This is a genomic window from Rhizobium sp. R339, assembly GCF_002211395.1.
Taxonomy (GTDB): Bacteria; Pseudomonadota; Alphaproteobacteria; order Rhizobiales; family Rhizobiaceae; genus Rhizobium.
Genome location: NZ_LOKV01000006.1, coordinates 1 through 113048, shown reverse-complemented (window position 1 = coordinate 113048; position 113048 = coordinate 1). Strand labels below are relative to the sequence as shown.

At 62.5% G+C, this 113048-nt stretch carries 105 protein-coding genes, 1 pseudogene and 1 riboswitch (1 of these 107 running past the window's edge); of the genes and pseudogenes, 48 read left to right on the top strand and 58 right to left on the bottom strand.

The window, feature by feature from the left end; all coding sequences use genetic code 11:
• The 10 genes from ATY76_RS10335 to ligD (ATY76_RS10290) all read left to right on the top strand — a co-directional run.
• Window positions 1–1136, top strand: the 3' portion of a protein-coding gene (locus ATY76_RS10335) for an iron ABC transporter permease (RefSeq protein ID WP_088674672.1). The gene continues 523 nt to the left of window position 1, outside the view; only the last 1136 of its 1659 coding nucleotides appear in the window; its start codon lies off the left edge, out of view; it ends in the stop codon at window positions 1134–1136.
• A gap of 274 nt (window positions 1137–1410) precedes the next feature.
• Window positions 1411–2133 carry a FadR/GntR family transcriptional regulator gene (locus ATY76_RS10330; protein WP_088674671.1) on the top strand — a complete coding sequence of 241 codons (723 nt, stop codon included), beginning with the start codon at window positions 1411–1413 and terminating at the stop codon, window positions 2131–2133.
• Window positions 2130–3302 (top strand): PLP-dependent transferase, encoded by a 1173-nt coding sequence (locus ATY76_RS10325; protein WP_088674670.1) that lies wholly within the window; start codon window positions 2130–2132, stop codon window positions 3300–3302. Before ATY76_RS10330 ends, ATY76_RS10325 begins: the two co-directional genes overlap by 4 nt.
• Before the next feature lie 33 nt (window positions 3303–3335).
• Window positions 3336–4595 carry a sugar ABC transporter substrate-binding protein gene (locus ATY76_RS10320; RefSeq protein WP_088674669.1) on the top strand — a complete coding sequence of 420 codons (1260 nt, stop codon included), beginning with the start codon at window positions 3336–3338 and terminating at the stop codon, window positions 4593–4595.
• 176 nt (window positions 4596–4771) lie between these two features.
• Complete coding sequence (locus ATY76_RS10315) at window positions 4772–5707, top strand: sugar ABC transporter permease (protein ID WP_088674668.1); 936 nt, start codon at window positions 4772–4774, stop codon at window positions 5705–5707.
• A gap of 4 nt (window positions 5708–5711) precedes the next feature.
• Window positions 5712–6542, top strand: a complete 831-nt coding sequence (locus ATY76_RS10310) for a carbohydrate ABC transporter permease (RefSeq protein WP_088674667.1) — start codon at window positions 5712–5714, stop codon at window positions 6540–6542.
• 5 nt (window positions 6543–6547) lie between these two features.
• Window positions 6548–7606 (top strand): sn-glycerol-3-phosphate ABC transporter ATP-binding protein UgpC, encoded by a 1059-nt coding sequence (gene ugpC / locus ATY76_RS10305; protein WP_088674666.1) that lies wholly within the window; start codon window positions 6548–6550, stop codon window positions 7604–7606.
• 225 nt (window positions 7607–7831) lie between these two features.
• Window positions 7832–8731, top strand: a complete 900-nt coding sequence (locus tag ATY76_RS10300; RefSeq protein WP_088674665.1) for a Ku protein — start codon at window positions 7832–7834, stop codon at window positions 8729–8731.
• A 12-nt stretch (window positions 8732–8743) separates the two neighbouring features.
• Window positions 8744–9562, top strand: coding sequence for a Ku protein (locus tag ATY76_RS10295; RefSeq protein ID WP_088674664.1), 819 nt, complete (start codon window positions 8744–8746; stop codon window positions 9560–9562).
• Window positions 9563–9565: 3 nt separating this feature from the next.
• Window positions 9566–10627, top strand: coding sequence for a non-homologous end-joining DNA ligase (ligD, locus tag ATY76_RS10290; protein ID WP_088674663.1), 1062 nt, complete (start codon window positions 9566–9568; stop codon window positions 10625–10627).
• Window positions 10628–10689: 62 nt separating this feature from the next.
• On the opposite strand, the gene ligD (ATY76_RS10285) is transcribed toward ligD (ATY76_RS10290), so the two are convergent.
• Entirely contained in the window at window positions 10690–13335 is a 2646-nt protein-coding gene (gene ligD / locus ATY76_RS10285; RefSeq protein WP_088674662.1) for a DNA ligase D, read from the bottom strand.
• Between the two features lie 243 nt (window positions 13336–13578).
• Between ligD (ATY76_RS10285) and pepT the strand changes: the two genes are divergently transcribed.
• On the top strand, window positions 13579–14811 hold the full coding sequence (gene pepT, locus ATY76_RS10280) for a peptidase T (protein ID WP_088674661.1): 1233 nt from the start codon (window positions 13579–13581) through the stop codon (window positions 14809–14811).
• Window positions 14812–14846: 35 nt separating this feature from the next.
• Here the strand turns inward: pepT and ATY76_RS10275 are convergent, their stop codons facing one another.
• The 5 genes from ATY76_RS10275 to ATY76_RS10255 all read right to left on the bottom strand — a co-directional run bounded on the left by ATY76_RS10275 (window position 14847) and on the right by ATY76_RS10255 (window position 19620).
• The gene (locus ATY76_RS10275; RefSeq protein ID WP_088674660.1) at window positions 14847–15665 is read right to left on the bottom strand and encodes a cell wall hydrolase; all 819 of its coding nucleotides are present in this window, start codon (window positions 15663–15665) and stop codon (window positions 14847–14849) included.
• A gap of 150 nt (window positions 15666–15815) precedes the next feature.
• The gene (locus tag ATY76_RS10270; protein WP_088674659.1) at window positions 15816–16856 is read right to left on the bottom strand and encodes a sulfate/molybdate ABC transporter ATP-binding protein; all 1041 of its coding nucleotides are present in this window, start codon (window positions 16854–16856) and stop codon (window positions 15816–15818) included.
• Window positions 16857–16866: 10 nt separating this feature from the next.
• Entirely contained in the window at window positions 16867–17739 is an 873-nt protein-coding gene (cysW, locus tag ATY76_RS10265) for a sulfate ABC transporter permease subunit CysW (protein ID WP_088674658.1), read from the bottom strand.
• On the bottom strand, window positions 17729–18586 hold the full coding sequence (cysT, locus tag ATY76_RS10260; RefSeq protein ID WP_088674657.1) for a sulfate ABC transporter permease subunit CysT: 858 nt from the start codon (window positions 18584–18586) through the stop codon (window positions 17729–17731). The genes cysW and cysT overlap by 11 nt, the downstream gene beginning before the upstream one ends.
• Before the next feature lie 8 nt (window positions 18587–18594).
• Window positions 18595–19620: a sulfate ABC transporter substrate-binding protein gene (locus tag ATY76_RS10255; protein ID WP_088674656.1), complete on the bottom strand. Its 1026-nt coding sequence runs from the start codon at window positions 19618–19620 to the stop codon at window positions 18595–18597.
• A gap of 359 nt (window positions 19621–19979) precedes the next feature.
• Here ATY76_RS10255 and ATY76_RS10250 point away from each other — a divergent pair, with 359 nt between their 5' ends.
• Window positions 19980–20996 carry a porin gene (locus ATY76_RS10250; protein WP_088674655.1) on the top strand — a complete coding sequence of 339 codons (1017 nt, stop codon included), beginning with the start codon at window positions 19980–19982 and terminating at the stop codon, window positions 20994–20996.
• Window positions 20997–21045: 49 nt separating this feature from the next.
• On the opposite strand, the gene ATY76_RS10245 is transcribed toward ATY76_RS10250, so the two are convergent.
• From ATY76_RS10245 to ATY76_RS10205, 8 genes are all read right to left on the bottom strand, one after another.
• On the bottom strand, window positions 21046–21501 hold the full coding sequence (locus tag ATY76_RS10245) for a PTS sugar transporter subunit IIA (RefSeq protein WP_088674654.1): 456 nt from the start codon (window positions 21499–21501) through the stop codon (window positions 21046–21048).
• Between the two features lie 74 nt (window positions 21502–21575).
• Entirely contained in the window at window positions 21576–22268 is a 693-nt protein-coding gene (locus tag ATY76_RS10240) for a response regulator transcription factor (protein WP_088674653.1), read from the bottom strand.
• Window positions 22265–24973 (bottom strand): sensor histidine kinase KdpD, encoded by a 2709-nt coding sequence (locus tag ATY76_RS10235; RefSeq protein WP_088674652.1) that lies wholly within the window; start codon window positions 24971–24973, stop codon window positions 22265–22267. Before ATY76_RS10235 ends, ATY76_RS10240 begins: the two co-directional genes overlap by 4 nt.
• 204 nt (window positions 24974–25177) lie before the next feature.
• The gene (gene kdpC / locus ATY76_RS10230) at window positions 25178–25747 is read right to left on the bottom strand and encodes a potassium-transporting ATPase subunit KdpC (RefSeq protein ID WP_088674651.1); all 570 of its coding nucleotides are present in this window, start codon (window positions 25745–25747) and stop codon (window positions 25178–25180) included.
• Between the two features lie 13 nt (window positions 25748–25760).
• Window positions 25761–27821: a potassium-transporting ATPase subunit KdpB gene (kdpB, locus tag ATY76_RS10225; RefSeq protein WP_088674650.1), complete on the bottom strand. Its 2061-nt coding sequence runs from the start codon at window positions 27819–27821 to the stop codon at window positions 25761–25763.
• A 64-nt stretch (window positions 27822–27885) separates the two neighbouring features.
• A complete protein-coding gene (kdpA, locus tag ATY76_RS10220; protein ID WP_088674649.1) occupies window positions 27886–29589 on the bottom strand; it encodes a potassium-transporting ATPase subunit KdpA in 1704 nt (567 codons plus the stop codon).
• A gap of 34 nt (window positions 29590–29623) precedes the next feature.
• Window positions 29624–29713 carry a K(+)-transporting ATPase subunit F gene (locus ATY76_RS10215; protein WP_003547774.1) on the bottom strand — a complete coding sequence of 30 codons (90 nt, stop codon included), beginning with the start codon at window positions 29711–29713 and terminating at the stop codon, window positions 29624–29626.
• A gap of 300 nt (window positions 29714–30013) precedes the next feature.
• On the bottom strand, window positions 30014–30376 hold the full coding sequence (locus tag ATY76_RS10205) for a copper resistance protein CopC (protein ID WP_088674734.1): 363 nt from the start codon (window positions 30374–30376) through the stop codon (window positions 30014–30016).
• 500 nt (window positions 30377–30876) lie between these two features.
• Between ATY76_RS10205 and ATY76_RS10195 the strand changes: the two genes are divergently transcribed.
• Complete coding sequence (locus ATY76_RS10195) at window positions 30877–31920, top strand: NAD(P)-dependent alcohol dehydrogenase (RefSeq protein WP_088674647.1); 1044 nt, start codon at window positions 30877–30879, stop codon at window positions 31918–31920.
• A gap of 12 nt (window positions 31921–31932) precedes the next feature.
• Here the strand turns inward: ATY76_RS10195 and ATY76_RS10190 are convergent, their stop codons facing one another.
• From ATY76_RS10190 to ATY76_RS10175, 4 genes are all read right to left on the bottom strand, one after another.
• Window positions 31933–32502 (bottom strand): DedA family protein, encoded by a 570-nt coding sequence (locus ATY76_RS10190; RefSeq protein WP_088674646.1) that lies wholly within the window; start codon window positions 32500–32502, stop codon window positions 31933–31935.
• 28 nt (window positions 32503–32530) lie between these two features.
• Entirely contained in the window at window positions 32531–33898 is a 1368-nt protein-coding gene (locus ATY76_RS10185) for an FAD-containing oxidoreductase (RefSeq protein ID WP_088674645.1), read from the bottom strand.
• On the bottom strand, window positions 33895–34356 hold the full coding sequence (locus ATY76_RS10180) for a DUF4126 family protein (RefSeq protein ID WP_088674644.1): 462 nt from the start codon (window positions 34354–34356) through the stop codon (window positions 33895–33897). The genes ATY76_RS10185 and ATY76_RS10180 overlap by 4 nt, the downstream gene beginning before the upstream one ends.
• 91 nt (window positions 34357–34447) lie before the next feature.
• Window positions 34448–35635 carry an acyl-CoA dehydrogenase gene (locus tag ATY76_RS10175; protein ID WP_088674643.1) on the bottom strand — a complete coding sequence of 396 codons (1188 nt, stop codon included), beginning with the start codon at window positions 35633–35635 and terminating at the stop codon, window positions 34448–34450.
• A gap of 173 nt (window positions 35636–35808) precedes the next feature.
• Between ATY76_RS10175 and ATY76_RS10170 the strand changes: the two genes are divergently transcribed.
• On the top strand, window positions 35809–36147 hold the full coding sequence (locus ATY76_RS10170; RefSeq protein ID WP_088674733.1) for a cupin domain-containing protein: 339 nt from the start codon (window positions 35809–35811) through the stop codon (window positions 36145–36147).
• Here the strand turns inward: ATY76_RS10170 and ATY76_RS10165 are convergent.
• A complete protein-coding gene (locus tag ATY76_RS10165) occupies window positions 36140–37096 on the bottom strand; it encodes a LysR family transcriptional regulator (RefSeq protein ID WP_088674642.1) in 957 nt (318 codons plus the stop codon). The genes ATY76_RS10170 and ATY76_RS10165 overlap by 8 nt on opposite strands.
• Before the next feature lie 175 nt (window positions 37097–37271).
• On the opposite strand from ATY76_RS10165, the gene ATY76_RS10160 reads away from it, so the two are divergent.
• The 7 genes from ATY76_RS10160 to mmsB all read left to right on the top strand — a co-directional run bounded on the left by ATY76_RS10160 (window position 37272) and on the right by mmsB (window position 44465).
• Entirely contained in the window at window positions 37272–38477 is a 1206-nt protein-coding gene (locus ATY76_RS10160; protein WP_088674641.1) for an ABC transporter substrate-binding protein, read from the top strand.
• Between the two features lie 4 nt (window positions 38478–38481).
• Entirely contained in the window at window positions 38482–39264 is a 783-nt protein-coding gene (locus ATY76_RS10155; protein ID WP_088674640.1) for an ABC transporter ATP-binding protein, read from the top strand.
• A complete protein-coding gene (locus ATY76_RS10150; RefSeq protein ID WP_088674639.1) occupies window positions 39264–39965 on the top strand; it encodes an ABC transporter ATP-binding protein in 702 nt (233 codons plus the stop codon). Before ATY76_RS10155 ends, ATY76_RS10150 begins: the two co-directional genes overlap by 1 nt.
• 4 nt (window positions 39966–39969) lie before the next feature.
• Window positions 39970–40857, top strand: a complete 888-nt coding sequence (locus ATY76_RS10145) for a branched-chain amino acid ABC transporter permease (RefSeq protein ID WP_088674638.1) — start codon at window positions 39970–39972, stop codon at window positions 40855–40857.
• A gap of 1 nt (window position 40858) precedes the next feature.
• Window positions 40859–41848 carry a branched-chain amino acid ABC transporter permease gene (locus ATY76_RS10140; RefSeq protein WP_088674637.1) on the top strand — a complete coding sequence of 330 codons (990 nt, stop codon included), beginning with the start codon at window positions 40859–40861 and terminating at the stop codon, window positions 41846–41848.
• A gap of 130 nt (window positions 41849–41978) precedes the next feature.
• Window positions 41979–43574, top strand: coding sequence for a GMC family oxidoreductase N-terminal domain-containing protein (locus ATY76_RS10135; protein ID WP_088674636.1), 1596 nt, complete (start codon window positions 41979–41981; stop codon window positions 43572–43574).
• Between the two features lie 9 nt (window positions 43575–43583).
• Complete coding sequence (gene mmsB / locus ATY76_RS10130; protein WP_088674635.1) at window positions 43584–44465, top strand: 3-hydroxyisobutyrate dehydrogenase; 882 nt, start codon at window positions 43584–43586, stop codon at window positions 44463–44465.
• 10 nt (window positions 44466–44475) lie between these two features.
• Here the strand turns inward: mmsB and fhuB are convergent, their stop codons facing one another.
• The 13 genes from fhuB to ATY76_RS10065 all read right to left on the bottom strand — a co-directional run bounded on the left by fhuB (window position 44476) and on the right by ATY76_RS10065 (window position 59552).
• Window positions 44476–46458 (bottom strand): Fe(3+)-hydroxamate ABC transporter permease FhuB, encoded by a 1983-nt coding sequence (gene fhuB, locus ATY76_RS10125; RefSeq protein WP_088674634.1) that lies wholly within the window; start codon window positions 46456–46458, stop codon window positions 44476–44478.
• Complete coding sequence (locus ATY76_RS10120; protein ID WP_088674633.1) at window positions 46451–47326, bottom strand: ABC transporter substrate-binding protein; 876 nt, start codon at window positions 47324–47326, stop codon at window positions 46451–46453. The genes fhuB and ATY76_RS10120 overlap by 8 nt, the downstream gene beginning before the upstream one ends.
• 3 nt (window positions 47327–47329) lie before the next feature.
• Window positions 47330–48109 (bottom strand): ATP-binding cassette domain-containing protein, encoded by a 780-nt coding sequence (locus tag ATY76_RS10115; protein ID WP_088674632.1) that lies wholly within the window; start codon window positions 48107–48109, stop codon window positions 47330–47332.
• A 94-nt stretch (window positions 48110–48203) separates the two neighbouring features.
• Window positions 48204–50363: a TonB-dependent siderophore receptor gene (locus ATY76_RS10110; protein WP_088674631.1), complete on the bottom strand. Its 2160-nt coding sequence runs from the start codon at window positions 50361–50363 to the stop codon at window positions 48204–48206.
• 164 nt (window positions 50364–50527) lie between these two features.
• The gene (locus ATY76_RS10105) at window positions 50528–51412 is read right to left on the bottom strand and encodes an AraC family transcriptional regulator (protein WP_088674630.1); all 885 of its coding nucleotides are present in this window, start codon (window positions 51410–51412) and stop codon (window positions 50528–50530) included.
• A gap of 116 nt (window positions 51413–51528) precedes the next feature.
• Complete coding sequence (locus ATY76_RS10100) at window positions 51529–52287, bottom strand: fumarylacetoacetate hydrolase family protein (RefSeq protein ID WP_088674629.1); 759 nt, start codon at window positions 52285–52287, stop codon at window positions 51529–51531.
• 88 nt (window positions 52288–52375) lie between these two features.
• Window positions 52376–53755, bottom strand: a complete 1380-nt coding sequence (locus ATY76_RS10095; RefSeq protein ID WP_088674628.1) for an FGGY-family carbohydrate kinase — start codon at window positions 53753–53755, stop codon at window positions 52376–52378.
• Window positions 53752–54072, bottom strand: a complete 321-nt coding sequence (gene rhaM, locus ATY76_RS10090) for an L-rhamnose mutarotase (protein ID WP_088674627.1) — start codon at window positions 54070–54072, stop codon at window positions 53752–53754. Before rhaM ends, ATY76_RS10095 begins: the two co-directional genes overlap by 4 nt.
• On the bottom strand, window positions 54069–55079 hold the full coding sequence (locus tag ATY76_RS10085; RefSeq protein WP_088674626.1) for an ABC transporter permease: 1011 nt from the start codon (window positions 55077–55079) through the stop codon (window positions 54069–54071). The genes rhaM and ATY76_RS10085 overlap by 4 nt, the downstream gene beginning before the upstream one ends.
• Window positions 55076–56077, bottom strand: coding sequence for an ABC transporter permease (locus tag ATY76_RS10080; protein ID WP_088674625.1), 1002 nt, complete (start codon window positions 56075–56077; stop codon window positions 55076–55078). The genes ATY76_RS10085 and ATY76_RS10080 overlap by 4 nt, the downstream gene beginning before the upstream one ends.
• A gap of 10 nt (window positions 56078–56087) precedes the next feature.
• Entirely contained in the window at window positions 56088–57623 is a 1536-nt protein-coding gene (locus ATY76_RS10075) for a sugar ABC transporter ATP-binding protein (protein ID WP_088674624.1), read from the bottom strand.
• Between the two features lie 73 nt (window positions 57624–57696).
• Window positions 57697–58692, bottom strand: coding sequence for a rhamnose ABC transporter substrate-binding protein (rhaS, locus tag ATY76_RS10070; RefSeq protein WP_088674623.1), 996 nt, complete (start codon window positions 58690–58692; stop codon window positions 57697–57699).
• Between the two features lie 47 nt (window positions 58693–58739).
• Window positions 58740–59552, bottom strand: coding sequence for a DeoR/GlpR family DNA-binding transcription regulator (locus tag ATY76_RS10065; protein ID WP_088674622.1), 813 nt, complete (start codon window positions 59550–59552; stop codon window positions 58740–58742).
• A gap of 201 nt (window positions 59553–59753) precedes the next feature.
• On the opposite strand from ATY76_RS10065, the gene ATY76_RS10060 reads away from it, so the two are divergent.
• On the top strand, window positions 59754–61850 hold the full coding sequence (locus tag ATY76_RS10060; protein ID WP_088674732.1) for a bifunctional rhamnulose-1-phosphate aldolase/short-chain dehydrogenase: 2097 nt from the start codon (window positions 59754–59756) through the stop codon (window positions 61848–61850).
• Window positions 61851–61911: 61 nt separating this feature from the next.
• On the opposite strand, the gene ATY76_RS10055 is transcribed toward ATY76_RS10060, so the two are convergent.
• The gene (locus ATY76_RS10055; RefSeq protein ID WP_088674621.1) at window positions 61912–62070 is read right to left on the bottom strand and encodes a YqaE/Pmp3 family membrane protein; all 159 of its coding nucleotides are present in this window, start codon (window positions 62068–62070) and stop codon (window positions 61912–61914) included.
• 79 nt (window positions 62071–62149) lie between these two features.
• Between ATY76_RS10055 and rhaI the strand changes: the two genes are divergently transcribed.
• Window positions 62150–63442, top strand: coding sequence for an L-rhamnose catabolism isomerase (gene rhaI, locus ATY76_RS10050; RefSeq protein ID WP_088674620.1), 1293 nt, complete (start codon window positions 62150–62152; stop codon window positions 63440–63442).
• A 49-nt stretch (window positions 63443–63491) separates the two neighbouring features.
• On the opposite strand, the gene ATY76_RS10045 is transcribed toward rhaI, so the two are convergent.
• Window positions 63492–63950, bottom strand: coding sequence for a carboxymuconolactone decarboxylase family protein (locus ATY76_RS10045; protein ID WP_088674619.1), 459 nt, complete (start codon window positions 63948–63950; stop codon window positions 63492–63494).
• 108 nt (window positions 63951–64058) lie between these two features.
• Between ATY76_RS10045 and ATY76_RS10040 the strand changes: the two genes are divergently transcribed.
• Together ATY76_RS10040 and ATY76_RS10035 are read left to right on the top strand one after the other, a co-directional pair.
• The gene (locus ATY76_RS10040) at window positions 64059–64925 is read left to right on the top strand and encodes a sigma-70 family RNA polymerase sigma factor (protein WP_088674618.1); all 867 of its coding nucleotides are present in this window, start codon (window positions 64059–64061) and stop codon (window positions 64923–64925) included.
• 243 nt (window positions 64926–65168) lie between these two features.
• Window positions 65169–66377 (top strand): amidohydrolase/deacetylase family metallohydrolase, encoded by a 1209-nt coding sequence (locus ATY76_RS10035; RefSeq protein WP_088674617.1) that lies wholly within the window; start codon window positions 65169–65171, stop codon window positions 66375–66377.
• A gap of 22 nt (window positions 66378–66399) precedes the next feature.
• Here ATY76_RS10035 and ATY76_RS10030 read toward each other — a convergent pair whose 3' ends face one another.
• The 3 genes from ATY76_RS10030 to ATY76_RS10020 form a co-directional block, all read right to left on the bottom strand.
• Window positions 66400–66843 carry a type II toxin-antitoxin system VapC family toxin gene (locus ATY76_RS10030; RefSeq protein ID WP_088674616.1) on the bottom strand — a complete coding sequence of 148 codons (444 nt, stop codon included), beginning with the start codon at window positions 66841–66843 and terminating at the stop codon, window positions 66400–66402.
• Window positions 66840–67094 carry a plasmid stabilization protein gene (locus ATY76_RS10025; protein ID WP_088674615.1) on the bottom strand — a complete coding sequence of 85 codons (255 nt, stop codon included), beginning with the start codon at window positions 67092–67094 and terminating at the stop codon, window positions 66840–66842. The genes ATY76_RS10030 and ATY76_RS10025 overlap by 4 nt, the downstream gene beginning before the upstream one ends.
• Window positions 67095–67166: 72 nt before the next feature.
• Window positions 67167–68006 (bottom strand): IclR family transcriptional regulator, encoded by an 840-nt coding sequence (locus ATY76_RS10020; protein WP_245309784.1) that lies wholly within the window; start codon window positions 68004–68006, stop codon window positions 67167–67169.
• Window positions 68007–68206: 200 nt separating this feature from the next.
• Here ATY76_RS10020 and ATY76_RS10015 point away from each other — a divergent pair, with 200 nt between their 5' ends.
• Window positions 68207–69064 (top strand): SDR family oxidoreductase, encoded by an 858-nt coding sequence (locus ATY76_RS10015; RefSeq protein WP_088674613.1) that lies wholly within the window; start codon window positions 68207–68209, stop codon window positions 69062–69064.
• Window positions 69065–69154: 90 nt separating this feature from the next.
• On the opposite strand, the gene ATY76_RS10010 is transcribed toward ATY76_RS10015, so the two are convergent.
• Window positions 69155–72766 carry a hydantoinase B/oxoprolinase family protein gene (locus ATY76_RS10010; protein WP_088674612.1) on the bottom strand — a complete coding sequence of 1204 codons (3612 nt, stop codon included), beginning with the start codon at window positions 72764–72766 and terminating at the stop codon, window positions 69155–69157.
• 86 nt (window positions 72767–72852) lie between these two features.
• Here ATY76_RS10010 and ATY76_RS10005 point away from each other — a divergent pair, with 86 nt between their 5' ends.
• A complete protein-coding gene (locus ATY76_RS10005) occupies window positions 72853–73380 on the top strand; it encodes a winged helix DNA-binding protein (RefSeq protein ID WP_088674611.1) in 528 nt (175 codons plus the stop codon).
• A 54-nt stretch (window positions 73381–73434) separates the two neighbouring features.
• Here ATY76_RS10005 and ATY76_RS10000 read toward each other — a convergent pair whose 3' ends face one another.
• Window positions 73435–73647 (bottom strand): hypothetical protein, encoded by a 213-nt coding sequence (locus tag ATY76_RS10000; protein WP_088674610.1) that lies wholly within the window; start codon window positions 73645–73647, stop codon window positions 73435–73437.
• Between the two features lie 128 nt (window positions 73648–73775).
• Between ATY76_RS10000 and ATY76_RS09995 the strand changes: the two genes are divergently transcribed.
• Window positions 73776–74399 carry a TetR/AcrR family transcriptional regulator gene (locus ATY76_RS09995; protein WP_088674609.1) on the top strand — a complete coding sequence of 208 codons (624 nt, stop codon included), beginning with the start codon at window positions 73776–73778 and terminating at the stop codon, window positions 74397–74399.
• Between the two features lie 72 nt (window positions 74400–74471).
• Window positions 74472–74669, top strand: a complete 198-nt coding sequence (locus tag ATY76_RS09990; protein WP_088674608.1) for a hypothetical protein — start codon at window positions 74472–74474, stop codon at window positions 74667–74669.
• 32 nt (window positions 74670–74701) lie between these two features.
• On the opposite strand, the gene ATY76_RS09985 is transcribed toward ATY76_RS09990, so the two are convergent.
• Together ATY76_RS09985 and ATY76_RS09980 are read right to left on the bottom strand one after the other, a co-directional pair.
• A complete protein-coding gene (locus tag ATY76_RS09985) occupies window positions 74702–75139 on the bottom strand; it encodes a DUF1810 domain-containing protein (RefSeq protein WP_088674607.1) in 438 nt (145 codons plus the stop codon).
• Window positions 75140–75226: 87 nt separating this feature from the next.
• Window positions 75227–75505 (bottom strand): hypothetical protein, encoded by a 279-nt coding sequence (locus ATY76_RS09980; protein WP_088674606.1) that lies wholly within the window; start codon window positions 75503–75505, stop codon window positions 75227–75229.
• A gap of 273 nt (window positions 75506–75778) precedes the next feature.
• Here ATY76_RS09980 and ATY76_RS09975 point away from each other — a divergent pair, with 273 nt between their 5' ends.
• Together ATY76_RS09975 and ATY76_RS09970 are read left to right on the top strand one after the other, a co-directional pair.
• The gene (locus ATY76_RS09975; protein WP_088674731.1) at window positions 75779–77149 is read left to right on the top strand and encodes an amidase; all 1371 of its coding nucleotides are present in this window, start codon (window positions 75779–75781) and stop codon (window positions 77147–77149) included.
• Between the two features lie 66 nt (window positions 77150–77215).
• Window positions 77216–78076 (top strand): TIM barrel protein, encoded by an 861-nt coding sequence (locus ATY76_RS09970; RefSeq protein ID WP_088674605.1) that lies wholly within the window; start codon window positions 77216–77218, stop codon window positions 78074–78076.
• A 120-nt stretch (window positions 78077–78196) separates the two neighbouring features.
• Here the strand turns inward: ATY76_RS09970 and betC are convergent, their stop codons facing one another.
• On the bottom strand, window positions 78197–79711 hold the full coding sequence (gene betC / locus ATY76_RS09965) for a choline-sulfatase (RefSeq protein ID WP_088674604.1): 1515 nt from the start codon (window positions 79709–79711) through the stop codon (window positions 78197–78199).
• A 95-nt stretch (window positions 79712–79806) separates the two neighbouring features.
• Here betC and ATY76_RS09960 point away from each other — a divergent pair, with 95 nt between their 5' ends.
• The 3 genes from ATY76_RS09960 (at window position 79807) to ATY76_RS09950 (ending at window position 81859) form a co-directional block, all read left to right on the top strand.
• Window positions 79807–80712, top strand: a complete 906-nt coding sequence (locus ATY76_RS09960) for a LysR family transcriptional regulator (protein WP_088674603.1) — start codon at window positions 79807–79809, stop codon at window positions 80710–80712.
• Between the two features lie 89 nt (window positions 80713–80801).
• Complete coding sequence (locus tag ATY76_RS09955) at window positions 80802–81002, top strand: hypothetical protein (RefSeq protein ID WP_088674602.1); 201 nt, start codon at window positions 80802–80804, stop codon at window positions 81000–81002.
• 62 nt (window positions 81003–81064) lie between these two features.
• The gene (locus ATY76_RS09950) at window positions 81065–81859 is read left to right on the top strand and encodes an aldolase/citrate lyase family protein (RefSeq protein WP_088674601.1); all 795 of its coding nucleotides are present in this window, start codon (window positions 81065–81067) and stop codon (window positions 81857–81859) included.
• A 6-nt stretch (window positions 81860–81865) separates the two neighbouring features.
• On the opposite strand, the gene ATY76_RS09945 is transcribed toward ATY76_RS09950, so the two are convergent.
• Window positions 81866–82543 (bottom strand): hypothetical protein, encoded by a 678-nt coding sequence (locus tag ATY76_RS09945; RefSeq protein ID WP_088674600.1) that lies wholly within the window; start codon window positions 82541–82543, stop codon window positions 81866–81868.
• Window positions 82544–82780: 237 nt separating this feature from the next.
• On the opposite strand from ATY76_RS09945, the gene ATY76_RS09940 reads away from it, so the two are divergent.
• The gene (locus tag ATY76_RS09940; protein WP_088674599.1) at window positions 82781–83218 is read left to right on the top strand and encodes a VOC family protein; all 438 of its coding nucleotides are present in this window, start codon (window positions 82781–82783) and stop codon (window positions 83216–83218) included.
• A 14-nt stretch (window positions 83219–83232) separates the two neighbouring features.
• Here ATY76_RS09940 and ATY76_RS09935 read toward each other — a convergent pair whose 3' ends face one another.
• The 13 genes from ATY76_RS09935 to ATY76_RS09875 all read right to left on the bottom strand — a co-directional run bounded on the left by ATY76_RS09935 (window position 83233) and on the right by ATY76_RS09875 (window position 96675).
• Entirely contained in the window at window positions 83233–84132 is a 900-nt protein-coding gene (locus ATY76_RS09935) for an ATP-binding cassette domain-containing protein (RefSeq protein ID WP_088674598.1), read from the bottom strand.
• Window positions 84129–84932, bottom strand: coding sequence for an ABC transporter ATP-binding protein (locus ATY76_RS09930; RefSeq protein WP_088674597.1), 804 nt, complete (start codon window positions 84930–84932; stop codon window positions 84129–84131). The genes ATY76_RS09935 and ATY76_RS09930 overlap by 4 nt, the downstream gene beginning before the upstream one ends.
• A complete protein-coding gene (locus tag ATY76_RS09925) occupies window positions 84929–85807 on the bottom strand; it encodes an ABC transporter permease (RefSeq protein WP_088674596.1) in 879 nt (292 codons plus the stop codon). The genes ATY76_RS09930 and ATY76_RS09925 overlap by 4 nt, the downstream gene beginning before the upstream one ends.
• A gap of 1 nt (window position 85808) precedes the next feature.
• Window positions 85809–86786 (bottom strand): ABC transporter permease, encoded by a 978-nt coding sequence (locus ATY76_RS09920; protein WP_088674595.1) that lies wholly within the window; start codon window positions 86784–86786, stop codon window positions 85809–85811.
• Between the two features lie 57 nt (window positions 86787–86843).
• Complete coding sequence (locus tag ATY76_RS09915) at window positions 86844–88490, bottom strand: ABC transporter substrate-binding protein (RefSeq protein ID WP_088674594.1); 1647 nt, start codon at window positions 88488–88490, stop codon at window positions 86844–86846.
• A gap of 43 nt (window positions 88491–88533) precedes the next feature.
• Window positions 88534–89556: a glycoside hydrolase family 3 N-terminal domain-containing protein gene (locus tag ATY76_RS09910; RefSeq protein WP_088674593.1), complete on the bottom strand. Its 1023-nt coding sequence runs from the start codon at window positions 89554–89556 to the stop codon at window positions 88534–88536.
• A 24-nt stretch (window positions 89557–89580) separates the two neighbouring features.
• The gene (locus tag ATY76_RS09905; RefSeq protein WP_088674592.1) at window positions 89581–90060 is read right to left on the bottom strand and encodes a GNAT family N-acetyltransferase; all 480 of its coding nucleotides are present in this window, start codon (window positions 90058–90060) and stop codon (window positions 89581–89583) included.
• Window positions 90061–90287: 227 nt separating this feature from the next.
• Window positions 90288–91097 (bottom strand): bifunctional hydroxymethylpyrimidine kinase/phosphomethylpyrimidine kinase, encoded by an 810-nt coding sequence (gene thiD / locus ATY76_RS09900; RefSeq protein ID WP_088674591.1) that lies wholly within the window; start codon window positions 91095–91097, stop codon window positions 90288–90290.
• Window positions 91094–91729: a thiamine phosphate synthase gene (thiE, locus tag ATY76_RS09895; RefSeq protein WP_088674590.1), complete on the bottom strand. Its 636-nt coding sequence runs from the start codon at window positions 91727–91729 to the stop codon at window positions 91094–91096. The genes thiD and thiE overlap by 4 nt, the downstream gene beginning before the upstream one ends.
• Complete coding sequence (gene thiM / locus ATY76_RS09890) at window positions 91726–92502, bottom strand: hydroxyethylthiazole kinase (RefSeq protein ID WP_088674589.1); 777 nt, start codon at window positions 92500–92502, stop codon at window positions 91726–91728. Before thiM ends, thiE begins: the two co-directional genes overlap by 4 nt.
• Window positions 92503–92578: 76 nt before the next feature.
• Window positions 92579–92675: riboswitch (TPP riboswitch) on the bottom strand.
• Window positions 92676–92762: 87 nt separating this feature from the next.
• A complete protein-coding gene (locus ATY76_RS09885) occupies window positions 92763–94088 on the bottom strand; it encodes a hypothetical protein (RefSeq protein WP_088674588.1) in 1326 nt (441 codons plus the stop codon).
• Between the two features lie 8 nt (window positions 94089–94096).
• The gene (locus ATY76_RS09880) at window positions 94097–95758 is read right to left on the bottom strand and encodes a S8 family peptidase (RefSeq protein ID WP_088674587.1); all 1662 of its coding nucleotides are present in this window, start codon (window positions 95756–95758) and stop codon (window positions 94097–94099) included.
• A 332-nt stretch (window positions 95759–96090) separates the two neighbouring features.
• Window positions 96091–96675 carry a DUF1349 domain-containing protein gene (locus ATY76_RS09875; RefSeq protein WP_088674586.1) on the bottom strand — a complete coding sequence of 195 codons (585 nt, stop codon included), beginning with the start codon at window positions 96673–96675 and terminating at the stop codon, window positions 96091–96093.
• Between the two features lie 232 nt (window positions 96676–96907).
• On the opposite strand from ATY76_RS09875, the gene ATY76_RS09870 reads away from it, so the two are divergent.
• From ATY76_RS09870 to aspA, 12 genes are all read left to right on the top strand, one after another.
• On the top strand, window positions 96908–98434 hold the full coding sequence (locus ATY76_RS09870) for an ABC transporter substrate-binding protein (RefSeq protein WP_088674585.1): 1527 nt from the start codon (window positions 96908–96910) through the stop codon (window positions 98432–98434).
• A 240-nt stretch (window positions 98435–98674) separates the two neighbouring features.
• Entirely contained in the window at window positions 98675–99616 is a 942-nt protein-coding gene (locus ATY76_RS09860; RefSeq protein ID WP_190233626.1) for an ABC transporter permease, read from the top strand.
• Complete coding sequence (locus tag ATY76_RS09855) at window positions 99616–100485, top strand: ABC transporter permease (RefSeq protein ID WP_088674584.1); 870 nt, start codon at window positions 99616–99618, stop codon at window positions 100483–100485. The genes ATY76_RS09860 and ATY76_RS09855 overlap by 1 nt, the downstream gene beginning before the upstream one ends.
• Before the next feature lie 47 nt (window positions 100486–100532).
• On the top strand, window positions 100533–101048 hold the full coding sequence (locus ATY76_RS09850) for a RidA family protein (RefSeq protein ID WP_088674583.1): 516 nt from the start codon (window positions 100533–100535) through the stop codon (window positions 101046–101048).
• A 70-nt stretch (window positions 101049–101118) separates the two neighbouring features.
• Window positions 101119–102315 carry an aminotransferase class V-fold PLP-dependent enzyme gene (locus ATY76_RS09845; RefSeq protein ID WP_088674582.1) on the top strand — a complete coding sequence of 399 codons (1197 nt, stop codon included), beginning with the start codon at window positions 101119–101121 and terminating at the stop codon, window positions 102313–102315.
• A gap of 18 nt (window positions 102316–102333) precedes the next feature.
• Entirely contained in the window at window positions 102334–104169 is a 1836-nt protein-coding gene (locus ATY76_RS09840) for an ABC transporter ATP-binding protein (RefSeq protein ID WP_088674581.1), read from the top strand.
• Between the two features lie 79 nt (window positions 104170–104248).
• Entirely contained in the window at window positions 104249–105070 is an 822-nt protein-coding gene (locus ATY76_RS09835; protein WP_088674580.1) for a bifunctional allantoicase/(S)-ureidoglycine aminohydrolase, read from the top strand.
• Between the two features lie 74 nt (window positions 105071–105144).
• The gene (locus tag ATY76_RS09830) at window positions 105145–105855 is read left to right on the top strand and encodes a FadR/GntR family transcriptional regulator (RefSeq protein WP_088674579.1); all 711 of its coding nucleotides are present in this window, start codon (window positions 105145–105147) and stop codon (window positions 105853–105855) included.
• Window positions 105856–105915: 60 nt separating this feature from the next.
• The gene (locus ATY76_RS09825) at window positions 105916–106623 is read left to right on the top strand and encodes a FadR/GntR family transcriptional regulator (RefSeq protein WP_088674578.1); all 708 of its coding nucleotides are present in this window, start codon (window positions 105916–105918) and stop codon (window positions 106621–106623) included.
• A gap of 280 nt (window positions 106624–106903) precedes the next feature.
• A complete protein-coding gene (locus ATY76_RS09820) occupies window positions 106904–108376 on the top strand; it encodes an amino acid permease (RefSeq protein WP_088674577.1) in 1473 nt (490 codons plus the stop codon).
• A 73-nt stretch (window positions 108377–108449) separates the two neighbouring features.
• A complete protein-coding gene (locus ATY76_RS09815; RefSeq protein WP_088674576.1) occupies window positions 108450–109553 on the top strand; it encodes an asparaginase in 1104 nt (367 codons plus the stop codon).
• Window positions 109554–109653: 100 nt separating this feature from the next.
• Window positions 109654–111081 (top strand): aspartate ammonia-lyase, encoded by a 1428-nt coding sequence (gene aspA, locus ATY76_RS09810; RefSeq protein ID WP_088674575.1) that lies wholly within the window; start codon window positions 109654–109656, stop codon window positions 111079–111081.
• A 46-nt stretch (window positions 111082–111127) separates the two neighbouring features.
• Here the strand turns inward: aspA and ATY76_RS09805 are convergent, their stop codons facing one another.
• A complete protein-coding gene (locus ATY76_RS09805) occupies window positions 111128–112057 on the bottom strand; it encodes a TauD/TfdA family dioxygenase (RefSeq protein WP_088674574.1) in 930 nt (309 codons plus the stop codon).
• Window positions 112058–112357: 300 nt separating this feature from the next.
• On the opposite strand from ATY76_RS09805, the gene ATY76_RS09800 reads away from it, so the two are divergent.
• Window positions 112358–112765 carry a carboxymuconolactone decarboxylase family protein gene (locus ATY76_RS09800; protein WP_088674573.1) on the top strand — a complete coding sequence of 136 codons (408 nt, stop codon included), beginning with the start codon at window positions 112358–112360 and terminating at the stop codon, window positions 112763–112765.
• Window positions 112766–112913: 148 nt separating this feature from the next.
• On the opposite strand, the pseudogene ATY76_RS34100 reads toward ATY76_RS09800, so the two are convergent.
• Window positions 112914–113048: pseudogene (locus ATY76_RS34100) on the bottom strand (IS30 family transposase); the annotation flags it as partial.

Sequence of the window (113048 nt, the reverse complement as noted above, 5' to 3'; positions counted from 1 at the left end):
AATCCGGTAATCTCGTCGATGCGGCCCGCACGCTCGGCACATCTCGCCGCGCGGTCTTCTGGCAGATCGCCCTGCCGCTCGCGCGCCCGGCTGTCGCCGTGGGTATCAGCCTCGCTCTGATGGAAACGTTGAACGATATCGGCGCCGCCGAATTCCTCGGTGTCCGCACGATCACCGTTTCCATCTACACGACCTGGATCACCCGCTCCGATTTATCTGGGGCGTCGCAGATCGCCCTTGCCCTTCTTCTCATCGTCGTCGCGCTTGTTGCGGTCGAGCGATGGGCGCGACGCAAGCAGCGCTACTCGATCGATGTTCGCCGGATGCGGCGTTTCCAACCGCGGCGGGTATCTTTGGGAAAAGGCATACTGCTGTTTCTCGGCGGTCTTCTGCCGGTCATCCTCGGCTTCGCCGCGCCCGCGCTCTATCTCTTGATCGAAGCGGCAAAACGCTATCGGTTCGCCGGCATATCCCCTCGCATCATCGATGAGGCCGTGAATACGCTCGTTATTGCCACCCTTGCGACGACGGCGACCGTCATCCTTGGGCTTCTCGCTGCCTACGCGACCCGCCTGCGCCCGGGCCAGGCGTCCTCCTGGCTCCTGCGCTGTTCGACAATGGGCTATGCTGCTCCCGGGACCGTGGTCGCCATCGGTGTGCTGATCGTTCTTGCCGGACTCGATCAGTTTATCGATCGCGCCGCGCTTTCCTTGTTTGGTGTGTCGACTGGCCTGCTCCTCATGGGATCGGGTGCTGCCGTCTTATATGCGCTCATCGTGCGGTTTCTGGCGATCTCCGCCGGCGGCATAGAAGCCGGTCTCTCGCGCATTTCCCTGTCGCTTGATCATGCTTCGCGTTCGCTGGGGCAATCCACCGCAGGCACCCTGCGATACGTGCATCTGCCGCTCTCGAAGGCGGCAATCTCGGCTGCAGCCCTGCTGGTCTTCGTCGATTGCGTGAAGGAGCTGCCGGCGACGCTTCTCCTGCGGCCACTCAATGTCGAGACTTTCGCGACTCATCTTTATGGAGAGGCTGCGAGAGGCACTTACGAGGAAGCCTCGATTGCCGCGCTCGCCATCGTGCTGATCGGCATTCTGCCGGCCATTCTGCTGTCGCGGATCGGGCGTATCCGCTAACCGGCCGACCTCGACCGTCAGGCAAAGCTTGGGCGGACAATTGCACACCTGCTCCAACGCTCATTGATGTAACGGCTGAGCTAAACGGCATTTCGGAACGACAGTCGGTTCCGGGATCGAAGATACCTGCGCGCTTTCAGAGAGACGAAAGGGACATTCTGAAGGGGCGAGAGCAGAAATTGACGTCGCCGGCTTGACGGCTCCCGCTGTTTGAGAAATGCTAAGATGTCAGACCAATTTTAAGGCTGGCTGCCTGATAAGAAAATGGGGAACCATGAAGGCAAACAGTAGCGACAGGCCGGTCATCCGGCCGCTTCCTGCGATCGACCGCGCGCGTCAGGTGACCGATGCGCTGGCGGATTATGTCGAGCAAGCCAGCTTGCGGGCGGGGGACCGGCTGCCGGCCGAGCGCGAGCTGATGGCCGCACTTGCCGTTGGGCGTTCGACGATCCGCGAGGCGATCCGCCATTTCCAGGCGCTAGGCGTCATCGAGACCCGCAAGGGCAGCGGCACCTATCTTCTGAAACCGGTGTCCAGGGCGACGATCCATATGCCGCTGTCGTTCGATGCCGCTCATCTGCGCGACGCGCTGCTGCAGACGCTGGAGGTTCGCCGCGGCATCGAATGCGAGGCGGGCATGGTTGCGGCGCGGCGGCGCACCGAGAAGGATCTTGTCGTCATCGAGGAAAAGCTCGACGAAATGGAGCGGGTGCACCTGGAGAAGGGCACATCAGGGCCGGAAGATCTGGCCTTCCATCTCGCCGTCTACGACGCAGCCCACAATCCGCTGTTTCGCCAGCTTCTCGAGCAGATGCGCGAGACCTTCGAGCGCTTCTGGGAGCATCCGTTCGACCGGCAGGATTTCGCCCGGCGGTCCTTTCCCTTTCACCGAACGCTTTTCAACGCGATCGCTGCCCAGGACCCGGAGGCGGCGCGCGCGGAAACATTGAAGATTCTCGAAATCGTCGAGGAAGACATCAAGGAAATGTCCAAATGAGCAGCGGCGCAGAACCGTTCGATCTTGCTTCCCTAATCACCGCCCACGACGAAGGCAACTTCGCCGAGGCCGTCGTGCCGCCGATCTTTCAGACATCGCTTTTCACCTTTTCCGATTATGACGAGATGATTGCCTCCTATCGCGGCGAGAAGGTGCGGCCGATCTATACGCGCGGGCTGAACCCAACGGTGCGCGCCTTTGAGGAAATGCTGGCAAAGCTCGAAGGCGCCGAGGATGCGCTCGGTTTTGCGAGCGGAATGGCGGCAATCTCTTCGGCGGTCTTAAGCTTCGTCGAGCCGGGCGACCGCATCGTCGCTGTCAAGCATGTCTATCCCGATGCCTTCCGGCTGTTCGGCACCATTCTGAAGCGGATGAAGGTCGAGGTGACCTACGTCGATGGGCGCGACGAGGAGGCGGTAGCCAAGGCGCTGCCCGGCGCCAAGGTTCTGTACCTGGAAAGTCCGACGAGCTGGGTGATGGAAGCCCATGATGTCGGCGCGCTGGCAGCGCTTGCGAGACGGCACGGCGCCGTCTCGATGATCGACAACAGCTGGGCAAGCCCGTTCTTCCAGCGGCCGCTGACGCTCGGCGTCGATCTCGTCATCCATTCGGCCTCGAAATATCTGGGCGGCCACAGCGATGTCGTGGCGGGCATCGTCGCCGGTTCGAAGGACATGATCGCGCGCATCAAGGCCGAGGCCTATCCCTATCTCGGCGGTAAGCTTTCGCCCTTCGATGCATGGCTGCTGATCCGCGGCCTGCGCACGCTGCCGCTGCGCATGAAAGCACACGAAGCCTCCGCCCTGGAAATTGCCAAGCGCCTGCAGCGGCTTGAGGTGGTGGAGACGGTCTGCCATCCCGGCCTCGCGAACAGCCTGCCGCCCGGGCTCAACGGCACATCGGGCCTCTTCTCGTTCATCTTCCGCGAAGGCGTCGATATCCGCGCCTTCGCCGACCATCTCAAGCTTTTCAAACTGGGTGTAAGCTGGGGTGGGCACGAAAGCCTGATCGTACCTGGCGAGGTGGTGCTGCAGCAGAAGGCGCAGCCGAATTCCGCGCATGCGTTCGGCATCCATGCGCGATCCGTACGCCTCCATGTCGGCCTCGAAGGAACCGAGGCGCTGTGGAGGGACATCGAGGAGGCGCTCGCCGCCGCCTCACAATCCTGAAACCCGAGAGAAACCTAAAAGGGGGAACTGAGCATGAAAAAACTAATAATCTCGACGCTCTTCGCTTCGATGATGGCGGGTACGGCCTTTGCCGACACCACGCTCAAGCTTGTCGAAGTCATCACAAGCCCGGAGCGCACCGAAACGCTGAAATCGATCGTCGGCAAGTTCGAGGCCGCCAATCCCGGCACCAAGGTCGACATCATCTCGCTGCCCTGGAACGAGGCCTTCCAGAAGTTCGCGACCATGGTATCGGCCGGCGACGTGCCCGACGTGATGGAAATGCCCGATACCTGGCTGTCGCTCTATGCCAATAACGGCATGCTCGAAAGCCTGGAGCCCTACCTCGAAAAGTGGGAGCACACCAAGGAGCTGACGCCGCGCGCGCTCGAACTCGGCCGCGACGTCAAGGACACCGCCTATATGCTGCCTTACGGCTTCTATTTGAGGGCGATGTTCTACAACAAGAAGCTGCTTTCGGAGGCCGGCGTCGCCGAGCCACCGAAGACGATGGAAGAGTTCACCGCCGCTTCGGAAAAGGTTTCCAAGCTGCCGGGCAAATACGGCTACTGCATGCGCGGCGGACCGGGCGGCCTCAACGGCTGGATGATCTTCGCCGCGTCCATGGCCGGCTCGAACAAATACTTCAACGAAGACGGCACCTCGACGATGAACAGCCCCGGCTGGGCCAAGGGCATCGAGTGGATGGTCGATCTTTACAAGAAGGGTTATGCGCCGAAGGACAGCGTCAACTGGGGCTTCAACGAAGTCGTCGCCGGCTTCTATTCCGGCACCTGCGCCTTCCTCGACCAGGATCCGGATGCGCTGATCGCCATCGCCGAGCGCATGAAGAAGGAAGACTTCGGCGTCGCGCCGCTGCCGAAAGGCCCTGACGGCAAGTCCTTCCCGACCATCGGTTACGGCGGCTGGTCGATGTTCACGACGAGCGGAAACAAGGACCTTGCCTGGAAGCTGATCGCCACCCTCGAAGGGCCGGAAGGCAATCTCGAATGGAACAAGCGCATCGGCGCCCTGCCGGCCTATACGTCGGCCGAGAAGGATCCGTTCTATGCCGGTGATCAGTTCAAGGGCTGGTTCGAGGAACTGGCGGACCCGAACACGGTGCCGACAGTGATGCCAACCTACCTCGAGGAGTTCGCCTTCTTCAAGGATTCGCTGGCGATCAAGACCTCGCAGCAGGCCTTACTCGGCGACATCCCGGCAAAGGACCTGGCCGACCAGTGGGCGGACTATCTGACCAAGGCGCAGCAGAAGTTCTTGAGCAAGAAGTAAGTGGCCCAGGGCTTTGTGGCGGCAGCCCCTCATCCGGCTGCCGCCACCTTCTCCCCGAGGGGAGAAGAGATTCGCGGCGGCGCCTCATTCCCTCTTCTCCCCAGCGGGGAGAAGGTGCCGGCAGGCGGATGAGGGGGCTACCTCCCAGCGGTATATATAATGGAAACTGCAATCCGATGACCATTTCCGCCGACACGATCGACATGCGTCGCGACCGCAGGCCGTGGCTGCGTCGCCTTGCCGATGCTTCGGAGCCTTATCTCTACAGCGCGCCGTCGCTGATCCTGATCGTCGCGGTGATGCTGGTGCCGCTGACATTGGGCGTTTCCTACGCCTTCCGCGATATCCAACTGCTCAATCCGTTTTCCGGCGGCTTCATCGGGCTCGATCATTTCCGTGCGCTTTCGAGCGACGTGGCCTTCTATGGCGCCTTGAGGAACACGCTTTGGTGGACCGGCGCCTCCGTCGTCCTGCAGTTCATCTTCGGGCTCATTCTAGCGCTGCTGCTCGACAAGCCCTTCCGCGGCCGGGCGATCGCGCAGGCGCTGGTCTTCCTGCCCTGGGCGGTGCCCTCCTTTCTCGCCGGCCTCAACTGGGCCTGGCTGTTCAACCCCGTCATCGGGCCGATCCCGCACTGGCTCTTCGCGCTAGGGCTGATGCACGAGCCGGGCAATATCCTCTCCGATCCCAACTATGCCATGTGGGGGCCGATCGTCGCCAATGTCTGGTGGGGCATTCCCTTCTTTGCGATCACGCTGCTGGCGGCCCTGCAGGCGATCCCGCGCGATCTTTACGAGGCAGCGTCGATCGACGGGGCCGGCTGGTTCCAGCGCTTCCGCTCAATCACCCTGCCGTTTCTGGCGCCGACCATTGCGATCACTGTGCTGTTGCGTACCGTTTGGATTTCCAATTTCGCCGATCTCATCGTCGTTATGACCAATGGCGGGCCGGCGGACCGCACGCAGATCGTCGCCAGCTACATCTTCACGACGGCCTTCAAGCGGCTCGATTTCGGTTATGCCTCGGCAATCGCGCTGGTGCTGCTGGTGCTGCTGCTCGCCTATTCGATGCTGATCATCCTGCTGCGGCAGACGCTGCTGAACAAGGATTGAGACCATGAGACGATCCGTCCTTCCCACGATCGCGCACCGTCTGGCGATCCTCTGCTATATCGCCTTCGCGCTCTTCCCGCTGTTCTGGCTGCTCAAGGTGTCGGTGACGCCGAACGACCTGCTCTATACCGAGGGTGTGCGCATGTGGCCGTCGCGCACGAGTTGGGATCATTATGCCTTCGTGCTGCAGCACAGCGCCTTCCCGACCTTCTTCAAGAACAGCCTGATCGTGTCGGCCTCGACGGCAGTGACGGTAACGATCTGCGCCTCGCTCTCCGGCTATGCGCTGTCGCGCTTCAATTTCCGGGCGAAATACTGGATCGTCGCCTTGATGCTGCTGACCCAGATGTTCCCGCTCGTCATGCTGGTCGCGCCGATCTTCAAGATCCTGTCGCCCTTGCATCTGACGAACAGCCTGACCGGGCTCGTCATCGTCTACACCGCCTTCAACGTGCCCTTCGCCACCTTCCTGATGCAGTCCTTCTTCGACGGCATTCCGAAGGATTTGGAAGAGGCGGCGATGATCGACGGGGCGACGCAATTCACGGCGTTTCGGCAGATCATCCTGCCGCTGACGCTGCCCGGGATCGCCGCCACCCTCGGCTTCGTCTTTACCGCCGCCTGGAGCGAGTTGCTCTTTGCGCTGATGCTGATCAACGGCAATGACGCGGCGACCTTCCCGGTCGGGCTTCTCACCTTCGTTTCGAAATTCTCGGTGGATTTCGGGCAGATGATGGCAGCGGGCGTCATGGCGCTCATTCCGGCCGGCCTCTTCTTCCTGCTCATCCAACGTTATCTCGTCCAGGGCCTGACGGCCGGCGCGGTCAAGGGTTAAACAGAATGGCATCGATCGATATCCAGAATATCCGCAAAGCCTATGGCCATGTGCAGGTGCTGCACGGCGTGGACCTGAAGATCCGGGACGGCGAATTCGTCGTGCTGGTCGGCCCTTCCGGCTGCGGCAAGTCCACGCTCCTGCGCATGATCGCCGGACTGGAGGACGTCACCGGCGGCGAGATCCGGATTGCCGGCGCCAGGGTGAACGAGCTGCATCCCAAGGACCGCGACATCGCCATGGTGTTCCAGTCCTACGCGCTCTATCCGCATATGAACGTTGCCGGCAATATGAGCTACAGCCTAAGGCTGCGGAAGACGGCCAAGGAAAAGATCGCAAGCGCGGTGTCCGCCGCCGCTGCCAAGCTCGGCCTCGATCCGCTGCTCGAGCGCAGGCCGAAGGCGCTTTCCGGCGGCCAGCGCCAGCGCGTGGCCATGGGCCGCGCCATCGTGCGCCAGCCGAAGGCTTTCCTGTTCGACGAGCCGCTCTCCAACCTCGACGCGCGCCTGCGTGAACAGATGCGTGCTGAAATCAAGAAGCTGCATGGCGACCTCAAGGCGACCTCGATCTACGTCACCCATGACCAGATCGAGGCGATGACGCTGGCGGACCGCATCGTCGCCATGCATGGCGGCGTCGTCCAGCAGGTCGGTAGTCCGCTGGAACTCTACGACCGCCCCGCCAACCTGTTCGTCGCCGGCTTCATCGGGTCGCCGGGGATGAACTTCCTCGACGCGACCTATGACGCAGGCGGCGTGAGGCTGAAGGACGGCACGATCGTGCCGCTCGCAAAACCGCTGCCACTTGCCGACGGCGCAGAGGTCACCCTCGGCATCCGGCCGGAGCATGTGCAGATGACCAATGACGGGACCGGGCTTGCCACCGAAGTGGAGCTCGTCGAACCCACCGGCTTCGGCATCATCGTGCACCTCGCCCTTCACGGCCTGCCGTTCAAAATCTTCACGCTCGATCGCGATACCTTGAGGGCGGGGCCGAAGGTCAACGTCGCCTTCCCTCCGCAATATCTGCATGTGTTCGATGGCGAAGGACAACGCGTCGAGTGAAAAAGTCGAGGACCGCCCCCTAAGGCGGCGATATCTCTTGGTTGTCCTCACCGTAAAAAGCACGCCGGCGAGGAAAAGGTCTATCGGATTCAAGGGGATGAACAAGACTCAAAAAACGCGTGAATCATTCTGGTTAAGCCCTTGAAATTTGATTCGTTTTGACTCGGAACCAATCGTAAAGTGATTCGGTTGACTCGCACTGGTTGCGGCAGGAGCGCGTGCGAAATGGTTGCCCCGAGAGCGAATTGGAAAGGCTTTATCAAGTTCGGGGAGGTGGCTTTCCCGGTGGCGCTCTATACCGCCGCCTCCACATCCGAGCGGATCGCATTTCACACACTGAACAGAAAGACCGGCAACCGGGTGCGCCGAGAATTCGTCGACGGCCAGACCGGTGACCCGGTCGAGCGTGAGGACCAGGTCAAGGGTTTTGAGATCGAGGACGGTCGTTACGTTGTCCTCGAGCCCGAGGAGATCGCGGCCGCCATTCCCGAGAGCGACAAGACGCTGAAGGTGGAGGCGTTTATCCCTTGTGACGAGGTCGATGACGTCTATTTCGACAAGCCCTATTATTTGGCTCCCGACACGATGGGCAGTGACGCTTTCAAACTCCTGAGGGACGGCATGAAGAAGGCCAAAGTCGCGGCCATCGCCAGGACGGTGCTGTTCCGGCGCCTGCGAACGCTCCTCATCCGCCCCCATGGCAAAGGGCTGGTCGGCGCCACTTTGAATTTCGACTATGAAGTCCGCTCCTCCGACAAGGCATTCGACGAGATGCCGGATCTCAAGATCGGAGGCGAGATGCTGGAGCTTGCCAAGCACATCATCAATACCAAGAAGGGCGAGTTCGATCCGAAACAATTCGACGACCGTTACGAAGCGGCCGTCGCCGAATTGGTGAAAGCCAAGATCGAAGGTCGCACGCTTCCGAAGAAAAAGGCGGCGCCGGCTGCGAAACCAAACGATCTGTTGCAGGCACTGCGCGAAAGCGCCGGCATGACGACGCCAGCAAAGACGAAGCGCACCGCTGCAAACGCCAATGCCGGCAAGAGCAGGCAGAAGGCCGCACGCGCATCGTCGCCGAAATCACGCAGCCCAGGCCGCGCTCACCAGCGCCGCGCCGGATGATCGGAGGTTGCCATGGCGATCCGCCCATACTGGAAAGGCTACCTGAAGCTATCGCTCGTCACCTGCCCGGTGCAGATGATGCCGGCCACCTCCGAAAACGAGAAGGTGCGCTTTCACACGCTCAATCGCGCAACTCAAAACCGCGTCATCAGCCATTATGTCGACGCCGTCACCGGCAAGGACGTCAAGGATGAAGACGAAGTGAAAGCCTATCAGCGCGGTGAGAACGAATATGTCATGCTCGAAGACGATGAGCTGGAGAACGTCGCGCTCGAAAGCACCAAGACGATCGATATCGAGGTCTTTACGCCGCGCAACGGTGTCGATTGGATCTGGCTCGACACTCCCTACTATCTTTCACCTGACGATCCGGTCGGCCAGGAGGCGTTCTCGGTGATCCGCGATGCGATGGCGGCCGAGGACATGGTCGGCATCTCGCGACTGGTGATTGCGCGCCGCGAGCGCGCGGTGATGCTGGAGCCACGTGGCAAGGGCATCGTCCTTTGGACCCTGCGTTACGGTGACGAAGTGCGCGGCGCGGAGAGCTATTTCGAACGTGTGGACGATCAACCGGTGGACAGCCAGATGATGCCGCTCGTCCAGCAGCTCATCAAGAAGCAGACGCAGCACTGGAACCCGAAGATGATCTCCGACCCGGTGCAGGACAGGCTGCTCGAGCTTATCGAGGCCAAGAAGAAGCTGATGAAGAAGCCTGTCAGGGCAAAAGCGAAGGGCAGGGAGAAGGCAGAGCCGGGTCCCAGCAATGTCATCAACATCATGGAGGCGCTCCGCAAATCCGTCGATGCGGAGAACCGATCCGGCAGGCATTGAGCGATGACCAGACCACGGCGCCCCTCCGCCCCCCTCCTGCGCGACTCCAATTCTTCGATACAATCGCGACCCGTGCGCCGGCGTGACCCCGACCAGCCAAACCTGCCTTTCGAGGCAATGCCGTCCAGAGTGGAGCCCTGCCTGGCGCTGCTGAAGCAAACGGTGCCGCAGGGGCCGGATTGGCTTTATGAGGTGAAGTGGGACGGTTATCGATTGGCGATCCACATCGAACCAAATAGCATTCGTATTCTCACCCGCGGCGGCCATGACTGGACCCATCGCTTTCCGGCTATCGCCGCAGGTGCAAGAGAACTTGGTGTGTCGACCTGCATTCTCGATGGAGAAGCTGTCGTCCTTGATGAAGAGGGCCGCTCCGACTTTGGAGCGTTGCAGCGCTCGCTCGGCGGCAGGGGCGGCAAGCGCATTTCGACCGAATCCATCTTCTGCGCCTTCGATCTATTGTACCTCGATGGTCACGACCTGACGCGCACCGAGCTCTCGGTCCGCCGCCATCTTCTGGAAGATCTGATGCCTGAGACCGACGACGCTGCCATTCGGTTCTCGCAAGAGCTCGATCTCGGCAGCGAGGAACTGCTCGAGCATGCATGCCATCTGGGCCTGGAAGGGATCATTGCAAAGCGCAGGGACAGCCCTTACCGAAGCGGTCGTCTGGGGGACTGGCAGAAGATCAAATGCGTTCAAAGCGACAGCTTCATGATCGTCGGTTACGAGGAATCGGCCAGCACCCGCGGCGGGCTCGGCAGTCTTTTGCTTGCGGGTCGGAAGGGCCAAGACTGGATCTATGTCGGCTCCGTCGGCACGGGGTTCAATCGGGAGGAGGCAGAATATTTGCGCAAGACGCTGAACCGCCTCCAAACGAAAAAGCCTGCCGTGCCTCTGAAAGGAAAGCGGCTTGTTTTTTCCCAACCGACCCTGATCGCCGAAATCGAGTTTCGCGGCTGGACGCGCGAAGGTAGCCTCCGCCACGCCTCATATAAGGGCCTTCGTGACATTCAGGATAATGCTGCCGTCTTCGATATGGCTGATGCCGCTGCGATCACATGAAGTCCTGCGGGCGATCAAGACCTCGCAGAGTCCAGCGGCGCCCTGTGCCCGTCATGGCCGTGTCAGGCGGCATGCTTGCCGGTCCGGCCGAGCTTCTTGATAGCCTGCTCCAGGGAACGCTGCCCCTCACAATAATCCTTCCATGCGGCTGACTTCGATAGCAAAGTAGGCACGGTCCGGACCGTGAACCTCTTGGGGTCAAGGTCTGATTTCACCTGCGTCCACGTCAGAGGCATTGACACCATCGCTCCTGGGCGGGCTCGAGGAGAAAGTGGCGCCACGGCCGTCGCCATGCGATCGTTGCGCAGATAATCAAGGAAAATGCGACCGCCCCTCAGGCTCTTCGTCATTTTGATAAGATAGAGATCGGGATTGTTGCGGGCCATCTGCTGGCAGACGTCATGCGCGAAGGCCTTTGCATCGGGCCAGGATAATGGCTTTCGCTTATTGACTGCCAGTGGGGTCACGACATGCAGGCCCTTGCCGCCGGTCGTCTTGCAGAAACTGATCAATCCGAGGTCTTCCAGCCGGTCGCGCATTTCGCGGGCAGCAGCAACAACGGTGGAAAAAGGAACATTGGGGCCGGGATCGAGATCGAATACAAGGCGGCCAGGCACTTCCGGTTGCCCGGGTTCACAATTCCACGGGTGGAGCTCGACCGCTCCGATCTGGGCGACGGCGGCAAGCCCTTCGATGCGATCGATCTGCAGATATGGCTTCTTGTCGCCGAATACCTTGACCAATTCCAGCAGGTTGGATTGTCCGGCCATCGCATGACGCTGGAAGAACTGCTCGCCACCAATCCCATCCGGGGCACGGATGATCGAGCAGGGCCTGCCCTTGATGTGGTCGATCATCCAGTCCCCGACCGCCTCGTAATAGCGGGCTAATTCTTCCTTTGTTACCGGCTCCCCGTCGTTATGATCCGGCCACAACGGTTTGTCCGGATTTGAAATGAGCACGCCCATGACATCGGCCTTCTGACCCTTGCGGCGCGTCGGTTTCTGTGTGGACCTCCCAGCCGGCTCCGCAACTTCAGCTCTAGAGGGTCTCAGCGGTCGCTCCGCTTCGACTTCCCTGGCCGGCTTATCTTCGCGCAATCCTTTGAAGGCCGCCTGCCGGACGAGACCGTCCGCGGTCCAGCCCTCGAATTCGATCTCGGCGACAAGCTCGGGCTTTACCCAGGCGACCTCCGCCTGCTTCTTCGGAGCGCCGATTCCGGTGAACGGCGATTTCGCCGTCTCCAGCGCCCTCAGTTTCGGAAGCAGCGTTTCCACCTTGCTGGCGCCGTAGCCGGTGCCCACACGGCCGACATAGACAAAATGGTCGCTGCGAAAAACACCAACGAGAAGGGAGCGGAACTTGCCGTTGGTCTTGGCGTAGGCGCCGATGACCACCTCATGCCCCGCTCGGCATTTCGACTTCGCCCAACTTGCCGTTCGTCCGGATTGATAGGGCGCATCTGCCTGTTTTGAGACGATGCCTTCCAGCGAGAGCTTGCATGCCGACCTGAGGACGGCGTCACCGCCGGTTTCGAAATGTTCGACGTAGCGGATGCGAGGATCGTTGCCGGCGCCGGCGAGGAGCTCCTGCAATCGCCGCTTTCGCTCGATGAGAGGCTTCGAGCGGAGATCCTCGCCGCCGTGATAGAGCAAGTCGAAGGCGAAAAAGACGAGGTTGCCGGTCTTGCCCTCCGATAGCGCAGCCTGTAGCGCGGCGAAATTCGGCGCACCGTGTTCGTCGAGCGCGCAGATTTCGCCATCGACGATACAATCAGGAAGCGTTGACGCCGCCCCGGCGATTTCGGTGTACTTGGCCGTCCAGTCGAGACCTTTCCTGGTTTTCAACGTCGCGTCGCCATCGCGCACGCGCATCTGTATGCGGTATCCATCGAACTTGATCTCGTGGATCCAGCCGTCTCCGCCGGGCGGCCGCTCCAGCTTCTCGCAAAGCTGCGGTGGGATGAAATCCGGAAGATCCACCGCCGTAGCAGTGCGGGCGCGCTTTCCGCCGCCCGCCTCCTGCCGCTCCTCGGCGGCCAATCCATGATTGCTGTCCCAGACGGCGTCCGCCTGGACCTTGCCGCCTTCCACCATGAAGGGTTTCGGCTTGCGACCCTTGCCGGCTGCGATCATTTCCATGCTGCGCCCTGAGGCCACCGAGGTGATGTTTTCTTCCAAGATGAAAGCACCGTTCTCCTCCACGGAGAAATCATCATGATGCTTGATCAGCAGCCAATTGGTACGCTTGCTGCGTTCGCGATCATTGCGCATGCGCACGAGCACGAAGCTCCCGTGCAGGCGCTCGCCTTCAAGCGTGAACTTGAAGTCGCCCTTGGAAAGCGCTTGCTCAGGGCTCTTTTTTCCCTCCGGCTCCCAATAGCCACGATCCCACAGCATGACCGTGCCGCCGCCATACTGGCCTTTCGGAATCGTGCCTTCGAAGTCGCCGTAATCGAGCGGATGGTCTTCGACCTCGACAGCCAGGCGTTTGTCGTGCGGATCGAGCGATGGACCTTTGGTGACGGCCCAGCTCTTGAACACGCCGTCGAGCTCAAGCCGCAGGTCGTAGTGCAGCCGTGTCGCATCGTGCTTCTGAATGACAAAGCGGCGGCGGTTGCTCTTTTCGATGCGCCGCTCCCCGCTCGGCTCAGCGGTCTTTTGAAAATCGCGTTTTGATCGGTAGTTCGATAGCTTGTCGCTGGCCATGGCTGTCCCCGGGCATTCGGTCCTCAAACGAAATAGCGGTCATCGTTGTTCCAACGCCGAGCGATGGCCGAATCCCTGAAAAGGAGGGGGCGTCTGCCGCCAGGCTGGCACGAACCGACTGTCTCGTCACTTTATGATCGCGCATCAACGATTGCAGCGCCAGGCATTCGCCGAGCGGAAAAAGCTTTTGCCACATCGCCCGCAAGGGCTATATCGTCAGATAACCTTGCTGGACTGGATGCCATGACCGATACCGTTCTCGACCGTTTTCTCCGTTATGTCGTAATCGACACGCAATCCGACCCTTCCTCGTCGACGCAGCCGACCACCGAGAAACAGAAGAATCTCGGACGGGTTCTGGTTGACGAATTATTGAAGATCGGCGTTGCGGATGCGCATCTCGACGAGCACGGCTATGTCTATGCGACGATTCCCGCCAACAGCGACAAGCCGGTTCCGGTCATCTGCTTCTGCTCGCATATGGATACGGCGCCCGATTTCAGCGGCACGGATGTCAAACCGCAGATCGTCAGGAATTATGCGGGCGGGGATATCCAACTCACCGGCGACCCGAGCCGGGTGATCCGCGTTTTTGAACACCCAGAGCTAAAGAACCAGATCGGCAACGACATCGTGACGACCGACGGAACGACATTGCTCGGCGCCGACGACAAGGCGGGACTGGCGGAAATCATGACGGCGGCGCAGATCCTGGTCGACAATCCCGAGATCCGGCACGGGACGATCAAGATCCTGTTCACGCCAGACGAGGAAGTCGGGCGCGGCGTCAACAAGGTCGATCTCCAGAAACTCGGCGCCGACTTCGCCTATACGATGGACGGCGAGACATCAGGCCATATCGAGGACGAGACCTTTTCGGCCGATGGTGTGGAGATCGACATTTCAGGCGTGGCGATCCATCCGGGCTTTGCCAAGAACCGCATGGAAAACGCCATCAAGATCGCAGGCGCCATCATCGATCGCTTGCCGAGGGATATTGCGCCCGAGACCACAGAGGGCAAGCAGGGCTTCATCCATCCGGTCGACTTGAACGGCTCGATGGAGAAAGCGTCCTTGAGCCTCATCATCCGCGATTTCACGGAGGAGGGGCTCGTGGAAAAGGAGGCTATGCTCGAAGCCATCGTGAAGGACGTGCTATCGGCCTATCCCGGCTCGACCTATCGCTTCGAGGTGAAAGAGCAGTATCGCAACATGAAGGTGGTGCTCGACCGTCATCCCGAGATCGTCGACAACGCCATCGAAGCCGTGCGGCGGGCCGGCATGACGCCGGTGCGCGGCAGCATCCGCGGCGGCACGGATGGCTCGCGCCTCTCCTTCATGGGGCTGCCGTGCCCGAACATCTTCGCCGGCGGCCATGCCTTCCATTCGCCGCTGGAATGGGTCAGCCGTCAGGACATGGAGAAGGCCGTTCGGACGATCGTTGAGCTTGCCAAGGTCTGGGAAGAGCGCGCTTAAACGCGCTTCTTGTTCGATTTTCCGGCCTGGCGGCGTCAGCCGCCGATCGCCGGAATGTCGCCGCGCAGCATTACGCTGTCATAGGCGGGGCGGGGAGTGGGGATCGCGATCGGCATCCCCGGCTCGGGCTCGATCGAAGTTTCCGGCTGGGTCACCGGCGCGGTGATGTGCATCTGTGCCGTGCTTGCCGTAGACATGGGGTCGGGAGCCGGCAGCGGAACCGGAACGGCCGAAGGTATCAGCGCCTCGAATTGCGGCGGCAGCATGCTCTCACCGGGAACATAATTCATTGCCACCTCATAGGCTGGCAGCGGCGCCGGCGTTTGGAGCGTGCCATTGGGATCGCGCTTCTCGTAGAAGGCGTTGCCGCCGGCAACCGTGACATAATGCATGTTGTTGTAAGGGAATTTCAGCCCGTCGGTATGGAAGAACATCGCATCCTTCACCGCAGGATGGCGCGCACCTTTCATGAGGATGGCGTCGGCCGCGGTGGCAAGCTGCGGCTCGGCCTGCGACTTGACTTCGCGCGTCATCACACCCGGCGCAAACTGCTTCTCCTGGGCGACAACGCCGCAGATCGACTGAGGATAGGCCCCTGAAGTGAGCCTGTTCATGACGACGGTGCCGACGGCCAGATAGCCGTCTTCATCCGAATGCTGCGATTCGAAATACATCGCGCGCTTCAGGCAGTCGCGATCCTTGGCCGTATAGTTGAAAGTGACTTTCGCCGGTTGAACCTGTGCTGTCTTCGCCGCCGTTGCCGCCGGCTTCGTCGTTGTCGTGCAGCTCGCGGCTGCCAGTCCTACGAACAAAATCCCGCCCAGGGATTTTGCAAAGGAAATCTCCGCCCTCAACGCCAGGTGCCTCCTATCGGATTAGTCCAGCCCTTTATGATTAACGCGAAAACGTTTTACTCGGCATGTGACAAAAATACAAACAACCTAGGATCACAAAAAGCCTGAGGGACTCTCGCCGAATACGATTCCGGCGAGGATCCGTTTCCATCAGCCACGGAACAGCTTCCAGCGGGTGGGCTTGAAGGCCACCCGGTTGCGGTCGAGCCTGTCGGCCTCGCTCGGCGGCAGCTCGATTTCGATATTCGGGCGGCCGTTGCCGATATCGAGTTCGATATGGCGGGTGCCGGCGACGCGGCGGCTGGAAACCGGGTGCCCGGCGATGCAGTTTTCCGCCGATTCGCAGAGCCTGACGTCGTGCGGGCGGAAATAGAGCTGCGCCGGCCCATCGGGCTCACCCTCGGCATTGAGGCCGAGCGAGCGGCCTTCGAAGCGGATGTCGCCGTCTGAAATATCGACCTGCAGGCAATTCGACTGGCCGATGAAGCCGAAGACGAAGGGCGAGTTGGGATAGTCGTATACCTCGTCCGGCGTGCCGACCTGTTCGATCGCGCCCTGGCTCATGACGACGACCCGGTCGGCGAGCTCCAGTGCCTCGTCCTGATCGTGGGTGACGAAGACGGTGGTGTGGCCGGTGCGGTCGTGGATCTCGCGCAGCCATTTGCGCAGATCCTTGCGCACCTGGGCATCGAGCGCGCCGAAGGGTTCGTCGAGCAGCAGCACGTTCGGCTCGACGGCCATGGCGCGGGCGAGCGCCACGCGCTGGCGCTGGCCGCCGGAAAGCTGGGCCGGGTAGCGTTTTTCAAGACCGGAAAGCTGCACCAGTTCGAGCAGTTCCAGCGCCCGCCGACGGATATCGGCTTTCGCAGGACGTCGTGCGCCGCTTCTCACTCTCAGGCCGAATGAGACATTGTCGAGCACCGTCATGTAGCGGAAGAGGGCATAATGCTGGAACACGAAGCCGATATTGCGCTGCTGCACTGACTTCTTCGAAGCATCCTCGTCGCCGAAGAAGATCTGTCCCTCGGTCGGGCTTTCCAGGCCGGCGATCAGGCGCAGCAATGTCGTCTTGCCGGAGCCCGAAGGACCGAGCAGTGCGATCAGCTCGCCGGAGCGGATATCGAGCGAGACATCGTGCAGCGCCGGAAAACGATCGAATTCCTTGCGGATGTTTTGAACGCGTACTTCCATTCCAGATCCTTCAGTGCCGCCGGCTGGCGGAGATTTCAGCGCTGTAGCGCATTTCCAGCAGCGTCTTCAAAACAAGAGTTACGAGTGCCAGCAAGGCCAAAAGCGTGGCGACGGCGAAAGCGCCGGTGAAATTATACTCGTTATAGAGAATCTCGACCTGCAGCGGCATGGTGTTCGTCTGGCCGCGGATGTGGCCGGAGACGACGGAGACGGCACCGAACTCGCCCATGGCGCGGGCGTTGCAGAGCAGCACGCCGTAGAGCAGGCCCCATTTGATGTTCGGCAGCGTGACGTACCAGAAGGTCTGCCAGCCGCTGGCGCCGAGCGAAAGGGCAGCCTCTTCGTCAGCCGTTCCCTGTTCCTGCATCAGCGGGATCAATTCGCGGGCGACGAAGGGGAAGGTGACGAACATGGTCGCGAGCACCAGGCCCGGTACGGCAAACAGGATCTTGATGTTGTTGGCGCTCAGCCATTGGCCGAGATAGGTGTTCGCCCCGAACAGCAGCACGAAGACCAGGCCCGATATGACGGGCGAAACCGAGAAAGGCAGGTCGATCAGCGTTGTCAGAAACGCCTTGCCCTTGAACTCGAACTTGGCGATCGCCCAGGCGGCGGCGACTCCGAAGGCAAGGTTCAGCGGCACGCTGATGCCGGCGACGATCAGCGTCAGGCGGATCGCCGAGAAGGTTTCGGCATCGCCAAGCGCCGTGATGAAGGGGCCGGCTCCCTTGCGGAAGGCTTCGACGAAGACGGCGGTCAGCGGCAGCAGCAGGATCAGCAGCAGGAAGACGAGCGAGAGGGTGATCAGGCTGTAGCGCGCGATCCTGTGTTCGGTCGTCACCGAACGCAGCTTGACGGGTTGAACGGTCGCATCAAGCGCCATAGCCATACCTCCGCCTGCTCCAGCTCTGGATGAGATTGATGACAAGCAGCATGGCGAACGAGATGATCAGCATGATCGCCGCGATGCCGGTCGCTGCCGCGTAATTATATTCTTCGAGTTTGATGACGATCAGCAGCGGCGCGATCTCCGATTTGAACGGCAGGTTGCCGGCGATGAAGATGACAGAGCCATATTCGCCGACGCCACGGGCAAAGGCCAGCGCGAAGCCGGTGAGCACGGCAGGCGCCAGCCCCGGCAGCAGCACCCGGAAAATCGTCTGGAAGCGGTTGGCGCCGAGCGTGGCCGCGGCCTCTTCCACTTCCTTGTCGATCTCCTCCATGACGGGCTGCACCGTGCGCACCACGAAGGGCAGGCCGACGAAGATCAGTGCCACGACGATACCAGCCGGCGTGAAGGCGATCTTGATGCCGAGCGGCGTCAGGAACTGGCCGATCCAGCCGTTCGGCGCGTAGAGGGTCGTCAGTGCGATGCCGGCGACCGCGGTCGGCAGCGCGAAGGGCAGATCGACCATGGCATCGATGACGCGCTTGCCGGGGAAGCGGTAGCGCACCAGCACCCAGGCGAGGATGATGCCGAAGATGGCATTGACGATCGCGGCGATGAAGGCGCTGCCGAAGCTGATGCGCAGTGCGTTCAGCGTGCGCGGATCGAGCGCGATCGACCAGAATTTCTCCCAGCCGAGCGCGCTCGACCGGACGGCAAGGCCCGAGAGCGGGATGAGGATCAGAAGGGTGAGCCAGGTCAAGGTAAGGCCGAGCGCCATTCCGAAACCCGGAATGACGCTCGGCCGTCTGAACCGCCACCGTGTGGGGCTATGTGCTTTCATGAAGTCTATTATTGGGCCGGCTTGTAGATCTGGTCAAATACGCCGCCATCGCCGAAGAATTTCGGCTGGGCTTCCTTCCAGCCGCCGAAGTCGTCGATGGTGGCGAGCGTCAGCTTCGGGAAACGGGCGATGTCGGCCGGATCGGCAGCTTCCGGCTTGATCGGCCGGTAGTAATGCTTGGCGGCGATCTTCTGGCCTTCGTCCGAATAGAGATAGTTGAGATAGGCTTCGGCGACCTTGCGCGTGCCCTTCTTGTCGACATTGCCGTCGACGACGGCGACCGGCGGGTCGGCGCGGATGGAAAAGGTCGGCGTTACGATCTCGAACTGGTCGGGGCCGAGTTCCTCAAGCGAAAGATAGGCTTCGTTTTCCCAGGCGAGCAGCACGTCGCCAAGGCCGCGCTGGACGAAGGTGGTCGTGGCGCCGCGCGCGCCTGTGTCGAGAACCGGAACGTGCTGCAGCAGTTTCCCGACGTAATCCTGCGCCTTGGCGTCGTCGCCGCCATTCGCCTGCTTGGCCCATGCCCAGGCAGCCAGGAAGTTCCAGCGGGCGCCGCCCGAGGTCTTCGGGTTCGGCGTGATGACCTGCACGTCGTCCTTGATCAGGTCGCCCCAATCCTTGATGCCCTTCGGGTTGCCCTTGCGGACGAGGAAGACGATCGTCGAAGTATAGGGCGTCGAATTGTTCGGGAGCTTCGTCTTCCAGTCGGCCGGGATCTTGCCGGTCGCCTTGGCGATGGCGTCGATGTCGCCTTCGAGGGCCAGCGTTACGACATCGGCGTCGAGGCCGTCGATGACCGAGCGGGCCTGGGCGCCGGAGCCGCCGTGCGAGGCCTGGATCGTAACGGTTTCACCCGTGTCCTTCTGCCACTTGGCGGCAAAGGCGGCGTTGAAATCCTTGTACAATTCGCGGGTCGGATCATAGGAAACATTGAGCAGCGACTGGTCCGCGAAGACGGGAGCTACGCTCCCGATTGCGAAGCTGCCTGCCATGACCGCGGCCGCGAGGAGCCGGGTGAGCCTTTGTGTCTGCATGGGAACCCTCCTGTTACCTGTCTTAACTCTATCAAGTCAGTCGTATAATGAAACGAAGGTTCTTCCGGTTCCTCGGCTACTCGTAGAATGTCATTCCATTTGAGGGCGTTTATTGAAATGGACGTGCCGAAGTTGGCCGCGGCCAATTTCCGCCCTGCCGCGGTCCCGCCGCAGATCCGTGTTTTTTCTGCCACAGTTCCTCCACAAGAGGCGAGCGCCGCGCGGATTTTTGCCCGGTTTTCGCCGCGATGACATTTGCGGATTCCTATATAGCGGCGGTGCGGCCGTATTCGCCGACCGCTACGTGGGGGCATCCTTGAAATGCGCCTCACATTCCAAACCTGTTAAGGGCCATTAAAATGAATATCAGAACTATCCTTTTTGCTTCCGTTGCCGCCCTTGCCGCGGCATCCGGAGCCCGCGCTGCCGACGCCATCGTGGCGGCGGAACCCGAGCCCGTGGAATATGTTCGCGTTTGCGACGCCTACGGTACCGGCTATTTTTATATTCCGGGAACGGAAACATGCCTTTCGATCGGCGGTTACATCCGTACCGAAGTCCGCTTCGGCGATAATATCGCTGGCGATTCCGACGTAAACTTCTGGACTCGCGGTCAGGTCACCTTCCAGGCCAAGAACGACACCGAGTACGGCACGCTGACCGGCGTCATCACGCTGCGTTACAATGTCGACAACGCCTCTGACCAGGAAGCGCTGCTCGACGAAGGCTACATCGACATCGCCGGTTTCCGCGTCGGTAAGCTCTACAGCTGGTGGGACGACGACATGAGCGGCGAGACCGATACGCTCGCCAGCAACGAGACGACCCACAACTCGATCCGTTATCAGTACGAGAATGGTGCCTTCGCGGCCGGCCTCTCGATCGACGAGCTGGAAGACGACTACGCCACCAAGCCGGGCGAAGGCCCGAACAACTTCGGCGTCGCAGGCCAGGTCTCCTACAAGGCCGGCGCCATCAGCGCTTACCTGCTTGCCGGCTACGACACCGACACCAGCGAAGTCGCTGTCCGCGGCATCGTCTATGCCGACATCGGTCCCGGCACGCTCGGTATCGCCGGCGTATGGGCAAGCGGCGCCAACTACTACTACGAAGAGTCCGAATGGACGATCGCAGCGGAATACGCCTTGAAGATCAACGAAAAGTGGTCGGTCACCCCCGGCTTCCAGTACTTCGAGAACATTGCGCTCGAGGCTGACGGTAACGGCTTTACCGGCGGCAGCGCATACACCACCGGCGTCACGATCGATTACCGCATCGTCGACGACCTGCGTTCGAAGCTCAGCGTGCAATATCACGATGAGGACGAAGGCGACGACGAAGTGTTCGGCTTCCTGCGCTTTCAGCGCGATTTCTAAGATCGTTTGATTGCAGACGAACGGGCGCGGCCTTCGGGACGCGCCTTTTTCATACCCGGGAATCGGCGATGAAATCGGAATAGAATTCGTCGACCGTTCTTGCCTTGCGCATGGCGGCAAGCACGCCGTCCGTTTGCAGCCGCCGCGCGATGGCGGACAGCACGTTCAGATATTCGCCGCGATTGTTTTCCCCGAAGAGCAGCACGAAGGCGATGTCGGTCGGGATGTCGTCGATCGCCTCGAAATCCAGCGGCTGGGTGAAGCGGATGAGGAGGCCGCGCGGGCTGGTCATGCCGTCGATCGCCGCATGCGGGATGGCGATGCCGTTGCCGATCCCGGTGGAGCCGAGTTTCTCGCGCGTTTCGAGCGCCTTCAGGATGGTCGGTCCGTCGACGGAAAAAGCCTTGGCGGCCTTGTCCGCTATCGTCTGCAGCGCGCGCCATTTCGTCAGCGCCGACACGCCGATGAAGGTGTGTTCCGGCCGGATGATGCTGGGAAGATTCATGTCATTCTCAATGCTTGTTCTGGCTCAATGCTGTTCTGGCTCGATACTGTTCGGGCAGCGGGCGGGAAGGAAGGTCAATCCGGTTCCCTGAGCCGGTAGCCGACGCCGGTCTCGGTGGTGATATAGTGCGGCTGATCCGGAATCTGCTCGACCTTTTGCCGCAGCTGCCTGATGTAGACGCGCAGATACTGCACATCAGCCGCCGGCCCCCATACCTGCTTCAAAAGAAACTGGTGGGTCAGCACCTTGCCCGCATGCTGGGCGAGCACGCGCAGGATGTCGTATTCCTTCGGCGACAATTTTATTTCTTCGCCATCTACTTTGACGATGCGCTTGACGAGATCGATCGACAGCCCGCCGGTCTGGAAGATCGCCTTTTCCCCCTGCTGCTGCAGCCGGTGGCGCAGCGCCACGCGGATGCGGGCGCCGAGTTCGTTGATGCCGAAGGGCTTGGTGACATAATCATCGGCGCCGCTTTCCAGCGCCTTGACGATGCCGGCCTCATCGGTGCGGCTGGAGAGGATGACGACGGGCATGGAAAGCCCTTCATCGCGCCATTCCTGCAAAAGGTCATGGCCTGACTTGTCGGGCAGACCGAGATCGAGCACGACGAGGTCGGGCATACCTGCGGCGACCGACTGGCGGGCGCTAGCGGCGTTCGGCGCCTCCTGCACCTCGTAGCCCTGCGCGGTCAGGCCAACGCGGAGCAGCTTGCGGATCGGAGGCTCGTCGTCGACGACGAGGACTTTGACGGCTGAACCGGTCATTTGAGTTCATCCAGTTTGGGAATGTCGTTGGGTTTCGGCAGCCGGATGGTGAAGACGGCGCCCGGGCGGCCCGTCCGGTTGCCGGCGGCGATCGTGCCGCCCATCGCCTCGATGAAGCCGCGGCAGATGGAAAGGCCGAGCCCGGTGCCGGCGCGCACCTGATCGCCCTTGCGCACGCGGTAGAAGGTGTCGAACACACGGGTGAGGTCGGCCGGCGGGATGCCCGGGCCTTCGTCCGAGACCTGCAGGACGACATGGTCGGCATCGGCCCAGCCGCCGATATGGATCACCGATCCCTCGGGCGCGTATTTCGCGGCATTGTCGAGCAGGTTGAAGATCACCTGCTCGAACAGCACGGGATCGACCCGCACCATCGGCAGGTCGGCGGGAATGCGCATCTCTGTCTTATGGTGCTCGAGGATCTTTGCGGCGCGGGCGAGCGCGCTGCCGACGATATCGCCGGCATAATGCAGCGCGGAGTTCGGTTCCATCGCCCCGGATTCGATCTTGGTCATGTCGAGCAGGTTGGCGATGAAACGGTTGAGCCGCTCCGATTCGTCGACGACGGTGGAGAGCAGGTCGGCGCGATCCTCCTCGGGCATGGAGGCGAAGTAATCGCGCAGCGTGCCGGCGGCGCCGAGGATGGCGGCAAGCGGCGTCTTCAGGTCATGCGAGATCGAGGTCAGCAGGGCCGAGCGCAGCCGGTCGGCTTCTGCCGCGAGCCTTGCCCGGTCGACATCGGCGACGAGCTGGACGCGTTCGATGGCAAGGGCCGCCTGGTCGGCCAGCGCATCGAGCAGGCGCTGCTGCTCGGGCGTCAGCAGCGGCCCGTCGCGGCGGTCGCTGTCGAGACCGATGACGCCGACGGCGGTGCGCCCGGTTCTGAGCGGTACATAGAGGCGCTTGGCGCCGGGCAGCGTATCGGCGCCGCGGCCGGCGGCGTGATTGTGCTCCCAGGCCCAGCGGGCAGCGGCGATATCGGCATCGTCGAGCGTGTCGTCGGGCGGGTAACCGGCCTTGACGGCGATGGTGCCTTCCTCCGGCAACAGCAGCACAACGCGGACCTTCAGCATCGATGCGAGCTGGAAGGCGGTCGCCCAGAGCACGTCGTCGAGCGTGCCGGTGCCGGCGAGCTTCTTGGAGAAGAGGTATAGGTCTTCGGTCGTGCGCGCCCGCTGCCGGGCGGCGGCGGCCTGGCGCTGCACGGTCGCCGTCAGATTGCTGGCGATGATCGCGACGCCCAAAAAGAAGAAGAGGGCAAGCACGCTTTCCGGATCGCTGATCGTCAGCGTGTAGCGCGGCGGCAGGAAGAAGAAGTTGAAGGACAGCGCGCTGAGGATGCAGCTGTAAAGCGCCGGCCGCAGCCCGTGGATGACGGCCGACGTCAGCACCGCCATCAGGAAGACCAGGGCGAGGTTGCGAACGTCGAGCACCTGGTCGAGCACGATGCTGACGCCGAGCGCGACGGCGACATAGGCTGTCGCCAGCAGATAGGCCCAGAAATCTATCTGCGGCGCGATGGCGGCGGCTCTGACGCCGCGCGCGGTGGTGCCGTCCTTCTCGTTGCCTGAAATGACGTGGACGCTGATCTCGCCGGTTTTGCGGATCAGCTCGTCGGTGATGGAGCGGCTCCACCAGTCGCGCCATGTCGGCTTCTTCGGCGCGCCGATGACGATATGGGTAACGTTGTTGGCGCTGGCGTGGCGGACGAGTTCCTCGGCCACCTCGCGGCCGGGAATGGTGATCGCCTCGCCGCCGAGCTGCTCGGCAAGGCGCAGCGTGGCTGCAACCGTGTCGCGTTCCGCTTCCGTCAGATTGATCGAGCGGGCAGTCTCTATGTAGACGGCGGCCCAGGGCGCGCGCAGCCGCGACGCCATGCGGGCGGCGTAGCGCACCAGCGAAGCGGAACGCGGGTGATGGTCGATCGAGACGAGGACGCGTTCGCCCGCAGCCCAGGGGCCTGATATGGCATGCGCCTGCATATGGGTGAGCAGTTGATCGTCGACGCGCTGGGCGGTCTTGCGCAATGCCAGTTCACGGAGCGCCGTCAGGTTGCCCGGCGTGAAATAATTGGTCAGCGCCCGCTCCGCCGTCTTCGGCATGTAGACCTTGCCGTCATGCAGGCGCTTGATGAGATCGTCGGGCGTGAGGTCGATGATCTCGACGTCGTCGGCAAGATCGATGATCGAATCCGGCACCGTCTCGCGCACCCGGATGCGGGTGATCTGCGAGACGACGTCGTTCAGGCTCTCGACATGCTGGATGTTCAGCGTCGTATAGACGTCGATGCCGCGATCGAGCAATTCCTTGACGTCGAGATAGCGCTTCGGATGCCGGCTGCCCTCGGCATTGCTATGGGCAAGTTCGTCGACCAGCACGAGATCGGGCCTGCGGGCAAGGATGCCGTCGAGGTCCATTTCCTCGAGCGGCCGGCCCTTATAGTCGATTTCGACGCGCGGAATGATCTCGAAGCCGGCAAGCAGCGCCTCGGTCTCCTTGCGGCCATGGGTCTCGACGACGCCGATGACGACATCGAGGCCATCGGCGAGCTTGGCGCGGCCGGAGATGAGCATCTCGTAGGTCTTGCCGACGCCGGGAGCGGCGCCGAGGAAGATTTTCAGACGGCCGCGCGTCTCGGCCCGGGCTTTTTCGAGAAGCGCATCGGGCGAGGGCCTGCCGGCCTGGTCGCGATTGTCGTCTGGCATGCGTGTGGTCTTTCTGCCGATGCCTGTGCTTGAGGATGGGCGCTACGCCTCCTTCTCCTCATTCCTGTGCCCGTCACAGGAATCCTTTCACGCGAAGTCCTTCGCGTGAAAGGAGTCTCCCGCGCCGCTGACGCGGCGCTGCTGGATCCCTGTGACGAGCACAGGGATGAGGGAGAAGGAGATGGCGTGCCCAGCCAACCAAACTCACTCACTCATAGAAGCATCAAGGCTCTGGTTCAACGCCAGAACATTGACCGTCGGTTCGCCGAGGAAGCCGAGTTCGCGGGCCTGAACGGCGCCGTCGACCAGCGTCTGGACCTTGGCTTCATCCACACCACGTGCCTTGGCGACGCGCGGCACCTGGAAGTAAGCGGCCTCGGGTGAGATATCGGGATCGAGGCCGCTGCCGGACGCCGTGACGAGGTCGGCGGGTACTTGCGTATTCGGGTTCGTCGCCTTGGCGGCCTCGTAGTCGCCTTTGACGCGGTCGATCAGTTTCCGGCTGGTCGGGCCGAGGTTCGAGCCACTGGAGGCGGCCGCATTGTAGCCGTCGCCGGCGGCGGAGGGACGGCCGTGGAAATATCTGTCTGCCGTGAAGGCCTGGCCGATCAGCGCCGAGCCGATCACCTGGCCGTTCTTCTCGATCAGGCTGCCGTTCGCCTGGCTGGGGAAGAGGGCCTGGGCCGCACCCGTCATCGCGAGGGGGTAGAGAAGGCCTGTTATGGCGGTGGTGGCGATAATCATGACGACCGCCGGGCGGAATTCTTTCAACATTGTTCTTACTCCTTTAAGCGAGGCCGAGGGCCGCGACGGCCATGTCGATCGCCTTGATGCCGATGAAAGGCACGATGATGCCGCCGAGGCCGTAGACCAGCAGGTTGCGCGACAGCAGCGCACCGGCGCCGATCGGACGGTAGCGCACGCCCTTCAGAGACAGGGGGATCAGCGCGATGATGATCAATGCATTGAAGATGATCGCCGAGAGGATGGCGCTTTGCGGCGTCGACAGGCCCATGATGTTGAGCACGCCGAGCTGCGGATAGAAGGTCAGGAACATCGCCGGGATGATGGCGAAATATTTGGCGATGTCGTTGGCGATCGAAAAGGTCGTCAGCGCGCCGCGCGTCATCAGCAGCTGTTTGCCGATCTCGACGATTTCGATGAGCTTGGTCGGATCCGAGTCGAGGTCGACCATGTTGCCGGCCTCGCGGGCGGCGACCGTGCCGGTGTTCATGGCAACGCCGACATCGGCTTGGGCAAGGGCGGGGGCGTCATTGGTGCCGTCGCCGCACATGGCGACCAGTTTGCCCTTGGCCTGTTCCTCGCGCATCAGCGCCAGCTTCATCTCCGGGGTTGCCTGGGCGAGGAAATCGTCGACCCCGGCCTCGGCGGCGATGGCCGCTGCTGTCAGCGGGTTGTCGCCGGTGATCATCACGGTGCGGATGCCCATGCGGCGCAGCTCCGTGAAGCGTTCGCGGATGCCGCCCTTGACGATATCCTTCAGCTGGATGATGCCGAGCAGCCGGCCGTCGCGGGCGACGGCGAGCGGCGTGCCGCCCGACTTGGCGACCTCGTCGGCGATCGACTGCAGTTCGCGGACGACCTCGCCGCCATTCTTCGAGGGGGCATCGCCGGCGACATAGGCGAGTACGGTATCGACCGCGCCTTTGCGGATCGAGGCGCCTTCGAGATCGACGCCGCTCATGCGGGTCTGGGCCGTGAAGGGCACGAAACTCGCCTTGAGGCTCGCCATGTCGCGGCCGCGGATCGCATATTTTTCTTTGGCGAGCACGACGATGGAGCGGCCTTCCGGCGTTTCGTCGGCGAGCGAGGCGAGCTGGGCGGCATCGGCGAGATCCTGTTCGGAAACACCGCGCACCGGGCGGAAGCTCGTCGCCTGGCGGTTGCCGAGCGTGATCGTGCCCGTCTTATCGAGCAGCAGCGTATCGACGTCGCCGGCGGCTTCGACCGCACGGCCCGACATGGCGAGCACGTTGAAGCGGACCAGGCGGTCCATGCCGGCAATGCCGATCGCCGACAGCAGCGCGCCGATCGTCGTCGGAATCAGCGTGACGAAGAGGGCGACGAGAATGATGATCGGGATCGAGCCGCCGGCATAGATGGCAAAGCTCGGAATGGTCGCGGTGGCGAGCACGAAGATCAGCGTCATGCCGGCAAGCAGGATGTTGAGCGCGATCTCGTTCGGCGTCTTCTGGCGCTGCGCGCCCTCGACCAGCGAGATCATCCGGTCGAGGAAGGTGGAGCCGGCGGCCGCGGTGATGCGCACGCGGATCCAGTCGGACAACACCTGCGTCCCGCCTGTGACCGCCGAGCGATCACCGCCGGATTCGCGGATGACGGGGGCGGATTCGCCCGTGATCGCCGCTTCGTTGACGGAGGCAACGCCCTCGATGACCTCGCCGTCCGACGGGATGATGTCGCCGGCTTCGACGAGCACGATATCGCCGACCTTGAGGCTGGTGCCGGGCACCATGCGGTAATCGCTGCCATTATTGCCGGTCAGCAGCTTGGCCTGGGTCTCGGTGCGCGCCTTGCGCAGCGAATCCGCCTGCGCCTTGCCGCGGCCTTCGGCGACGGCTTCGGCGAAATTGGCGAAGAGCACGGTGAACCAGAGCCAGAGATTGATCTGGAAGGAAAAGCCGAGATTGCCGTTGCCGGCGATGAGATCGCGCAGGAAGAGCACGGTCGTCAGCACGGAAACCGTGGCCACGACAAACATGACCGGGTTTCTGGCAAGGGCGCGCGGGTCGAGCTTTTTGAAGGCGGCGCCCACGGCCGGAATGAGGATGCGAGAATCCATGATGCTCGCGGATTTTGCCTGGCTCATAAGAGACTCCAGCGTTGAAACGAGAATGGCGAAGGACCCCGGCGATGCAGGGTCGGGCATCGCCTCAGAAGGTTTGCCCGGCGATCGTGACCAGGTGTTCGACGACGGGGCCGAGCGCGAGCGCCGGGAAGAAGGTCAGGCCGCCGACGATCAGGATGGTGCCGACGAGCAGGCCGACGAAGAGCGGGCCGTCTGTCGGAAAGGTGCCTGCCGAGGCCGGAACCGACTTCTTGGCGATCAGCGAGCCGGCGATGGCGAGCGCCGGGATGATGACCAGGAAGCGGCCGGCGAGCATGCCGATGCCGAGCGTTACATTGTACCAGGGCGTATTGCCGGTCAGGCCGCCGAAAGCCGAGCCGTTGTTGGCCGCTGCGGAGGTATAGGCATAGAGGATTTCGGAGAAACCGTGCGGGCCGGCGGTCCCGACCGAGGCGACGGCGGAGGGCAGCACCGTGGCGATCGCGGTGAAGACCAGCATGGCGAGCGGCAGGCAGAGAATGGCGAGAACGGCCATCTTCATTTCCTTCGCCTCGATCTTCTTGCCGAGATATTCCGGGGTGCGGCCGACCATCAGGCCGGCAACGAAGACGGCGACGATGATGAAGAGCAGGATGCCGTAAAAACCCGCGCCGACACCGCCGACGATGACTTCGCCGAGCTGCATGTTGATCAGCGGGACGAGGCCGCCGAGAGCGGTGAACGAGCCGTGCATCGCATTGACCGCGCCGCAGGAGGCGGCCGTTGTGATGACCGCGAAGAGGGAGGACAGGGCGACACCGAAACGAACTTCCTTGCCTTCCATGTTGCCGCCCTCAAGTCCTAAGGCATGCATCAGCGGGTTGCCGGCGGCTTCCGCCCAATAGGTGATGGCGACGCCGGCAATGAAGAGAATGCCCATGGTGGCGAGGATCGCCCAGCCCTGGCGCTGGTTGCCGACCATGCGGCCGAAGACGTTGGTCAGGGCCGCGCCGATCGCGAAGATCGAGACCATCTGGATGAGGTTGGAGATCGCATCGGGGTTTTCAAACGGATGGGCGGAATTGGCGTTGAAGAAGCCGCCGCCATTGGTGCCGAGCATCTTGATTGCCAGCTGCGAGGCGACGGGTCCGACGGCGATCGTCTGCCGCGCGCCTTCGAGCGTCGTCGCATTGACATAGGGGCCGAGCGTCTGCGGAACGCCGAGATAGACGTAGACGAGCGTCAGCACGATCGAGATCGGCAGCAGCACATAAAGAGTTGCCCTGGTCATATCGACCCAGAAATTGCCGATGGCCTTGCCGGAGGCGCGCGAGAAGGCGCGGATGAAGGCGAGCGCGATGGCAATGCCCGTTGCCGCCGAAACGAAGTTCTGGACGGTGAGGCCGGCCATCTGGGTCAGGTAGGACATCGTGCTTTCGCCGCCGTAGTTTTGCCAGTTGGTATTGCTGACGAAGCTGACGGCGGTGTTGAAGGCAAGCTCGGGCGGGATCGCGGCCATGCCGGCCGGATTGTAGGGAAGACCGGCCTGCAGCCGCTGCAGCGCGTAAAGCGCGATGACGCCGATGAGGTTGAAGAGCAGCATGGCGAAGGCATAGGAGGTCCAATGCTGCTCCTCGCGCTCACCGGTGCCGGCGATGCGATAGAGCCCCCGTTCGATCGGAACGAGGACCGGTGACAGGAAAGTGCGCTCGCCGCTGAAGACGCGTGTCATATAGGCGCCGAGCGGTTTGACGAGCGCGAGGACGATCCCGCAGAAAAGCAGGATCTGAAGCCATCCGTTGAGGGTCATGGAATTAAACTTTCAATACCCGGCCGCGTGGGAGTCAGAAGCGTTCTGGGCGAAGGAGAGCATAGGTGAGGTAAACGGTGAGAAACACGGTCACGGCACCGCTCAGGACATAGTCCAGGGTCATCGTCGTTTCTCCGGCTAGAGCCTGTCGCAGGCTCTGGTGTAGGCAAAGCACAGCGCGAAGAATATGATCGCGGTGCCGAGCAGAATGATATCCATCATGATCGTGACTCCTGTTGTTCTTCTGGGAGTCAGACAAGACAAAGGGCGCCATTCCCTCGGGAAGGCCGCCTTTCATGCTTTCTGGCGTGGAGATGACCTTTCGATCTCTCGGGCATCAATATGGAGCCGGAGCGCATAAAGGTTCGAGACGGACGAGCGACCGTCAATATAAAAATCTTATAAATGCTTTTCAGCGAGCAATTTAGGGATCGACCCGGAACTGGTATTGGCCTTCGGCGCTGTGGCCGTCCATCGAGAGCACGCGCCAATCGATGGTATAGAGGCCGGGCGCCATGGAGGGATCGAGCGGGACCTTGAAGATGGATCCCTCAGGGCCGGAGAGAAACGGCTTGCCCGTGGGAAGCACCATGCCCTGGGCATCCATGAGGACGGCTGTCGAGCGGGCAAGATCGACCGGGCCGGTGAAGCTAAGCTCGAGATTGGCCGGCACCAGCTTTTCTTCCTGCTCCTGTGGCGGCAGCGATGCTTGTTCCAGCGCCGCAGACGCTTCACTTGCCGCGAAGAGAAGGGATGCGAACAGGCAGAATGACACGATCGACTTCATGATGGTCTTCCTTATCTTGCCGATCTGCATGGTGCCCCGGAGCCTTCATGCTTCCTTAGCGCCATGCCGGCGCACGGCTAATAACGCTGTCGGGGACGATTTCGATCCCTCGCCTCTGCGACAACGCGCATCGGCTGCGGCTGGCGGCTTTGCCAAAGCGCGGCGATCGGCTCCATAAGCCGATGCCAGAGGGCACGGAACGACCTTGATATCGTCGAGCCGTAAGGGCGGGTTAGGCCGGTATTCTTGCGATCGTACTTCATTTCTCTGGCTGTCCTCGTTGCCGCATATCTCGATTTGGTAATGTACTCTCCGGCGGCCCCGGGTGAAATCATACGGAGGTCTTGGACGGTGAATCTTTTGGATTATGGAAAATGGGCATTTCATCAACCATTGAGCAAAAGCTTGATTGGCGCGATTGAATTGCCGCCCCTTCCGGTCTTATAGTCAGGCCAGCGGCGCTCGATGAATCGTGGGCGCCACAGGGAAGGAAACCGATCATGACCAAAGTCCGTGCGCTGGTACTGGAGCGCCAGCATGAGCTTGCGCTTCGCGATATCGATCTGCCTCTGGAAACGGGACCGGGGCAGGTGAAGATCAGGATTCACACCGTCGGCGTCTGCGGCTCGGATGTGCACTACTACACCCACGGCAAGATCGGCCCCTTCATCGTCAACGCGCCGATGGTGCTCGGCCACGAAGCGGCCGGCACGGTGGTCGAGGTCGGGGCTGGCGTGACGCATCTGAAGGTCGGCGACCGCGTCTGCATGGAGCCCGGCATTCCCGATCCGAACTCCAAGGCAAGCCGGCTCGGCATGTATAATATCGATCCCGCCGTCACCTTCTGGGCGACGCCGCCGATCCATGGCGTGCTGACGTCGGAGGTCGTGCATCCCGCCAATTATACCTTCAAGCTGCCGGACAATGTCAGCTTTGCCGAAGGCGCGATGGTCGAGCCCTTCGCGGTCGGCATGCAGGCGGCGGCCAAGGCGAAGATCTCGCCGGGTGATACCGCCGTCGTTCTCGGCGCCGGGCCGATCGGCACGATGGTGGCGATTGCCGCCCTTGCCGGCGGTTGCGCCCGCGCGATCGTTGCAGACCTCGCCCAGCCGAAGCTCGATATATCAGCGCAATATCAGGGCGTCATTCCCGTCAACATCCGCGAGAAGAACCTGATCGAGGAAGTCGGCCGGCTCACCGATGGCTGGAGCGCCGACGTGGTTTTCGAATGCTCCGGCTCGCCGAAGGCATGGGAAACGATCATGGCGCTGCCGCGCCCGGGCGGCGTCATCGTTGCCGTCGGCCTGCCGGTCAACCCTGTCGGTTTCGACGTCTCGACCGCGACTACCAAGGAGATCCGCATCGAAACCGTGTTCCGTTATGCCCACCAGTATGAGCGCTCGATCGCTCTCCTGGCGTCGGGCCGCGTCGATCTGAAGCCGCTGATATCGGAGACCTTCAAATTCGAAGATTCGATCAAGGCTTTCGATCGCGCCGTCGAGGCGCGGCCGAGCGACGTGAAGCTGCAGATCGTGATGGAGTAGGACACGCCACTTCTATGAGTGGCCTGCACTGGGTCTCATCTTGTGAAAGGCATAAGCGGCGGCTGCGACGACAGCCGCGGCCGCGACCGCGATCAGCAGATGGCGGTGAAGCGGAAGGTGGCCCAATGTCTGCTGGATGCCGTGCCCGAACAAATAGCCGAGCGCGGTGAAAAGCTGTCCCCACAGCAGTGCGGCCAGGGCATTCAGAAAGACGAATTTTCCGGTCGATATCCGCGTGGTGCCGATGACGACAGGGCTGATGGTCCGCAAGCCCACCAAAAAACGAAAGGCCAGGATGAAGCCGGTCGGGTATTTTTCCAGAAGCCTGGTTGCGCGGGCGAGCGCCGGTTTTTCCATCAGCCGGCGGACGAGGGGCCATCGCGCGGCGTAGCGGCCGGCGAAGAACCAGAACTGATCGCCGGCGAAGGAGCCTGCGGTGGCCGCAAGCGACGCCGACCAATAGGTCAGCAGGTCGCGGTGAGCGACCACGCCGCCGAGAAAGGCGGCCGTTTCGCCTTCGAAGGCTGCGCCCAGGAAGATTGCCAGCAGGCCGTAATTCTCGATCAGCGCTTCGATAGACATGCCCGCCTCCAGTCGTCCCGAGATCAGGTCACGGCTGAACCGGCTTCAAATCCCCAAGCAGCGTCGGGATCAGTTCCGACACCGTCGGATGGATCGGCACCGACCATTGCAGCGTCGGATAGGTCGTTCCCGCATTCATCGCATCGATGAAGCCGTGGATCGCCTCGTCGCCCTCGATGCCAAGGATTGCCGCGCCGAGGATTTCCTTGGTCTCGGCGTCGGCGACCACCTTCATGAAGCCCTTGGTCTCGCCGCGTTCGTTGGCGCGGCCGACGCGGCTCATCGGCCGCGTCGAAACCATGATCCTGCGCCCCGAGGCGCGCGCCTGCTTCTCCGTCATGCCGACGCGGCCGAGCGGCGGATCGATATAAAGCGCGTAGGCCGGGATGCGGCTCGAGACCCTGCGGTCCTCGCCGTCGACGAGGTTGGCGGCGGCGATCTCATAATCATTGTAGGAGGTATGGGTGAAGGCGCCGTGGCCGTTGCAGTCGCCGAGCGCCCAGATGCCCTCCACATTGGTGGCGAGCCGCTCGTCGACCTTGATATAGCCGCGTTCGTCCGTGGCGACACCGGCGGCATCGAGGCCAAGATCGTCTGTGTTCGGCTTGCGTCCGGTAGCGATCAGCACATGGCTCGCATCGATCTTTGCGGCGCCGGCGGTGACGCTGACGCCGCTGCCGTTTCTGGCGAAGGCGATGTTGCCGGCATTGGTGTGAATGGCAATGCCCTCGGCCTGCAGAATATCGGCGATCGCATCCGATACATCCTCGTCTTCGCGCGATGCGAGCTTCGGCCCGTGTTCGACGACGCTGACCTCGGCGCCGAAGCGGCGATACATCTGCGCGAATTCCAGCCCGATATAGCTGCCGCCGATCACGGCGAGATGCCTTGGCAGCGTGTCGAGCCCTATGATCGAGGTGCTGGTGAGGTAATCGATATCGTCGATACCAGGCAGAGGGGGGATGACAGGCCGGGCGCCGACATTGAGGAAGATGCGCGGCGCAGTCAGCGTCTCGCCATTGACGCTGACGGTCTTCGCGCCTTCGAAACGGGCATGGCCTGAGATCACGGACATGCCGTCCATGCCGCCCAGCCAGCCGATCAGGCCGTTGCGGGCGTTCATGGTCACGGTCTCGGCGCGGGCCCTGACCACCTTCATGTCGATGGCGATCTCGCCCGGGATCTTCACGCCGTAGGCGGCGCCGGTCCGGGCGACATGGGCTGCCCGGGCGCTGGCGACCAGCGTTTTTGTCGGCATGCAGCCGGCATTGACGCAGGTGCCGCCGATGTACTTGCGCTCGATGAGCGCCACCTTCATGCCTTTCTCGACCATGCGGGCGGCAAGCGACGGGCCGGCCTGGCCGGCGCCGATGACAATGGCGTCGAAGCTTTTCATGCGACGGCCCCCACGATCAGCACCGCGCCGATGACGGCGACGGCATCCTCGATGAGAGCGGCCGGCAGATCCTTGCCGAAGGAGGCGGCAAGTCTGCCGCGCACGGCGGCCCCGCCATAGGTGCCGATGACGGCGCCGATCACGCCGGCAATCAGCCCGCCCGAGAGCAGGCTGCTGGCCGCGCCGATCGTCGCCCCGGAGAGCGCGCCCATGATGATGCGGGCGCCGAACTGCACCGGCACCTTGCGCGACGGCGTGGACGGCAGCTGATCGGTGATGAATTCGACGACGGCGAGGATAGTGAAGACCCACGGCGTCCACTGATAACCCATGAAGGCAAGCGGCGTTTGCGAGACATCGAACCAGCCGAGCGCCGCACCCCAGGCGACGGCGGCCGGCGCCGTCATGGCGCGAAGGCCTGCGATGACACCGATCAGCAATGCAAGAAGCAGAAACATGCACGATCCCCCTCTTTGCCGGCTTTGTGCCGCGAGAGGGAAGGTTGCACATTGTCAGGCACGTGGCAATTCGCCTTGCCTGGCGGGCCGGTTAGTTCGCAAAGGCGGCGATGCCGGTGATGGCGCGGCCGATGATCAGGGCGTGGATGTCGTGCGTACCCTCATAGGTGTTGACCACTTCGAGGTTGACGAGATGGCGGGCGATGCCGAATTCGTCGGAAATGCCGTTGCCGCCGAGCATGTCGCGGGCCGCACGCGCGATCTCCAGCGCCTTGCCACAGCTGTTGCGCTTGAGGATCGAGGTCAGCTCCACCGGCGGATGGCCTTCCTCCTTCATGCGGCCGAGCCGCAGGCAGCCCTGCAGGCCGAGCGAGATTTCCGCCGCCATGTCGGCGAGCTTCTTCTGGATGAGCTGATTGGCGGCGAGCGGCCGGCCGAACTGCTTGCGCTCGAGCGTATATTGCCGCGCCCTGGCGTAACAATCCTCGGCCGCGCCGAGCGCGCCCCAAGCAATGCCAAAGCGGGCCGAGTTGAGGCAGGTGAAAGGCCCCTTGAGGCCGGTGACGCCGGGCAGCAGGTTTTCCTCGGGCACGAAGACCCCGTCCATCACCACTTCGCCTGTGATCGAGGCGCGCAGGCCCACCTTGCCGTGGATGGCGGGTGCCGAAAGGCCTTTCCAGCCCTTTTCGAGGATGAAGCCGCGAATGAGACCGTCCTCGGTCTTTGCCCAGAGGACAAAGACATCGGCGATCGGCGCGTTCGATATCCAGGTCTTCGAACCGGTGAGGCTGTAGCCGCCGTCGACCTTTTTGGCGCGTGTCGCCATCGAGCCGGGGTCGGAGCCATGATCGGGCTCGGTCAGGCCGAAGCAGCCGATCCATTCGCCGGTCGCAAGCTTCGGCAGGTATTTCAGCTTTTGCGCCTCGGACCCGAAACTGTCGATCGGCAGCATGACGAGCGAGGACTGCACGCTCATCATCGAGCGATAGCCGCTGTCGATCCGTTCGACTTCGCGGGCGATCAGGCCATAGGCGACATAGCCGAGGCCGGCGCCGCCGTAATCGGGCGAGATCGTCGGGCCGAGCAGGCCGAGTGCGCCCATTTCGCGGAAGATTTCAGGATCAGTCTTTTCATTGCGGAAGGCGTCGAGAACGCGGGGAGCGAGCTTCTCCTGCGCGTAGGAATGGGCGGTCGCCTGCACCATGCGCTCTTCGTCGGTGAGCTGCTCCGCCAGCCGGAAGGGGTCGGTCCAGTCGAAAACCTCGCGCGTATGCTGCATGGCGGCGTCTCCTCACCCTTGCATTCAGGCTTGCCTCGTCAGGTTCGGGATAGACCTGACAGCCGATCGCGTCAACCGAGGGTGATCCGGCGAAAAGACGGCCGCTTCATCTTTTCAAAAGCGGCGGCATGATCCACTTTGCGCCCGTTCGATTCTGCAAAGAGGAGGCGGAAATGTCGTCAAGCGATCTGTTCGTATCGGCCGAAGGCGCCGATTGGGTCAATCCCGAGCCCGGCGTCACCAGGCGCATCATGACCTATCTGCCCGAGATGATGATGGTGGAAGTGGCTTTCGAAAGCGGCGCCGTCGGTGCTGCCCATTCGCATCCGCACATCCAGGCAAGTTATGTGGCGGAAGGCAGTTTCGAAGTGACGATCGACGGCCGGACCGAGGTGCTCCGCCAGGGCGGCAGCTTCATCGTGCCCCCCAATCTCATCCACGGCGTCAAGGCGCTGGAAAAGGGCCGGCTGATCGATACGTTCACGCCGCACCGGGCCGAGTTCCTCAAATAGCCGGATTTCGGCCTCCGGCCGCTGGGCCGGCGGCGGTGACATAGGGCGGCACGAAACGGGCATCCTCGCCGCGGACCGCCTCGCGCAGGAAGTCGATGACGGCGCGCACGCGCGGCGCTTGTTTCAGGTCTCGGTGGCAGGTGATCCAGTAGTGCCGCTTGAGGTCGATCTCCTCGGGCAGCACGCGCACCAGCTCGGGATAACGGCTGGCGAAGAAATAGGGCAGGATGCAGAGGCCGAGACCGTTCCGGGTGGCGGTGAGCTGCGCGAAGATGCTGGAACTCTGGAACTGCGGCTTGATGCGCGGATGCACATCGCTCAAGTAATCCAGGCCCGGCGCGAAGATCATCTCCTCGATATAGCTGACGAAGGGATGGCCGAGCAGGTCCTCCCGGCAGGTGATCTCAGGCGCTTTTGCGAGATAGTCGCGCGAACCGTAGATCTGCAGGTGGTAGTCGGTCAGCTTCTCGGCAAAATAAGGTCCGCCCTTCGGTTCGTCGAGCACGACGGAAAGATCGGCCTCCTTGCGCGACAGCGACATGATCTGCTGGATCGTCACCAGCTCCAGCGACAGATGCGGATGCTGGGCGGCAAAGCGCGGCAGCACGCTCGCAAAGAAGAAGTTGGCAAAACCCTCCGGCGCGCTGAGCCGCACGAGCCCGCGCTGCGCCATCGAGCCGTCGGCAAGATCGGCGCGCAGCCGCTCGGTCTCCTGCTCCATCCGCTCGGCCGTCTCGATGAAACGCGTACCCATGGCGGTCAGCACGTAACCGCGCGGATTGCGCTCGAAGAGCTTGACCTTGAGGGCAAATTCCAGCCGGTCGATGCGGCGCGAAACGGTGGCATGGCTGGAGCGCAGCTGACGGGCCGCCGTCGAAAGCTGCCCGGTGCGGGCAACGGCTAGAAAAAACTGAAGATCGTCCCAAGTAAACTGCGGTGGGTTGTTCATCGCGATCCCTGTCTGTTCAAAAACGAACAGATACTGTTTGGAATTAGTTGTAAACCACCCGTTGCTTCAAGGCGGAATTTCCTTGATCGTAAGCTGAGGGTCGGCCGCTCTGAGGAGTGCGGCTGGCCAAATCTGAACAGATCCGTAAGCTGGCTCATCTCTGGGAGGAGAGAATATGCGAAAGAATCTCATTGCATCGGTTGCATTTCTGCTTGCAAGCAGCACGGCGGTGTTTGCGCAGAGCGCGACCGACGGCAAGGTCAAGATCGGCATTCTCAACGATCAGTCGGGTGTCTATGCCGACTTCGGCGGCAAGTCCTCCGTCGAAGCCGCCAAGATGGCGGTCGAGGATTTCGGCGGCAAGGTGCTCGACGTTCCGGTCGAGATCGTCGATGCCGACCACCAGAACAAGCCGGATATCGCATCGAACATCGCCCGCCAGTGGTATGACACCGAGCAGGTCGATGCGATCATGGAACTGACGACCTCGTCGGTGGCGCTCGCCGTGCAGGCGATCGGCAAGGAAAAGAAGAAGATCGACATCGTCACCGGTGCTGCGACGACCGATCTCACCGGCAAGGCCTGCTCGCCCTACGGCTTCCATTGGGCTTACGACACGCATGCGCTGGCCGTCGGCACCGGCGGCGCGCTCGTCAAGCAAGGCGGCGACAGCTGGTTCTTCCTGACCGCCGACTATGCCTTCGGCTACTCCCTGGAACAGCAGACCAGCGATTACGTCAAGTCGAGCGGCGGCACGGTCGTCGGCTCGGTTCGCCATCCGCTGTCGACGCAGGATTTCTCGTCCTTCCTGCTGCAGGCGCAATCCTCGGGCGCCAAGGTGATCGGCCTTGCCAATGCCGGCCTCGACACCTCGAACGCCATCAAGCAGGCGGCCGAATTCGGCATCACCCAGGGCGGCCAGCATCTGGCGGCGCTGCTCTTCACGCTGGCCGAAGTCCATGGACTCGGCCTCGAAGCGGCTCAAGGACTGACGCTGACGGAAGGTTTTTATTGGAACCGCGACGACGAGAGCCGCGCCTTCGCCAAGAAATTCTTCGACCGCACCGGCAAGATGCCGAACATGATCCATGCCGGCACCTATTCGGCGGTGACGCAATATTTGAAGGCGGTGCAGAAGGCCGGCACCGACGAAACGGAGGCGGTCGCCAAGCAGCTACATGAAATGCCGGTCGACGACGTCTTCGGCCGCGGCGGCACGGTTGGCGCCAACGGCCGCATGATCCACGACATGTACCTGCTGCAGGTCAAAAAGCCTTCCGAAAGCAAGGAGCCGTGGGATTACTTCAACGTGCTCGCCACCATTCCCGGCAAGGAAGCCTATATCGATCCCGCCAAGAGCGGCTGCGATCTGGTGAAGTAAGCAAATGGCGGTTTCCGCGATTGAACCTCAGGCGAAGCCGCGGGTGGTCCTGTCCGCCCGCGGCCTGCGCCGCGATTTTGGCGGCTTCACGGCCGTCAAGAATGTCGATCTCGACGTGCATGATGCCAGCGTGCATGCGCTGATCGGCCCGAACGGCGCCGGCAAGACGACGGTCTTCAACCTGCTGACGAAGTTCCTGCAGCCGACGGCGGGCACGATCACCCTGATGGGGACAGACATCACTGGAACCGCACCCGACCGGGTGGCCCGCATGGGGCTGGTGCGCTCCTTCCAGATCTCGGCGGTCTTCCCGCACCTCTCCGTTCTCGACAATGTGCGCGTGGCGCTGCAGCGTCCGAACAACCTCTCCACCCAATTCTGGCGGCCGCTGTCGGCGCTCGACCGGTTGAACGAACGCGCCGAGCAGCTGCTTGCCAGCGTTGGGCTGTCCAAGGAGCGCGATCATATCGCCGCCGACCTTTCCTACGGCCGCAAGCGCGTGTTGGAGATCGCCACGACGCTGGCGCTGGACCCGAAGGTGCTGCTTCTCGACGAACCGATGGCCGGCATGGGCCATGAGGATGTCGGCGTCGTCTCGTCGATCATCCGCGACGTCGCCCGCGACCGGGCGGTGCTGATGGTCGAGCACAATCTCTCCGTCGTCGCCAATATCTGCCAGCATGTCACCGTGCTGCAGCGCGGCGAAATTCTCGCCGAGGGCGATTATGCCACCGTCAGCCAGGACGAGCGCGTGCGCGAGGCCTATATGGGCACGGAGGAGCATTGATGGCCGCTCTTCTCGAAGTTCAGGGCCTCAACGCCTGGTATGGCGAAAGCCACATATTGCATGGAGTCGACATGCATGTCGGCGAAGGCGAGACGATCACCATTCTCGGCCGCAACGGCGTCGGCAAGACGACGACGCTTCGCACCATCACCGGCATCGTGCGCGCTCGCAAGGGCAGGATCAGCTTCGCCGGCAGCGACATGATCCAGGTGCCGCTGCACAAGACGGCGCATCGCGGCATCGGCTTCGTGCCGGAGGAGCGCGGCATCTTTTCGACGCTCACCGTGTCGGAAAACCTGCTGCTGCCGCCCGTGGTGGCGGATGGCGGCATGACGCTCGATGAGATCTACGAGCTCTTTCCCAATCTCTATGAGCGCCGCGGCAGCCCGGGCACCAAGCTTTCCGGCGGCGAGCAGCAGATGCTGGCGATCGCCCGCATCCTGCGCACCGGCGTCAGGCTGCTCATTCTCGACGAACCGACGGAAGGGCTTGCCCCCGTTATCGTCCAGCGCATCGGCGACGTGCTGAAGAAACTCAAGGAGCGCGGCATGACAATCCTGCTCGTCGAGCAGAACTTCCGTTTCGCCAGCCGTATTGCCGATCGCTTCTATCTGATGGATCATGGGCAGATGGTGTCGGAATTCCCGGTCGGCGAACTGCCGCAGCGCATGCATACGCTGCACAAGGTTCTGGGAGTGTGACCAGATGACGATGATCTTCGGCATTCCCCTGCAGGCGCTGCTCGGCCAGCTCTTGATCGGCCTGATCAACGGCTCCTTCTATGCGCTGCTGAGCCTCGGCCTTGCCATCATTTTCGGCCTGCTTCGGGTGATCAACTTCGCCCATGGCGCACAATATATGCTCGGCGCTTTTGCCGCCTATCTGCTCTTGACCTATGCCGGCATCGGCTACTGGCCGTCGCTGATCCTGGCGCCCGTCATCGTCGGTCTTGCCGGCGCGGTCATCGAGCGGCTGTTTCTGCGCCGGCTCTACGATCTCGATCCGCTCTACGGCCTGCTCTTCACCTTCGGGCTGGCGCTCGCCGTCGAAGGCACCTTCCGCTATCTCTACGGCTCGTCCGGCCAGCCCTATGCAACGCCGCCCGCCCTTGCCGGCGGGGCCAATCTCGGCTTCATGTTCCTGCCGATCTATCGCGGCTGGGTGGTCATCGTCTCGCTCGTCGTCTGCCTCGGCACATGGCTGCTGATCGAGAAGACCAAGCTCGGCGCCTATCTCAGGGCCGCCACGGAGAATGCCGTGCTGGTGCAGGTCTTCGGCGTCAACGTGCCGATGCTCCTGACCTTCACCTATGCGCTCGGCGCCGGCCTCGCGGCCTTTGCCGGCGTGCTGGCCGCGCCGATCTACCAGGTCTCGCCGCTGATGGGCTCGAACATGATCATCGTCGTCTTCGCCGTGGTCGTGGTCGGCGGCATGGGGTCGATCATGGGCGCGATCGTGACCGGTTATGTGCTCGGCATTGCCGAGGGCCTGACCAAGGTCTTCTATCCCGAAGCCTCAAACACCGTGATCTTCGTCATCATGGCGATCGTGCTTCTCATCAGGCCCGCGGGCCTCTTCGGTCGGGATGCTTGACATGGCTGACATCACCGAAACCATCCGAACGGAAAAAAGCCGGACCGCCTTTTCGGTGCAGGCGGGCTTCCTGCTTGCCGGGCTGGTGTTCCTGCTGCTGGCGCCGTTCTTCTTCTATCCGATCTTCCTGATGAAGCTGCTCTGCTTCGCGCTCTTTGCCTGTGCCTTCAATCTGCTGCTCGGCTATACCGGCCTGCTTTCCTTCGGCCATGCCACCTTCTTCGGGGGGGCGGCCTATTTCACCGCCTATACGGTGAAATCATGGGGGCTGCCGCCGGAACTCGGCATCCTGGTCGGCGTGGCGGGCGCGGCATTCCTCGGGCTGGTCATGGGCTTCTTCGCCATCCGGCGCCAGGGCATCTATTTCGCGATGATCACGCTGGCCTTGTCGCAGATGTTCTTTTTCTTCTGCCTGCAGGCGAAGTTCACCGAAGGCGAGGACGGGATCCAGTCGGTGCCGCGCGGCCATCTCTTCGGTTTCATCGACCTGAGCAACTCGACCAACATGTATTATTTCGTGCTGGCCGTCTTCCTCATCGGCATCCTGATCATCTGGCGTTTCATCAATTCGCCGTTCGGCATGATCCTGAAATCGATCCGTGAAAACGAGAACCGCGCCACCTCGCTCGGCTACTCCGTGGCGCGCTACAAGCTCGGCGCCTTCGTCATGTCGGCAGCGCTTGCGGGGCTGGCGGGCGCGATGAAATCGCTCGTCTTCCAGTTCGCGACCCTGACCGACGTCGCCTGGCAGATGTCGGGCGAGGTGATCCTGATGACGCTGCTCGGCGGGATCGGCACGCTGGTCGGGCCGCTCTTCGGCGCGGGGCTCGTGGTGGCGCTGCAAAATTACCTCGCCACGTCGGAATTCCCGGTGACGATCATCACCGGCGTCGTCTTCATGATCTGCGTGCTGATCTTCCGCCGCGGCATCATCGGCGAATTCTACGCTTCGCGGCTCGGGCGGAAACTGGGCTTCGTCTATCGCCGCTGAACGGGCGGACCTCTCTTTCCCAGGGCGATTTCCTTCCCGGCGAAGAGATGGCGGCGGCAATGCGACTCTCCCTCTCCCCGTTCCGCGGGGAGAGGGAAGCGGGAGGCATCTGGGGCTTCGTGCAGGGCACATGGATCGTTACGACTATATCATCATCGGGGCAGGCAGCGCCGGCTGCGTGCTTGCCAACCGGCTTTCCGCCGACGGCAGGAGCAGGGTGCTGCTGCTCGAAGCCGGCGGCAAGGACAATTACCACTGGATCCATATTCCGGTCGGCTATCTCTACTGCATCAACAATCCGCGCACCGACTGGTGTTTCACCACCGCGCCGGAAGCGGGATTGAACGGCCGGGCGCTGAGTTATCCGCGCGGCAAGGTGCTCGGCGGCTGCTCGTCGATCAACGGCATGATCTACATGCGCGGTCAGGCGCGCGACTATGATCTCTGGCGGCAGATGGGCTGCACCGGCTGGGGCTGGGACGATGTTCTGCCGTTCTTTCGCAAGTCCGAGGATTTCTATCGCGGCGAAGACGAGATGCATGGCGCCGGCGGCGAATGGCGCATCGAGAAGGCGCGCGTGCGCTGGGCCGTGCTCGACGCCTTCCAGCAGGCGGCGAAGGAGGCCGGCATTCCGGAGACGGCGGATTTCAACCGCGGCAGCAACGAAGGTTCCGGCTATTTCGACGTCAACCAGCGTTCCGGCATTCGCTGGAACACCTCCAAGGCCTTCCTGCGCCCGGCGATCAGACGCCGCAATCTGACGGTTCTGATCAAGGCCCAGGTCCGGCGGCTGCTGGTGGAAGAAGGAGCCGTCGCCGGCGTCGAGTTCCAGCATAATGGCATGGCCAAACGCGCCTATGCTGCCCGGGAAACCGTCCTGTCCGCCGGTGCGATCGGTTCGCCGCATATTCTTGAACTTTCCGGCATCGGCAAAGGCGAGGTGCTGCGGCAGGCGGGTGTCGATGTCGTTGCCGAGGTGAAGGGCATTGGCGAGAACCTGCAGGATCACCTACAGCTGCGCCTGGCCTACAAGGTGACGGGCGTTCCGACGCTGAACGAGAAGGCGACGAAGCTGATCGGCAAGGCGGCGATCGGGCTCGAATATCTCGTTCGCCGCTCCGGGCCGATGGCGATGGCGCCGAGCCAGCTCGGCATCTTCACGCGCTCCGGTCCGGACCGTGAAACACCTGATCTGCAATATCACGTTCAGCCGGTATCGCTGGAGAAGTTCGGCGATCCCGTCCATCCTTTCCCGGCGATCACCGCGAGCGTGTGCAATCTGAGGCCGGAGAGCCGGGGTTCGGTGCACCTGTCGAGCCCGGATTTTGCCGCGCAGCCGACGATCAGCCCGAAATACCTCTCGACGCAGCGTGATCGTGACATAGCTGTCCGTTCCATAAGGTTGACGCGCAAGATCGTCGCGCAGCCTTCCTTCGCAAGGTTCCGGCCGGAGGAATTCAAGCCCGGCCCCGACTATCAGACCGAGGCCGATCTGGCGCGGGCGGCGGGCGATATCGGCACGACGATCTTCCATCCCGTCGGTACCTGCCGCATGGGCGCCGATCGGGAGAGCGTCGTCGATCCCCGGCTGAGACTCAGGGCGCTCGGCAAGCTCAGGATCGCCGATGCCTCGGTGATGCCGTCGATCACCTCGGGCAACACCAATTCGCCGACGATCATGATCGCCGAAAAGGCGGCGGCGATGATCCTCGAAGACAACCGATAGGAGAAGACCATGGCAAGGATCGCATTCATCGGGCTTGGCAACATGGGTGGGCCGATGGCGGCCAACCTCGTCAAGGCGGGTCACGAGGTGCTCGGCTTCGATCTCGCGGCCTCGGTGCTGAAGGCGGCCGAAGAGAGTGGCGTCAAGCCGGCAAGCCATGTCAGCCAGGCGGTCAAGGATACGGAGATCGTCATATCGATGCTGCCGCAGGGCAAGCACGTGCTGACGGCCTGGAGCGATATCCTGCAGACCGCGGCGCAGGGCACGCTTGTTATCGATTGCTCGACCATCGATGTCGAGAGCAGCCGCAAGGCGCATGAGATGGCCAGGGCCGCAGGCTGCCTGTCGCTCGACGCGCCCGTCTCCGGCGGCACGGGCGGGGCTGCCGCCGGCACGCTCACTTTCATGGCGGGCGGCTCGGACGAGGCTTTCGCCAGGGCAAAACCGATCCTCGAAGGCATGGGCAAGAAGATCGTCCATTGCGGCCAGGCGGGCGCCGGCCAGGCGGCGAAGATCTGCAACAACATGATCTTAGGCATTTCGATGGTCGGCGTCTGCGAGGCCTTCGTGCTCGCCGAAAAACTCGGCCTCTCGCATCAGGCGCTGTTCGACGTCGCCTCCACCTCGTCAGGCCAGTGCTGGTCGATCAATACCTATTGCCCGGTGCCCGGCCCGGTGCCGACCTCGCCGGCCAACAACGACTACAAGCCGGGTTTTGCCGCCGCACTGATGCTGAAGGATCTCAGGCTTTCGCAGGAAGCGGCGCTGGCGAGCGGCGCCTCAACGCCGATGGGCGCGGAGGCGGCCCAGCTTTTTGGGCTCTTCGAAAAGCAGGGCAATGGCGGACGGGATTTCTCCGCCATCATCGAGATGTTCCGCGAAAAGAAGTAGACGGTGCTCGCTACTCTCGCCCGCTCGAACGCGACAGCAGCCAGATGAAATAGGGGCCGCCAATCAGGGCGGCGAAGAGACCGACCGGCACCTGGTAGGGATAGATGACGACGCGCGACAGCCAGTCCGCCGCCGTCAGCACGCCGGCGCCGAAGATGAGGCTCGCCGCAAGCTGGTGGCCCGGCGCGCGGAAGCCGGCAAGACGTGCGAGATGCGGCGCAATGAGGCCGGTGAGGCTGAGCGGGCCGACGAGGAACGAGGCGATCGCCGTCATCAGCGCAGCGAGGATGGCGAGCACAAGACGGCTTGAACCGACGCGAAGACCGAGGGCGCGGCTGGAGACAGCGCCAAGCGGCAGCATCGTCAGCCAGCGGCTGAGGAAAGGCAGAGGCGCGGTCAGCACGACGAGCGAGATCACCGCCGTCCAGGCTTCGAAGGCGCCGGCGCGGTTGGTCGAACCGGACAGCCAGGTGAGCAGGATATAGCCGCGCATATCGCCCTGGGCGAGCACCATGGTCACGATCGCCATGGCGAAGGCACCGATGCCGACACCGGCCAGCAGCATGCGCTCCGGCGAAAATTGCGCGCGGGCGGAAATGGCGATCATCGCGAGGAAAGCCGCCAATGCGCCGATCGCCATCGCCAAGAGCATGATGACGGGAGAGGGGAAGCCGAAAAGGAAGAGCGCAACGGTCAGGCCTGCCCCGGCACCGCCGCTGACGCCAAGCACCTCGGGGCTGGCGATGGGATTGCCGGTCATGCGCTGCATGATGAAGCCAGCGGCCGCCAGCATGGCGCCGGCGGCTGCGGCCACGATCGTCCGCGGCAACCGGAAGGGCAGGAGGTCACTCAGAAGCGCGCCGGTCGCGACATGCCAGCCGTCATCGGCCGGGCCGAAGGTCAGGACGACGGCGAAAAGCAGGGCGAGGGCCACGAAAAGCACTGCAAGGGTTTGGAGCGGCTTCGTGAGCCTTTTCAAGGCTGCGGCAGACTGGGTGGCAACGGTCGAAATGGAATGCACGCGCGGCAGCAGGAGGAGCAGCAGCGGCCCGCCGAGCAGAGCGGTCGCGGCTCCGGTCGGGGCGAGATCGGTAAAGCCCGGGCCAAGGATCTGGGTCAGGCAATCGGTTAGGAAGAGCAGGCCGGCGCCGGTCAGCGGTGCCATGATCATCAGCCTCTCCGTGCTGCGCGCGCCTGAGAATCTTGCGATTGTGGGAGCGGCAAGGCCGAGGAAGCCGATGATGCCGACCTCCGATGTCACAGAGGCGGCAAGCCAAACGGCAAGGGCGACGATCGCCAGTCGGGTCGAATGCAGGGCAAGACCGAGGCTTCTCGCGCCGCTATCGTCGAGCGCGAGGATCCGCAGCGGCCGCACCAGCAGCAGGGCGGCCGCAAAGCCGAGGACAAGCCGTGGGCCAAGCGAGAGCACGCTGTTCCAATCCTGCTGGCTGAGCGAGCCGGCGCCCCAGATATAGATCGACATGGCATATTCGCCGCGCGCCAGGATGAGCGTGACGCTGAGCGCCGAGGCGATCAGGCTGACGATCAGGCCGGAAAGCGCGACGGTCACCGGATCGAGCCCGCGGCGCCAACTGAGAGCCAGCACGAGGGCGATCGCCGCGAGTCCGCCGCCAAAGGCGGTCATCTCGCGCGACAATCCCATGAGCAGGGGCGAGACGCTCATGGCCGCCGTCATCGCCAATTCCGCGCCGGAGGCAATGCCGAGCGTGGAGGCATCGGCAATCGGGTTGCGTAGCACGCGTTGCAGCAAAGCGCCGGAAAGGCCGAGGGCGGCGCCGGCGATCAGGGCCAGCGCAGCGCGGGGCATGATGCCGCTCCAGAGCAGCGCGCCGGTCAGCACGGCTGCGTCGGCATCCTGGTGCGGCAGTTGCGGGCGCGTCAAGATCAGGAGTACAAAGGCAGCGATGCAGAGCATGGCGAGTATCATGCCCGGCATGTTGACGCTTGGTGTCGGCCGGACGCGGCTAACCATTCCATGCATGGGCAAGCCCCTCCGCCAGGAGATCGGCAAAGCGGCCGGCGGCCGGCAGCGCGCCATAGGGATTGACCGCGCCAAGTGTCAGTACCCGTTTTTCGCGCACGGCCGGCAAGGCATTCCAGAAGCTGCTCGCCGAAAGTGTCACGACCGCATCAGCCGGATGCGGGGCGATCATGACGATCCAGGCATCGGGCATCGACGCCAATGCCTCGATGCCGACGGGCGCTGCTGCCGAATAGCTGGTCGCACCCTGCCAGGCATTGGTGAGGCCGACGCGCCTCAGCACTTCGCCGAACATGCTGTCGGAGCCGAAGACACGGAAGTGCCTGGCATCGCCGAGGTTGATCGGGATCACCGGACGGCCGTCACCGGCAGCAAAAATAGACCGGTAACGGTCGAGCCGGGCTGAAAGCTCCTCGGTCAGCCGTTTGGCGGCGGGAAGCTGCAGGCGCTCGCCGATCGCCAGCGTGACCTGTTCGGCCAGCGCGAAGGGACTTTCGCCTGACTTGTAGATCGCATGGCTTTCGACCGGCGCGATCGGGCGCATGCGATCATCCGCCCAGGCATAAAAGTTCGAATTGAAGATCAGGTCCGGCCGCGAAAGCCTCAGCACCTCGAAATTCGGTGTGCCGCGAAGGCCGAGATCGGCTGTTGTTACCGGCACCTCAGGCGTGACGGCCACTTCGCGGAATTGCCGCAGTTCGGTTGCCGCCACGACGTTGGCGCCGATTGCCAGCAGGGTTTCCAGCAGAGCCCAGTCGAGCGTTGCGACGCGTACCTTCTCCGCCGCCCGCATAGGCGAGGGGACGGAGAGCGAGGCCGCCGCACCGGCCAGAAACTGCCTGCGGGAGAAAAAAGCCATGACCTACAACAGATAGCTGACCGGCTCGTTTCGAACCGGATGCGGGAAGACGCCCATGCCGACGCCGAAAATCGATCGCAGCTTGTCGGCCTGCATGATCTCGGCGGGCGTGCCCTCGGCAGTGATCCGGCCGCGATTGAGCGCGACGATCGCGTCGCAGTAGCGCGCGGCAAGATTGATGTCGTGCAGCACGATGACGACGGTCAGCCCGCGTTCGTGGCTGAGTTCCTGCACCAGCGAGAGGACGCTTGCCTGGTGGGCGAGGTCGAGCGCCGATGTCGGCTCGTCGAGCAGCAGGCAGCGGGCGTCCTGGGCAAGCATCATGGCGATCCAGGCACGCTGGCGCTCGCCGCCGGACATGTTGGCCGCGAGACGATCGGCGAAATCCTCGAGTTCGGTGCGGGTGATCGCCTCCTCGACCATCTTGCGATCCGTCGCCGTGAAGCGGCCCAGCGTGCCGTGCCAAGGGAAACGTCCGAGGGCGATAAGCTCCCGTACCGTCATCCCGTCCGTCGCCGGCGTGAATTGCGGCATATAGGCGACGTGCCGGGCGAATTCCCGGGCGCCCCAGTCGGCCGCCGGCTTGCCGCCGAAGGCGATGGCCCCGGATTTGGGGGCGATCTGCCGGGCGATGATCTTCAGCAGCGTGCTCTTGCCGGAACCGTTCGGACCGACCAGCCCGTAGATGCGGCCGCGCTCGAGCGTCAGGTCGATGCCGGACAGAATGGTTTTCGGCCCGATGGCATAGTCGATTCCCGACAGGGCAAGGAAAGGCGAAGGCATGGTCTGCTCCAGATTCGGCGCTGCAAATGGGTTCGGGAGGGCAAGCCCTCCCTTTCCCCGCAGGTTCCTGCAAAACTAAACTCACATTGTCAACTTACCACTTTCTGCTGAGCTTGAAGGTGACGGTGCGGGCATCGCCGTAACCGCAGACGGTCAAGCCGCCGCAGCCCTTGACATATTCCTTGTCGAAAATGTTCGTGACGTTGAGCGAGGCGCCCCAATCCTCCCGCTCATAGCGGATCGCGGCATCGACGAGGGTTGCGGCCGGCACCTTCTCGGTATTGGCCTCATCGGCCCAGGACCAGCCCTGATGGCGCACGCCGGCGCCGAAGCTCATGCCTTCGAAGGCACCGGTCGTCAGCGTGTATTCGACCCAGAGGGAGGCGGTCACCTTCGGCACGATATAGGGTGAATTGCCGACGAGGGCCGGGTTGGCCTCGTTCTCGGTCACTTCCATGTCCGTATAGGCAAGCGAGGCGAGAACCTTCCAGTTCTCGTTGATGTTGACCTTGCCTTCCAGTTCGGCGCCGCGCGAGACGACTTCGCCGAGCTGGCTCTGGGCGAAGGTCGCCGGATTGGTGACGGTGTTGTTGCGCTTGGTGATGTGGAAAACCGACGCGGTCAGCGAGCCGTCGATGAAGCTCGGCTCATATTTGATGCCGCCTTCGAACTGTTCGCCTTCCTCGGGCTTCAGAGCGCCTGATACACCGGTGCCGATCAGCGGGTTGAAGAAGGTCGCGGCGCTGACATAGGGCGTCAGGCCGTTGTCGAATTCATAGGCAAGGCCGATGCGTCCGCTGAGCGCGCTGTCATTGGTGCTGTAGGTCGTGCCGATCACGGCATCCTGGTTGATGTCGACATAATCGTAGCGGCCGTTCAGCGTCAGCAGCCAGCCGTCACCGAAATGCATGCGGTCCTGGGCATAGACGCCGATCTGGTTCTTGGTGATGACATTGTCGGCATAGACGAAATTAGCGCCTTGCGTCGTGCCGTAGACGGGATCGGTGGCGCTGATCGGATTGGAGCCGCAGCAGGCCTGCCAATTGTCGAGACGGTAATAGGTGTAATCAAGCCCGACGAGAAGATTGTGTGTGGCGCCGCCGATGTCGGTTTCGCCTTCGAGCCGGTTGTCGATCGAGAAAGCATCGACGCCCGAGCGGCCCTCGAAACCGATGCGCGCTAGCTGATAGTCCGGACCCGTCGGAACACCGCCGACCCAGCCATTCAGGTAGGGACCGATTTCATGCTTGTCGAGCCGGCCGTAGCGGGCGCTCTGCGAGAACTTGATACCGTTGTCGAATTCATGCTCGAATTCGTAGCCGATCATCTTCTGCACATAGCTGCCGTCGTCGAGGTCGGGTTCGCCATAAAAGGCGTCGCGGTCGATCTTGCCGAACGGCGCATCCTCGACCGTGCCGACATAGGGGAAGAAGCCGTTGCCGGTATGCACCTGATCAAGGCCGGCGAGGCTGCCCCAGACCGTCAGGCTCGTGGCGTCATCCGGTGAAATCGTCAGCTGCGGCATGATGAAGCCGCGCAGATCCTCGGAAAAATCCGAATAATTGTCGCCGCCCGCAACCTTGCCGGTGATGCGGTAGCTCATCGTTCCGCTGGAGCCGATCTTGTCGGAGACATCGAAGCCGGTGAAGGCGTTGCCGTTGCTGTTGATGCCGATCTCCGTGTAGAAGAGCGGCTCGTCGAGCGGGCGTTTGCGAACGAGGTTGACGATGCCGCCGGGATTGGCGCCGCCGTAAAGCACGGAAGCCGGGCCCTTCAACACCTCGACGCGCTCGAGCATGAACGGATCGAGCTGGAAGCCGCCGAAGCCGTAGCTGAAAAGCGTCAGATTGTCGAAGAAGACGCCCGTCTGGCCGGCGTCGAAGCCGCGGATGTAGAACCAGTCGGTGTCGGCGTCATTGCCAAAGGGCTGCGAGGTGACACCCGGCGTATAAAGCAGCGCCTCGTCGATCTTGTTGGTGATGCCGCGATCGTCCATTTCCTCTGTGCCGACCACCGATACGGATTGCGGGATTTCGTTGAGCGGCGTGTCGCTCTTCGAGCCGGCGGAGGATTTCTTGGCGACATAACCTTTGACAGGGCTGGTTGCGGTGTCGCCGCTGCCCTGAATGACGATCGGTTCGAGCTCGGTCGACGTCGCGTCCTGTGCCGAGACGGAACCCGCCATCAGGCCGGCGACCGCAACGCCTGCCAACAAACTTGCCTTGAAAACGGGACCCCTGGTCTGCCCACGCATGTCTTATCTACCCCACTCATGCCGCGACGCTGACGCGCGGCGACGCCTTGAATAAGATGAGTGCTTAACTCAGTTTTATCGGGTGGGCTTGTCGCAATCGGGGAAAATTGAACGTTTTTGGGCAATTCTCCGCGTCGCAAATAATTGCCCAGGAGGCGTTGCAATCAGGCAACTTGTGCCTTTTTCCAGCTCGCTGGCGTGGTGCCGACATGCTTGCGGAAAACGCGGGTGAAATGGGCCTGATCGGCAAAGCCGGTTTCGGCGGCGATCGCGGTCAAGGCATATTCGCTCTCGACGAGCAGCCGCTTGGCCCTGCTCAGCCGGGCATTGGTCTGCCATTGATGAGGAGCGACGCCGGTCGAGGCCTTGAAGGCATGGCTGAAATGCGATTGCGACAGGCCGGTCAGGCTGGCAAGTTCTTCGAGGCGGATATTGCGCAGGCAATTCTCCTCGATGAAATCGGTCGCGCGGCGAAGCTGCCAGGAGGCCAGCTTGCTGCGTTTGCGCGGCATGGCCTTGGAAAGCTTGAGAACGTCGATGATCAGCGCCAGCGCGAGGCCGTCGCCATAGAGAGCGTGCAGCGGCTCCGGATTGAGGCATTCGCGGGCGACCAGCTGCGCCAGCGCCAGCACCCGGTCATCGGAAAAGAGAAGCTGCGGGCTTTCCAGGCGGCGCGGATCGATATCCTCCATCAGCCTGCGGCTGATGGTGTCGGCATCGAAATGGAGGTCGAGATGGCGCACCGAATGCACGTCGGTCAGATCGGCCCAGACTTCCATGCCGGCCGGTACATAGGAGATCGGCCGCTTTTCCGTGTCCTGAACGGCGCCCTGGGCCTTCGGCGAGAGCTTGATGCGCGAATTGCCCGGTCCGCGCTGGTCGAGCATGATGAAGAGCCGGGGATCTCGCGAGACATAGTAGCCGCCGGCATAAGCGGCGCACTCCACGTCCCAGACATCGGCGACGATGCCGTTCCACAGGCGGCGATGCACGCCGCCTATGACCGAAAAGCCCTGGATCTTGTTCTGCATCCGCGGTTGAAACGTCATTTGCATTTCCGCCCCCGGCCATGCGCCGGGAGTAAACCTTCAATTAACACTCAAGTTTATTACAATAGGCGGAAGCGGATGACAATCACCAAATCCGGCGGTGAACCGCCGGTGAATCAGGTCTTCGACACCGAGAAACGCAGTCCGATGTCGCCGAGCAGAATGTCGATTTCGCCGGGCTCGGCCAGCTCGATGGCGCCGCTCAGGGTACCGGTCGTGATCAATGCGCCCGTACTGAGCGATGTCTGCGGGCGCAGCCCGTCATTGGCGTAATCGACGAGCCAGGTCAGCACGTCGCCCTTCGGATGCTGCGCCGGGCCATCATAGATGGTGCGGCCGGCATGGGTGACCTTGAGCGGCGTGCCTCCGGCGGTATCGACAAGGCTTTTGTCGACCTTCGGGCCGAGCACATAGCCGCTATTGCCGAGCCGGTCGGCGAGAAACAACAGGAAGGAAACGCCGCCGCTTTCCTTGACGGCGCTGACCAGCAGCTCGGCGCCGAGATAGACCGCGGAAATCGCCTCGACCACTTCGGCACGGCTGTAGGGGACGCCTTGCCGGATCGGCAGGTCCTTGCCGAGGCGAACGGCGATCTCCGTCTCGAATTTCAGGCCCGGATACCAGGGAATGCTCGCATCCGAGACGGCTTCGACATAGGGATGCAAAGGGGCGGTGACTGCTTGGCCCTGCGGGGAGACCGTCACCTTCCAGGCATTGCTGGAAATACCGTCCGCCGCTGCCAGAAAGTTCTGCGCTTCCATCGCCTGGTGCAGATCGGCCGGCAGCGCGAAGGTGCCCGTTTCCTCCTGCCGGCCGGCCTGGTGCAGGCTGTGAAGCCTGGATGCGAGACCGCGCGGATCGAATGTCTCTGTCATGATAACTCCTCGAATGATTTTCGAGGTGCACACTAACCGCAAGGCCGGGACGGACAAGCCCGATCTTGGCCCGATCTTGGAAAGACTCCTATTCCATCGTCGCGTACCAGCGATCGCGATAGGCGGAGAGACCCGGGATATCGGCCGGCGGAAAATGCGTCTCGGCGCCCGCCACCGGCCGGATGCCGGTAAGAAGGGCCGCGCCCTGGCTGGTGCCGGTCGTGCCGGGAAGGGCGATGACCTCGCGGCCGGCAAGCGCGGCCAGCAGCTTCAGATAGGTTTCGTTCAGAGCGAAGGGACCCTCGACAATGATGGCGCCTTTGGCCCCGATCAGTTCGAGGCAGGCATCGGTCATCAGCGCAAGGTAGAGGCAGGCGGCAGCATGACGCTCTTCGCGGCTGGCCTTTTCCGCGCCGATCCAACGGCTTGTCTTTCCCGGAAAGGGGCCGGAGCCGGGAGCGATGTTCGGCAGCAGCAGAATGCCGTTGTCGATCACCGGAGCGATCGCCGCTTGAGCCGATTTTTCGTCGACGGCGCCGATTTCCACTGAGAGAATTTCGAACTCCCGGCCGCCCATGAAACGCGACGAGGGAACGGCGCGGCCATAGGCGTCGACATTGGCAAGCGCGTCGCGTTTCGGATCGAGATGATCGAGATTGCCGCCGACGCCGAAATTGATGACCCATGTGCCTGTGGAGACGACGGCGAATGGGGCTTCCCGATGGATGAGGTGCGGCAGCAGCGAGGCATTGGAATCGTGAATGCCGCAATAGACCGGCACCGCTTCGCCAAGGCCGAGTTTAGCGGCGATTTCGGGAAGAACCGGGCCGATCGCATCGAAGGCGGAGCGGATCGGCGCCATCAGGCCGCGGATATCGAGCCTGTCGACTAGCGAGGAATAGCTGCCGGTCTTCGGATTCCAGAGGTCGGTATGGCAGCCGAGCGAGGTCAGCTCGTTGGCGGCAACGCCGGTCAGCCGCGCCGTCCAATATTGCGCATAGGTGAGGATATCAGTGACCTTGGCGAACTCCTCGGGGAAGGCGCTCTTCTGGTAGTGCAGCTGCGCCCCGACATTAAGCCCCATTGCGAGGCGCGGCGAGAAGGTTTCGCCGAAAGGCGGACGGAGGGCCGTATAGGCATCGCGGATCGCCTCGGGATATTCGTGCTCATAGTCGATCACAGGCATGGCGAGCGTCCCATCGCCGTCGAGCAGAGCGGCGGCGGCGCCATGGGTGGTGATCGAGATGGCGTCGAAGCCGGGTTCCCGCGCCAGCTTCTTCAGCGCATCGAGCGCGAAGGACCAGAGCGCCTCTATGTCGTAATGCGGGTAGGGGCCGGTTTTGATCGTAACGTTCGGCCGTTTCAAGACGGCGATCTCGGCGCCCGTTTCGCTGTCGAGCACGACGACCTTGGCGTTGGTCTTGCCGATGTCGAGAACGGCGATGCGGCGATAGGAGCTGGCGGTCATGGCATATGGAAGAGGGTGACGAGGTCGCTCTGGACGGGCGAATTATCCGGATTGGTCGCCATGATATCGGCCATGTGCGCCCACCATTTCTTCATGACGGGATGTTCCGGCAGGCTCGCCATCGTGTGGTCCTTCGGCCGCGTCAAGACGCCGAACAGCGTGTTGGTCTCGCGGTCGAGATGGATCGAATAGTCGCTGGCGCCGGACTTATGGAGGAGATCGACCAGTTCCGGCCAGATCTCGTCATGGCGCTTGCGATATTCGGCTTCCATGCCGGGATGGAGCTGCATCTTGAAGGCGTGTTTTTCTGATGTCATCGGGAGCTCATGATCTTGATGCGGCGGGCAATGATCGGGATGGCGATGGTGATGATGAGGAGAAGGCCGATGAAGATCGACATGACGATGCCGGGCACGTTCAACAGGCCGAGGCCGAAGGTGACGAGGCCCATGACGAAGGCGGCGATGACGACGCCGCCGATCCTGCCGGAGCCGCCGAGGATCGAAATGCCGCCGAGCACGACCATGGTGACGACCTCGAGTTCCCATCCCTGGGCGATCGACGGCCGGGTCGAGCCGAGGCGCGAGGTCAGGCAGACGGCGGCGACACCGCTCATGATGCCGGTCAGCAGGAAGAGGATGAATTTGACGCGCTCGACCGGGATGCCGGAGAAGCGGGCGGCGAAATCATTGTTGCCGATCGCATAGACCTGCCGGCCGAAATTCGTCGCATGCAGCAGGATGGCGAAGAGGATCGCCACGACGATGAAAAGCACGAATTCGAAGGAAAACACCCAGAAGACGTAACCCTGGCCGAAATAGGCGAAATCGGCAGGATATTTGCCGTAAGCCTGATCGCCGAGCACGATATAGGAAATGCCGCGGAAAAGGCTCATCGTGCCGATGGTGACGACAATCGACGGCAGCTTCAGCACCGAGACGAGCACGCCGTTGAAGATGCCGCAGGCAAGGCCGGTGCCGATGCCGATCAGCACAAGGCCGGGTGTGCCGATGCCGAGCTGCGCTGCCGCCCCCATCGCCGTCGAGGCGAGTGCGATGATCGCGGCGACCGAGAGGTCGATCTCACCCGAGATGACGAGCAGCGCCATCGCAAAGGCGATCATCGCCTTTTCGGTGAAATTGAAGGTGGCGTCCGAGAGGTTCCAGGCATCGAGGAAATAGGGCGAAGCCAGGGAATTGAAAATGAAGATCAGGACGGCGACGGCAAAGAGCAGCACTTCCCAGCTTGCGATGATGCGACGGAAGGGCGTGCCGAGGCGGTCCGGAATGGTGCGCTTTTCGGGCTGTGCTGAAACGGCGCTCATGCTGCGGCCTCCGTTCTGGTGTCGGCTGCGGCGCGGTCGCGCAGGATGATGCGGCCGCGGTTGCGCTCGCGCCGGGCGTTGAAGGCGACGGCGAGAATGATGACGGTGCCTGATATCGCCATCTGCGTGAAGGGTGAGATGCCGATGACCGGCAGCGCATTCTTGATGACGCCGAGGAAGAGCGCGCCGAGCACTGTGCCGGCGACCGAGCCGACGCCGCCGGCAATCGAAATGCCGCCGATGACGCAGGCCGCGACGCTGTCGAGTTCGAAGCCGTTGGCGATATCGACATAGGCGACGGCGTAACGCGACACCCAGAGATAGCTCGCGAGACCCGCCAAGGCGCCCGACAGGACGAAGGCCAGGAATTTCGTCCGGCCCGTATCGATGCCGGCATAGACGGCCGCGGTCGGATTGCCGCCGGTCGCATAGGCCGAGCGGCCGAACTGGCTGTAGCGCAGCAGCATGTACATCAGCGCGACGATGATGATCGCGACCCAGCTCAGCACCGGCAGACCGAGGATCGGCGTGCGGGGAACGGCGAGGAAGGTCGGCGTCATCTGGTGCGCGTTGACCCAGGCGCCGCCCGAGAGCACGAAGGCCATGCCGCGATAGATGGTGAGCGTGCCGAGCGTGACGACGATCGGCGGGATTTCGAGACGCCAGACGAGGAGGCCGTTGATCGTGCCGAGCGCGGCACCGATGACGATCGCCGTAAGGATGAGCACGACGAGCGGCAGGCCGGGATAGGCGGCGTTCATCATCGCGATCGCCATGCCGGTAAAGGCGAGGTTGGCGGCGACGGAAAGGTCGATCGATTTCGTCAGGATGACCGTCATCTGGGCGAGCGCCAGGATGATCAGGATGGAGGTATCGTTGAAGATGCCGGCGAGATTGCTGGGCGTGGCGAAATCCGCAGCGCGGGTCGAAAAGACCGCGATCATCACGACGATGATGAGGAACAGCAGGGTTTCGCGTTTTCTGATCAGTCTTGCCATGCTCTTAACCTCATGCGTTGCCGGTGGCGGCGCGCACCAGCGCTTCCGGCGACAGTTCGGCGCGTTCGAAAATCCCGGCCGACAGGCCTTCCTTCATGACGAGGACGCGGTCCGACATGCCGATGATCTCCGGCAGCTCCGAGGAGACCATGATGATCGACAGGCCCTCGGCGGCGAGTTCGCTGATGAAGCCGTGCACGGCGGCCTTCGAGCCGATGTCGATACCCTTTGTGGGTTCGTCGAGAATGATGACCTTCGGCGCCGTCGCCAGCCACTTGCCGATGACGACCTTCTGCTGATTGCCGCCCGACAGCGTGCCGACGGGCACGGACAGGGCGGCAGCGCGCAGGTCCAGCCGTTCGGCATATTTGCGGGCGAGCGCGAATTCGTTCGCGGCCCGGAGGAAGCCGTGGCGGGAGGTGCGGGCGAGTGAAGGCAGCGTCATGTTCTGAAAGATCGGCATCGGCAGCGCCAGGCCATGGCGGCCGCGCTCCTCCGGCACGTAGACGATGCCGGCGCGGATCGCATCCTGCGGCGAATGGATGGTGACATCCTGGCCTTCGAGCACCATCCTGCCGGAGAGCGGCTTGGTGATGCCGAAGAGCGATTGCGAGAGTTCCGAGCGGCCGGCGCCGATCAGGCCGTAAATGCCGAGGATCTCGCCCTTGCGCAGCGTGAAGGATATGTCGCGGAATTCGGTGCGGTGGCTGTAGTTGCGGATCTCCAGAACCGGGCCGCCGATAGCGACGTCGATCTTCGGGAAGACGTTCTCGACGTCGCGGCCGACCATCATCCGGACGATCTCGTCCTGCGGCGTTTCCTTGAGACGTCCCTGGCCGACGGCGCGGCCGTCGCGGAAGACGACGAAATCGTCGGCGATCTCGTAAAGCTCGTCGAACTTGTGGCTGATGAAGAGGATCGCCTTGCCCCGTTCCTTCAGGCCCCGGACGATGCGGAAGAGGTCGTCGATTTCCTTGCGGGAGAGGGCAGCCGTCGGCTCGTCCATGATGACGATGCGGGCCTCGATCGACAGCGCGCGCGCGATTGCCACCAGATGGCGTTGCGCGATGGAGAGGTCCTTCAGGCGGATCGTCGGGTCGATATTGCTTTCGAGCGCGGTCAGCAGCGCCTTCGAGCGGCTGTTCATCGCCGTCCAGTCGATGGTGCGGAAGCGTGTGCGCGGCGCATGGCCGAGGAAGATGTTTTCGGCGACCGTCAGTTCGTCGAAAAGCACGGTCTCCTGATGGATGGCGGTGACGCCGGCATCGATGGCGGCCTGGGCGCTGGCGAAGGTCACCGGCTGGCCATCGACCAGAATCTCACCTTCGTTCGGCCTGTAAATGCCGGTGAGGATCTTGACGAGCGTCGATTTTCCGGCGCCGTTTTCGCCGATCAGCGCCGTCACCGTGCCGGGATGGAGCGCGATGCTGACATTGTCCAGCGCCTTTACGCCGGGAAAGATCTGCGAGATGCCGCGCATTTCCAGAATGGCGGGCGCATCGCCGGTTTTGCTGTCCGTGGCGGGTTGTTGAAAGGCGGCGTTCATCAGCTTCTACCAATGTCGAATGGGAAATCCCGGCGGCCGCGAAGCCGCCGGGCTCTTATGTGTGTGCTTCCGATCAGAAGACCTTGGAGAACTGGTCGATGTTCGAAGCATTGTAGACGAAGGGATCGGCCATGGCGGCTTCGCCGTTGTCGCCGACCTTGATCTTGCCCATGCGGCCGGCTTCGATTTCGCTGCCCGGCTTGCCGTCGGTTTCGCCCTTGACGAGGCGATAGGCGATCTGGGTGGCGGAGTAGCCGAGGTCGATCGGGTTCCAGATGGCGAATTCCTTCGTGGCGCCGGACTTGATCGCGCCGGCCATTTCGGACGGCAGGCCGAGGCCGGTGACGTAGACCTTGCCGACGAGACCCTTGTCTTCGACGACCTTGGAAGCGGCGAGAACGCCGACCGTCGTCGGAGCGACGATGACCTTGACGTTCGGGTTCGACTTCAGGAGGCCTTCGGCTTCACGATAGGACTTGTCCGAGAGGTCGTCGCCATAAACCGTGGTGACGAGGTTGAGGCCCGGGAAATCCTTGAGCTGCTTCTTCATCTGGTCGATCCAGATGTTCTGGTTGGTCGAGGTGGTCGTTGCCGACAGGATGGCGAAGTCGCCCTTGCCGCCTTCCAGGTGGTCCTTGGCGAGCGTCAGGCACATCTTGCCGATCAGCTCGTTGGACGACGGGTTGAGCTGCAGGATGCGGCCTTCGGGCGCAACGCCGGAATCCCAGGAGATCACCTTGATGCCGCGCTGGGTCGCCTTCTTCAGCGCCGGAACGAGCGCGTCGGGGTCGTTGGCCGAAACGGCGATGGCGTCGACGCCCTGGGCGATCAGCGAGTTGATGACTTCGATCTGGCCTTCGGCCGTCGTCGACGTCGGGCCGGTATAGATCACCTCAACGCCGCCGAGTTGCTTGGCGGCTTCCTGGGCGCCCTTGTTGGCGGCGTCGAAGAAGCCGTTGCCGAGCGACTTCACGACTAGGCCGATCTTGATGTCCTTGGCGCTGGCGGTGCCTGCCATCATGGCGACGGCGAGCGCTACGCCGAGCGCAAGTGTCTTTGCGAGTTTCATGTCACTTTCCTCCCATTAAGATTAGACTTCCACACCCCGGCGGCGCCTCATGCGACCGACGAGGAATCCTCCTTCACAAGCTGGGCCACCGGGCTGGCGACGACGAGACGGACGCCGGCCGTCTCGACCATGCGAGCCGCCTCTTCCGAGATCCCGTCATCGGTGATGACCACAGAAACGCGGTCGAGCGCGCAGAGAATAAGGCTCGACCGGCGATTGAATTTGCTTGAATCGACCATGACCACGAGTTCATCGGCTTGGTGCATCAGCTTCTGCTCGCTCTGGATGATGAGGGCATCCGCCTCCATGATGCCGAGCGGGCCGACGCCCTGGGCGCCGATGAACATGCGCCGCGCATAAAAATTGCGGATCGCGTCATTGTCGAAAGGCGACAGGATGAGGCTCTGCTCGCGATAGATCGCGCCGCCCGGCACCGTCACTGTATTTTTGGAATGCTTCACCAGATGTTCGGCGATGGCGAAAGAATTGGTCATGACCTGCATGCGGTGGCCGGCCATGTAATGCACCATCTGGAAGGTCGTCGTGCCGCCATTGATAATGATGGCATCGCCCGCCTCGCAGAGATCGACGGCTGCGCGTGCAATTGCGCGTTTTTTATCGATGTTGACTGATTCTGAAACCCGGAACGGCCGGCCGGCGAGGTTGCCGAGCTGCGGCGGGTGCACCGCTTCGGCGCCGCCGCGCACACGGCGGATCTTGCCCTGGACGTGAAGAGCCGCAATATCGCGCCGGATTGTCGCTTCAGATGCTTCCGTCAGCTCGGAAATGTCCTGGATCGTGACCACGGACTTTTCCTGAACGGCGCTTAGAATGATGCGATGACGTTCGCGTTCGTGCATTGGGCTCCTCCTCTTGTCGTATTTATTTCGTATCCGTTAAAAGCTGTCAATCACAAACGATCATAAATTTTCATATTGCGCTGCACAATAATCGAATTTGATCGTTTTCGATTGACAAACTCCATTTTGATGAGCGATACCGTCAGCGAAAAGGGGCGCGAACCCTCGCGTCCCAATGATGATTTCTTATGGGAGGATGACATGGCGGCGAACGTCCGGCTTCTGGAAAACCGGTGGGATGAGGGTTACGCGGCAGGCCTCGACGAGCCCGGCAAGCTTCTCTATCGCTCCAATCTGCTCGGCGCCGACAAGCGCATCACCAATTACGGCGGCGGCAATACCTCGGCGAAGGTGATGGAAACCGACCCTCTGACCGGCGGCAAGGTCAAGGTGCTCTGGGTCAAGGGCTCCGGCGGCGATGTCGGCACCATCAAGCTTGATGGTTTCGCCACCCTCTATCAGGACAAGCTGGAAGCGCTGAAGGGCATCTATAAGGGTGTCGAGGATGAAGACCGCATGGTCGGCTTCCTGCCGCATTGCACTTTCAACCTGAATGCCCGCGCCGCCTCGATCGATACGCCGCTGCACGGTTTCGTGCCGTTCACCCATGTCGACCACATGCATCCCGACGCGATCATCGCAATCGCCGCTTCGAAGAATTCCCGGGAACTGACCAAGCAGATCTTCGGTGACGAGATCGGCTGGCTTCCGTGGCGCCGCCCGGGCTTCCAGCTCGGCCTCGATCTCGAAGCCTTCGTCAAGGCGAACCCGAATGCCAAGGGCGTCGTGCTCGAAAGCCATGGTCTCTTCACCTGGGCAAACGACGCCAAGGCCTGCTACGAGCTGACGCTCGATATTATCAACAAGGCGATCGAATGGTTTGCCGGCCAGACCGAAGGCAAGACGATCTTTGGCGGCGCCGTCGTCCAGAGCCTTCCCGTTGCCGAACGCCGCGCCATCGCCGCCCGGCTGATGCCGGAGATTCGCGGCCGCATCGGCAAGCAGGAGCGCAAGCTCGGCCATTTCGATGATCAGGATGCGGTTCTGGAATTCGTCAATTCGAAGAACCTGCGTCCGCTCGGCGCGCTCGGCACCAGCTGCCCGGACCATTTTCTGCGCACCAAGATCCGCCCGCTGATCGTCGAATTCGACCCTGCCAAGCCGGATGTCGATGCGATCGTCGCCGGTCTCGACAAAGCGCTGGAAGATTACCGCGCCGACTACGCCCGCTATTACAACGACTGCAAGCATGACAATTCGCCCGCCATGCGCGACGCCAATCCCGTCATCTTCCTCGTTCCCGGCGTCGGCATGCTCTCCTTCGCCCGCGACAAGGCGACAGCCCGCATCGCCAGCGAATTCTACGTCAATGCCATCAACGTCATGCGCGGCGCCTCGAGCGTCTCGGAATATCAGGGCCTGCCGGAGCAGGAGGCCTTCGATATCGAATACTGGCTGCTCGAAGAGGCGAAGCTCCAGCGCATGCCGAAGCCGAAGAGCCTTGCCGGCAAGGTCGCCTTCGTCACCGGCGGCGCCGGCGGCATCGGCCGCGCCACGGCCGTACGCCTCGTCGGCGAGGGCGCCTGCGTCGTGCTCGCCGATATCGACCAGGCGGCGCTTGAATCGACCGAAGCCGATTTCGTGAAGAAATACGGCGCGGATGCCGTGCGCACGGTGAAGCTCGACGTCACCAAGGAAGACGCCGTTATCGCTTCCTTCGCCGAATCCTGCGTCGAATTCGGCGGGATCGACATCCTCATTTCGAATGCCGGGATCGCCTCCTCGGCGCCGATCGAAACGACCGAGCTGTCGACGTGGAACCGCAATATCGACATTCTGGCGACCGGTTACTTCCTCGTCTCGCGCGAGGCCTTCCGGCTGTTCCGCCGGCAGGCGCTCGGCGGCAATGTCGTCTTCATCGCATCGAAGAATGGCCTCGCCGCTTCGCCGAACGCATCGGCCTATTGCACGGCGAAGGCTGCCGAAATCCATCTCGCCCGCTGCCTGGCGCTGGAAGGCGCGGATGCCGGCATCCGCGTCAACACCGTCAATCCGGATGCCGTCCTGCGCGGCTCCAAGATCTGGAGCGGCGAGTGGCGCGAACAGCGTGCGGCCTCCTCGAAGATCGAGGTGGACGACCTGGAGGAACATTACCGCAAGCGTTCCATGCTGAAGCTCAACGTGTTCCCGGAAGACATCGCCGAGGCGGTTTACTTCCTGGCATCCGATCTCTCGGCCAAATCGACCGGCAACATCATCAACGTCGATGCCGGCAACGTGCAGAGTTTTACGCGCTAGAGCAATTCCAGCAAAAGTGTGCAGCGGTTTTGCGTCCGGAATTGCGCTAAGCAACGGAAAACTATTTTCGGAGGATCACCCATATCGCGTGGATGATCCCTGGCAAATAGCCGCAAAGCGTCAGCAATATGTTGAGCCAGAAATGCAGGCCGATCCCGACCTGCAGTAATACGCCAAGGGGCGGCAGGATGATCGCAAGAAGAATGCGGACGATGTCCATCGTAGCTCCTGAGTTTTGAAGACATACAAGCGTTAGAACGCAAACCACGGTTCTGTGGTTCGCGACGTGGGAGGAAACAATGGCTGAATTCAGGATTGCGCCGGATCTGGTCGCGGCGGAAAATGAAAAGCGGGCGGCGGCGCTGAAAGCCGATTACGACGCATTGGGTGCGACGCTTGATCGCCGCGGCGTCGATATCGAGGCGGTGACGCGCAAGGTCAGCGAATTTTTTGTCGCCGTTCCGTCCTGGGGCGTGGGCACCGGCGGCACCCGCTTTGCTCGTTTTCCCGGCACCGGCGAACCGCGCGGCATCTTCGACAAGCTCGACGATTGCGCAGTCATCAACCAGCTGACGCGGGCGACACCGAATGTCTCGCTGCATATTCCCTGGGACAAGGCGGATGCACGGGAATTGAAGGCCAAGGGTGATGCGCTCGGCCTCGGTTTCGACGCGATGAATTCGAATACCTTTTCCGATGCGCCGGGACAGGCCCATTCTTACAAATACGGCTCGCTCAGCCATACGGATGCGGCAACACGCGCTCAGGCGGTCGAGCACAATCTCGAATGCATCGAGATCGGCCGGGCGATCGGCTCCAAGGCGCTGACCGTCTGGATCGGCGACGGCTCGAACTTCCCCGGCCAGAGCAATTTCACCAAGGCGTTCGAGCGCTACCTCGCTTCGATGGCCGACATTTACAAGGCGCTGCCGGATGATTGGAAGCTCTTCACCGAGCACAAGATGTACGAGCCGGCCTTTTATTCGACGATCGTGCAGGATTGGGGCACCAACTACCTGATCGCCCAGACGCTCGGCCCCAAGGCCCATTGCCTGGTCGACCTCGGCCACCATGCGCCGAACACCAATATCGAGATGATCGTCGCCCGGCTGATCCAGTTCGGCAAACTCGGCGGCTTCCACTTCAACGATTCGAAATATGGCGATGACGATCTCGACGCAGGCGCGATCGATCCCTACCGGTTGTTCCTCGTCTTCAACGAGCTGGTCGATGCCGAGCAGCGCGGCGTCAACGACTTCAATCCGGCCCATATGATCGACCAGTCGCACAATATCACCGACCCGATCGAGAGCCTGATCAACAGCGCCAACGAAATCCGCCGCGCCTATGCGCAGGCGCTGATCGTCGACCGCAAGGCGCTCGATGGCTACCAGCAGGACAATGACGCGCTGATGGCATCGGAAACGCTGAAGCGCTCCTATCGCGCCGATGTCGAGCCGATCCTCGCCGAGGCCCGCCGCAGAGCTGGCGGCGCGATCGATCCCGTTGCCGCCTATCGCGCCAGCGGCTACCGCAAAAAGGTGGCCGCCGAGCGCCCGGCTTCCGCTGCCGGCGGCGGCGGTATCATCTGAGCTTGAGTTGCCGGCGGCGCAGGGGTGACGCGCTGCCGGCAATCATCGTTTACGGCTTCCAGGCGCCGGCGATCTGCCGGGTCGCGATGTTCAGCCGGTTCCAGACATTGATATTGGCGATGGCGATGACGAGGGCCGCGAGGCTCTTGCCGTCATAATGCCGGGTCGCTTCGTCCCAGATCTCATCCGGCACCGGATCGGCGCGGTCGCTCACGCGGGTCACCGCCTCGGTCAGCGCCAGCGCCGCTCGCTCGGCGTCGCTGAAATAGGGCGTGTCGCGCCAGGCGCTGACGGCAAACAGCCTTTCATCCGTTTCTCCGAGCTTCTTTGCGATGCGTGGATGGCCGTCGATGCAGACGCTGCAGCCGTTGATCTGGCTGGCGCGGAGATTGACGAGTTCGATGAGCTGTGGCGAAAGGCCGGTCTCGGTCGGAACTTTGCCGAGAGCATTCAGCGCCTGCATGGCGCCGGGAAGGACGAGGGCGGGATTTCCCATTCTTTCCTGCATGATATGTCTCCTTGATGCGTTTACGGTTCGACGATCCGCCGGCGCTGTCACATCGGCCGGTTTTCATTCGTCATAGCCTTGACGGAACGCAGCGAAGGAATGTGACGGATGAACGAGAAAAAATGGTTGGCCGATGAATTTGAGGCGAACAGGGCGCATCTCAGCGCCGCCGCCTATCGCATGCTCGGCTCGCGCAGCGAGGCGGATGATGCCGTTCAGGAGGCTTGGCTGCGGCTGAGCCGCGCCGATACGAGCGACGTCGGCAATCTCGGCGGCTGGTTGACGACTGTTGTGGCGCGCATCTGCCTCGACATGCTGCGGGCGCGCAAGACCCGGCGCGAGGAGCCGCTGGATATGCCCGCGCATGCCGGAATTGCCGATCGAGCCAAGGATCCGGAACGCGAAGCAGCCTTCGCCGATTCCGTGGGGCTGGCGCTGCTCGTCGTATTGCAGACGCTGGCGCCCGCCGAGCGTGTCGCCTTCGTGCTGCACGACATGTTCGACCTGCCCTTCGACGAGATCGCGCCGATCATCGGCCGCACGTCCGCCGCCACCCGCCAGCTCGCAAGCCGCGCCCGCCGCAGGGTGCAGGGCGTGGACGAGGCGCCTGATGTCGATTTTACCCACAAGCGGGCGATCGCCGAGGCCTTTCTGGCAGCTTCCCGCAACAGCGATCTGGAGGCGCTGCTTGCGGTGCTCGCCCCCGACGTCGCCTTCCGGCCGGATGCGACGGCCGCCCGCTACGGTATCGGCGCCATGCGCGGCGCGGCTGGTGTGGCTGAGGCCTTCAAGGGTCGGGCGCAGGCCGCGGAGATCGCCATCGTCGATGGCGAACTTGGATTTGTCGTGGATATCGGCGGCCAGATTCGCGTCGCGGTGACGCTGACGATCGACGATGGCAGGATCGTCGCGATCGACGCCGTCGCCGACCCGGAGCATCTGCAAGGGATAAACTATTCGATTCTTCGGGATTGAAAATGTCCGGATCTCGCGCGTTTGCAGGAAACCCCTCGCGCCTGCGCGGGGGCTAAGCCGGCGTCATTTTCCTTGACAGGGAGGCTTGCGCCTTTATTCTATTATAAAGCCTCATATATCATAGTTATGTAATCGCGTCGGAGATGAGGCCCCCATCTTCAGGTTCCCCATCACTCTCCACAGTGACCGCAGACGGATGATCGGGAGCGATTCCGTTCCGAGACCTCGAAAGGAAAGCATATCATGTCCGGCGACCAGGCGAAGAAGCCGCTTCTCCTTACCAATGTCAAACCGGTGGCTTTCGGGGCCGGCGCAGGCGAGGGGGCGATCGACATTCTCGTCAATGCCGATGGCAGGATTGCCGAGATCGGTCCGTCGCTCGCGGTCTCTGAGGAGGTGACGCGCATCGACGGCAAGGGGGCCTTCATTTCGCCCGGCTGGATCGACCTGCATGTGCATATCTGGCACGGCGGCACCGATATTTCCATCCGCCCTTCAGAATGCGGCGTCGAGCGCGGCGTCACCACGCTGGTCGATGCCGGTTCGGCCGGCGAGGCGAATTTCCATGGTTTCCGCGAATATATCATCGAGCCCTCGCGCGAGCGCATCAAGGCCTTCCTCAATCTCGGCTCAATCGGTCTCGTCGCCTGCAACCGTGTGGCGGAGCTCAGGGATATAAGAGATATCGACCTCGACCGCATTCTTGAAGTCTATGCCGAAAACAGCGAGCACATCGTCGGCATCAAGGTGCGCGCCAGCCACGTCATCACCGGCTCCTGGGGCGTGACCCCGGTCAAGCTCGGCAAGAAAATCGCCAAGATCCTGAAAGTGCCGATGATGGTGCATGTCGGCGAGCCGCCGGCGCTTTATGATGAAGTGCTGGAAGTTCTCGGCCCTGGCGATGTCGTCACCCACTGCTTCAACGGCAAGGCCGGTTCGAGCATCATGGAGGACGAGGACCTCTTCTATCTCGCCGAACGCTGCGCCTCCGAGGGCATCCGCCTCGACATCGGCCATGGCGGCGCCTCCTTCTCCTTCAAGGTGGCGGAAGCGGCGATCGCGCGTGGACTGCTGCCGTTCTCGATCTCGACCGACCTGCACGGCCATTCGATGAATTTCCCCGTCTGGGATCTGGCGACGACGATGTCGAAGCTGCTCAGCGTCGGCATGCCCTTCGACAAGGTGGTCGAAGCCGTCACCCATGCGCCGGCGTCCGTCATCAAGCTGCCGATGCAGAACCGGCTTTCCGTCGGCGCAAAAGCCGAATTCACCATCTTCGATCTCGTCGATTCCGAACTCGAAGCGACGGATTCCAACGGTGACGTGTCGATCCTCAACAAGCTGTTCGAGCCGCGCCACGCGGTGATCGGCGCCGAGGCCTTCGCTGCCAGCCGCTACGTGCCGCGGGCGCGCAAGCTGGTGCGCCACAGCCACGGTTATTCCTACCGGTAGGACTACCGACTTGGTTCGATCATCAATCGGCCCGAGAGGCGTCAGCTGTTTGGTGGTTCCAGGGATTTACGACAGTAAGTCCAGCCGCCTCAAAGGGGCTGACGTCGCGCGTTGCGACAATAAAGCCCTTCGAAGCGGCAATGGCGGCGATATATCCGTCAGGGGTCGGGAAGCCTTTGCCGCCCGTTCGAGCCCGGACAGCAAGATCGGCATAGTGGCGGGCCGCTCCGACGTCGAATGGCAATACCCGACCCTCAAATAGCTCGAGCACGCCGCCGAGGGTTTCGGTCAGAGTCGCTTTGCGCCGACCGTCCGGCAATGCACCAATGCCGAACAGCAATTCCGCCAACGTCACACTCGATAAATACAGGGTTTCTGCGACCTGCTCGTTAAGCCACGCGCGCACTGCCGAATTGGCGGTTGGCCTCATCGCCTCGGAAAGGACATTGGTATCCAGGACGATCATTCAAACCTCAACGGCTCCGCCGGCGTCCTATCACGTAACTGATCAAACACTGCGAAATCAGCATTGGTTAGCTCTAACTGCCGACCAAGTTCTGCCAACGCCTCCCCCATGCGAATGCGCTGTTCGGGCTTCACAACACTTTCCAGGATTTCACGAATTTCCGCCTCGGTGCTGCGGCCATGCATCGCCGCGCGTACACGCAACGCGCGATGTACTTCATCGGGCACATTTCGAACTGTCAGAACGGCCATATCAAAACCCCGCAAATGCTGTCAATGACAGCAATATATCTACCGTGCAGTCAGCTTGCAAGGTTTGAACATTCAGCGGTTGCGCCAGCCCATCAGCTTTTCGATCCGCTCCGCCGAATTGCGCACATGCGCGGTATAGTGGTTCTCGTCGGAAAAGGCCTTCTGCTCCGGCAGCACGATGGAAATGGTGGCAACGCATTGGCCGTCGCGGTCGCAGATCGGCGAGGCGATGCAGGCCACCGCATAATCCGATTCGCCTGCCTGTATCGACAGACGCGCCTCGAAGGCTTTGCCGGCGGCTTCCGACAGCGTGCCGGGATCGATCTCGGCGCGGCCGGTCGGGGACGAGCGGGCGCAGCGCTTGAAGAGCTCGATGCGCTCTTCTTCCGGCAGATGGCCGACGAGCAGACGGCCTGATGCCGTCCAGTTCAGCGGCACCCGGGTGCCGACGCGCGACGCCACCTGGAAGTGGCTCGGGCCGTCGGCCATGGCAAGCACCAGCATATAATCGCCGTCGCGGCCGCAGACCTGCACGGTTTCGCCGGCCTGGCGGCAGAGGTCGTGCATTTCGTGGGTGGCGATGCTCATGAAATCCAGCGACCGCGCATAGGCGAGGCCGTAATGGTAGAGCCGGGCGCCGAGCCAGATCGAACCATCAGCCTGGCGCGTCAGCATGTTCTTCTCGACCAGATCGTCGACGATGACGTAGACGGTCGACAGCGGCGCCTTCACCGCCTTGGCGATGGCATAGACGCCGGCCGGCGAGCCGGTCTCGTAGAGATGATCGATCACCTGAAGCGCCCGGTCGATGCCGCTGACACGTGCGCGCCGCGCACCCTTGCCACCGGCCTCGCTCGCAAGGTCCTCATCTTCGGAGTAAACTGCGGGTGATGTCTTTCCGTCCAAATCCACGCACCTCATGAACACTGCGATTATGTTACATTACTATGGCATAGAGCTCGCTGTGGCAAATCGCAACATCTTGTAGGTTGATCGTGCGCGGATAGTCAGCCGGATCGCCCGCAGCGGTACGCCTGCCCCGAAAAACGTCATGGCAAAACGTGGAACAACAAGCGTCAGCCTGAGTTTGATCCCGAACCCAGGAGGTCATCATGACAAATTACCCGACACCGCCTTTCCCGTCTCAAAAGCAGCCGATGCCGGGCTTTACCGCACAGATGGACCCGGTTCCCGACCACGGCGAAAAAAGCTATCGCGGCTCCGACCGTCTGAAAGGCAAGCGGGCGATCATTACCGGCGGTGACAGCGGTATCGGCCGGGCGGTGGCGATCGCCTATGCCCGGGAAGGGGCCGATCTTGTCATCTCATATCTCGACGAGGATGAGGATGCCGACGAAACGAAGCGCCTGGTCGAGCAGGCCGGCCGCAAGGCCGTGCTGATCAGCGGCGACATTCAGGATCCGAACCATTGCCGGCAGATCGTCGAGACGGCGGTCAGGGAGCTTGGCGGCATCGATATTCTCGTCAACAACGCCGCGCATCAGGCGAGCTTCAAGAGCATCGACGAAATCAGCGACGAGGAGTGGGAACTGACCTTCAAGGTCAATATCCACGCGATGTTCTACCTGACCAAGGCGGCGGTGCCCCATATGAAACCCGGCAGCGCCATCATCAACACGGCTTCGATCAACTCTGACAGTCCGAACCCAACGCTGCTTGCCTATGCGACGACCAAGGGCGCGATCCAGAATTTCACCGCCGGCCTTGCCCAGCTTCTGGCCGAAAAGGGCATTCGCGCCAATGCCGTGGCGCCGGGACCGATCTGGACGCCGCTCATCCCGTCGACGCTGCCCGAGGACAGCGTCAGCAATTTCGGCAAGCAGGTGCCGATGAAGCGGCCCGGCCAGCCGGCCGAGCTTGCGACAGCCTATGTGATGCTGGCCGACCCTTTGTCGAGCTATGTCTCCGGCACGACAATCGCGGTCACCGGCGGCAAGCCGATCCTTTGATGCAGGTCGCCCGGGATTGGCGGTTCCGGGGCAAGGACATGCATGACACAAGGAACTGAAGCGTATCTTCAAAATCTGATGCGATGCGCTTCAATCCGGCTTGCCGTAGCCGCCGCCGGTCGGCGTCGTGACGATCACGGCGTCGCCGGCGGCGAGCATTGCCTGGTCGCAGCCTTCCAGCCTTTCGACCTTGCCATCCGCGCGGCGAATCTCGGTCTTCCCCAACTGCCCGTCTTCCCCCCCGAAAAGGCCGAACGGCCTGATCGCGCGATGCGAGGAGAGAATGCTGCAATCCATCGTCTCCCGGAAACGGATGGTGCGCTCGGTTCCGCCGCCGGAACTATATTGGCCCTTGCCGCCGGAGCCGCGGCGGATGTGGAAATCCTCGAGCACGACGGGAAAGCGGAATTCCAGCACCTCCGGATCGGTCAGGCGGGAATTGGTCATGTGCGTGTGCACGCCGTCGGCGCCGCCGAAGCCGCTGCCGTCGTTGAGAAGGCCGGCAGGCCCGCCGGCGCAGATCGTCTCGTAATATTGATAGACGGCATTGCCGAAGGTCAGGTTGTTCATCGAGCCCTGGGCCGCCGCCAGCGTCCCGAGCGCGCCGAACAGGGCATTCGTCACGTGCTGGCTGGTCTCGACATTGCCGGCGACGACGGCGGCCGGATAAGCCGGGCGCAGCATTGAGCCCTGCGGCACGATGATCCGGATCGGCCGCAGGCAGCCGGCATTCATCGGGATCGGCTGCTCGACCATGACACGGAAGACATAGAGCACGGCGGCGCGTGTCACCGGTTCCGGCGCATTGAAATTGGTCGGCTGCTGCGCGCTCGTGCCGGTAAAATCGACCGTCGCTTCACGCGCCTGCCTGTCGACGGTGATCTTCACCTTGATGACGGCGCCCTGATCGGTGGGATAGGTGAATTCGCTGTCGCTCAAGCGGGCGATCACCCGGCGGACACTCTCCTCGGCATTGTCCTGGACATGGCCCATATAGGCCTCGACGACATCGAGCCCGAAATGGGCGACCATCTTGCGCAGTTCGTGCACGCCCTTTTCGTTGGCGGCGATCTGTGCCTTGACGTCGGCAAGATTCTGGGCCGGATTGCGGGCGGGATAAAGATGGTCCCGCAGCATGGCCGCGAATTCGGCCTCGCGGAAACGGCCTTCATCGACCAGCAGGAAATTGTCGATCAGCACGCCTTCCTCGTCGACCTTGGTTGCCCGCGGCGTCATCGAGCCCGGCGCCTTGCCGCCGATATCGGCGTGATGGCCGCGCGAGGCGACGTAAAACAGGATGGTCTTTCCGGCGTCATCGAAGACCGGGGTGACGACGGTGATGTCGGGCAGGTGCGTGCCGCCATTGTAAGGCGCGTTGAGCGCGAAGACGTCGCCTGGGCGGATGCGGCCCTCGTTGAGGCGGATGATGGTTTCGACGGAACGGTCCATGGAGCCGAGATGCACCGGCATATGCGGCGCATTGGCGACGAGCGCGCCGGTGCGGTCGAAGACGGCGCAGGAGAAATCGAGCCGTTCCTTGATGTTGACCGAATGGGCGGTGTTCTGCAGCGTCACGCCCATCTGTTCGGCGATCGCCATGAAGAGGTTGTTGAAGACTTCGAGCATGACGGGATCGGCATTCGTGCCGATCGCGGCATTGCGAGCCAGCGCGATTTCGCGGGTGAGGACGATATGATCGAGGCCGGTGAGTCTCGCCTGCCAACCGGGCTCGACGACGATCGTCTGGTGCGGTTCGATGATGAGGGCAGCGCCCTTGAGGACCGCGCCCGGCTTCAGCGCGTCGCGCTTGAAGATGCCGGCCTCATGCCATGCGCCGCCGGAAAAGAAGCGGGTCTTGCGGAGCGCTTGCGGTGCGAAGGCTTGTGCCTGTGTCTCTGCTTCCTCGATATCGGCGCCGCCGCCGATGCCCTCGACTTCGATGGAGTCGACGACGACAGGACGGTCTTCGAAGATAAAGCCGAACTGCTTCTTGTGGGCGATGGCGAAGGCTTGGACCATCTCCTCCTTTGGCCCGAAGGCGACGGGCAGGGCCGTGTCGGTGCCCTTATATTGCAGGTGCAGCCGGGTGACGATCTCCATATCGGCGACCTCGACGCCTTGCAGCGCCAGTTCCTCGCGGACATCTTTCTCCAGTTCGCTTCTGGTGCCGCCGATCGTCGTCAGCGCCTCGGCGATTTCCGTTAGGACTGCGCGCTGGCGGGTGGCGCGGATATCGGCAAGCCCCATGCCATAGGCGGAGAGGATGCCGGAGAAGGGGTGGATCAGCACGGTCTTCATGCCGAGGCTGTCGGCAACGAGGCAGGCATGCTGGCCACCCGCGCCGCCGAAGCAGGTGAGCGCGTAGCCGGAAACATCATAGCCGCGCTGGACGGAGATCTTCTTGATGGCATTCGCCATGTTCTCGACGGCGATGGCGAGGAAGCCGTCGGCAACATCCTCGGCCGTCCGTCCGCCGCCGATCGTCTCTGCCATCTCGGCAAAGGCGGCGCGCACCGCCTCGGCATCGAGCGGCTGATCCTGCTCCGGCCCGAAGATCGCGGGGAAGAATTCCGGCAGCAGCTTGCCGGTCATGATGTTGGCGTCGGTGACGGCAAGCGGCCCGTTGCGGCGATAAGATTTCGGGCCGGGTGTCGCGCCGGCCGATTCCGGGCCGACACGGAAGCGCGAGCCGTCGTAGCTCAGGATCGAGCCGCCGCCGGCGGCAACCGTGTGGATCTTCATCATCGGCGCGCGCATGCGCACGCCGGCAACCTCCGTCTCGAAGGCCCGTTCCAGTTCCCCGTCGTAATGCGAAACGTCGGTCGATGTCCCGCCCATGTCGAAGCCGATCATCCTGTCGAAACCGGCGATGCGCGAGACCTCGACCGCGCCGACCACGCCGCCGGCGGGGCCGGAGAGGATCGCGTCCTTGCCCTGGAAGAGATGCGCATCGGTCAGCCCGCCGGAGGACTGCATGAACATCAGCTTCGGGCCTTGTCCTTCGGTCGCGCCGAGCTCGGCGGCAACCTGGTCGACATAACGTCGGAGCACGGGAGACAGATAGGCATCGACGACGGCGGTGTCGCCGCGACCGACAAGCTTGATCAGCGGGGAAACGACGTGCGAGGGCGAGATCTGGGTAAAGCCGATCGCGCGCGCGATGGCGGCGGCCCGTTCTTCATGCTCGGGATAGCGATAGGCGTGCATGAAGACGATGGCGACGGCGCGTAGGCCCCCGGCATAGGCGGTCTCGAGCGCCTGGCGCAAATTATCCTCGTCGAGCGGGCGTTCCACCGCGCCGTCCGCCAGCACGCGCTCGTCGGCCTCGATGACGTCGGCATAGAGCAGCTCAGGCTTGACGATCTTCTTGGCGAAGATATCGGCGCGGGCCTGGTAGCCGATCTCCAGCGCATCCCGGAAACCCTTCGTCGTCACCAGCAGGGTCGGATCGCCCTTGCGTTCCAGCAGCGCATTGGTGGCGACCGTCGTGCCCATCTTCACCGCGCCGATGCGCTCGGAGGGGATCGGATCGCCGGCTTTGAGGCCGAGCAATTCGCGGATGCCGTGAACGGCCGGGTCGCGATAGGCCTCCGGATTTTCCGAAAGCAGCTTGTGGGCGACGAGCGAACCATCGGGACGCCTCGCGACGATATCGGTGAAGGTGCCGCCGCGATCGATCCAGAAATCCCACTGACTGCCCATCGTCCGACCTCCTGTTGAACTGAAAATTTATTGACGATTTATCGATAAAATGTCAACGTTTCCTCCAGGATGTTGGAGAACTGGGCATGGCGGATCAGCACGCACGACAGGACATCGGGCCGATCGTCTCTTCCGCACATCTGGCGGACGGCGCGCTTCCCGCTCTTTCGGAGCTGGAATTCGGCCTCATCCTTGCGAGCAATGCCTTCGACCGCTGGATGATACGCTGCATGACGGCAGCGGGCGAGCCCGGATGCGCGGCGATCGACGTGCTGGTGCTGCATTCGGTGGCTCACCGGCAGCGGCCGAAACGGCTCGGTGATCTCTGCAGCGTGCTCGGCGTCGAGGACACGCATCTGGTGATTTATGCGATCAAGAAGCTGGAAAAGCGCGGTCTCGTGAAAAGCACGCGGGCAGGCAAGGAGAAGCTGATCGCCGCCACCGGCAAAGGCCTTGAAACCTGCCTGAAATACCGGGCGGTGCGCGAAGCGCTGCTGGTGGATTCGGTCAAGGGGCTTGGGCTCGATCCGGCGGCGACATCGGCAGTGGCGGCGACACTCAGGGCGCTTTCCGGCCACTATGATCAAGCAGCAAGGGCCGCCGCCTCTTTATGACGACAGCCCTTGTCGGGGGCAGGGAGAGATCCCCCGGTGTTCAGGCGGTTTTTTTCAGCCGAAGCAGGGCATGGCCGGAAGATTGGCGCGGCTTGCGAGCGCTCCGATCATCTTGCCCACAGGCGTCGGGCGCGGTTCGCGTTTGCCGGCAGCCGTCTCAAGGAGTTGCTTGAAATCTTCAAGCTTCACGCCGTCGGCGCGCAATACCATGGCGATCAGGGGGTCGCGAAGGGCTTCGGATATGGTCAGGTCGTCTCTGGTCTTCATGGCTTGTCCTCCTTTCGTGGGCGGTCGCCCGTGTTCCACATTCCCTAGCCATGCCCTCGGCATTGACTTTCGCGGCATGTGGTGTTACCGGTAAGTAACAATACAGTTGTTACCGATCGGTCACATTGATGTCAAGGACTTCGTCCGCAAAAAAATCCGAAACTTCGAATGAAATTGCCGCAGCCGTTCCCGAAGATCGCATCCCGCCACGGGAGCGCATCGTCTCTACGGCTCAGGAGCTTTTCCGCGAGCGCGGCATCCGCGGCATCGGTGTCGATGCCATCGCCGATGCGGCGCTGACCAACAAGATGACGCTCTACCGGCATTTCGGCTCGAAGGACGAGCTCGTCTGCGAGACGCTGCGCCGCGCCTCCGAAAAGGCAGGCGCCATCTGGCGCGAGCTGGAGGCGGCCCATCCCGGCAATCCGCGCGCCCAGCTCGATGCCTGGGTGGAAATGCGGGCGCAATGTCTGAACGGCGAGCCCGCCGGTTGCGATCTCGCCAACGCCGCCATTGAATTGAAGGGTGAGGGCCATCCGGCGCACGAAATGATCGAGCGGCACAAGGCCGAACAGCGTGATCGCCTGGCTGCGCTCTGTTCGGCGGCCGGTGCGCGCGAAGCCGAACTGCTTGCCGATACGCTGACGCTGCTGCTCGAAGGCGCGCGCGTCAGCCGTCAGGCCATGGGCGCCGCCGGCTGCTGCGGTCATTTCGCCAAGGCATGTAGGGCTGCGATCGCTTCCTTCGCCTGAATCGATCTTTTAGGGAACCTTACCTCGTCCCTACCGTTTTCCCATCACCGGACGGCGATGTGGAGACCGGAGATGAACTACGTCTATCTCAAACGCCTGTATGCCAAACGCGCCGAGCTCGAAGCAAAGCTGGAGCTTCATGATGCGCGCTATTGTTTCGGCGAGGAAGAGGTCGATGACGGCACCGACAGCGATCTGCGTCAGCGGCTGAGCGAAATCGCCGATGACATAGCGGCGCTGGAGAGCGGCCGGGTGGCTAAGGCAAGCTGAATTGAGCTGAAGCGGCCTCGCGCAGGCGCAGCCTAATCGCCGGCGCTGAGAATTTCCCGCGTGCGCTCATCGAATTTCCCCTGGTAGAAATGATCGATCACCTGGTGAAACGGTGAGCCATGATCGCTGATCGCGGCAAACAAGGTCATCGACGAGCGCAGCTTCAGGTCGTCGGGCGAGCCGAGGATCTCGTGTGCGGACCGGCCGGAAACCAACAGAACGGCCTCGACGCAACGCAGCAGCCGGCTGGAGAGAATGGGATCGGCAAGATAGGCGGCGGCTTCTTCGGCTGAGCGGATCGCATATTTTTCCGCCATCGGCGAGGTGCCGAGACCAGCGATCTGGGGAAAGATGAACCACATCCAGTGGGAGGTCTTGCGCCCGGCCTTCAGCTCCGAAAGCGCCCGTTCATAGACGCCGTTCTGGGCGTCGATGAAGCGGTGGAGGTTATAATCGACATCGCCGGCCATGGTTCTTTTCCCTTATCCTGCATTTGATGCAGCCTGGGCCAAGGTTTCCATGCCCGGCGAACTGGTTCGGGCGAGCCGCGCTCGCCCTCAGCAAACCCTTTCAGCGTAGGGGCTGCTGTCACGGCAATGGCCGTAGGGCTGATGATGCGGCGTGCTGTCGCCTGATGTAGCGGCAATGGCCGATGTCGTCATCGGATCGGTATCGCCGGAAGAATATGCGGCGAAACCGGCAAAGCTCAACACAACCAGCGCCCCGACCACGACGAGACGTTCGAAGCCCGAAAGTTTCTGGGCGCTGACATGTTCCACATAGTCGCGCTCGCCCAGGCCGATGGTTTCATCCTCCTTCGCATGGAGGATCACCATATCCTGGCGGCGGCTCAAAGTTTCACAATCTGACATTTCAGTGTACTCCTGCAACGCATGCGGAGCCGGTTCTGAAAGAGCAACTTTCACCCTCATGCCGAATCCCACTCCACACGCGAGCAGCATGTGTGTCTTCGATCGTGGCAATTGAAGGGGCAATCTGCAAACTCAGTGTTCAAAAAATCGTCCTAACAAATGCAAAATATCGTGAAGCTCTGGCTCGCCGGAATGATCCGGGGTAGTCGAAAGGATCATCATCTTCTGGACCGTCCCATGAGCAAATCCTTCGGCGCGATGTCCGTCGCCCAGCTTTCCGTCCTCATTCAGGCAGGCGCGGCCGATCCGGTCGACGTGACCGAGGCGGTCTTCCAATCCATTGCGGCTTATGGCGACAAGGCCGTCTTCACCGCGCTGACCGAAAGCCGGGCGATGGAGGAGGCGCGTGCCTCCTCCAGGCGTTTGCGGGAGGGCCGTTCGCTCGGATTGCTGGACGGCATTCCGATAGCCTGGAAGGATCTTTTCGATATCGAAGGCATGCCGACGACGGCGGGCTCGGTCGTGCTCGCCGCCGATGCGCCGGCCAAGCGCGATGCAGCCGTTGTCGGCCTCCTCAGGCAGGCGGGCATGATCGCTGTCGGCCGCACCAATATGAGCGAATTCGCCTTTTCCGGTCTCGGCATCAATCCGCATTACGGCACGCCGGTCAATCCGCGAAGCGCCGACCTCCCGCGCATTCCAGGCGGCTCTTCCTCCGGCGCCGGCGTCGCCGTTGCCGCCGGCCTGGTGCCGGTCGCAATGGGCACGGATACCGGCGGCTCGGTGCGCATTCCTGCCGCCCTCAACGGCATTGTCGGCTATAAGGCGACCCGCGGCCGATATGCGATGGATGGCGTTTACCCCCTGTCGAAGAGCCTCGATTCGCTGGGGCCGCTCTGCCGCACCGTGAGAGATGCGGTCTGGATCGATGCAGCGATGCGCGGTCGGACGGCGCCTGACGTTGCCGAGCGCTCGCTGCAAGGGCAGGAATTGCTCGCGCCTGAAAATATCGTCTTCGACGGCGCCGAGCCGGGGGTGATCGCCGCGTTCGAGGCGGCTTTGGAACGCCTTCAAAAGGCCGGTGTGCGTGTCTCGCGCACCACGATCCCCGCCTTCGACGCGATCATCGAGCTGCTGACGAAATATGGTCCGCTGGTCACCGCGGAAGCTTTCGCGCTGCATCAGGAGCGGCTGGCGGGCCCGGAGGCAGACCGCATGGATCATCGCGTCGTCATGCGCACACGCTTGGGAGCGAAGACGACGGCGCCCCACTATATGGCGATCCTCGAAGCGCGCAGCCGCCTGATCGCCGATGTCGACCGCTTCATCGGCGATCGCCTCATCGCCTTCCCCACGGTCGCCCATGTCGCCCCGCCGATCGCGCCGCTGGAAGCGGATGACGAACTTTTCTTCGCCACGAATAACAAGACGCTGCGCAACACCATGCTCGGCAATTTCCTCGACTGGTGCGGCGTCTCCATCCCCTGCGGCACGGGGGAGGCCGGCATGCCGGTCGGCCTGCTGCTTTCGGCAATCGGCCGCCGCGACGAGGCGCTGCTCGGGGCAGCTCTTGCTGCCGAGGCGGTCATCCGCGACGATTTCGCCTGAATTCGCAATTGAACCGCCGGGCTTTTGTTGCCATTGATGGCATGAGAAGATCCAGGAGGACGGCGCGTGCAGAGCTTGCAGAACGGACGCTTCGCGGTTTCGACATGGTCGCTGCATCGGCTGCTCGGAGCCGTTTATGCCTACAGTCCCGATCCCGAGAAAAGTGCGGCACCGAAGGAGCCCTACGGCCCGGGTGCGGCGGCTCTGATCGACACGCCGGCGGCGCTTGCGGCGCGCGGCATCCACCGGCTGGAGGTCTGCTCTTTCCATCTGCCGAGCCTAGACGCCGCTTACATCAGTGACCTCCGCGACGCCATGGCGGCGTCGAACGTGCTCTTCCAGACGCTGCTCGTCGAGGAGGGCGATCCAAGCCATCCCGAAACGGGCGAACGCGACGTCGAATGGATGGCGGAGTGGATCGGCATTGCCGCCGCCCTCGGGGCGCAGAGGATGCGCGTCATTGCCGGCAAGCAGCAACCGACCGAGGAAAATCTCAGCCGCGCCGCTCGTCACCTCGGCTGGCTCGCGGAAAAGGCGGAAGGCAGCGGTGTGCGTGTCGTGGTCGAAAACTGGTTCGATCTGTTGCCGTCGCCCATCGAGATGAACTGGCTTTTGGACCGGCTGGACGGCAGGGTCGGGCTGAACGGCGACCTCGGCAATTGGGCGGCGCCGGCAAAATATGAGGGCCTTGCGGATATCATGCGCCGGGCGGAAATCTGCCACGCCAAGGCCGATTACGCCGCTGCCGGCCTTGATGCCGAAGATTATCGCAAGTGCTTGGAGATGTGCGAGAAGGCCGGTTATGCCGGTCCTTTCACGCTGATCTACGACTCGCCTTTCTTCCCAGATGAGTGGGACGGCATCCTGCTGCAAAAGCAGTTCATCGAGGACTTCCTGCGCGATGCGCCGGCGCGCAGGAGGGCTTAGAACGGGATGATTTTGGCCGAGTGGGCCTAAAATCTGAATCCCGTTCTACACTAAATAGTTAGAGCATGATGTCGTCCGAAAACCGCTCACACTTTTCGGCATCATGCTCTAGCCGGACGATTATTCCTGGCGCGGGAATCTCTGGTTTTCCTCGAGTACGTTCAGATCCATGTGGTTGCGCATATAACGCTCCGACGCTTTCTGCAGCGGCTGATAATCCCATGGATAATAGGCGCCGTTGCGAAGCGCGGCGTAAACGACCCAGCGGCGCGCCTGGCTTTCGCGCACGGCCGCATCGAAATCGGCAAGGTTCCAGCGCTGGCTTGCCTGCTCGGTGAGCCGCGCCAAGGCTTCGGCATGTGAGGGATCGGTCGCCAGATTGTTGCGTTCTTCAGGATCGGCCTCGAGATCGAACAGCATCGGCGGGTCCTTCTCGCAGAGCGAGAGCTTGTATTGGCCGTCCCGGATGCAGACGAGCGGCGCTTCGGAGCCTTCGGCGGCATATTCCATCGGCACCGGGTTGCGCCTGCCGGTGCCGCTGGCGAGCGCTGCGAGATCCTCGCCCTCGGTCCACGGCTTCAGCGAGGCAATATCGATCCCGACGAGGCCGGCGAGTGTCGGCGTTACGTCGAGGGTGGAGACCGGCTGGTCGATGCGCTTCGGCTTCCAGCCCGGGGCCGCGATCATCAGCGGAACGCGGGACGATCCTTCGAAGAAGTTCATCTTGAACCAAAGGCCGCGATCGCCAAGCATGTCGCCATGGTCGGAAACGAAGAGGATGATGGTGTTCTCGGCCATGCGGCTGCGTTCCAGGACGTCGAGAATCTCGCCGATCTTCTCGTCGACATAGGAGATATTGGCGAAGTAGCCGCGCCTTGCCCGTCTGATCTGCTCGCTGCTGATGTCGAACGCATCGTGCTCACAGGCTTTCATCAAGCGCTGAGAATGCGGATCCTGCTGCTCGAAAGGAATCGGAGCTACGGCAGGGTCGAGCGCCGGGCAATCCTCATAGAGATCCCAGAATTTGCGACGCGCGACGTAAGGATCGTGCGGATGAGTGAAGCTGACGGTCAGGCACCAGGGGCGCTCATCCTGGCCGCGCGAGAGATCGAAGAGCTTGCGGGTGGCGTGATAGGCGACCTCGTCGTCATATTCCATCTGGTTGGTGATTTCGGCCACGCCGGCGCCGGTGACCGAGCCGAGATTGTGATACCACCAGTCGATGCGTTCGCCGGGCTTGGTATAGTCGGGTGTCCAGCCGAAATCGGCCGGATAGATGTCCGTCGTCAGGCGTTCCTCGAAGCCGTGAAGCTGGTCGGGGCCGACGAAGTGCATCTTGCCTGATAGCGCCGTCTGGTATCCCGCTGCGCGCAGATGGTGGGCATAGGTCGGGATATCGGAGGCAAATTCCGCCGCATTGTCATAGACGCGCGTCCGGCTCGGCAATTGCCCGGACATGAAGGAGGCGCGCGCCGGGGCGCAGAGCGGGCTTGCCGTGTAGGTATTGGCGAAGCGTACCGAGCGCTCTGCCAGCGATTTCAGGTGCGGCGCGTGAAGAAAGCCGGCGGGGCCATCGGGAAAGAGGGTGCCGTTCAACTGATCCACCATCAGGATGAGGATATTCGGGCGCGCCATGGGAATTACCTTTTGCTATTTGAAGATGCGATTGAAACGCCTATCATCTCAGCTGTAAAGACAGCTTTTTTTGATGTTTGCCCAAAAGGATTTTTATGCCAGAGCGCCCGCCTGAGCTCGGATGGATGCGCGTCTTCGTCGAGATCGCCAGGCTCGGGAGCTTTTCGGCGGCCGCGACGCTTCTCGGACTGACCCAGCCTGCCGTCAGCTATCAGATCCGCCGGCTGGAAGAGCAGTTCGGCGTCAGCCTGCTGCGCCGCCAGCATCGCGGTGTCGAACTGACCGCGGAAGGCGAGCGGCTTCTCGACGTGGCCGCCAAGGCGGTCGGCGACATCGATGCGCTCGCCCGCAGTTTCCGCGCCGAAGCCCAAAGGCCGGTCGTCAGACTGAGAACCGATTATGCTTTCTCGGCGCTTTGGCTGATCCCGCGCATGGAGAGCTTTCGTCTTCTGCACCCGGAGACGGATATACAGATCGTCGCGACCCAGAGGCTTGCGGCCGGATTTCGCGACGAGGCCGATGTCGCGGTCGTTTTCGGGACGCGGGCGGAGTTCGGCGCCGTCGGTACGCTTCTGCTGCCGGAGAGGGTCGTGCCCGTCTGTACGCGGGGATTCCTGGAGCGCAACGGACCCTTCGGCGATCCAAGGCATCTAGCCGGGGCGAGGCTGATCCATCTCGACGCGCCGCTGCCATCGCCGTGGTTCGACTGGCGCAGCTATTTTGCCGAATTCTCCATCCCGCGCGACGCCCAAGCCGGCCGCGGCGATATCAGCTTCAACACCTATTCTCTGGTCGTTCAGGCCGCGCTGAGCGAGCAGGGCGTGGCGCTCGGCTGGATGGGGCTCGTCGACACGCTCCTTTCGGCAGGCATGCTGATGCAAGCCGGTCCGCCATTGGAGGCGGGCGACCGCGGCTACTGGCTGGTGCCTCCGCGATCTCCAAACGTCCACAGCGAGAGGCTCAGCACCTGGCTGTCGGATGAGGTGAAGAAGAATGATTAGCGGTGGTTGCATTTCTCCTCCGCAGAAGCCTTGTCATCAGCGATGACGATCGACATTGTGGAGCGAATCCATAGTGAAGGGGCTGAAGCATGCGAACCATCGGATATGTCATCGGACTGCTCATGGTCGTGTTCGGCCTGATCTGGATCGGGCAGGGAAGCGGCTATTTTCCCTATCCGGCGTCGAGTTTCATGATTGCCCAAAAGATCTGGATGCTCTGGGGCGCCATTCTGGCAGCGGCCGGCATCGTCGTGATGGTCACCATCTCGCGGCTTCGCCGCAGAGGATGAATGGCTGCTGCCGTTTGGCGGTAATCCGGCCGCAGGCGGCCTGTCGAAATGAGGAGAATGGCATGAGCGCAGCAGAAATCGACGGTTTTGCCGACCGCATCCGGAGGCATCAGGGCGGCATGATCTCCGCCTGGGTCGGCATCCCCGACGCCATGCTCGTCAACCATTTGGCGCAAGAAGCGTTCGATGCCGTCGTCCTGGATATGCAGCACGGCATGTGGGACATGCAGTCGGCGGCAAATGCCGTTGCTCAGGCACGTCTTGCCGGCAAGCCGGCTATCGCGCGCATTCCAGTCGGCGATTTTGCTTCCGCTTCGCGGCTGCTCGATGCCGGCGCCTCCGGCATCATCGCGCCGATGATCAATTCGGCCGAAGATGCGCGAGCCCTGGTCAGGACCACGAAATATCCGCCCCTCGGCGAGCGCAGCTGGGGACCGTCTCTGGCGCTGAACCATAGCGGCCTGTCGGCCGACGCCTATCTGAAGACTGCCAACGACCTCACCGTCGCCATCGCCATGGTCGAGACCCGCGCCGCTCTCGATGCCATCGACGGCATTCTCGGCGTGACCGGCATCGACGGCATATTCGTCGGCCCCGCGGACCTTTCGATCGCGCTGTCGAACGGCGATCAGGTGGCGCCGAATGCAGCCGAGATCGACAGCGCCATGCAGCATGCCGTTGCGCGCTGCCGCGCCCACGGCAAATTCGCCTGTGCCTATGCCGGCGATGGGGAGCGGGCCGGCGAGCTGCTGAAGTTCGGCTTCGATCTGGTCATCGCCGGCGCCGAGACCATACAGCTGCGCGCCGGCGCCCGCCGCGCCATCAATGCCGCCCGCAGGATCGCTTCGGGGAGTTGATCTTCGTCACGCGGCCGATTTGACCGCAAGCCATATCACGTGGCGGGCGCCGCGTTTGCGGTTGGCGCGGATGTTGACGACATCGACGGAAAAGCCGCTATCCCTGAGCCGTCGCGTGAAATCGGGATCCTGACCGGACGACCAGACGGCAAGCACGCCGCCGCGGCGAAGAGCGTCGCGGGCGGCGCGGAGGCCGGCGAAATCATAGAGCCGGTCGTTGGATTCCCGCGTCAGCCCGTCAGGGCCGTTGTCGACATCGAGCAGGATGGCGTCATAGCCGCCCTTGCCGGCACGGATCGCCTCGCCGACGTCGCCTTCATGAATGCCGACGCGCGGATCATCGAGGCAGCCCTTGAAAACCTCGGCCATCGGCCCGCGCGCCCAGGCGACGACGGCAGGCACCAATTCGGCGACAGTCACCGACGCATCACCGGGAAGAACGGCAAGAGCGGCGCGCAGAGTAAAACCCATGCCGAGCCCGCCGATCAGGATCCTCGGCTTTGGATGCGCCTTGATCCGCTCCCAGGAAAGTGTCGCCAGCGCCTCCTCCGAGCCGCTGAGGCGGCTGTTCATCAGCTCGTTGGCGCCGAGCATGATCGAGAACTCGCTGCCGCGCTGCTTCAGCCTGAGCTCGCCGCCTTCGCCGGGAATGGTCGCGGAATCGAGCTGGATCCAGGGCAGCATGATGGTTTCGCCTCACATGAAAGAGCCGTCCCTAGCATAGGGCGATGAGCGGGGCCAGCAAGCCGGCCTCTGGGGCCGCTTGAAAACTGATAGCGGTGTAAGGCGATCCGGATTCAGGCCTCTGATGTGGACAGAAGCAAATTGAGCTGGAAGCTGTCGGTGCTGAGGTTGCTCAAACGTCCTTTGTGAGACGAGGCGACACCTCGTAGATTGCAACGACACTTTGGAGATTGGAACATGGCGCTCAAGCGGATGGACAATGTCGGCATCGTCGTCGAAGACCTTGGACGGGCGATTGATTTCTTTGGCGAACTCGGCCTCGAACTGGAAGGACGGGCGACGATCGAAGGAGAATGGGCCGGGCGTATCACGGGACTGGGCGACCAGCGGGTCGAGATTGCCATGATGCGCACACCGGATGGACACAGCCGGCTGGAGCTCTCGCGCTTCCTCATGCCGGATGTCGTTGCAGATCACCGGAACGCTCCGGTCAACGCGCTCGGCTATCTCCGTGTCATGTTCACCGTCGATGACATCGACGAAATGCTTGAAAGGCTCCGCAGGCGCGGCGCTGAGCTTGTCGGGGAAGTCGTCCAGTATAAGGACGCGTATCATCTCTGCTACATCCGTGGACCCGAAGGGCTTCTTCTCGGACTTGCCCAGGAACTCGGCTGAGTTCGATCACATTGTCAGATCACCCGCATGAAATGCTCCGGCTCCACTTCGACGACATTGTCCTGCGGCGCGGCGGAACGGCGGCGGATATTCTCCACCTCCTCGGGCCGGAGCCGGGCCTTCGGATCCTCGAAACGGACATCCGGATCGGGAACGGCCGAGAGCAGCAGCCTGGTATAGGGATGCAGCGGATTGTCGATCACCCGGGCGGTGCTCCCCCATTCGACGATCTGGCCGGCGTACATCACGGCGATATCTTCCGCGACGTAACGGGCGGTGGCGATGTCATGGGTGATGTAGAGCAGGCCGAGATTCATCTCTCGCTTCATCTCGTTCAACAGGTTCAACACGCCGAGCCGCACCGAAACATCGAGCATCGACGTCGGCTCGTCCGCCACGATCACCTCCGGCTTGACGGCAAGCGCGCGGGCGATGTTGACGCGCTGACGCTGGCCGCCGGAAAGCTCATGCGGATATTTCGGTGCGACGAGATCGGGGTCGAGCCTGACGCGCTGCAGCAGTTCGCGGACCGTCGCATCGATCTCGGTCCCTTTGATGTGGGGGCGATGCAGCTTCAGCGGCCGTTTGAGGTGATGGGCGATGGTGTGGGCCGGGTTCAGCGAAGCGAAGGGATCCTGGAAGATCATCTGCACCGAGCGGCGGTAGCGGGCGATCTCGGCGGAATTCGCCGCTTCGACCGGCCCGCCCTTGTAGAGGATGCGCCCGGATGTCGGCGTATATTCGCGCATTGCCATGCGGGCGCAGGTGGTCTTGCCGCTGCCGGATTCGCCGACGAGCGCCAGTGCCCGGCCGGCATGCAGCGAAAACGAGATGGCGCGGGCCGCATGCACGGCCGCGGATCCATGGCCGAACGTCTTCGTCACCGTATCGAGCGCGAGGATGGCGTCGCTCATAGCAGCACCCCTCCATGCAGCGAGGGGAAGGAGGCCCAGAGCTTCTTCGTGTAATCGTGCGCCGGCGTCCTGTAGATCGCCTCGGCGGCGTTCTGCTCCACCAGCCTGCCTGACAGCATGATGCCGATGCGGTCGCAGAATTGCACCATCAGCCCGAGATCATGGGTGATGAAGAGAACCGAGAAGCCGAAGCGGCGGCGCAGCTCGTTGATGCGCTGCAGGATCTCGCGCTGGACGACGACGTCGAGCGCCGTCGTCGGCTCGTCCATGACGACGAGCTTCGGATCGAGCGCCATGCAGATGGCGATGACGATGCGCTGGCGCATGCCGCCGGAAAACTGATGTGGATAGTCGCGCATGCGATCCGGCGCGATGTCGACGAGCGTCAGCATCTCGGCGGTGCGCTCGCGGGCTTGCGCTCGGCTCATGTTCTTGTGGGTGCGCAGCACGTCGTAGAACTGCGCCTCGACGCGCAGCACGGGGTTCAGCGAGTTCATGGCGCTCTGGAAGACCATGGCGACCTCGCGCCAGCGGAAGGCGGCGAGCGCCTGCCGGTCGAGGCCGAGCACGTCGCGCCCGTCGAGCAGGATGCGGCTCTCCTTGCGGATCAGCGCCGGCGGTCTGTGCAGGCGGCTGATGGCGAAGGCGATGGTGCTCTTGCCGCAACCGGATTCGCCGGCAAGGCCGAAAACCTCGCCCGGCGCCACGTCGAAGCTGACATCATCGACGGCGCGGAAATCCTTCTGCTCGCCGATATAATCGATGGTGAGGTTCCTCACAGAAAGCAGCGGCTGGGTCACAGGCGGCCCTCCCCGGAACGGACGAACAGGGACCAGCGCTTCAGATGATTGCCGGTGCGCAGCCGCGGATTGGCGATCTCGTCGACGGCGAAATTCAGGAGCGACATGCCGATGCCGAGGAGAGCGAGCGCGAAACAGGGGGTGAGGATATCCCACCATGCGCCGACCGAAAGGGCGGAAGCCTTCTGCGCGTTATAGAGCATCGTGCCCCAGGAGATCGCTTTCGGATCGCCGAGGCCGAGAAATTCCAGCGTCGCCTCGGTAATAATCGCGAAGATGACGCTGCCGATGAAATTGATGCCGACGATGGAGATCACGTTGGGGAAAATCTCGAATGTCATGATGCGCCATTGCGGCTCGCCCATCATCTCGGCCGATTTGACGAAATCCCTCTGCTTGACGGAGAGCGTCTCGGCGCGGGTGACGCGGGCGCCCCAGGCCCAGGAGGTGGCGCCGAGGATGAGGGCGATGACGAGCGGGCTCGCCTGGCCGATGAAGGCGGCGAGCACCAGCAGCAACGGCAGGTTGGGCACGACGAGCACCATGTTGGTGAAGAAGCTGATGATCTCGTCCGTCTTGCCGCCGCGATAGCCGGAGATGATGCCAAGCGCTGTGCCGACGAGCGTGATCAGCAGGCCGGCGCCGAAGCCGACGGCGAGCGAGGTGCGGGCGCCGTAGAGCAGGCGGGCGAAGACATCCTGGCCGATGCGGGTCGTGCCGAGCAGATGGTCGAGTGACGGCGGTTGGTGCGGCCTGCCGGTGCGGGCGGCGGGATCGTAATGCGTCAGCAGCGGGGCTGCGATCGCGACGGCGATGATGAAGGCGATGATCAGCAGGCCGGCCAGCGCCTTGCGGTTTCGAAGCAGGCTCTTCATCTCATGCTCCCTTCAGCCTGGGATCGAGCAGGACATAACTGACGTCGACGATGAAATTGGCGATCAGCATGGTGGCGGTCATGATCAGGAGTTGGCCCTGGATGACAGGATAATCGCGGGCGAGGATCGCCTGGTAGAGAATGTTGCCCAGGCCGGGATAGTTGTAGACGACCTCCGTCACCAGCGAGCCGCCGAGGATGGTGCCGATGGCGATAGCAAGGCTGGAGACGGTCGGCAGCAGGGCGTTGCGCGCCGCATACCAGAGCATCACATGCCGGTCGGACAGGCCCTTGGCGCGGGCCATGACGATATAGTCCTCGCCGAGCAGGTTGATCATGTTGTTGCGCATGGTGACGGTGAAGCCGCCGATCAGCACCGTGCAGAGGGTCACCATCGGCAGGATGCCGTGATAGGCGACGCTGCCGATATATTGCAGGCTGAAGGCCGGATCGAGCGACGGGTCGGCGGCATAGCCGTTCGGGAACCAGCCGAGCGTGAAACCGAAGATGAAGAGCACGATCAGCGAGGTGACGACTGCCGGCACCGAGGTTGCGAAGATCGCGCCGACGGAGACGACGACATCGAACCTGCTGCCGCGGCGCCAGGCGGCGAGGATGCCGAGGAAGGTGCCGAGCGCGAAGCTGATGATCGTCGCGGTTCCCATCAGGCCGACGGTCCAGACGAGGGCGTAGCCGAGCACGGAGGTGACCGGCAGCGGGAAATATTTGATCGAGCGGCCGAGATCGCCGGTGAAGATGCTGCCGAGATAGGTGAGATATTGCTGCCAGAGCGGTCCGTCGACGAAACCGAAGGTGAGCTTCAGCGCCTGCAGGCTTTCCGGCGGCAATTCGGCGCCGGCGCTCGAAAACATGATCTGCACGGGATCGCCCGGCATCAGGCGGGGCAGGAAGAAGTTGATCGTCGCTGCCGCGATGAAGGCTGCCATGTAGAAGACGAGGCGGCGAAGCAGGAAAGCCATGGGAACTCCGTCGTGACGGGAGCGGCGTTGAAAGTACCGCTCCCGAGATCAATGCCTTTACTTGACCGGCTCGAGTGCGAGCAGGTTCAAGAGACGCGCCGGGTTCGTTCGCGAAATCGACGGATTGACGAAGGGGTTTTCCTTGGTCGACCAGCCGGTGAAGCGCTTGGTGTTGTACTGATACCAGTTCGGATTGTTGAACACAGGGATCATCGGCATGTTCTCGGCGACGATGCGCTGCGCCTTGTTCATCGCTTCCTTCTGCTTGGCGAGATCCGCGGTATGGGTGAACTCGGTGACGAGCTTCTCGACATCAGGATTGAACCAGCGCTGCGCGGTGAAGCGGGTCTTGCCCTTGTCCGAAGCGCTGAAGGCGCGCTTGTAGGGGTAATAGGGCGAGGCCGATGCCGGCAGGCTGTTGATCGCCGCATCGAAGCTGCCGTTGATGAGGTTGCCGGTCCACACGGCCTCCTCTGGCGTTTCGATCTTGGCGTCGATGCCGACCGCCTGCATGCCTTCGACGGCGATGTTGACGGTGTCGACCCAGTCCGTCCAGGAGTTCGGCACGATGATCGAGAAGGAGATCTTGCTGCCGTCGGGATTGTCGCGGAAGCCGTCGCCATCCTTGTCCTTGTAGCCCGCCTCATCGAGCAGGGCTTTGGCGGCATCGGCGTCATAGGTTGCGAACTTGCCGAAGTCGGCCTTGACGGAAGGGTCCGCCCAGCTCTTGTAAAGCTCGCCCATCAGGCCCGGATCTTCGTTCAGCGTCGGATAGCCGTAGCCGGCCACGTCGATCATCGTCTTGCGGTCGAGCGCCATGCCGAGGGCACGGCGGAACTTCACATCGTCGAAGGCCTTCTTGTTGTTCTCGTTCGCTGTTTCCAGGTTGAACAGGAAGGCGACCATGCTGCTCGGCGAATACCAGTAGTGAAAATGCGCCGGGTCCTTCGAGACATAGACATTGTCGATATCGGGAATGAAGGAGACGCCCCAGTCGAGCGTGCCGTCGGCGGTCGCCGTCAGGATCTGGTTGTTGTCGGCAAGCTGCGGGAAGCGAATGCAATCGACCTTCAGATGCGCGTTGTCCCAGTAGTTCGGGTTGCGGCACTGGTCGTAGGTCTGGCCGGTGAAGCGCGGCACTTCCGTCAGCGGGCCGCTGCCGACCGGGCTCTCGTTGGCGAAGGTGACGGGATCGGTGACATCCTTCCAGACATGCTCGGGAACGATCGGCAGCTGCGAGATCTGCTCGGCAGCAAGCGAGCTCGGATTGGCGAGCGTGAAGCGCACCGTCTGGCCGTCGACGGCCTGGACGTCGGTAACGAAGGTCCAGATGCTGACGAAATCGAGCGCCGGGAATTTCTTCAGATAGTCATAGGTGAACTTGACGTCGGCTGCGGTCAGCGGCTTACCGTCCGACCATTTGAGGTTCGGGCGCAGCTTGAATTCGATGCTCTTCAGGTCGTCGGAGAGCTTGAAGCTTTCGGCCAGGCGATAGACCGGCTTGTTGCTGTCGAAGCGGTTGAAAAGAACAAGCGGCTCATAGATGAAATCGAGCGTGGACTGGCGCGCCGAGGTCTGGTTGAACGGGTTGAAGTTGCGAACCCAGGTCGTCGCTGGCTCGATATTGGCCGTCAGGACCGTTTGCGCCATGGCGGAACCCGAAAGCAGCGTCAGCGCGGCGGCGGCAAGAAGATATTTTTTCATGTTTTATTCCCCTTCTTTTATGCGGTGAGAGATGGCGCGCCGGTCAGGAGACCGATGCGCTGGCAAATATGTCTTCGACTTCAGCGTGTGCGGCGCGGACATCGATCTTGAGATTGCCGAGCCGGGCCTTGCCGGCGGCGATCCGCTTCAGGGCCGCGTCCGTCAGCGGGCGGGCGGCTTTCGCGGCAGCTTCGCTTTCGTGAATGTCGCCATGGCTGTGGAGCGCGATGTCGAAACCTGCGTCGAGCACTTGGCTGACACGTTCCGGCAGCGTGCCGGAGAGCGATTCCATGAAGATGCAGTCGGAAATCAACACGCCCTCATAACCCAGATCCTTGCGGATCACGTCGTGCATGACAGGCGACACGGAGGCCGGAAGTTCTGCGTCATAGGTCGAATAGACGACGTGGGCGACCATGGCCCAGGGCGTGTCCTTCAGGACGACGAAGGGCTTGAAATCCGTCGTGGTCAGCGTCTCGCGGGAGGCACTGACGACCGGACGCTCCTTGTGGGAGTCGAGCGTCCCGCGGCCATGGCCGGGAATATGTTTCATGACGGGCATGTTGCCGGTCTCCAGCAGACCGTCGACCACCTCGCGGCCGAGGGCGGCGATGACATCGGGATCGGGGCCAAAGGAGCGGGCGCCGATGACCGCGCTCGTCGTCTCGAAGACGAGGTCGAGAACGGGCGAGCAGCCGCTGGAAAGACCGAGTTCCGTCATCATCGCGCCCATGGCCTGGGAGGAAAGGCGGAGCGCCTTTCTGCCGAGATCGAAATCGCGGCGCGCAAGTTCGGCGAACTGGCCGAAGCTGCGAAAGAGCGGCCAGGGGCCGGCATCGAGGTGCTGGACGCGCCCGCCTTCCTGGTCGGTGAAGACTGGCGCGTCGTCGCGGCCGACGGCTTCGCGGAAGCGTTCGATCAGCCGCCTCGTCTGTTGCGGCTCGCGCTGATTGCGCCGGCCGACGAAGAGGCCGAGCGGATTGGTCTCGCGGAAGAGGGCGAATTCGTCATCCGAAATCGTGGGGTTCGGGAGGCCGACGAAAAGGGCGAGCGGGGTCGAGGACAATTCTGGTGCTCCGGTATCAGATGGTCATTTCGGCGCGCTTCTGAGCATGCCTTCGTAAATGCCCTTGTCGGGGGCGGGGATGGCGATCGCGCCTGCGGTCCTGGCGTAGAAATCGACCGGGCCGGCGTCGCCGATGACGGCATAGGCATGGCCGAGCGACTTCATGGTCTGAAGGCAAGCGGAAAACAAAGCGAGCCCGATGCCCTGGCCGCGCGCTTCCGGGGCGACGCCGGTCGGACCGAAGAAGCCGCGTGCGGTGGTGTCGTAGCAGGCAAAACCGAGCAGCTTGCCGTCTTCGACGGCGATCAGGCAGGCAACAGGCTGGCGGGAAAAGGCGACCGAGACCTCGCTTGCCCAGTTCTCACTGAAGTGTTCGCGAGCCCAATTGACGACGAGATGCAGTTCCGGGGGGAGGGCCGGGCGGATGGAGGCGCCGACGATATCGGCCCGTTCTTTCAGTTCGGCGAGCTTGGCGGAATATAAGCTCACAAGCAGGTCTGGCACCTGTCTCTCCTCCAATTATTCCGTTATTACGGAATTTATCCCCTTTTAGTGTTATAGACTTGGCCATCTGGCCGGGCTTGTCAACAGGGATTTTCAAATGGAGCAGTGCGCTCGGCCCCGGCAGCTTCGGTTCAGTGCCGGCCGAGGGTACGAACGAAAACGGCCCGGGGGTCCGGGCCGTTTTTCTCTCGCAATCCTGATGCCTGCGCCGCTTTCGGCGAGATCGGTTATTCCCCGTGCTTCCACAGCGCGTGAAAATGCTGCACCGGGCCGTGGCCGGAGCCGACGGTGAGGCTGTCGGCGGCGGCGACCGCATCGGCGAGATAATCCTTCGCAATGGCGACGGCCTGCTCGGCCGAGGCGCCCTTGGCAAGCTCGGCCGCCAGCGCGCTGGAGAGCGTGCAGCCGGTGCCGTGCGTATTCTTGGTCGGCACGCGCCTCGCCTCGAACCAGTGCAGGCCGCCGACAGTGGCAAGCACATCGGGGCTCTCATCGCTGTCGAGATGGCCGCCTTTGACCAGCACCGCGGCAGGGCCTAGCGCGCGCAGCTGCTCGGCCTGTGCCGCCATCTCTTCGCGACTGCTTGCGACCGGTCGGTGCAGCAGCGCTGCGGCTTCGGGCAGGTTCGGCGTGAGGAGGGTTGCGAGCGGCAGCAGCCGGCGGGTCAGCACGTCGATCGCTTCGGGCGCAAGCAGGGCCGCGCCGCCCTTGGCGATCATGACGGGATCGATGACTATGGGAATGCCGCGCCGGCCCGCGAGGGCTGCTGCGACGGCTTCGGCGATCCCGGCATTGGCGATCATGCCGATCTTGACGGCATTGACGCGCACATCGGCAAAGACGGCATTGATCTGGTCGGCGACGAACTCCGGCGGCACCAGATGCACGCCGCTCACTCCTTGCGTGTTCTGCGCCGTCAGCGCCGTCAACACCGCCATGCCATAGACGCCGCGGGCGGAAAAGGCCTTGAGGTCGGCCTGGATGCCGGCCCCGCCCGAGGGATCGGAACCGGCGATGGAGAGAACGTTGCGGATCATGGGCGGACCTTTCGGATTTCTGCTTCGATGCGACGTGTTGCCGCTTCGGGGTCGGGCACGCCGCAGATTGCGGAGACGACAGCAAGCCCCTCGGCTCCTGCGGCAAATACGCCTGCCACATGTTCCGCCTTGAGCCCGCCGATGGCGACCGACGGCACCGGTGAGGACTGTACCAGCCTGGCAAGCCCGTCAAAGCCGATCGGCTGCTTGTGGTCGGCCTTGGTCGGTGTCGCAAACACCGGTCCGACGCCGGTATAATCGACGATATCAGGATCGACGGCGCCGGCGAGCTGCGCGGTTTCCACCGACAAGCCGAGGATCATGCCGGGGCCGATCATCTGCCGCGCGTCACGCGCATCCATGTCGTCCTGGCCGATATGCAGGCCGTCGGCACCGATGGCGATTGCCGCCTCGACGTCATCATTGACGATGAGGAGGGCGCCTGTGCCGTCGAGCACTTGTTTCAAGGCCTGGCCGGTTTCGATCATTCTCGCTGTGCCCGCATGTTTGTCACGCAGCTGCACCATCGTCGCGCCGCCGGCAGCGGCGAGGCGCGCCGTCTCGACCATGCCGATCCCGGCGCAGAGATCGGGATCGAGGACGAGATAGAGCGAGAGGTCGAAGCGCTTCATACGACCGATACCCTTGCTCTGGCGTCGAGCGTTTCGGCATCGATGGCAGCCAGCGCATCGAGCAATCGCCAGGAGAAGGAGCCCGGGCCCGCAGCACCCAGTGCCGCATCTTCGCCGGCGACGGCGAAGGTCGCGAGGGCGGCGACCGTCGCGCCGAAGAGGTCCTCGGGTGCGGTCGCGGCGAAGGCGCCGACGAGGCAGGTGAGCGAGCAGCCGAGCGCGGTGACCTGCGGCATCAGGGCAGAGCCGCCTGCGACCCGCACGGCCCTTTGACCGTCGGTGACGAAATCCACCGCGCCGGTGACGATAACGATCGACTGCTGCCGCTCCGCGAGCCGCCGCGCCGAATCCTCGGCCTGCTCGACGGGGTCGCGGCTGTCGACGCCCTGGCCGCGGCTCTCTCCGCCGGCAAGCGCGATGATCTCGGACGCATTGCCGCGAATGATCGTGGGCTTGAGCGCCAGGAGATCGGCGACCGCCTTGCGGCGGAAGGCGGTGGCGTAATGCGCGACCGGATCGAGCACCCAGGGTTTTCCGGCTGCGTTCGCTGCCTTGGCAGCCGCCTGCATGCCTTCGATCCATTGGGGCGAAAGCGTGCCGATATTGATGGTCAATGCGTTTGCAATGGCGGCGAATTCGCCGGCTTCTTCCGCAGCATGCACCATAGCCGGCGAGGCGCCGGCGGCGAGCAGGACGTTTGCCGCAATGTTCATGGCGACGCAATTGGTGATGCACTGAACGAGCGGCGGCTTTTCGCGCATCGCCTTCAGCATTGCTCCCGACGTGGTCTTCATCTGCTGTTGCCCCTTTCAGGCGGGGGCAGGGCACGGGGCGGTTTATGCGGGCAAGGCCCAACCCCGAGCGACTCCCTCCGCCGGCATGATCCGGTTCAGGTTCGAAGGGTGCTTCTCAGCCCGCCTGCCGGCGGACGCCCCTGTCTCTCATCGGGTTTGTTTTCGCAGAGAACGGGGCGCATGTCACCCGGAAAATGACAATTCGCGAAGCGTGCGGTGTGGCCAAATCACGAAGACGATCAGCCGACGATCTTTGCCAGCAGCCGGCCGACCTCCTCGTTCGCGACATTGTTGTGGGCATCCGACGCCGCGGTCTTGATGATATATTTGTCCGCCAGGAAGGTGTTCACCTTGCCGGCTTTCGGCGCGAAGACGGCATCCGCATCGTCCTCGACCGCCTGTCCAGTCTTCAGGTGCTGAGGACCGTTCGCCCCCATCGCGCCGAATTCGTCGTTGGCATCGCCGATGCTCTTGGCGATATCGCGCGACAGGCGCGAGGCCAGCGCATAAGCGAGGGTGCAGGCGAGATCGTTATGGGTATGGGTGACGCAGATCGGGCCAGTCGGTTTGCCGACCACATCGGGAAAAGCGCCGGCAAGGCCCGGCTTGATCTCTTTGGCGAACCCATTGTGCGAGAAGGCGCCCTGCAGCAAAGTGAGCGAGAAGAATTCCAGCTTCGGGACCGGGGCGAGCTTGTTCGCCGCCGCCGAGACCAGCCGGGCGCCGAAGCTGTGGCCGATGAGATGCAGCCGGATCGGCTGCTGCAGCACGAGTTTCGACAGGACGTTTTTGGTCAGTGCCTCGCCGACGACGCCGGCGCGTTTCTTCATTTCGTAATAGGTGAGCTGGTTCAGGAACCGCGCCACCGCCGCTCTTGGGCCGGAGATCAAGCCCGAGACGACGTCGCCGAGACCCTGCGCCTTGCCGACCGAGCTTTCGAGACTGAAGGTTGGCGGCGGGACGAGACCTTCCATCAGCACCTTCGCGCTATTGGCATCCTCCGTCGCGAGCGCGATCGGTTCGGCATCCGCCTTGAGCTCGGTATCGGATTGGGGAGAGCCGATTGCCTCTTTGCCTTTCCTGACGAGGAAAAGTGACGTCGTTTCATCAAGTGTCTCGGCTGCGGCCCGCGCCTTTTCGGCCGTGCCAGCACCATCCGGACCGAAAAGATCCTCGAAATCGGCCAGCACGTCCTTGAAAGCTGCCTCGTCGAGATCCTCGACCGGCGCCGCTGCGCCGTCGGCTGCCTGGGCGCCGCCGCCTGAGGCCACCAGCGTTTCCGTGTCGAAATCCGTCCGATAGGCCTTGGCCGGCCAGACGATGCCGGCGACGACGGTGCGGCGCGCCTTGTCGGGTGCCAGTTTCTTGCAGGCGTTGGCCCAGAGCGTTCCATAGAGCGTGCGGGCATCGTCCTTGGTGTTCTTCCAGCCGTGCGAGATGACCACGAGATCGGTCCTGCCGGGCTGGTTCAGCAGGGCGGCGAGTTTCTCCGCCCGCGCGGGATCGATCGCGCCGTCCTTGTCGAATTCGAGCCATAGGAATGGCGAGGGTCCAAGCGTGTCCATGTGTCCTCCTACACAGCTTGCAGTGTTCGCATCAGATCGATGAGGCCGGCGCCCTGAAACTCCGGCCGGCGCTTGAGGTCGGTCGCCGCGCCGACGAAGATTTCCTTGACGCGTTCCGGCTGGCCGAGAAACTCACGCCGGACAGACAGGAAGGCGGCGATCGCGCCGGAAACATGCGGTGTCGCCATGCTCGTGCCGGTATCCTCCCGGAACGGCGCTTCATTCGGTTTGTCACGGTCGGGAAGTGCGCACGAGACGATGCGTTCGCCGGGGGCGACGAGATCCGGCTTCATGCGCCCGTCGGCCGTCGGTCCCTTCGAGGAGAAATAGGAGACGCCATAGGTGTGCGGCATGTCGCGATGCGTCGAGCCGACAGTGATGGCAAGCGCGGCATTGCCGGGATCCATGATCGTGCCGACATGGGCGGCGCGTTCCGGCGCGCCGGAAAATTGCGTCACCGTGCCGTAGCCGGCATTGCCGGCTGCGACCACCACGCAGACGCCCGAGCGGACAAGCCGGTTGACCTCCACGCAAAGCGGGCTTTGCCCGGCGGCGAACCAGGCCGGATCAAAGGTGTAGCCGAGGCTGAGATTGATGCCGTGAATCTTGAGGTTACGCCCATAATCGTTCGAGCGTTGGACGTAATTGATCGCAGCCAGCAGATTGCTGAGCTTTCCCTGCTTCTCGTTAATCAGCACTTTCAGGCTCATCAGCTTACAGTGCGGCGCCATGCCGGTGATGACGCCTTCGTGCGGATCGTTGACCGTTGATTTTGTTCCATCCTCCTTGCGAATCTGCGAGGTCACGCAAATAGTCTTTAGCGCTTTCGTTTTCGGTACTTCTTTTACGGAGGTGCGACCGGCGATGATGCCGGCAACGTGGGTTCCATGGCCGGCCGTGTCGATCAACGCCGCATCCGACGCCACGACCGGGTCGGGATCGGGATCGTCGATGGTGAAATCCCGGTGATAAAGGCCGTCCGGCAGATCGAGCGTGCCAAGCGTTTTGAAATGTGGGTGGTTTTTGTCAATTCCGGTATCGGCGACCGCCCAGACGATGCCTTTTCCACTGGCCGCAAAGGATGCATAGGCCGCATCGCATTTGATCGTCCTGACGGATTCGTAAACGCAGCGATCAATCTTATGATCACGCCAGATCTTGTAGACGAGCGGAACGTCCTTCTGCTTTTTGCCATCCTTCTTTTGGGTCATCATCCAGGTCGAAAGCCGGTCGATGGCTTCTCGAGTCAGGGTCGCAAAGGCGTAGCTGTCGGTCCAGAGGGATTTGGCGGCGATCCTGCTGCCATTCGAAAAAATCTGCGAGAGATTCAGCTTACCGTCCTCCGGAACCGCAGGCATGCCGAGCGGTAGCGACATGCCGAAACGTCGCAGGCTGTTGCTGTCGTCGGTCGCTCCGACCCGGTTGAGATACAAAAGATACGCCTCGAACAGGAATTGCCGCGCTGCCGTCACGCCGCCTGGAAAATCGCGATTGAATTCGATGACGACATCGAAGCTTTCAGGGGGCGCCTTGGCGGGTTTCCTGGGGCGATCCGCGTCATCCTTCATCAATGAGGAGAGATCGCCTCCGATCCGAGTCTTGACCAGGTTTTCCCGGAAGTCGTCTTCGGGTTCTTTTCCGGGCTGCCCCGGCCGCGGTCGTCTCGCCATTCGCTGCTCCCTCCCTTTTCGAGAAAGAATACCAGCAGCAACCGTGGGTGCAATGTATTTCTAAAATACAGCTCTGTATTTGTGAGTGCGCTGCCCGGCAAATGGCCTGTCGCATTTTCGGAGATTAGCGGGATGCGATTTCAGTCTTAACGAGTATCTTTTCTCTGAGGAATACGTTCTCTTCACACATGAGCCGTCCACGAAACTGAAATGGTACTGCAATCTTCAACGGACGAGAGTTGTCGCTACGAACCGACCTGAAGCCCTTAATCCGGCCCGGGATTTGATATCTCGTCGCAAATTTGGTCGAGCGCACCGCCACCGGAGCCCGCTCAACTCAAATCATGCAGATCCGTCGTAATCGCCGGCCCAATCGAAAACTCCGAAAACCGCACACTCAGCCCACTCCGCTCCGGCGTGCACGCGGTCGGCCCGACCTCGTATCTGTCGGCGATCGGGAAGGGCGCCAACCGCAGCAGCGGCCAGCGGCTGCCATCGCGGGAGGCCTGGATGCGCAGGGCGCCGCCCGCGACGGTGACGCGGATGTGGAAATCTTCCAGTTCCTTGAAGGGTTGTGAGACCGACCAGTCGGACTGGCCGTCGGTGACGACGGTGCTGAGGAAGGCTTCGCCGTCGGTGAATTCGACGCCTGTCTTGACCCAGCGGTTTTCGTCGAGGCGCACCATCAGGCCAGCCTGGTCGTAGAGGGTGCGGAATTCGCCTTGGACGCGGATCTGGGCGGTGAAGCTCTCGGCGGTGGGGAAGGCGAGGAAGTGGCCGCTGTCGCGGGTGAAGCCGTAATAGGTTTCCCGCCAGAAGTCAGTCTTCTCGCCTGTTGTCAGCGTCAGGCCGGTTGCGTCGGCCTGCCAGCTGGCCGGTTCGTTCAGCCATTTTCCATCGGTGAAATCGATGTTCATATTCCATCCTCGCTTGGTTGAAGCTCTGCCGGTGCCGATTCTTCGCGCTCGCATAATGCGCAACCTTGTCCTGGACGGCTAGCCGCGGCCGATGGTGTGGCGCTGTTTCCGCCGTTCCGACCTTCGTCTCACGATATAATCCGCGGCTTCCGCTTGACACGATTACTTCATCTCTTATTCTGTTACAAAAAGATGAATTACATAATTGTGGAACTTAACCGGGAGCCCTCATATGAAAACGCTTGTCGCATTTCTGCTCGGCACTGCGCTTGTCGCCCTGCCTTCGACCCTTTTTGCCCAGGAAAAGGGCGGCGTCATCAATGTCGCGACGATCGGCGAGCCGCCGACGCTCGATCCGATGTCGTCGACGGCCGATCTCGTCGGCATCGTCACGCAGCATATTTTCGAAACGCTCTACACTTTCGACAAGAGCTGGAATGTCACGCCGCTTCTGGCCGAAAGCCTGCCCGAGATCAGCGCCGACGGCAAAACCTATACGATCAAGCTCAGGACCGGCATCAAGTTCCACGACAATAGCGACATGACGTCGGAGGATGTCGTCGCCTCGCTGAACCGCTGGATGAAGATCGCCTCGCGCGGCAAGCAGGTGGCCGGCTTCATCGACAAGATCACCGCGACCGATCCGGCGACCGTGACGATTACGCTGAAGCAGCCCTATGCGCCACTGACCTCGCTGCTTGCCTTCAACAATTCGGCGGCAATCATCATCCCGTCTGAAAAGCAGGACGAGCCGATGAAGGAGTTCATCGGCACCGGTCCCTATATGCTGAAGGAGCGCAAGGCCGACCAGTATATCCAGCTCGTCCGCTTCGACGGCTACAAGTCACGCGAAGGCGAGGGCGATGGTTATGGCGGCGCCCGCCATCAATATCTCGATGAAATCCGCTTCGTGCCGGTGCCGGATCCGAATACCCGCGTCGAGGCCGCCGTTTCCGGCCAGTACGATTATGTCGATTCGATCCCGGTCGAATCCTACGACAAGCTGAAGGGCTCGACCGCTTCGCAACCGGTCATGCTGAAGCCCTTCGGCTATCCGGTCTTCGTCTTCAACACGAAGGAAGGCGCTGCCGCGCATGTCGAGGTTCGCAAGGCGATCCGCCAGGCGCTCAGCATGGAAGACATGCTGGCCGCAGCGTTCGGCGGCACGGATTTCTATGCGCTCGATGGCTCGATCTATCCGAAGACCTTTGCCTGGTCGACGGATGCCGGCGTCGAAGGCGCCTATAATGTCGCCGATCCGGAAGGGGCGGCCGCTGCCGCCAAGAAGGCCGGCTATAATGGCGAGCCGATCCGTATCCTGACCAGCCGCCAGTACGAATTCCATTACAAGATGGCGCAGGTCGCCGCCGAATATCTGAAGCTTGCCGGCTTCACCGTCGATATGCAGGTGGTCGACTGGGCGACGCTGACGCAGCGCCGCACAGATCCGAAGCTCTGGGATATCTACATCACCCACAGCCCGTTCCTGCCGGAGCCGGCGCTGATCGGTTCGCTCTCGACGAGCTCGCCCGGCTGGTGGGATACGCCGGCCCGCAAGGCTGCCGTCGATGCCTTCACCTCGGAAGTCGATCCGAAGAAGCGGGTGGCGCTCTGGGCGGATGTTCAGAAGGCGATCTATACCGATGCGCCCTTCATGAAGATCGGTGATTTCAACGCCGTCTCGGCGAAATCGGTCAAGCTCGACGGCGTCGATCCGGCTCCGTGGCCGTATTTCTGGAACGCTTCGATCAAGAAGTGATGGAGTGATTTCGATGGCTGCTACCTGCCCCCTCATCCCTGTGCTCGGGCTTGACCCGAGGGATGACACAGGGATCCAGCCACGGCGCGTCTGCGCCGTGATTGACCTGTATTCAGTCAAGGAGTCTTCTGCGCCCAAGGACTTGGGCGCGCTGGATTCCTGTGACGAGCACAGGAATGAGGGGAGAGAGGCAGTATCCGTTGCAGTGCTTCATACACCGATGGTAGGAGCAGAGTTCGGATGATCCGCTACATCCTCCAGCGCCTGTTCGGCATGATCGTCGTGATGTTTCTCGTTGTGACGATCGTCTTCGTCATCGTGCGGGTGACCCCGGGTGATCCGGCCGCCGTCATGCTCGGGCCGGATGCGACGCCGCAGGATGTTGCCGATCTCCGAACCCGACTCGGCCTCGATCAGTCGCTCGGCCTGCAATATCTCTATTATATCGGCCAGCTGCTGAGGGGCGATCTCGGCCAGTCGATCTTCCTCAACATGCCGGTCACGTCGGCGCTGCTTGACCGCGCCGAGCCCACCTTCTTCCTGACGCTGTTTTCGCTTGCCATCGCCAGCATTATCGCGCTCCCGATCGGCATTTATGCCGCCTATCGGCGCGGCTCCTTCGTCGACCAGGCGGCAACGACGCTCGCCATGTTCGCCGCCAGCATTCCGAGCTTCTGGCTCGGCCTCATCCTGATGCAGTTCTTCGCCGTCCGGCTCAATCTCTTCCCGGTCTCGGGTTATGGCGGGCCGGGCTCGACCTTCGCGGAGCGGATGTATCATCTGACGCTGCCGGCCTTTGCGCTCGGCATCGTCTCCTCGGCGCTGATCCTGCGCTTCACCCGCGCCTCGATGCTCGATGTGCTTGGCGACGACTATATCCGCACGGCGCGCGCCAAGGGGCTGGTCGAACGCAAGGTCATCCTCAAGCATGCGCTGAAGAATGCTCTGATCCCGATCCTGACGGTGATCGGCCTGACGGCGGCGGTGTTGATCTCGGGCGCTGTCGTCACCGAGACCGTCTTCGGCCTGCCGGGCGTCGGCAATCTCGTCGTCTCGGCGGTGCTGCGCCGCGACTACCCCGTCATCCAGGGCGCGCTGCTCGTCATCGCCGCGCTCTATGTGCTGATCAATTTTGCAATCGACATGCTCTATCTGCTGGTCGATCCGAGGGTGCGCTACTGATGGCCGATATCGCAATCAAACCGGTCGAAAGCGAGGGCAGCAAATTCGTTCGCCGCCTTCTGAAGCGCAAGACTGTGGCCTGCGGCCTCCTGATCCTGACGATCTTCGTGCTGCTTGCGGCCTTCGCGCCCGTCGTGGCGCCCTATTCGCCTTCCAAGCTTTCGATCGTCAACCGGCTAAAGCCGCCGAGCGAGATCTTCTTCTTCGGCACGGACGAGTTCGGCCGCGACGTCTTCTCGCGCACCATCTTCGCCGGCCGCCTGTCGCTGCTGGTCGGTGCGGCGGTCGTCGCCCTTTCGGCGCTGATCGGCGTCACACTCGGCCTGCTTGCCGGCTTCTTCCAGAAGCTCGACACGCCGATCGCCCGGCTGATCGATGCGATGATGGCCTTTCCGGATATTCTGCTGGCGATCGCGCTCGTCGCCGCCCTCGGGCCCTCGTTGACGACTGTCATCATCGCGCTGTCGATCGTCTATGCGCCGCGCCTTGCCCGCATCGTGCGCGCTTCGACGCTCGTCATTCGCGAGCTTCCCTATGTCGAGGCCGCGCGGGCGCTCGGCATCTCGACCTTCCACATTATGACGCGGCATGTGCTGCGCAATCTGCTGTCGCCGATCCTCGTGCAGGGCACGTTCCTCTTCGCCAGCGCCATGCTGGCCGAAGCGGGCCTCTCTTTCCTCGGCCTCGGCGTCAGTCCCGAGATCCCGACCTGGGGAACGATGATCGCCGCCGGCCGGCAATATATCGGCCAGGCCGACTGGATGACGCTGTTTCCCGGCGTTGCAATCATTCTCTCGGTGCTGTCGCTGCAGATGGTCGGCGACGGCCTCAGGGACATGCTCGACCCAAGACTTCGCAAGGACCTTTAATCCGCCGGCGAAATGCCGGGTATCCAATTCGCCAGATCAAAAATTGCATGACAGGAGTTTGCGTGAATCAGTTTCCCACCGCCGCCGGCAAGGTCGAAAACTCGCCTTACGAACGGCTTTCCGCTCTCGGTATTACGCTTCCGCCGCCGCCGCCGCCGATCGCCAATTTCGTGACGCATGTGCTGGAAGGTAACATGCTCTATCTCTCCGGCCAGGGGCCGCGCGAGGCCGATGGCTTCCTGCATGCCGGCAAGGTCGGCGCTGGTGGCGTTGGTGTCGAAGAGGCTTACGGTCACGCGCGGTTGACCGGCATCAACCTGCTGTCGGTCATGCAGGATGCGCTGGGTGATCTCTCCCGCGTCAAGCGGGTGGTCAAGCTGCTCGGCATGGTGAATGCCGTGCCCGACTTCGAGGATCATCCGAGCGTCATCAACGGCTGCTCGGATCTGCTGATCGAAGTCTTCGGGCCGGCCGGCGAACATGCCCGTTCGGCCGTGGGCTTCGGCTCGTTGCCGGGCAACATCACCGTCGAAATCGAGGCGATCGTCGCCTTGCATGGCTGACGGGAATTTTCATATTGGGAGCAGCGTTTCCCCATATCCTGCTCCCCGACCCAGAATTCTGGAGAACTTCATGTCCACTGATATGAGACCATCGATCGGCCTCCGCCCCGTCATCAACGTATCGGGCACGATGACCAGCCTGGGTGCGTCGATCGTCGTGCCGGAAGCGATCGAAGCGATGGCGTCGATTCTGCCGCACTTCGTCGAGATCAACGATCTGCAGCGCAAGGCGAGCAGCGTCATTGCCCGGCTGACCGGCGGCGAGGCGGGCTTCGTCACCGCCTCATGCTCGGCGGGCATTTCGCTCGCCGTCGCCGGCGCGATCACCGGCGACAATCTGCTGGCGATCGAGAAACTGCCGGATGCGGTGCCCGAGAAGAACGAAGTGCTGGTGCAGATGGGCCATGTTGTGAGCTACGGCGCCCCCGTCGACCAGGCAATTCGGCTGGCCGGCGGCAAGGTCGTGCTTGTGGGACAGGCGACCTCGACGCATCGCTTCCACATGGAAAAGGCCATCACCGAGAAGACCGCCGCTGCCGTCTATGTCGTCTCCCACCATGTCGTTGATTACGGCCTGCTGAATCTCAAGGAATTCGTCGAGATCGCCCATGCCAGGGGCGTGCCTGTCATCGTCGATGCGGCGTCGGAATACGACCTCAGGATTTTCCTGGAGCAAGGCGCCGATATCGCGCTCTATTCCGGCCACAAGTTCCTCGGCGGCCCGACCTCGGGCATCGTTACCGGCAGAAAAGAGCTGGTGCGTCACGCCTTCCTGCAGAATATGGGCATCGGCCGCGGCATGAAGGTCGGCAAGGAGAGCATCTTCGGCGTCATGGCGGCGCTGGAAGCCTGGGAAAAGCGCGATCATGCCGGCATCCGCGAGCGCGAGACCGGCTACCTCAATCTGTGGAAAAAGACGCTCGACGGTCGTCCTGGTGTTACCGCGCTGATCGAGCCCGATCCCACCAACAACCCGCTCGACCGGCTGCGCCTTATCGTCGATGCCGAGCGGGCCCATATCACCGCCTGGGATCTGGCCGATGCGCTGGCGAAGGGCAGCCCGCCGATCATCGTGCGCGATCACGAGGTCGAGCACCGCTATTTCTATCTCGACCCGTGCAACCTGCATCCGGGCCAGGAAATCATCGTCGCGAACCGCCTGGCCGAGGAACTCGACAAGGCGCGCGCCTCCAACGAGATCATCGCAACGCCGATCGAAAACCGCAGCCGGCACCGCTTCGACGGCTTGTTGCGCTGGCCGGATTGAGCCGTAGGAGGAGCCGACATGGCAAACGTCCAAGCGCAGTTGATCGAGACAGCCACCCCCGTTCTTTCCGTTGAGGGGCTGACGACATCCTTTCTGGTCGACGGCGCCTGGAAACCTGTGGTGCGCGACGTCTCCTTCACCGTCGCGCCCGGCGAGACGGTCGCGATCGTCGGCGAATCCGGCTCGGGCAAGAGCGTCACCTCGCTGTCGATCATGCGGCTGCTGCAGGCGGATGTGAGCCGCATCGAGGGCCGCGTCATGCTCGGCGGCCGCGACCTGCTGGCCCTGCCGGAACAGGCCATGCGGCAGGTGCGCGGCAATGAGGTGGCGATGATCTTCCAGGAGCCGATGACCTCGCTCAATCCGCTCTTCACCATCGGCGATCAGATTTCCGAAGCGCTGCTTTGCCATTCCGCTATGAGCAAGGCCGATGCCAAGGCCGAGACGATCAGGCTCCTCGAAAAGGTCCGCATCCCGTCGGCCGCCTCGCGTTTCGACGAATATCCGCATCGCTTTTCCGGCGGCATGCGCCAGCGCGTGATGATCGCCATGGCGCTCGCCAGCCGGCCGAAGCTTTTGATCGCCGACGAGCCGACGACAGCACTCGACGTGACGATCCAGGGCCAGATCCTCGATCTCATCAAGATGCTGCAGGACGAGGAGGGGACCTCCGTTCTCTTCATCACGCATGACATGGGCGTCGTCGCCGAGATCGCCGACAGGACGGTGGTGATGTATCGCGGCGAACAGGTCGAAAGCGGCGCGACTGCCGATATCTTCCACCGCGGCAAACATCCTTACACAAGGGCGCTGCTATCAGCCGTGCCCGTGCTCGGCTCGATGCAGGGCCGCCAGAGGCCGCTGCGTTTTCCCGTCGTCAATACGGCGACAGGGGAATCGGACATTCCCGCGGAGGCTGCCGATACGGTTGCGGCGAAGCCGGTGCTGCAGGTGAAGCACCTCACCAAGCGTTTCGACATTCATTCCGGCCTCTTCAACCGGCTGACCAGCCGGGTGCACGCGGTCGAAAACGTCTCCTTCGATCTTCATGCCGGCGAGACGCTGTCGCTCGTCGGCGAATCCGGCTGCGGCAAATCGACGACGGGGCGGGCCATCATGCGTCTCATCGAGCCGCAGGCGGGTTCCGTTCTGGTCGAGGGCAGGGAAGTGCTCGGCCTCGACAAGAAGGATCTGCGCGAGATGCGCAAATCCGTGCAGATGATCTTCCAGGATCCCTTCGCCAGCCTCAATCCGCGCATGACGGTAGGGGCGTCGATCGCCGAACCCTATCTCGAACACAGCATGGGCAACGCCAAACAGGCGAGGGAGGTCGTTGCCGACCTGCTGTTGAAAGTCGGCCTCTCCCCCGATATGGCTTCGCGCTATCCGCATGAATTTTCCGGCGGCCAGCGGCAGCGCATCTGCATCGCCCGCGCGCTCGCCCTGCAGCCGAAGGTCATCGTCGCTGACGAAAGCGTGTCGGCGCTTGACGTGTCGATCAAGGCTCAGGTCATCAACCTGATGCTCGACCTGCAGCAAAGCCTCAATCTCGCCTTCCTGTTCATCTCGCACGACATGGCGGTGGTCGAACGCGTCAGCCACCGGGTGGCGGTGATGTATCTCGGCGAGATCGTCGAGATCGGCCCGCGCACCGCGGTCTTCGAAAATCCGCAGCATCCCTACACGAAGAAGCTGATTTCGGCCGTGCCTGTGCCCGATCCGGACCGCCGCCATGAAAAGCGTATGGTGGCGAATGACGAGATCAAGAGCCCGATGCGATCAGTCGACTACCAGCCTCCGGCCACCTTGTATCGTGAAGTCGGGCCGGGCCATTTGGTGATGGCCGGCCGGTAGCGAAAGCCGTTGGGAGTTGCCTAACCGGCTGGCGGCGCATAAAGCAGATGCAGAGACACCTGCCTGGGAAGCCGCATCAATGGACAAGACAGAGTATTTTTCGAAGCTCGGCGGTTTGCCGCCGCAGACCCAGCTGCTTTCCGGCAGAGCCGTTTTCACCACGGCTTACGCGGTCATCCCCCGCGGCGTCATGAGCGATATCGTCACGAGCCTCCTGCCGCATTGGACCGGAACGCGGGCATGGGTTCTTTCCCGCCCGCTCTCCGGCTTCTCCGAAACCTTCTCGCAATATGTCATGGAAGTTCAGCCGGGCGGCGGAAGCGACCGGCCGGAGCCCGACAAGCGGGCCGAGGCAGTGCTGTTCGTCGTCGAAGGCGGCATGACTGTGGAACTCGAAGGTGTGAGCCACGCGCTGCGCGCCGGCTCCTTCGTCTATATTCCCGCCGGTTCGGCATGGCGCCTGAAGAATGACAGCTCGGCCGCGGCGATCTTTCACTGGGTTAGAAAGGCGTTTCAGGAAGTCGAGGGGCTGGAGCCGCCGCCGGCGATCGTCACGCATGAGGACGACCATCCCATCCGGGCCATGCCCAACACCGACGGGCGCTGGGGCACGACCCGCTTCATCGACCCGGCCGATGTGCGCTACGACATGCACGTCAATATCGTCACCCTGGAGCCGGGCGCGGTGATCCCCTTCATGGAAACCCATGTCATGGAGCACGGGCTCTATGTGCTGGAAGGCAAGGCGGTCTATCGCCTGAACCAGGACTGGGTCGAGGTCGAGGCCGGCGACTTCATGTGGCTGCGCGCCTTCTGCCCGCAGGCATGCTACGCCGGTGGTCCCGGCCGCTTCCGCTACCTGCTCTACAAGGATGTCAACCGGCACATGAAGCTCTGGTAGGCCTCGCGTCGGCGCGTCTGCGTGTAGCTGTCCGGTTGCTTGACAGCTCTTTCGAATGCCCGCATCGTCCCTCGATGCAGGATATGGATTCATGGTTCTCGGAGAAGAAAGAGATAAGCCGGAGAAACGCTGCCGAAGCGGTCTTCGAAGATATCCGTACGGCCATCGTCGATCGGAAACTGGCGCGCGGGGTCCGTCTTCCCTCGGAGGTGCAGCTCGCCGAACGGTACGGCATCAGCCGGGCGATCGTGCGTGAAGCGCTCCGCTCGCTTCAGACGCTGGGATTCACGCAGACCAGGACCGGCCGCGGCACCTTCGTCGTTTCGGAAAGCCCGGCGCGGCAGCTCGGCGGCGGCGCCTATTCCGCCCGCGATCTCATGGAAGCGCGTCCCTGCATCGAGATCCCGGCAGCGGGTTGGGCCGCCTTGCGGCGCTCGGACGAGCAGCTGGCCTTGCTGACATCCCTATGCGACCGGATGGACGGCGAGGAGGATGTCCAGAAATGGGTGGGGATGGACGCGGCGTTTCACGGAGAAATCGCGGCGGCCTCGGGCAATGCGATCTTCAGGAAAGTTGTCGCCGATGTTCGTGGCGCGCTTTCGACGCAATCGGAACTGGTGGAGCATGTTCGCGGACGGCGCAAAGCGTCCAACGCGGAACATCGCCGCATTCTGGAGGCCGTTGCTGCGGGCAGGGAGAAGGAGGCGCGTGCCGCCATGGCGGAGCACCTGCTGGAGGTAAAGCGCTCCATCATCGGGATTGCCGATGAAAATGAACTGCGCTGAAGGTATGATTTCACATTTGGTGCCCGGACATCCGGGCCGCCGCTGATCGAATGCAATGCGATGAACGATCTAGAAAGCTGGCTTTCCGACTCCGCGATCCTCAGCCGAAAAAGCGCCTCGGAACTGGTCTTCGAGGAGTTGCGCAATCTCATTCTCTCCGGCCGCTTTGCCGCCGGTGCTAAGCTGCCGTCGGAAGCCAAGCTCGCCGGAAAATATGGCGTGAGCCGCCCGATCGTGCGCGAAGCGCTGCGCTCGCTGCAGATTTTGGGGCTGACGGAGACGCGAACGGGAAGCGGAACATATGTGCTCGCGACTGCCGGCGACGGAGATATCCGTTACGGCGATTATTCGGCGCGTGATCTGATGGAAGCGCGGCCCTTCGTCGAAGTATCCGCCGCCGGTTTGGCGGCGCTGCGCCGGAACGATGACGAGCTGTCGCGGTTGCTCGGACTTTGCGACCAGATGGAGCGGGAAGAAGATACCGAGGCCTGGGTGCGGCTGGATTCGGAGTTTCACGGGCTGATCGCCGAAGCCTCGAAGAATGCTGTCTTCCGTGATATCGTCGATGACGTTCGCGGGGCGATGGCGCAGCAATCCGGGCTGCTGACGGTTTTGGGGCCGCGGCGTCAGGCGTCGAACGAAGAGCATCGAGCAATTGTCGAAGCCATCCGGAAAGGGTCGGAGGCCGAGGCCAGGGCTGCGATGGAAATCCATCTTCAAAAGGTCGAGGCAGCGGTCAATCGCATCATCGGAGCCGAACCGCGGTAAGCTTCCCGAAGCCTTGCTCGCGATCTTTCGGCTGCTCCTCCGGCTTCCTTTTTGTTCTACGCGTATCGTTACCGCGATACGCCTTGTTGCGGCCACGCATCGTCAGCCGCCGATGGACGGGCTGTCTCCGCTATATGCGCATCATCGAACGAAAGACCCTTGACTGAGGCGCGCCTTTCCATTTATTTCCAAACCTGTCATACCGCATAGCAGATTAACACGTTGTGGACTGCTGTGTGGAGGGGCGGCCGGGAGGTTGCCGAACCCATAGGGAGGAGAAATGACAGTCATGGAATCCACCAGAACCGAGGCCGATGGCCAAGTTTTTGCCGAGGAGGATCTCGGCTACCACAAGGCGCTGAAGCCGCGGCAGATCCAGATGATCGCCATCGGCGGCGCTATCGGCACGGGGCTGTTTCTCGGCGCCGGCGGCCGGCTTGCTGCTGCCGGTCCGGCGCTCGTGCTGGTTTATGCCCTGTGCGGCTTTTTCGCCTTTCTCGTTCTGAGGGCGCTCGGCGAACTGATCGTCCATCGCCCGACCTCGGGCTCGTTCGTCTCTTATGCCCGGGAATTTTACGGCGAAAAGCTCGCCTTCGCGGTCGGCTGGATGTATTGGCTGACCTGGGCGATGACGGCGGTCGCTGACGTCACCGCGGTCGCCCTCTACATGAATTTCTTCAAGGCCTATGTCCCGTGGATCGCGATGATCGATCAGTGGGTCTTTGCGCTCGCGGCGCTGGTCCTCGTCCTCTCGATGAACCTTCTGTCGGTGAAGGTCTTCGGCGAACTGGAATTCTGGTTCAGCCTCGTCAAGGTCCTCGCCCTCGTCGTCTTCCTGATCGTCGGCGTCTACTTCGTCGTCACCGGCACGCCGATCGACGGCCATGTTCCGGGCCTGAATACGATCACCGATTTCGGCGGCATGTTCCCGAACAGCGTCCTGCCGGCCCTGGTGGTGATACAGGGCGTGGTCTTCGCCTATGCCTCGATCGAGCTGATCGGCACTGCCGCCGGTGAAACCGAAAATGCCCGCAAGGTCATGCCGCGGGCGATCCGGACGGTCGTGCTGCGCCTGGTGGTCTTCTATGTCGGCTCGGTCCTGCTGCTGTCTCTGCTGCTGCCCTATACCGCCTATAAGGGTGGCGAGAGCCCGTTCGTGACCTTCTTCGGCAAGATCGGCATCCAGGGCGCCGACGTCGTGATGAACCTGGTCGTGCTGACCGCCGTCCTGTCGTCGCTCAATGCCGGCCTCTATTCCACAGGCCGCATCCTGCATTCCATGGCGATATCAGGCTCGGCGCCGGCGGCGCTGGCGAAGATGAACCGATCCGGCGTGCCCTATGTCGGCATCGCGGTGACGGCTGTCGTGACCGCCTTCGGCGTCGTGCTGAACGCCGTCGTTCCGGCGGAGGCCTTCGAGATCGGCCTGAATGTCGCCGCGCTCGGCATCATCGCCGCCTGGGGCGTGATCGTCCTGTGCCAGCTCAAGCTGTGGCAGCTGTCGCGGCAGGGCAAGCTGGCGCGGCCTGAATTCCGGATGTTCGGCGCGCCGTACACCGGCCTGCTGACACTGGGCTTCCTTGCCGTCGTCGTGATCCTGATGGCTCTCGATTATCCGGTCGGAACCTACACGGTCGCTTCTCTGGCGCTGATCATTCCGGCGCTGGTGGTCGGCTGGCTGCTGATGCGTGAGCGCATTTACATGCTCGCCGCCGAACAGGGCGAGGATCGCGGCGGTTTCGATCTCGCCTGATACCGATCGACAATCCACGCTTGCTCCCGGCGGCGCATGTCGCCGCCGGGGTGCGGCATGAATGGAGAGAGACATGACCCCGAGTGAGGATTTCGTCGTCACCGATCGTGGCGGCATCGTCGAGAACCGCCATCGCGTCCACGCGGCTGTCGTCGATGCAACGGGCAGGCTGCTTTACGCGCTGGGAAATCCCGAGCGCATGACGCTTGCCCGCTCCGCCGCCAAGCCGGCCCAGGCGCTTGCCATCCTGGAGACGGAGGGTTTTGCTGGTTACGGCTTCGACGATGCGGATATTGCGCTGATGTGCGCGTCCCACAGCAGCGAAGAGCGGCACATCGCGCGCACGCGAACCATGCTGGCGAAGATCAAGGCCGAGGAGGCCGATCTTCGCTGCGGCGGCCATCCCTCGCTGTCGGAAACGGTCAACCGCTCATGGATCAAGCAGGACTTTGTCCCGACAGGCGTCTGCAGCAATTGCTCGGGCAAGCATGTCGGCATGCTTGCCGGCGCCCGGGCGATCGGCGCAGGCATAGAAGGCTACCACCTGCCGGATCATCCGATGCAGGGGAGGGTCAACCGCACCGTCGCCGAACTCTGCGATCTGGATGTTGAGGACGTTGAATGGGGGATCGACGGATGCAATCTCCCGACCCCCGCTTTTCCTCTGGACCGCCTGGCCCGCATCTATGCCGAGCTTGCTTCGGCGGCGGATGGCGACGGGTCGGGCGAGGGGCCGTCGGCGCGGGGGGCGGCACTGGCCCGCATCTTCCATGCAATGGCGCGCCATCCTGACATGGTCGCGGGTGAGGGGCGTTACTGCACGGCGCTGATGCGCGCATATAACGGTGCCCTCATCGGCAAGCTCGGGGCCGATGCCAGCTACGCGATCGGCGTGCGGGCCTCGGATGAAACCCGGCGATTGGGGACGGACGGTGCGCTCGGCATCTCGGTCAAGATCGAGGACGGCAATCTCGAAATCCTTTACGCCGTCGTGACGGAACTCCTCGGGCGGCTCGGCATCGGTTCGCCTGAGATCCGCGGCCGGCTCGCGCCGTTCCATCATCCCCAGCGCGTCAACACGATGGGTGTCACAACGGGCGGGGTGTCTTTTCCGTTCAAACTGCGCGGATCGAAGGCGGACGGGGACGATCCTCGTCTTGCCGCCCTGACCCGATGACGCCTCCGCACGCGGCTATTCTGCCGCGTCACCAGCCATTCTCGTCTTCAGCCTGCCGTCGCAATGCGTGCTCGCACCGTCCCAATCGAAAGCTCCTGCCATGACAACATCCGATATGACCACAATTCGCGTCGAACATGACCTGATCGGCGACCGCGACGTGCCGGCCTCGGCCTATTACGGCGTGCATACGCTGCGCGCGGTCGAGAATTTTCCGATTACCGGTCAGACGCTGAAGGAGTCGGCGGATCTGATCGCATCCCTGGCGGCGATCAAGCAGGCGGCGGCTCAGGCCAATGTTAGCCTCGGCCTTCTGGATCAGGAGCGGGCTGACGCGATCATCGCGGCCTGCATCGAAATCCGCGACGGGGCGCTGCACGACCAGTTCGTCGTCGATCTGATCCAGGGCGGGGCGGGAACCTCGACCAACATGAACGCCAATGAGGTGATTGCCAACCGCGCGCTCGAAATCCTCGGCCATCACCGCGGCGAGTACCAGCACCTGCATCCGAACGAGCACGTCAATCTCTCGCAATCCACCAACGACGTCTATCCGACGGCGCTGAAGCTTGCCGCATGGATCGGCGTTCATCGTCTGGTCGACGCCATGGCGATCCTGCGCCGGGCATTCGAGGCCAAGGCGGTCGAGTTCGCCGACGTTCTGAAGATGGGCCGCACGCAATTGCAAGACGCCGTGCCGATGACGCTCGGCCAGGAGTTTGGAACCTACGCCCTGATGCTGGCGGAGGACGAGGCACGGCTCTCCGAAGCCGTCTCGCTGATCCGCGAGATCAATCTCGGCGCCACCGCCATCGGCACCGGCATCACCGCCCATCCCCGTTATGCGGCGCTGGTGCGCGAGCGGCTGTCCGAAATCGTCGGCGTCGATCTGGTGACGTCACCTGATCTGGTGGAGGCGACGCAGGATTGCGGCTCCTTCGTCCAGCTTTCCGGCGTCCTCAAGCGCGTGGCGGTCAAGCTGTCCAAGACCTGCAACGACCTGCGGCTTCTGTCCTCGGGGCCGCGCGCCGGCTTCAACGAGATCAACCTTCCGGCACGCCAGGCCGGCTCCTCGATCATGCCCGGCAAGGTCAATCCTGTCATCCCTGAGGTGGTCAACCAGGTCGCCTTCGAAGTGATCGGCAATGACGTGACGATCACCATGGCCGCAGAGGCCGGCCAGCTGCAGCTGAACGCCTTCGAGCCGGTGATCTTCTACAGCCTCTATCGGAGTCTCAGCCACCTGACCAACGCCTGCCTGACGCTCGAGGCGAATTGCATTCAAGGCATTACCGCCAACCGCGAGAGGTTGCGTCAGACGGTCGAGCAATCGATCGGCATCGTGACGGCGTTGAACCCCTATATCGGCTATCGCAACGCCACCGAGGTTGCGCTCGAAGCGCATCATTCGGGACGGGGGGTCTATGAAATCCTTCTCGAACGGGGCCTGATGCAGAAGGAGCATCTCGATGCGGTGCTGCGCCCGGAAACGCTGACCCGGCCAAGCGAGAAGCTGTCCTTCTCGTAAGGCATGCGGCTCAATTCGGTTCCGGGTGACACTCATCTGGAGCTGATCACGCCGCCTTTGCTTGCGGCTTGGCAGCCTTGACGTGGGTTATGCTGCGGCGGCCGTCGATGCTCACGGGGACGTCGCCGTCAACGGTGGCCCGGCGCACGACGCGATGCTGGTCGCCATAATCGTTGACGGCATAGTGCTGGGTGGCGCGGTTGTCCCAGATCGCGACATCCCCGGTCCGCCAGCGCCAGCGCACGGTATTTTCCGGGGCGGTGACGTAGGACTGGAACACTTCGTAGAGTTTCGCGGAATCGCTCTTCGAAACGCCGACCAGGCGCTGGACGAAATTACCGAGCAGCAGCGATCTTTCGCCGGTTTCCGGATGGACACGCACGACCGGATGCTCGGTCTCGTAGATGGTCGAGGTGAAAATCTCTTCGAAATGCTTCTTCTCTTCGGCGGTGGCGCGAGGGCGCACGGCGGCATAGTCATAGGCATTGCTGTGGATGGCCCATAGATTTTCCGCCAGCAATTTCAGCGGCGCCGGCAGGCTTTCATAGGCGGCATGGGTGTTGGACCAGATCGTGTCGCCGCCGGCTGCCGGAATGACGGCGCCGCGCAGCACGGAGAATTTGGGATAGGCATCGACGAAGGTCACGTCGGTGTGCCACTGGTCGGCCCTGCCGCCGCCACGGCTGGAATCGAGATTGAGGATGGAAGCGGTGCCGGAGACCGGTCCTTGGGTCGGATGCGGCACGAGATCGCCGAGGCGGCGCGCGAAAGCTTCCTGTTCGGAATCGTCGAGATGTCCCTGATCGCGGAAGAAGATGACCTTATGCTTCAGCAGAAGCTGGTTGATGGCCGCCACGGTTGCATCCGAAAGATCGCCGCCAAGGCGGATGCCTTTGATTTCAGCGCCGACACGGCCGGTCAGCGGGGCGACATCGGACTCGGGAATGATCTGATTGACGAGAACCGGATTGCTCATGGAAATCTCCTGTTGATTTGGAAGAAGTCGGCAGGTCACATGCGCCCAAGGATGCACCCATTTGGGCGTTCGAATTCTCAGCGCTGAAGTCGACAGGGCTATGGAACCGTATAATCTATAAAATCAGTAGACAATAATTTCTAATTTTGCCTGTTTTCCTGAAATAGCCGTCTTCGATTTCGTCGCCGGCAGGGAGGCTGGCGGCCGTTATCATTTCTTCGTATCGTCCGGCGGCAGCGTGGGATCGCCGAACACAATCATGCTTGAGGCTGTAGATCGGCGCACGGAAAGGAACTTTCGATGGCAACAGTCAAACTCCTGTCGGACCAAGAGGCCGCAGCCATTCCGGCCGTCCAAGCCGTGTTCGATGACATCAGGGCGACCCGCAAGACCGATTTCATCAACAATTTCTGGCGGGCTCTCGCCAACGATCCGGCCAATCTCAAGCGGGTATGGGAGACGCTGAAATCGGTCATGACGGTCGAAGGCGCCATCGATCCGCTGACGCGCGAGATGATCTACATAGCGGTATCGACGGCCAATGCCTGCCAATACTGCATCCAATCCCACACCGCAGCCGCCCGAGCTCGCGGCATGACCGATGCCCAGCACGGCGAACTCCTGACGATCATCGGACTTGCCGCGCAGACGAACCATCTCGCTCTCGCCATGCAGGTTCCGTCCGATCCGGAATTCGAGGTGCGATAGGAAACGACGGGCTTGGCGCGCGCATCCGGCATATTGTTTCCATCGCGGTGAATGCGAAGTGCAGGCAGTCAGCACAACTTAGAGAGTAAAAAGTAGCAATCTGGAGAATCTAACCCAAGCGCATCATGCCGTTTTTAAGGGTAGGGGATCAGGCCCCGTCTTGCAAATGTGTGAGGAAGACTTCGGCCGGCGTTCGATAGCCGAGGCACTTGCGAGGCTGATCGTTGAGCTGACGAGCGAGCTGGATCAGGTCCTGCTGCGAGACGGCCGTCAGGTCCGTCTC

What these genes read in the sequence shown, in the direction of transcription:
- ATY76_RS10315 (WP_088674668.1), top strand. Translation starts at nt 4,772, where the DNA reads ATGACCATTTCCGCCGACACGATCGACATGCGTCGCGACCGCAGGCCG.
- ATY76_RS09980 (WP_088674606.1), bottom strand. Translation starts at nt 75,505, where the DNA reads ATGGTGATCCTCCATGCGAAGGAGGATGAAACCATCGGCCTGGGCGAG.
- ATY76_RS10330 (WP_088674671.1), top strand. Translation starts at nt 1,411, where the DNA reads ATGAAGGCAAACAGTAGCGACAGGCCGGTCATCCGGCCGCTTCCTGCG.
- ATY76_RS09960 (WP_088674603.1), top strand. Translation starts at nt 79,807, where the DNA reads ATGCCAGAGCGCCCGCCTGAGCTCGGATGGATGCGCGTCTTCGTCGAG.
- ATY76_RS09880 (WP_088674587.1), bottom strand. Translation starts at nt 95,758, where the DNA reads ATGGCGAGACGACCGCGGCCGGGGCAGCCCGGAAAAGAACCCGAAGAC.
- ATY76_RS10205 (WP_088674734.1), bottom strand. Translation starts at nt 30,376, where the DNA reads ATGAAGTCGATCGTGTCATTCTGCCTGTTCGCATCCCTTCTCTTCGCG.
- ligD (WP_088674663.1), top strand. Translation starts at nt 9,566, where the DNA reads ATGACCAGACCACGGCGCCCCTCCGCCCCCCTCCTGCGCGACTCCAAT.
- ATY76_RS10235 (WP_088674652.1), bottom strand. Translation starts at nt 24,973, where the DNA reads ATGCCAGACGACAATCGCGACCAGGCCGGCAGGCCCTCGCCCGATGCG.
- rhaM (WP_088674627.1), bottom strand. Translation starts at nt 54,072, where the DNA reads ATGACATCAGAAAAACACGCCTTCAAGATGCAGCTCCATCCCGGCATG.
- ATY76_RS09875 (WP_088674586.1), bottom strand. Translation starts at nt 96,675, where the DNA reads ATGAACATCGATTTCACCGATGGAAAATGGCTGAACGAACCGGCCAGC.
- ATY76_RS09815 (WP_088674576.1), top strand. Translation starts at nt 108,450, where the DNA reads ATGACCCCGAGTGAGGATTTCGTCGTCACCGATCGTGGCGGCATCGTC.
- ATY76_RS09825 (WP_088674578.1), top strand. Translation starts at nt 105,916, where the DNA reads ATGAACGATCTAGAAAGCTGGCTTTCCGACTCCGCGATCCTCAGCCGA.
- ATY76_RS10250 (WP_088674655.1), top strand. Translation starts at nt 19,980, where the DNA reads ATGAATATCAGAACTATCCTTTTTGCTTCCGTTGCCGCCCTTGCCGCG.
- ATY76_RS09950 (WP_088674601.1), top strand. Translation starts at nt 81,065, where the DNA reads ATGAGCGCAGCAGAAATCGACGGTTTTGCCGACCGCATCCGGAGGCAT.
- ATY76_RS10155 (WP_088674640.1), top strand. Translation starts at nt 38,482, where the DNA reads ATGGCGGTTTCCGCGATTGAACCTCAGGCGAAGCCGCGGGTGGTCCTG.
- ATY76_RS09800 (WP_088674573.1), top strand. Translation starts at nt 112,358, where the DNA reads ATGGCAACAGTCAAACTCCTGTCGGACCAAGAGGCCGCAGCCATTCCG.
- ATY76_RS10300 (WP_088674665.1), top strand. Translation starts at nt 7,832, where the DNA reads ATGGTTGCCCCGAGAGCGAATTGGAAAGGCTTTATCAAGTTCGGGGAG.
- ATY76_RS09915 (WP_088674594.1), bottom strand. Translation starts at nt 88,490, where the DNA reads ATGAAAAAATATCTTCTTGCCGCCGCCGCGCTGACGCTGCTTTCGGGT.
- ATY76_RS10150 (WP_088674639.1), top strand. Translation starts at nt 39,264, where the DNA reads ATGGCCGCTCTTCTCGAAGTTCAGGGCCTCAACGCCTGGTATGGCGAA.
- kdpB (WP_088674650.1), bottom strand. Translation starts at nt 27,821, where the DNA reads ATGAGCCAGGCAAAATCCGCGAGCATCATGGATTCTCGCATCCTCATT.
- ATY76_RS09870 (WP_088674585.1), top strand. Translation starts at nt 96,908, where the DNA reads ATGAAAACGCTTGTCGCATTTCTGCTCGGCACTGCGCTTGTCGCCCTG.
- ATY76_RS10195 (WP_088674647.1), top strand. Translation starts at nt 30,877, where the DNA reads ATGACCAAAGTCCGTGCGCTGGTACTGGAGCGCCAGCATGAGCTTGCG.
- ATY76_RS10270 (WP_088674659.1), bottom strand. Translation starts at nt 16,856, where the DNA reads ATGGAAGTACGCGTTCAAAACATCCGCAAGGAATTCGATCGTTTTCCG.
- ATY76_RS10215 (WP_003547774.1), bottom strand. Translation starts at nt 29,713, where the DNA reads ATGACCCTGGACTATGTCCTGAGCGGTGCCGTGACCGTGTTTCTCACC.
- ATY76_RS10015 (WP_088674613.1), top strand. Translation starts at nt 68,207, where the DNA reads ATGACAAATTACCCGACACCGCCTTTCCCGTCTCAAAAGCAGCCGATG.
- ATY76_RS09995 (WP_088674609.1), top strand. Translation starts at nt 73,776, where the DNA reads ATGTCAAGGACTTCGTCCGCAAAAAAATCCGAAACTTCGAATGAAATT.
- thiM (WP_088674589.1), bottom strand. Translation starts at nt 92,502, where the DNA reads ATGCTGAAGGCGATGCGCGAAAAGCCGCCGCTCGTTCAGTGCATCACC.
- ATY76_RS09845 (WP_088674582.1), top strand. Translation starts at nt 101,119, where the DNA reads ATGTCCACTGATATGAGACCATCGATCGGCCTCCGCCCCGTCATCAAC.
- ATY76_RS10165 (WP_088674642.1), bottom strand. Translation starts at nt 37,096, where the DNA reads ATGAACAACCCACCGCAGTTTACTTGGGACGATCTTCAGTTTTTTCTA.
- mmsB (WP_088674635.1), top strand. Translation starts at nt 43,584, where the DNA reads ATGGCAAGGATCGCATTCATCGGGCTTGGCAACATGGGTGGGCCGATG.
- ATY76_RS09885 (WP_088674588.1), bottom strand. Translation starts at nt 94,088, where the DNA reads ATGGACACGCTTGGACCCTCGCCATTCCTATGGCTCGAATTCGACAAG.
- ATY76_RS10140 (WP_088674637.1), top strand. Translation starts at nt 40,859, where the DNA reads ATGGCTGACATCACCGAAACCATCCGAACGGAAAAAAGCCGGACCGCC.
- ATY76_RS09805 (WP_088674574.1), bottom strand. Translation starts at nt 112,057, where the DNA reads ATGAGCAATCCGGTTCTCGTCAATCAGATCATTCCCGAGTCCGATGTC.
- cysW (WP_088674658.1), bottom strand. Translation starts at nt 17,739, where the DNA reads ATGGCGCTTGATGCGACCGTTCAACCCGTCAAGCTGCGTTCGGTGACG.
- ATY76_RS09830 (WP_088674579.1), top strand. Translation starts at nt 105,145, where the DNA reads ATGCAGGATATGGATTCATGGTTCTCGGAGAAGAAAGAGATAAGCCGG.
- ATY76_RS10120 (WP_088674633.1), bottom strand. Translation starts at nt 47,326, where the DNA reads ATGGCTTTTTTCTCCCGCAGGCAGTTTCTGGCCGGTGCGGCGGCCTCG.
- ATY76_RS10055 (WP_088674621.1), bottom strand. Translation starts at nt 62,070, where the DNA reads ATGGACATCGTCCGCATTCTTCTTGCGATCATCCTGCCGCCCCTTGGC.
- thiE (WP_088674590.1), bottom strand. Translation starts at nt 91,729, where the DNA reads ATGAAGCGCTTCGACCTCTCGCTCTATCTCGTCCTCGATCCCGATCTC.
- ATY76_RS09990 (WP_088674608.1), top strand. Translation starts at nt 74,472, where the DNA reads ATGAACTACGTCTATCTCAAACGCCTGTATGCCAAACGCGCCGAGCTC.
- rhaI (WP_088674620.1), top strand. Translation starts at nt 62,150, where the DNA reads ATGGCTGAATTCAGGATTGCGCCGGATCTGGTCGCGGCGGAAAATGAA.
- ATY76_RS09850 (WP_088674583.1), top strand. Translation starts at nt 100,533, where the DNA reads ATGACAGGAGTTTGCGTGAATCAGTTTCCCACCGCCGCCGGCAAGGTC.
- ATY76_RS09935 (WP_088674598.1), bottom strand. Translation starts at nt 84,132, where the DNA reads ATGAGCGACGCCATCCTCGCGCTCGATACGGTGACGAAGACGTTCGGC.
- ATY76_RS10170 (WP_088674733.1), top strand. Translation starts at nt 35,809, where the DNA reads ATGTCGTCAAGCGATCTGTTCGTATCGGCCGAAGGCGCCGATTGGGTC.
- fhuB (WP_088674634.1), bottom strand. Translation starts at nt 46,458, where the DNA reads ATGGTTAGCCGCGTCCGGCCGACACCAAGCGTCAACATGCCGGGCATG.
- ATY76_RS09835 (WP_088674580.1), top strand. Translation starts at nt 104,249, where the DNA reads ATGGACAAGACAGAGTATTTTTCGAAGCTCGGCGGTTTGCCGCCGCAG.
- ATY76_RS10115 (WP_088674632.1), bottom strand. Translation starts at nt 48,109, where the DNA reads ATGCCTTCGCCTTTCCTTGCCCTGTCGGGAATCGACTATGCCATCGGG.
- ATY76_RS10245 (WP_088674654.1), bottom strand. Translation starts at nt 21,501, where the DNA reads ATGAATCTTCCCAGCATCATCCGGCCGGAACACACCTTCATCGGCGTG.
- kdpA (WP_088674649.1), bottom strand. Translation starts at nt 29,589, where the DNA reads ATGACCCTCAACGGATGGCTTCAGATCCTGCTTTTCTGCGGGATCGTC.
- ATY76_RS10255 (WP_088674656.1), bottom strand. Translation starts at nt 19,620, where the DNA reads ATGCAGACACAAAGGCTCACCCGGCTCCTCGCGGCCGCGGTCATGGCA.
- ATY76_RS10320 (WP_088674669.1), top strand. Translation starts at nt 3,336, where the DNA reads ATGAAAAAACTAATAATCTCGACGCTCTTCGCTTCGATGATGGCGGGT.
- ATY76_RS10110 (WP_088674631.1), bottom strand. Translation starts at nt 50,363, where the DNA reads ATGCGTGGGCAGACCAGGGGTCCCGTTTTCAAGGCAAGTTTGTTGGCA.
- ATY76_RS09945 (WP_088674600.1), bottom strand. Translation starts at nt 82,543, where the DNA reads ATGCTGCCCTGGATCCAGCTCGATTCCGCGACCATTCCCGGCGAAGGC.
- ligD (WP_088674662.1), bottom strand. Translation starts at nt 13,335, where the DNA reads ATGGCCAGCGACAAGCTATCGAACTACCGATCAAAACGCGATTTTCAA.
- ATY76_RS10080 (WP_088674625.1), bottom strand. Translation starts at nt 56,077, where the DNA reads ATGGCAAGACTGATCAGAAAACGCGAAACCCTGCTGTTCCTCATCATC.
- ugpC (WP_088674666.1), top strand. Translation starts at nt 6,548, where the DNA reads ATGGCATCGATCGATATCCAGAATATCCGCAAAGCCTATGGCCATGTG.
- rhaS (WP_088674623.1), bottom strand. Translation starts at nt 58,692, where the DNA reads ATGAAACTCGCAAAGACACTTGCGCTCGGCGTAGCGCTCGCCGTCGCC.
- ATY76_RS10160 (WP_088674641.1), top strand. Translation starts at nt 37,272, where the DNA reads ATGCGAAAGAATCTCATTGCATCGGTTGCATTTCTGCTTGCAAGCAGC.
- pepT (WP_088674661.1), top strand. Translation starts at nt 13,579, where the DNA reads ATGACCGATACCGTTCTCGACCGTTTTCTCCGTTATGTCGTAATCGAC.
- ATY76_RS10075 (WP_088674624.1), bottom strand. Translation starts at nt 57,623, where the DNA reads ATGAACGCCGCCTTTCAACAACCCGCCACGGACAGCAAAACCGGCGAT.
- ATY76_RS10045 (WP_088674619.1), bottom strand. Translation starts at nt 63,950, where the DNA reads ATGCAGGAAAGAATGGGAAATCCCGCCCTCGTCCTTCCCGGCGCCATG.
- thiD (WP_088674591.1), bottom strand. Translation starts at nt 91,097, where the DNA reads ATGATCCGCAACGTTCTCTCCATCGCCGGTTCCGATCCCTCGGGCGGG.
- ATY76_RS10065 (WP_088674622.1), bottom strand. Translation starts at nt 59,552, where the DNA reads ATGCACGAACGCGAACGTCATCGCATCATTCTAAGCGCCGTTCAGGAA.
- ATY76_RS09940 (WP_088674599.1), top strand. Translation starts at nt 82,781, where the DNA reads ATGGCGCTCAAGCGGATGGACAATGTCGGCATCGTCGTCGAAGACCTT.
- ATY76_RS10010 (WP_088674612.1), bottom strand. Translation starts at nt 72,766, where the DNA reads ATGGGCAGTCAGTGGGATTTCTGGATCGATCGCGGCGGCACCTTCACC.
- ATY76_RS09920 (WP_088674595.1), bottom strand. Translation starts at nt 86,786, where the DNA reads ATGGCTTTCCTGCTTCGCCGCCTCGTCTTCTACATGGCAGCCTTCATC.
- aspA (WP_088674575.1), top strand. Translation starts at nt 109,654, where the DNA reads ATGACAACATCCGATATGACCACAATTCGCGTCGAACATGACCTGATC.
- ATY76_RS10030 (WP_088674616.1), bottom strand. Translation starts at nt 66,843, where the DNA reads ATGATCGTCCTGGATACCAATGTCCTTTCCGAGGCGATGAGGCCAACC.
- ATY76_RS09955 (WP_088674602.1), top strand. Translation starts at nt 80,802, where the DNA reads ATGCGAACCATCGGATATGTCATCGGACTGCTCATGGTCGTGTTCGGC.
- ATY76_RS10325 (WP_088674670.1), top strand. Translation starts at nt 2,130, where the DNA reads ATGAGCAGCGGCGCAGAACCGTTCGATCTTGCTTCCCTAATCACCGCC.
- ATY76_RS10100 (WP_088674629.1), bottom strand. Translation starts at nt 52,287, where the DNA reads ATGACAGAGACATTCGATCCGCGCGGTCTCGCATCCAGGCTTCACAGC.
- ATY76_RS10190 (WP_088674646.1), bottom strand. Translation starts at nt 32,502, where the DNA reads ATGTCTATCGAAGCGCTGATCGAGAATTACGGCCTGCTGGCAATCTTC.
- ATY76_RS10295 (WP_088674664.1), top strand. Translation starts at nt 8,744, where the DNA reads ATGGCGATCCGCCCATACTGGAAAGGCTACCTGAAGCTATCGCTCGTC.
- ATY76_RS10085 (WP_088674626.1), bottom strand. Translation starts at nt 55,079, where the DNA reads ATGAGCGCCGTTTCAGCACAGCCCGAAAAGCGCACCATTCCGGACCGC.
- cysT (WP_088674657.1), bottom strand. Translation starts at nt 18,586, where the DNA reads ATGAAAGCACATAGCCCCACACGGTGGCGGTTCAGACGGCCGAGCGTC.
- ATY76_RS09975 (WP_088674731.1), top strand. Translation starts at nt 75,779, where the DNA reads ATGAGCAAATCCTTCGGCGCGATGTCCGTCGCCCAGCTTTCCGTCCTC.
- ATY76_RS10095 (WP_088674628.1), bottom strand. Translation starts at nt 53,755, where the DNA reads ATGACCGCCAGCTCCTATCGCCGCATCGCCGTTCTCGACATCGGCAAG.
- ATY76_RS10175 (WP_088674643.1), bottom strand. Translation starts at nt 35,635, where the DNA reads ATGCAGCATACGCGCGAGGTTTTCGACTGGACCGACCCCTTCCGGCTG.
- ATY76_RS10105 (WP_088674630.1), bottom strand. Translation starts at nt 51,412, where the DNA reads ATGACGTTTCAACCGCGGATGCAGAACAAGATCCAGGGCTTTTCGGTC.
- ATY76_RS10145 (WP_088674638.1), top strand. Translation starts at nt 39,970, where the DNA reads ATGACGATGATCTTCGGCATTCCCCTGCAGGCGCTGCTCGGCCAGCTC.
- ATY76_RS10185 (WP_088674645.1), bottom strand. Translation starts at nt 33,898, where the DNA reads ATGAAAAGCTTCGACGCCATTGTCATCGGCGCCGGCCAGGCCGGCCCG.
- ATY76_RS10180 (WP_088674644.1), bottom strand. Translation starts at nt 34,356, where the DNA reads ATGTTTCTGCTTCTTGCATTGCTGATCGGTGTCATCGCAGGCCTTCGC.
- ATY76_RS09985 (WP_088674607.1), bottom strand. Translation starts at nt 75,139, where the DNA reads ATGGCCGGCGATGTCGATTATAACCTCCACCGCTTCATCGACGCCCAG.
- ATY76_RS10135 (WP_088674636.1), top strand. Translation starts at nt 41,979, where the DNA reads ATGGATCGTTACGACTATATCATCATCGGGGCAGGCAGCGCCGGCTGC.
- ATY76_RS09820 (WP_088674577.1), top strand. Translation starts at nt 106,904, where the DNA reads ATGACAGTCATGGAATCCACCAGAACCGAGGCCGATGGCCAAGTTTTT.
- ATY76_RS09860 (WP_190233626.1), top strand. Translation starts at nt 98,675, where the DNA reads ATGATCCGCTACATCCTCCAGCGCCTGTTCGGCATGATCGTCGTGATG.
- ATY76_RS10005 (WP_088674611.1), top strand. Translation starts at nt 72,853, where the DNA reads ATGGCGGATCAGCACGCACGACAGGACATCGGGCCGATCGTCTCTTCC.
- ATY76_RS10240 (WP_088674653.1), bottom strand. Translation starts at nt 22,268, where the DNA reads ATGACCGGTTCAGCCGTCAAAGTCCTCGTCGTCGACGACGAGCCTCCG.
- ATY76_RS09855 (WP_088674584.1), top strand. Translation starts at nt 99,616, where the DNA reads ATGGCCGATATCGCAATCAAACCGGTCGAAAGCGAGGGCAGCAAATTC.
- ATY76_RS10310 (WP_088674667.1), top strand. Translation starts at nt 5,712, where the DNA reads ATGAGACGATCCGTCCTTCCCACGATCGCGCACCGTCTGGCGATCCTC.
- ATY76_RS09840 (WP_088674581.1), top strand. Translation starts at nt 102,334, where the DNA reads ATGGCAAACGTCCAAGCGCAGTTGATCGAGACAGCCACCCCCGTTCTT.
- ATY76_RS10000 (WP_088674610.1), bottom strand. Translation starts at nt 73,647, where the DNA reads ATGAAGACCAGAGACGACCTGACCATATCCGAAGCCCTTCGCGACCCC.
- ATY76_RS10040 (WP_088674618.1), top strand. Translation starts at nt 64,059, where the DNA reads ATGAACGAGAAAAAATGGTTGGCCGATGAATTTGAGGCGAACAGGGCG.
- ATY76_RS09925 (WP_088674596.1), bottom strand. Translation starts at nt 85,807, where the DNA reads ATGAAGAGCCTGCTTCGAAACCGCAAGGCGCTGGCCGGCCTGCTGATC.
- ATY76_RS10025 (WP_088674615.1), bottom strand. Translation starts at nt 67,094, where the DNA reads ATGGCCGTTCTGACAGTTCGAAATGTGCCCGATGAAGTACATCGCGCG.
- ATY76_RS10035 (WP_088674617.1), top strand. Translation starts at nt 65,169, where the DNA reads ATGTCCGGCGACCAGGCGAAGAAGCCGCTTCTCCTTACCAATGTCAAA.
- kdpC (WP_088674651.1), bottom strand. Translation starts at nt 25,747, where the DNA reads ATGTTGAAAGAATTCCGCCCGGCGGTCGTCATGATTATCGCCACCACC.
- ATY76_RS10060 (WP_088674732.1), top strand. Translation starts at nt 59,754, where the DNA reads ATGGCGGCGAACGTCCGGCTTCTGGAAAACCGGTGGGATGAGGGTTAC.
- betC (WP_088674604.1), bottom strand. Translation starts at nt 79,711, where the DNA reads ATGGCGCGCCCGAATATCCTCATCCTGATGGTGGATCAGTTGAACGGC.